The sequence below is a fragment of the Paraburkholderia hayleyella genome, assembly GCF_009455685.1.
Taxonomy (GTDB): Bacteria; Pseudomonadota; Gammaproteobacteria; order Burkholderiales; family Burkholderiaceae; genus Paraburkholderia; species Paraburkholderia hayleyella.
In genome coordinates this window covers 1729590-1844932 of the sequence record NZ_QPES01000001.1, presented here as the reverse complement: position 1 = coordinate 1844932, position 115343 = coordinate 1729590, and the positions used below count along the sequence as shown (strand labels likewise).

Below are 115343 nucleotides of genomic sequence, written 5' to 3'. Positions count from 1 at the left end.
TTCCCGCAGACGAGCAGCAAATTGCTCCATATCGTTCTCACATAACCAGGAATGAAGTAACGCGGTCATTGTAAGAACCTCCCTGAAGCGGCTTGCCGAATTGCTCTATTGTAGTCTCCATTTTATGCCACTACAATGTCACTTGACAGGTTTTTAGCCGAAGGATGATTTATGCCGCGAATCCCGGAAGCGGAGCTGGAGCGCCTAAAGCGCGAGGTCTCGCTGCTGCGCCTTGTTGAGTCGCAGGGTCACACGCTGAAGAAGCGCGGCCGCGACTGGGTCATGCGCTGCGTGTTCCATGAAGAGGACACGCCGAGCCTGTCGGTGTCGGAGGCGAAGAACGTGTACCACTGCTTCGGCTGTGGCGCGTCGGGCACAGTGCTGGACTGGGTCATGCGCACGCAGGGCGTATCGCTGCCGCACGCGGTGCAGTTACTGCGTAACGATGCGCCACTGGCTGCGGCTGACAAGGTGGGTGTGAAGCTGAGTTTTACGCGCCCTCTGGCCTCCCTGGCGGCGGATGCCGATGAACAGGTTCTGCTGGGCCAGGTGGCGGATACGTATCACGAGAGCCTGAAGCAGAGTCCGGAGGCGCAGGCGTACCTGGCGCAGCGCGGCCTGGTGCATGGCGAGGTAGTCGGCACGTTCCGCCTGGGGTATGCCAACAAGAGCCTGACATACCGCCTGCCACCGGGGTATTCGAAGGAAGGCCGTGAGGTGCGCGCGAAGCTGCAACGCGTTGGGGTGTACCGCGAGTCGGGCCATGAACACCTGAACGGGTGTCTGGTGGTGCCGGTGATGGATCTTGAGACCGGTGCCGTCAGGCAGATGTACGGGCGACGGATCGCGCCGGGCCACAAGATCCCGGCGGGCCAGCCGAAGCATCTGTACCTGTCGCTGCCGCTTGCCGGTGTGTGGAATGAGGCGGCGCTGGTGGCCAGCCGTGAAGTGATCGTGTGCGAAGCGCTCATCGATGCGCTGACGTTCTGGTGTGCCGGGTACCGCAATGTGATCGCCGCGTATGGGGTGAACGGGTTCACGCAGGATCACTGGAACGCACTGAAACGGCATGGTACTGAGCAGGTGTGGATCGCATACGACCGGGACGATGCGGGCAACGCCGCAGCGGAAAAGCTGGGCGTGGAGTTGCATGAGGCCGGTATCGGGACGTGGCGCGTACTGTTCCCGAAGGGCATGGATGCGAACGACTACGCCAGGAAGGTTGAGCCCGCGACCAGCGGAAGTCCCTGTGGGACGGAGAAGAGTCTGGGCCTGCTGTTGCAGCAGGCGGAATGGGCTGGCAAGGGCAAACGCTCCGGTATAACGGCGCAGGCTGAACCGGTGCCGGTTGATGACGTGAAGGACGTTAAACCGCCCTCTTCCTTAGCCGCTATTACTGCGGCTGGGGCTGCGGTGACGCCAGTCACGGCGATGGCGGCTAAAGAGGAGGTGCAGCCCGCGCCAGTAGGCGATCCCGACGTGAAGCAGACGGAAGGCGGCGAACTGCTGTTCACGTTCGTAGAACGGGTGTGGCGCATCCGCGGCTGGCAGAAGAACCTGGGCCCGGAGCAGATGCGGGTGAATGCACAGGTACGGCGTGGCGATGCGTACCACGTCGATACGCTCGACGTGTACAGCGCGAAGGCACGGGGTTTGTACCTGAAGAGCGCGGCGGTTGAGCTCGGTATACAGGAAGACACCCTGAAGCGCGACCTTGGGCGAATCCTGCTGAAGCTGGAGACGCTACAGGACGAGGCGATCCGGGCGACGCTCGCGCCAAAGGAAAACGGCGTGCAGATGGACGCGCTGGAGCACACAGCCGCGCTCGACTGGCTCAGGGCACCGGAGCTGATCGCGCGGCTCGAAGCCGACATGGCGCGCTGCGGCGTGGTGGGCGAAGGCGCGAACCTGCTGGCGGGGTATCTGGCGGCGGTCTCCAGAAAACTCGATGCGCCCCTGGCGGTACTGATCCAGAGTTCGAGCGCGGCGGGCAAGTCCTCCCTGATGGATGCGGTGCTGGACCTGATGCCGCAGGAGGAACGCATCCAGTACAGCGCGATGACGGGACAGAGCCTGTTCTACCTGGGCGAGACGGATTTGCAGCACCGGATCCTGGCGATTGCCGAGGAGGAAGGCGTGAGGCAGGCCGCGTATGCGCTGAAGCTGCTGCAGTCGGATGGCGAGCTGACGATAGCGAGCACGGGCAAGGATGAGGCGACAGGCAACCTCGTGACGAAGCAGTACACGGTGAAGGGTCCGGTGATGCTGATGCTCACGACCACCGCAATTGATGTGGATGAGGAACTGCTGAACCGGTGCCTGGTGCTGACGATTAATGAGAGCCGCGAGCAGACGCGCGAGATTCACGCGCGGCAGCGGGTGAAGCAGACGCTGGAGGGCTTGCTCGCGGAGACGGACCGGCAGCACATTATTGGGCTGCACCGCAATGCGCAAAGGCTGCTGAAGAATGTGCACGTGGTGAATCCGTTCGCGGAGCAGCTGACGTTCATGGATGACAGGACGCGGATGCGGCGCGATCACATGAAGTACCTGACGCTGATCCGCTCGATTGCCCTGCTGCACCAGTACCAGAGGCCGCATCAGACGGTAACGCACCGGGGCGAGGCGTTGACGTACATCGAGGTAACGAAAGACGATATCGCGCTGGCCAACCGGATTGCCCATGAGGTGCTGGGCAGGACGCTCGATGAGCTGCCGCCGCAGACACGGCGGCTGCTGAAGATGGTTCAGGCGTGGGTCAGTGAGCGGTGTTCAGCCACGGCGCAGAAGCAGAACGAATTCCGTTTTACGCGGCGTGAGGTGCGTGAGGTGACCCGCTGGGGCGATACGCAACTGAAGGTGCATCTGTCGCGGCTGGTAGAACTTGAATATGTGCTGGCGCATCGCGGCTTGCGGGGTCTCACGCATGAATACGAATTGCGCTATGACGGCGTGGACGATGACCAGCCGCATCTGATGGGGCTGCTTGACCTGCAAACACCCAGCGCCCCGAAGGAAGTCCCCCTGGGGGACAACGATGCCAACCGGTCGGGGCAAAAGGATGAGCGGTCGGGGTCTGGTCGGGCGGTGGCCGGGGGCTGGCCGGGGGTGACCGGTCAGGCTCAGGGCCATGCGGGGCAAGGCATGGAGGCGAAACCGGTCGGGGTGAACGCAAACACGTATATCAGGGAAAAGCTGGACACCCCTTCCCTGGCCCGCGTTGTTGAGTCCCCGATGAACGGAGAGGCATAGCGATGCACAAGAAGACAACCCCGCGCGCCCCGCTGCCCGTGATTGGCCCGGCCGATGATCCCCAAAGCCTGTACCACCAGATGCGCCCGTTCCTCGAATGGATGCGCGTGCGCAACTACAGCGAAGGCACGGTGGAACACCGCGAGATACACCTGCGCGGGTTCATTGCGTGGTGCGACGAGCGCGGCGTGACGCGGCCGCAGGAAGTGACGCGCCCGATCCTGGAGCGCTACCAGCGCTACCTGTTCCTGTACCGCAAGAAGGATGGTCAGGCACTGTCGGGGCGCAGCCAGCACATGCGGCTGGTGCCGGTGAAGCTGTGGTTCCGGTGGCTGGTGCGGCAGAACCGGATTCTCTCGAACCCGGCAGCGGACATCGACATGCCGAGGATGGAGAAGCGGCTGCCCAAGCACATCCTGAGTGAGGAGGAAGCCGAGCGGATCCTGAATGTGCCGGATGTGACGAGCAGCATCGGTATCCGGGACCGGGCCATTCTCGAGACGTTCTACAGCACGGGGGTCCGGCGTGCGGAGCTGGTGGGCCTGCATGTGCATGACGTGGACATGGATCGCGGCACGGTGATGGTGCGCCAGGGCAAGGGCGCGCGGGACCGGCTGATTCCGATAGGAGACAGGGCGCTGGCGTGGATCAGGAAGTACCTCGATGAGGTCAGGCCGCAACTGTCGCTGGCTGACGATGAGGGGGTGCTGTTCCTGGCGCTGACGGGCGATTCGATCGGCCTGAACAGCATGGGGCAACTGGTGTCGGACTACATCAAATGCTCAGGGGTGAACAAGAGCGGCTCGTGTCACCTGTTCCGGCACACGATGGCCACGCTGATGCTGGAGAACGGGGCCGATGTGAGGTTCGTGCAGGTGATGCTCGGGCATGCGCAGCTGACGAGCACGCAGGTGTATACGCAGGTGGCGATCCGCGCGCTCAAGGAGATTCATACGGCCACGCATCCGGCACGGCTGGAGCGGGTGGAGCAGCGTGCAGAAATAGAAGATGTCAAGCCAGGGCGGCTCCTGCAGCGCGTGTATGGCAAGACAGAAGCCCAATAGAATCCACCGGGGCCTACGCCCCGCTGACCCCTGGAATAGAAAAGTGCCGGGCCGGAACGGCCCGGATCGGGGAGGAAAGGGTTCGTGCGGTGCCTACGCACCGTGAGTGTCCTGGAATTAAAAAGTGTGGGCCGGGGCGGCCCAGTCGGGTAACGAATGGATTCGTGCGGTGCCTACGCACCGTGAGTGTCCTGGAATTAAAAAGTGTGGGCCGGGGCGGCCCAGCCGGGTAACGAATGGATTCGCGCGGGGCATGCGCCCCGACAGTGTCCTGGAATGAGAAAGTGCGGCCTGCGGCCGGAGGCCAACGAGGGGGGCCGGGGGTAAATAGCCTGCCGTGCCCCTTCGGGTCCCGTCAGTCTATTTAACATAACGCGAAAGGCAATTATCAACGTTTGCCGGGCCGCCACGGCACGAATCCAGCCGGGTGTGGCGGCCCGGCAAACGTTGATAATTCGCGTTATGTCACTGGCCCCCGGCCCCCCGGATCGGGCGCTGCGCGCATGAGTAAAGTCAGGGGCCGCGAAGCGGCCATGAGTGGAACTGGGCCCCGCCCGGCCCTGCCCGTCCGCCCCCACGGGGCTCCCTGTCCTGCCGCTGCTGCGCAGCGGAAATCAAACCCAAACATCAAAACCGCCCTGCATGCGATGCAAGCCACACTGACGGCTTGCACCGCATTGCCCAGCGTGGCACACCCTCCTCCGTCAAGGCTTCCCTTCGGCGCGCTTCGCGCGGCCCTGACGGGTTTCAGCGTGGCGGTCTGCAAGCGCCAGGCCAGAACCCGGGCCGGGGCATGTCTCTTCTTTAGCCCGCCATGGGGCGGTGGCCCGCTCCTGGCGTGTGAGGCTGGCGAAGGCCATGTTCCGCCTGGTTTGCCGTCGCCCTGCGGACGCCGCCAAACCACGCGGCTCCAGTGACTTCGACATGCTAATGAGCGCTCCCCAAAAATGACGCCTCTGGCAAACTCGCTTCTTTAGCGCAAAACCGCGTCGGGGCAAAAAAATGCTGGCAACGGACAGCGTCGGGCAAAAACGTACTGCAAGTGACTGTTGCGTCAGGGAAAAAACCATACCGGCAACGGCGGGCGTGTCGGGGTGCCGTGTCCGCTTTAACAGACAACTTCATCCGGAAGAAAAGAAGTGGATCAGCGAGAAAGAAGCGGCGTATGCGAAGAAATATAGTTTGACGGCGGAGCAGGCGCATAACGAACTAACCACGCAGGCTAACCTGCAGGTACAGAACGGTTCGCCCGGGACCTGGAACGAGCGTGCCAGCGCATTCCTGGGCCAGGCACATGGAATGCTTGCGGCCGATGGCAAGAGCGGACCGGGCTACATGTTCTATGCCACGCCGGAACAGAAGGCGAATGTCGACATGTATGCGAAGTACTACGCTGGCGGGACCGGGGCAAACCGGCCCTCACAATCGCAAATCGGCGCGAGTGTGAGCCGGGAGCAGGCGTACCGCGATGCCTTCAGGACCGGCACCCTGGTGGCCGCTGGAGGAGCGGCGACTGTCGCCACTGGCGGTGTCATTGCAGCCTTGCCGGGTGCGCCAATCTTTAGTTCAGGTGGAGCGCTGGGAACTGGAGCCCTGGCATCACCGGTGGGAACCGGGGCAATCAGCGCGGGAATCAATGCGGGTGCGCAGTATTACCAGAACGGGACGGTCAATCCCATTGACGTGGCCATTGCTGCGATATCGGGCGGTGCTGGCGCGTACGGTGGGCTGGGATGGAACGTGTTCGTGAATGGCGTAGGTGGTGCGACTGGCACAGCGATCAATAATGCGGTGTACGGCAGAAATGACAGCATCATAGGTTCAGGTATTACGAGCGGTGCTCTGTCTGCGATCGGTTACACAACCGGTAAGGCCGCTGAATCGTGGATTAACTCCTCCCTCCGGCCAACTATAAACAACGCCAATGGGTGGGCTACAAGTGGTGTTTGGTCAGGAAGCGGATGGAACCTAATTCAGCCAAACGCAATGGGAGTGATCGGCGGTTCCATTGGCGGCGGCATCACACAAGAAGCTGTAACACCGATAGTGCCCACCCCCTCCATTGGGGGAAGCAAGAAATGAGTCGTTGGGTTATTGCGTTTGTAGGTGCATGGGGAATCTGCCTTGCCGGAATGTATGTCGCATGGCTGGCTGGGTTAACCTTGAATTGCCTGTTTGCCACAGGATGCTTCGAGCAATTGAGCATTAATAGCCTGGTTGCAGCAGTGAATCTAAAAAGCGTCTTTGCAAGAGGCACCCTTCTTGCCATTGCCTTTATTGTGATTGCCTGGATTAGTCGTCGAAGACAATAACAAACAGCAAACCCAGCCTTCGCGCTGGGTTTGCTGTTTGTGGAGTATTTCAATCTGGCGTGATGACGAGCCTGCCGTGCTGGACCTGGATTCTCACACGCTGTCCGGGCGGGAAGCCGGCCTGTTCAAGCCACATGCCAGCGATGCGCAGCCACGGAAAAAACCTTGGTGTTCGCCAGGGCCTGCCGGGTTTCGGTGAGGGTCGCCAGCGCATGATCTCCTGGACGGTAGCGTGCCGCTCGGGATGAGCGTGCAATGCTTTAAGATTGGCGTCAGCCATAGTCAACTCCTTCGGTGAGTTGGTGATGGTCAGCGGTCGGTGAATGCTCGTAACACTCACTGGCCGCGCTTCGTTTACATCACTGTGTCTTCCTTCATTAGCTGCCTATCGTCGGCGGCTCATAACCTTCTGGACCTGCGTCTTCCTCACGAAGCTGTCGATCACCAGGATCAACGCCTGTTGCTCGGCATCGGGCAGGCTATCCACCTGTTGATAGAGAGTCAGTAACTCTTGATTGTGAATCTTGGGTTCGGCCGGTGCGGGTGTTCGTCCGGCCAGTTCATCCAGTGTGACCTGCAAAATATCGGCGATCCGTACCACGGTATCGAACTGTGGTGTAGCAAGGCCGCGTTCCCAGCGGTTATACACACGCGGGTTGATTTCCAGCAGTTCAGCCAATCGCGCCTGGGTGATCTGTCTTGCGGAGCGCAGCAGTCTGAGTCGTTCGGCAAAGACGGACATATCAAAGCATCCCAACGAAAAAAGAGATGCATTCATTCTAAGTACCCCCTTCTGCCCGGCTTGCCATTTATACACTATACAGTGTATCGTTAACTCTATCAATTAGAGTATTGACAGGTTTTTAGCCGAAGGACGATTCATGCCCCGTATTCCGCAAGCCGAGCTGGACAGACTGAAGCGCGAAGTGTCGCTGCTGCGGCTGGTCGAGTCGCAGGGCCATAAGCTGAAGAAGAGCGGGAAAGACTGGGTCATGCGCTGCGTGTTCCATGAAGAGGACACGCCGAGCCTGTCGGTGTCGGAGGCGAAGAACGTGTACCACTGCTTCGGCTGTGGCGCCTCGGGCACGGTGCTGGACTGGGTCATGCGTACGCAGGGCGTATCGCTGCCGCATGCGGTGCAGTTACTGCGTAACGATGCGCCGCTGGCTGCGGCCGACAAGGTTGGGGTCAAGCTGAGTTTTACGCGCCCTCTGGCCTCCCTGGCGGCGGACGCCGATGAACAGGTTCTGCTGGGCCAGGTGGCGGATACGTATCACGAGAGCCTGAAGCAGAGTCCGGAGGCACAGGCGTATCTGGCGCAACGCGGCCTGGTGCATGGCGAGGTAGTCGGCACGTTCCGTCTGGGGTATGCCAACAAGAGCCTGACATACCGCCTGCCACCGGGGTATTCGAAGGAAGGCCGTGAGGTGCGCGCGAAGCTGCAACGCGTTGGGGTGTACCGCGAGTCGGGCCATGAACATCTGAATGGCTGCCTGGTGGTGCCGGTGATGGACCTTGAGACCGGTGCTGTCAGGCAGATGTACGGGCGACGGATCGCACCGGGACACAAGATCCCGGCGGGCCAGCCAAAGCATCTGTACCTGTCGCTGCCGCTTGCCGGTGTGTGGAATGAGGCGGCGCTGGTGGCCAGCCGCGAGGTAATCGTATGCGAGGCGCTCATCGATGCGCTGACGTTCTGGTGTGCGGGGTATCGCAATGTGATTGCCGCATATGGAGTGAATGGATTTACGCAGGACCACTGGAACGCACTGAAACGGCACGGTACGGAACAGGTATGGATCGCATACGACCGGGACGATGCGGGCAACGCCGCAGCGGAGAAGCTTGCGACTGAACTGCATGAGGCAGGGATCGGGACATGGCGCGTGCTGTTCCCGAAGGGCATGGACGCGAACGACTACGCAAGGAAAGTAGCTCCTGCGACCAGCGGAAGTCCCTGTGGGATGGAGAAGAGCCTTGGGGTGCTGTTGCAGCAGGCGGAATGGACTGGCAAGGGCAAACGCTCCGGTGTAACGGCGCAGGTTGAACCGGTGCCGGTTGATGACGTGAAGGACGTTAAACCGCCCTCTTCCCTGGCCGCTGTTGCTGCGGCTGAGGCTGCGGTGACGCCAGTCACGGCGATGGCGGCTAAAGAGGAGGTGCAGCCCGCGCCAGCGGACGATCCCGACGTGAAGCAGACGGAAGGCGGCGAACTGCTGTTCACATTGGGGGAACGGGTGTGGCGCATCCGCGGCTGGCAGAAGAACCTCGGGCCGGAACAGATGCGGGTGAATGCGCAGGTACGGCGCGGCGATGCGTACCACGTCGATACGCTCGACATGTACAGCGCGAAGGCCCGCGCGGTGTATCTGAAAACAGCGGCCATCGAACTCGGTACACAGGAAGACACCCTGAAGCGCGACCTTGGGCGAATCCTGCTGAAGCTGGAGACGCTACAGGATGAGGCGATCCGGGCGACGCTCGCGCCAAAGGAAAGCGGCGTGCAGATGGATGCGCTGGAGCATGCAGCCGCGCTCGACTGGCTCAGGGCACCGAAGCTGATCGCGCGGCTCGAAGCCGACATGGCGCGCTGCGGCGTGGTGGGCGAAGGCGCGAACCTGCTGGCGGGGTATCTGGCAGCGGTCTCCAGAAAACTCGATGCGCCCCTGGCGGTGCTGATCCAGAGTTCGAGCGCGGCAGGCAAGAGTTCGCTGATGGATGCGGTGCTGGACCTGATGCCGCAGGAGGAACGCATCCAGTACAGCGCGATGACGGGACAGAGCCTGTTCTACCTGGGCGAGACGGATTTGCAGCACCGGATCCTGGCGATTGCCGAGGAGGAAGGCGTGAGGCAGGCCGCGTATGCACTGAAGCTGCTGCAGTCGGATGGCGAGCTGACGATAGCGAGCACGGGCAAGGACGAGGCGACAGGCAACCTGGTAACCAGGCAGTACACGGTGAAGGGTCCGGTGATGCTGATGCTCACGACCACCGCGATTGATGTGGATGAGGAGCTGCTGAACCGGTGCCTGGTGCTGACGATCAACGAGAGCCGCGAGCAGACGCGCGAGATTCACGCGCGGCAGCGGGTGAAGCAGACGCTGGAGGGCTTGCTCGCGGAGACGGACCGGCAGCACATTATTGGGCTGCACCGCAATGCGCAAAGGCTGCTGAAGAACGTGCACGTGGTGAATCCGTTTGCGGAGCAGCTGACGTTCATGGATGACAGGACGCGGATGCGGCGTGATCACATGAAGTACCTGACGCTGATCCGCTCGATTGCCCTGCTGCACCAGTACCAGAGGCCGCATCAGACGGTGACGCACCGGGGCGAGGCGTTGACGTACATCGAGGTGACGAAGGACGATATCGCGCTGGCCAACCGGATTGCCCATGAGGTGCTGGGACGCACGCTCGATGAGCTGCCGCCGCAGACACGGCGACTGCTGAAGATGGTGTACACGATGGTGGGCGAGCTTGGCGAGCGCGATCATGTGAAGCGGCGTGAGGTGCGCTTTACGCGGCGCGACATCAGGGAGTACACGCGCTGGAGTGACAACCAGTTGAAGGTGCACTGCATGCGGCTGGTAGAGCTGGAATATCTGCTGGTGCGCGGCGGCAGCCGTGGCCACCTGCTGCAATACGAACTGATGTACGACGGCGCGAACGATAACGAGCCGAGGCTGGCGGGGCTGATTGAGGTCGAAGAGCTTGATTTACTCGACAACGATGCACGCAAGTTGGAACAGAAGGCAAGCAAGTTGCCCCCAGGTTGCCCCCATGATGGGCCCATGTTGGACCCGGAGAACTCGCCTCAAAACCATATGGATAAAGGCGTAGAGGGTTCGCAAGTTGGAGTCGGTGAAAACGCACTGTTCCGGGAAAAAACTTCTTCTCCAGCCCGCGTTGTTGATACCCGCATTGTTGAGTCCCCGATGAACGGAGAGGCATAGCGATGCACAAGAAGACAACCCCGCGCGCCCCGCTGCCCGTGATTGGCCCGGCCGATGATCCCCAAAGCCTGTACCACCAGATGCGCCCGTTCCTCGAATGGATGCGCGTGCGCAACTACAGCGAAGGCACGGTGGAACACCGCGAGATACACCTGCGCGGGTTCATTGCGTGGTGCGACGAGCGCGGCGTGACGCGGCCGCAGGAAGTGACGCGCCCGATCCTGGAGCGCTACCAGCGCTACCTGTTCCTGTACCGCAAGAAGGATGGCCAGGCACTCTCGGGGCGCAGCCAGCACATGCGGCTGGTGCCGGTGAAGCTGTGGTTCCGGTGGCTGGTGCGGCAGAACCGGATTCTCTCGAACCCGGCAGCGGACATCGACATGCCCAGGATGGAGAAGCGGCTGCCGAAGCACATCCTGAGTGAGGAGGAAGCCGAGCGGATCCTGAATGTGCCGGATGTGACGAGCAGCATCGGTATCCGGGACCGGGCCATTCTCGAGACGTTCTACAGCACGGGGGTCCGGCGTGCGGAGCTGGTGGGCCTGCATGTGCATGACGTGGACATGGATCGTGGCACGGTGATGGTGCGCCAGGGCAAGGGCGCGCGGGACCGGCTGATTCCGATAGGAGACAGGGCGCTGGCGTGGATCAGGAAGTACCTCGATGAGGTCAGGCCGCAACTGTCGCTGGCTGACGATGAGGGGGTGCTGTTCCTGGCGCTGACGGGCGATTCGATCGGTCTGCGCAGCATGGGGCAACTGGTGTCGGACTACATCAAGTGCTCAGGGGTGAACAAGAGCGGCTCGTGTCACCTGTTCCGGCACACGATGGCCACGCTGATGCTGGAGAACGGGGCCGATGTGAGGTTCGTGCAGGTGATGCTGGGGCATGCGCAACTGACGAGCACGCAGGTGTATACGCAGGTGGCGATCCGGGCGCTCAAGGAGATTCATACGGCCACGCATCCGGCGCGGCTGGAGCGGGTGGAGCAGCGTGCAGAAATAGAAGAGCTGAAGCCAGGGCGGCTCCTGCAGCGCGTGTATGGCAAGACAGAAGCCCAATAGAATCCACCGGGGCCTACGCCCCGCTTACCCCTGGAATAGAAAAGTGCCGGGCCGGAACGGCCCGGATCGGGGAGGAAGGGGTTCGTGCGGTGCCTACGCACCGTGAGTGTCCTGGAATTAAAAAGTGTGGGCCGGGACGGCCCAGCTGGGTAACGAATGGATTCGCGCGGGGCATGCGCCCCGACAGTGTCCTGGAATGAGAAAGTGCGGCCTGCGGCCGGAGGCCAACGAGGGGGGGCCGGGGGTAAATAGCCTGCCGTGCCCCTTCGGGTCCCGTCAGTCTATTTAACATAACGCGAAAGGCAATTATCAACGTTTGCCGGGCCGCCACGGCACGAATCCATCCGGGTGTGGCGGCCCGGCAAACGTTGATAATTCGCGTTATGTCACTGGCCCCCGGCCCCCCGGATCGGGCGCTGCGCGCATGAGTGAAATCAGGGGCCGCGAAGCGGCCATGAGTGGAACTGGGCCCCGCCCGGCCCTGCCCGTCCGCCCCCACGGGGCTCCCTGTCCTGCCGCTGCTGCGCAGCGGAAATCAAAACCCAACGTCAAAAACCAGAAACGCACTGCATGCGCTGCAAGCCACACTGACGGCTTGCACCGCATTGCCCAGCGTGGCACACCCTCCTCCGTCAAGGCTTCCCTTCGGCGCGCTGCGCGCGGCCCTGACGGGTTTCAGCGTGGTGGTGTGCAGGCGCCAGACCAGAACCCAGGGCCAGGGCATGGCTCTTCGCATGTCTCTTCTTTAGCCCGCCATGGGGCGGTGGCTCGCTCCTGGCGTGTGAGGCTGGCGACGGCCCGGTTCCGCCTGGTTTGCCGTCGCCCTGCGGACGCCGCCAAACCACGCGGCTCCAGTGACTTCGACATGCTAACGAGCGCTCCCCAAAAATGACGCCTCTGGCAAACTCGCTTCTTTAGCGCAAAACCGCGTCGGGGCAAAAAAATGCTGGCAACGGACAGCGTCGGGCAAAAACGTACTGCAAGTGACTGTTGCGTCAGGGAAAAAACCCTACCGGCAACCGCAGGCGTGTCGGGGTGCCGTGTTCGCTTTAACAGACAACTTCATCCGGAAGAAAAGAAGTGGATCAGCGAGAAAGAAGCGGCGTATGCGAAGAAATATAGTTTGACGGCGGAGCAGGCGCATAACGAACTAACCACGCAGGCTAACCTGCAGGTACAGAACGGTTCGCCCGGGACCTGGAACGAGCGTGCCAGCGCATTCCTGGGCCAGGCACATGGAATGCTTGCGGCCGATGGCAAGAGCGGACCGGGCTACATGTTCTATGCCACGCCGGAACAGAAGGCGAATGTCGACATGTATGCGAAGTACTACGCTGGCGGGACCGGGGCAAACCGGCCCTCACAATCGCAAATCGGCGCGAGTGTGAGCCGGGAGCAGGCGTACCGCGATGCCTTCAGGACCGGCACCCTGGTGGCCGCTGGAGGAGCGGCGACTGTCGCCACTGGCGGTGTCATTGCAGCCTTGCCGGGTGCGCCAATCTTTAGTTCAGGTGGAGCGCTGGGAACTGGAGCCCTGGCATCACCGGTGGGAACCGGGGCAATCAGCGCGGGAATCAATGCGGGTGCGCAGTATTACCAGAACGGGACGGTCAATCCCATTGACGTGGCCATTGCTGCGATATCGGGCGGTGCTGGCGCGTACGGTGGGCTGGGATGGAACGTGTTCGTGAATGGCGTAGGTGGTGCGACTGGCACAGCGATCAATAATGCGGTGTACGGCAGAAATGACAGCATCATAGGTTCAGGTATTACGAGCGGTGCTCTGTCTGCGATCGGTTACACAACCGGTAAGGCCGCTGAATCGTGGATTAACTCCTCCCTCCGGCCAACTATAAACAACGCCAATGGGTGGGCTACAAGTGGTGTTTGGTCAGGAAGCGGATGGAACCTAATTCAGCCAAACGCAATGGGAGTGATCGGCGGTTCCATTGGCGGCGGCATCACACAAGAAGCTGTAACACCGATAGTGCCCACCCCCTCCATTGGGGGAAGCAAGAAATGAGTCGTTGGGTTATTGCGTTTGTAGGTGCATGGGGAATCTGCCTTGCCGGAATGTATGTCGCATGGCTGGCTGGGTTAACCTTGAATTGCCTGTTTGCCACAGGATGCTTCGAGCAATTGAGCATTAATAGCCTGGTTGCAGCAGTGAATCTAAAAAGCGTCTTTGCAAGAGGCACCCTTCTTGCCATTGCCTTTATTGTGATTGCCTGGATTAGTCGTCGAAGACAATAACAAACAGCAAACCCAGCCTTCGCGCTGGGTTTGCTGTTTGTGGAGTATTTCAATCTGGCGTGATGACGAGCCTGCCGTGCTGGACCTGGATTCTCACACGCTGTCCGGGCGGGAAGCCGGCCTGTTCAAGCCACATGCCAGCGATGCGCAGCCACGGAAAAAACCTTGGTGTTCGCCAGGGCCTGCCGGGTTTCGGTGAGGGTCGCCAGCGCATGATCTCCTGGACGGTAGCGTGCCGCTCGGGATGAGCGTGCAATGCTTTAAGATTGGCGTCAGCCATAGTCAACTCCTTCGGTGAGTTGGTGATGGTCAGCGGTCGGTGAATGCTCGTAACACTCACTGGCCGCGCTTCGTTTACATCACTGTGTCTTCCTTCATTAGCTGCCTATCGTCGGCGGCTCATAACCTTCTGGACCTGCGTCTTCCTCACGAAGCTGTCGATCACCAGGATCAACGCCTGTTGCTCGGCATCGGGCAGGCTATCCACCTGTTGATAGAGAGTCAGTAACTCTTGATTGTGAATCTTGGGTTCGGCCGGTGCGGGTGTTCGTCCGGCCAGTTCATCCAGTGTGACCTGCAAAATATCGGCGATCCGTACCACGGTATCGAACTGTGGTGTAGCAAGGCCGCGTTCCCAGCGGTTATACACACGCGGGTTGATTTCCAGCAGTTCAGCCAATCGCGCCTGGGTGATCTGTCTTGCGGAGCGCAGCAGTCTGAGTCGTTCGGCAAAGACGGACATATCAAAGCATCCCAACGAAAAAAGAGATGCATTCATTCTAAGTACCCCCTTCTGCCCGGCTTGCCATTTATACACTATACAGTGTATCGTTAACTCTATCAATTAGAGTATTGACAGGTTTTTAGCCGAAGGACGATTCATGCCCCGTATTCCGCAAGCCGAGCTGGACAGACTGAAGCGCGAAGTGTCGCTGCTGCGGCTGGTCGAGTCGCAGGGCCATAAGCTGAAGAAGAGCGGGAAAGACTGGGTCATGCGCTGCGTGTTCCATGAAGAGGACACGCCGAGCCTGTCGGTGTCGGAGGCGAAGAACGTGTACCACTGCTTCGGCTGTGGCGCCTCGGGCACGGTGCTGGACTGGGTCATGCGTACGCAGGGCGTATCGCTGCCGCATGCGGTGCAGTTACTGCGTAACGATGCGCCGCTGGCTGCGGCCGACAAGGTTGGGGTCAAGCTGAGTTTTACGCGCCCTCTGGCCTCCCTGGCGGCGGACGCCGATGAACAGGTTCTGCTGGGCCAGGTGGCGGATACGTATCACGAGAGCCTGAAGCAGAGTCCGGAGGCACAGGCGTATCTGGCGCAACGCGGCCTGGTGCATGGCGAGGTAGTCGGCACGTTCCGTCTGGGGTATGCCAACAAGAGCCTGACATACCGCCTGCCACCGGGGTATTCGAAGGAAGGCCGTGAGGTGCGCGCGAAGCTGCAACGCGTTGGGGTGTACCGCGAGTCGGGCCATGAACATCTGAATGGCTGCCTGGTGGTGCCGGTGATGGACCTTGAGACCGGTGCTGTCAGGCAGATGTACGGGCGACGGATCGCACCGGGACACAAGATCCCGGCGGGCCAGCCAAAGCATCTGTACCTGTCGCTGCCGCTTGCCGGTGTGTGGAATGAGGCGGCGCTGGTGGCCAGCCGCGAGGTAATCGTATGCGAGGCGCTCATCGATGCGCTGACGTTCTGGTGTGCGGGGTATCGCAATGTGATTGCCGCATATGGAGTGAATGGATTTACGCAGGACCACTGGAACGCACTGAAACGGCACGGTACGGAACAGGTATGGATCGCATACGACCGGGACGATGCGGGCAACGCCGCAGCGGAGAAGCTTGCGACTGAACTGCATGAGGCAGGGATCGGGACATGGCGCGTGCTGTTCCCGAAGGGCATGGACGCGAACGACTACGCAAGGAAAGTAGCTCCTGCGACCAGCGGAAGTCCCTGTGGGATGGAGAAGAGCCTTGGGGTGCTGTTGCAGCAGGCGGAATGGACTGGCAAGGGCAAACGCTCCGGTGTAACGGCGCAGGTTGAACCGGTGCCGGTTGATGACGTGAAGGACGTTAAACCGCCCTCTTCCCTGGCCGCTGTTGCTGCGGCTGAGGCTGCGGTGACGCCAGTCACGGCGATGGCGGCTAAAGAGGAGGTGCAGCCCGCGCCAGCGGACGATCCCGACGTGAAGCAGACGGAAGGCGGCGAACTGCTGTTCACATTGGGGGAACGGGTGTGGCGCATCCGCGGCTGGCAGAAGAACCTCGGGCCGGAACAGATGCGGGTGAATGCGCAGGTACGGCGCGGCGATGCGTACCACGTCGATACGCTCGACATGTACAGCGCGAAGGCCCGCGCGGTGTATCTGAAAACAGCGGCCATCGAACTCGGTACACAGGAAGACACCCTGAAGCGCGACCTTGGGCGAATCCTGCTGAAGCTGGAGACGCTACAGGATGAGGCGATCCGGGCGACGCTCGCGCCAAAGGAAAGCGGCGTGCAGATGGATGCGCTGGAGCATGCAGCCGCGCTCGACTGGCTCAGGGCACCGAAGCTGATCGCGCGGCTCGAAGCCGACATGGCGCGCTGCGGCGTGGTGGGCGAAGGCGCGAACCTGCTGGCGGGGTATCTGGCAGCGGTCTCCAGAAAACTCGATGCGCCCCTGGCGGTGCTGATCCAGAGTTCGAGCGCGGCAGGCAAGAGTTCGCTGATGGATGCGGTGCTGGACCTGATGCCGCAGGAGGAACGCATCCAGTACAGCGCGATGACGGGACAGAGCCTGTTCTACCTGGGCGAGACGGATTTGCAGCACCGGATCCTGGCGATTGCCGAAGAGGAAGGCGTAAGACAGGCCGCGTATGCACTGAAGCTGCTGCAGTCGGATGGCGAGCTGACGATAGCGAGCACGGGCAAGGACGAGGCGACGGGCAACCTCGTGACGAAGCAGTACACGGTGAAGGGTCCGGTGATGCTGATGCTCACGACCACCGCAATTGATGTGGATGAGGAACTGCTGAACCGGTGCCTGGTGCTGACGATTAATGAGAGCCGCGAGCAGACGCGCGAGATTCACGCGCGGCAGCGGGTGAAACAAACGCTGGAGGGGTTGCTGGCGGAGACGGACCGGCAGCACATTATTGGGCTGCACCGCAATGCGCAAAGGCTGCTGAAGAATGTGCACGTGGTGAATCCGTTCGCGGAGCAGCTGACGTTCATGGATGACAGGACGCGGATGCGGCGCGATCACATGAAGTACCTGACGCTGATCCGCTCGATTGCCCTGCTGCACCAGTACCAGAGGCCGCATCAGACGGTAACGCACCGGGGCGAGGCGCTGACGTACATCGAGGTGACGAAGGACGATATTGCGCTGGCCAACCGGATTGCCCATGAGGTGCTGGGCAGGACGCTCGATGAGCTGCCACCGCAGACAAGGCGGCTGCTGAAGATGGTGTACACGATGGTGGGCGAGCTTGGCGAGCGCGATCATGTGAAGCGGCGTGAGGTGCGCTTTACGCGGCGCGACATCAGGGAGTACACGCGCTGGAGTGATGGGCAACTGAAAATCCACTGCACGCGGCTGGCCGACCTTGAATACCTGCTGGTCCGGGGCGGCAGCCGTGGGCACCTGCTGCAATACGAGCTGATGTATGACGGCGCGAACGATGACGAGCCGAGGCTGGCGGGACTGGTTGAGGTTGAAGAACTCGACAGTGATGAACGCAAGTCAGGGTTCGGAGAACGCAAGTTACCCTCAAGTCAGGGTCAAGCCAGCCCCAAGTCAGGGCCAGGTCAGGGTTGCTCAACCGGGCCCAAAACCATGCCTGTCAAGGAAGAGCGGGAATCTGGCGCGGCAAGTGGCGAAAACGCACTGTTCCGGGAAAAAACTTCTTCTCCAGCCTGCGTTGTTGATACCCGCGTTATTGAGGGGCCGTGATGCACAAGAAGACAACCCCGCGCGCCCCGCTGCCCGTGATTGGCCCGGCCGATGATCCCCAAAGCCTGTACCACCAGATACGCCCGTTCCTCGAATGGATGCGCGTGCGCAACTACAGCGAAGGCACGGTGGAACACCGCGAGATACACCTGCGTGGATTTATAGCGTGGTGCGACGAGCGCGGCGTCACACGTCCGCAGGAAGTGACGCGCCCGATCCTTGAGCGCTACCAGCGCTACCTGTTCCTGTACCGCAAGAAGGATGGCCAGGCGCTCTCGGGACGCAGCCAGCACATGCGGCTGGTGCCGGTGAAGCTGTGGTTCCGGTGGCTGGTGCGGCAGAACCGGATCCTCTCCAATCCGGCAGCGGACATCGACATGCCGAGGATGGAGAAGCGGCTGCCCAGGCACATCCTGAGTGAGGAGGAAGCCGAGCGGATCCTGAATGTGCCGGATGTGACGAGCAGCATCGGTATCCGGGACCGGGCCATTCTCGAGACGTTCTACAGCACGGGGGTCCGGCGTGCGGAGCTGGTGGGCCTGCATGTGCATGACGTGGACATGGATCGCGGCACGGTGATGGTGCGCCAGGGCAAGGGCGCGCGGGACCGGCTGATTCCGATAGGAGACAGGGCGCTGGCGTGGATCAGGAAGTACCTCGATGAGGTCAGGCCGCAACTGTCGCTGGCTGACGATGAGGGGGTGCTGTTCCTGGCGCTGACGGGCGATTCGATCGGCCTGCGCAGCATGGGGCAACTGGTGTCGGACTACATCAAGTGCTCAGGGGTGAACAAGAGCGGCTCGTGTCACCTGTTCCGGCACACGATGGCCACGCTGATGCTGGAGAACGGGGCCGATGTGAGGTTCGTGCAGGTGATGCTGGGGCATGCGCAACTGACGAGCACGCAGGTGTATACGCAGGTGGCGATCCGGGCGCTCAAGGAGATTCATACGGCCACGCATCCGGCACGGCTGGAGCGGGTGGAGCAGCGTGCAGAAATAGAAGGGCTGAAGCCGGGGCGGCTCCTGCAGCGCGTGTATGGCAAGACAGAAGCCCAATAGAATCCACCGGGGCCTACGCCCCGCTGACCCCTGGAATAGAAAAGTGCCGGGCCGGAACGGCCCGGATCGGAGAGGAAAGGGTTCGTGCGGTGCCTACGCACCGTGAATGTCCTGGAATTAAAAAGTGTGGGCCGGGGCGGCCCAGCCGGGTAACGAATGGATTCGTGCGGGGCATGCGCCCCGACAGTGTCCTGGAATGAGAAAGTGCGGCCTGCGGCCGGAGGCCAACGAGGGGGGCCGGGGGTAAATAGCCTGCCGTGCCCCTTCGGGTCCCGTCAGTCTATTTAACATAACGCGAAAGGCAATTATCAACGTTTGCCGGGCCGCCACGGCACGAATCCATCCGGGTGTGGCGGCCCGGCAAACGTTGATAATTCGCGTTATGTCACTGGCCCCCGGCCCCCCGGATCGGGCGCTGCGCGCATGAGTAAAGTCAGGGGCCGCGAAGCGGCCATGAGTGGAACTGGGCCCCGCCCGGCCCTGCCCGTCCGCCCCCACGGGGCTCCCTGTCCTGCCGCTGCTGCGCAGCGGAAATCAAATTCCAACGTCAAAACCAGAAACGCACTGCATGCGCTGCAAGCCACACTGACGGCTTGCACCGCATTGCCCAGCGTGGCACACCCTCCTCCGTCAAGGCTTCCCTTCGGCGCGCTTCGCGCGGCCCTGACGGGTTCTAGCGTGGCGGTGTGCAGGCGCCAGGCCAGAACCCTGGGCCAGGGCATGGCTCTTCGCATGTCTCTTCTTTAGCCCGCCATGGGGCGGTGGCCAGCTCCTGGCGTGTGAGGCTGGCGACGGCCATGTTCCGCCTGGTTTGCCGTCGCCCTGCGGACGCCGCCAAACCAGGCGGCTCCAGTGACTTCGACATGCTAACCAGCGCTCCCCAAAAATGACGCCTCTGGCAAACTCGCTTCTTTAGCGCAAAACCGCGTCGGGGCAAAAAAATGCTGGCAACGGACAGCGTCGGGCAAAAACGTGTTGCAAGTGACTGTTGCGTCAGGGAAAAAACCTTACCGGCAACGGCGGGCGTGTCGGGGTGCCGTGTCCGCTTTAACCGGCAAATTCATCCCGAGGAGAGAAGCGCAATAGAAAAGAAGGCAGGCAAGGACAAGGCCGAAGAGGAACGGCTGACAAAAGCGGCATGTCTTGCGGTGAAATGCTGGGCGGAATTCAAGCCGGGCAGCGACGAATACAACAGGAACTATGTCAGCCAGGTTGAGGCATCACAGTTGCAGCCGGAAATCGACTGGGTGAACCGGCAGAAGGAAGCGGGACTGTTCAATTACACGCCGGGGCAGAAAATCGGCGATGCGGTGAAGAGTGATCCGGTGGGAGTGGCAAAGGACACGGCCAAAGTAGTGGTTGGTGGAATAACGGCAAAAACTGGGCTGGGACTTTGTACGACTGGGCTGGGATGTGCTGCTGGTATTCCGGCGGCAGCCTTTGGCGTGAGCGATATGACTGAAGGTGCGGATGGTTTGTATAACCGTTATAACGGGATTAATTCATCTGGAGTAAACCCATTGCGCAAGGGATTTAATGAAGCTTTGCCAGCAGGCTGGGGAAATGTTGCATATGATGGATTGAATTTTATAACTTCGATTGGAGCGCTTTATGCGCCGGTTCCGCTCAAGATAGGCACTGCCGATGGTTTGAACCGGCCGAATTCTATATTCGATGTAACGGTTCCGCAGTTTAATAACAACAAGCTAATTCCATTTGTAAACAAGGCACTTCCATACGGGACGAATCAGGGGATATTACTGTTCGGGGTAGGGGCTAAGGGGGTAACGGTCATCAATGATATTCGCCACACTGGAGATCAGAAATGAAAGTGAACTGGCGACGTCTGTATGCAGTTACCCAGATAATTGGTGTTGTTGGCGGAATATCAATTGGAGGCGCTGGATTTTATTCCGTTATTATTATTGGATTATGCAGAAAGGTAATTGGCTTGGGTGATAGCATTTCTGTATTTGCTATCGGCCTTCCATTTTTTATTATTCTGCTGCTGATATTTATAAAACATTTACCGAAGCCATTACGCAAGGCGGGAATGCTAAGCGACGAACCCGAGAAATTCGGTCCCTGGTTCAAACAGGACCCGAAACCCTGAAACAATGAACCCGGCCTGTGCCGGGTTCCTTGTTTGTAGCGGAGGTCAAATTGGCGTGATGACAAGCCTGCCATCCTGCACTTCGATTCTGACGCGCTGATGGGGCGAGAATCCTGCGAGTTCGAGCCAGCGCCCGGCGATCCTGATCCATGGGTAGGAGGCAGGCTCACTGTAGCGTGAGGGAGAGTAGAGCAATGTGGAAAGGGAGCGATAGCGGCGAGACTGCTGAACGGTCGCGCTGCGTTCTGGGTGGTGAAGAGATGGTTTAAGATCGGCATCAGCCATGGCGAGCTCCTGTAGTGAGCTGGTTGTGGTTAGCGGGTGGTGAGTGTTTCAGCACTCACCACCCGCGCTTCGTTTACGGCGTCATTTTTATCTGCCTGTCCTAGCGGCCTCGCCGCTTCACATCGGGTTCAGATGCTGGTGTGAGTGGAGCCAGTTGAGTCCAGCGTTTGGCGTCATGCATGTGGAGAACACTGGCGATCACGGTTTCGATGGCTTCACGCTCCTTGGGATCGAGTTTGGAGACGGCCTCGAACTGAAGCTTGAGCCGCTCATCCGGACCACGCTCATTCTCTTCAAAAAGTAGCGTATCGGCGCTAACGCTGAGAGCAAGGGCGATGCGCCGGAAGACTTCGATGGTTGGCTGGGAAGTACCTGCTTCATAACGCTTGAACTGTGAAACGTGCATGCCGATCTTGTCTGCCATTTGCTGCTGGGTCAGGCCAGATTCCTTGCGGAAAGAAGCGAGGCGTTGGGGAAAGCTCATGGATAAGCCGAAGAATTGGATGTAGACCATGAGTGTAAGAACCCCCTTCAGTAAGACCTGCATCAATGTAGCATAGTAAAAACAATAAATGTACATTACTATGCTACTTGACAGGTTTTTAGCCGAAGGACGATTCATGCCCCGTATTCCCGATGCTGAACTGGACAGACTGAAGCGCGAGGTCTCGCTGCTGCGCCTGATCGAGTCACAGGGCCATAAGCTCAAAAAGCGCGGCCGCGACTGGGTCATGCGCTGCGTGTTCCATGAGGAGGACACGCCGAGCCTGTCGGTGTCGGAGGCGAAGAACGTGTACCACTGCTTCGGCTGTGGCGCCTCGGGCACGGTGCTGGACTGGGTCATGCGCACGCAGGGCGTATCGCTGCCGCACGCGGTGCAGTTACTGCGTAACGATGCGCCGCTGGCTGCGGCGGACAAGGTGGGCGTGAAGCTGAGTTTTACGCGCCCCCTGGCTTCCCTGGCGGCGGACGCCGATGAACAGGTACTGCTGGGCCAGGTGGCGGATACGTATCACGAGAGCCTGAAGCAGAGTCCGGAGGCGCAGGCGTATCTGGCGCAGCGCGGCCTGGTGCATGGCGAGGTAGTCGGCACGTTCCGCCTGGGGTATGCCAACAAGAGCCTGACATACCGCCTGCCGCCGGGGTATTCGAAGGAAGGCCGTGAGGTGCGCGCGAAGCTGCAACGCGTTGGGGTGTACCGCGAGTCGGGCCATGAACACCTGAACGGCTGCCTGGTGGTGCCGGTGATGGACCTTGAGACCGGTGCTGTCAGGCAGATGTACGGGCGACGGATCGCGCCGGGACACAAGATCCCGGCGGGCCAGCCGAAGCATCTGTACCTGTCGCTACCGCTTGCCGGTGTGTGGAATGAGGCGGCGCTGGTGGCCAGCCGCGAGGTGATCGTGTGCGAGGCGCTCATTGATGCGCTGACGTTCTGGTGTGCCGGGTACCGCAATGTGATCGCCGCATATGGAGTGAACGGGTTCACGCAGGACCACTGGAACGCGCTGAAACGGCACGGCACTGGGCAGGTGTGGATCGCATACGACCGGGACGATGCAGGCAACGCTGCGGCGGAGAAGCTGGCGACTGAACTGCATGAGGCAGGGATCGGGACATGGCGCGTGCTGTTCCCGAAGGGCATGGATGCGAACGACTACGCCAGGAAGGTTGAGCCAGCGACCAGCGGAAGTCCCTGTGGGACGGAGAAGAGCCTTGGGGTGCTGTTGCAGCAGGCGGAATGGACTGGCAAGGGCCGGAGGCCAACTGCTGAAGTGGCTGAAGCGGTACGGGCTGGCGAACCGCCCTCCTCTTCGCTGCGCGGCGAATCCCGCGGGATAGCGGCCATCACCGGACTGGACGCACCACCCGCACACACCGCAGTGGAAGCGGCTAAAGGAGAAGCGGAAAAATCGCAAGGCGCACCTGCGCCGCAGCCAGCAGACACGCTGGATGTGAAGGAAAGCGCGAGCGGCGAACTGCTGTTCACATTGGGGGAACGGGTCTGGCGCATCCGCGGCTGGCAGAAGAACCTGGGCCCGGAGCAGATGCGGGTGAACGCGCAGGTACGGCGCGGCGATGCGTACCACGTCGATACGCTCGACGTGTACAGCGCGAAGGCACGGGGTTTGTACCTGAAGAGCGCAGCGGTTGAGCTCGGTACACAGGAAGACACGCTCAAGCGCGATCTTGGGCGAATCCTGCTGAAGCTGGAGACGCTACAGGACGAGGCGATCCGGGCGACGCTCGCGCCAAAGGAAAGCGGCGTGCAGATGGACGCGCTGGAGCATGCAGCCGCGCTCGACTGGCTCAGGGCACCGGAGCTGATCGCGCGACTCGAAGCCGACATGGCGCGCTGCGGCGTGGTGGGCGAAGGCGCGAACCTGCTGGCGGGATATCTGGCGGCGGTCTCCAGAAAACTCGATGCGCCCCTGGCGGTACTGATCCAGAGTTCGAGCGCGGCGGGCAAGTCCTCCCTGATGGATGCGGTGCTGGACCTGATGCCGCAGGAGGAACGCATCCAGTACAGCGCGATGACGGGACAGAGCCTGTTCTACCTGGGCGAGACGGATTTACAGCACCGGATTCTGGCGATTGCCGAGGAGGAAGGCGTGAGGCAGGCCGCGTATGCACTGAAGCTGCTGCAGTCGGATGGCGAGCTGACGATAGCGAGCACGGGCAAGGACGAGGCGACAGGCAACCTGGTAACCAGGCAGTACACGGTGAAGGGTCCGGTGATGCTGATGCTCACGACCACCGCGATTGATGTGGATGAGGAGCTGCTGAACCGGTGCCTGGTGCTGACGATCAACGAGAGCCGCGAGCAGACGCGCGAGATTCACGCGCGGCAGCGGGTGAAGCAGACGCTGGAGGGCTTGCTCGCGGAGACGGACCGGCAGCACATTATTGGGCTGCACCGCAATGCGCAAAGGCTGCTGAAGAACGTGCACGTGGTGAATCCGTTTGCGGAGCAGCTGACGTTCATGGATGACAGGACGCGGATGCGGCGTGATCACATGAAGTACCTGACGCTGATCCGCTCGATTGCCCTGCTGCACCAGTACCAGAGGCCGCATCAGACGGTGACGCACCGGGGCGAGGCGTTGACGTACATCGAGGTGACGAAGGACGATATCGCGCTGGCCAACCGGATTGCCCATGAGGTGCTGGGACGCACGCTCGATGAGCTGCCGCCGCAGACACGGCGACTGCTGAAGATGGTGTACACGATGGTGGGCGAGCTTGGCGAGCGCGATCATGTGAAGCGGCGTGAGGTGCGCTTTACGCGGCGCGACATCAGGGAGTACACGCGCTGGAGTGACAACCAGTTGAAGGTGCACTGCATGCGGCTGGTAGAGCTGGAGTATCTGCTGGTGCGCGGCGGCAGCCGTGGCCACCTGCTGCAATACGAACTGATGTACGACGGCGCGAACGATAACGAGCCGAGGCTGGCGGGGCTGATTGAGGTCGAAGAGCTTGATTTACTCGACAACGATGCACGCAAGTTGGAACAGAAGGCAAGCAAGTTGCCCCCAGGTTGCCCCCATGATGGGCCCATGTTGGACCCGGAGAACTCGCCTCAAAACCATATGGATAAAGGCGTAGAGGGTTCGCAAGTTGGAGTCGGTGAAAACGCACTGTTCCGGGAAAAAACTTCTTCTCCAGCCCGCGTTGTTGATACCCGCATTGTTGAGTCCCCGATGAACGGAGAGGCATAGCGATGCACAAGAAGACAACCCCGCGCGCCCCGCTGCCCGTGATTGGCCCGGTAGATGATCCCCAAAGCCTGTACCACCAGATGCGCCCGTTCCTCGAATGGATGCGCGTGCGCAACTACAGCGAAGGCACGGTGGAACACCGCGAGATACACCTGCGCGGGTTCATTGCGTGGTGCGACGAGCGCGGCGTCACACGCCCGCAGGAAGTGACCCGCCCGATCCTGGAGCGCTACCAGCGCTACCTGTTCCTGTACCGCAAGAAGGATGGCCAGGCACTCTCGGGGCGCAGCCAGCACATGCGGCTGGTGCCGGTGAAGCTGTGGTTCCGGTGGCTGGTGCGGCAGAACCGGATTCTCTCGAACCCGGCAGCGGACATCGACATGCCGAGGATGGAGAAGCGGCTGCCGAAGCACATCCTGAGTGAGGAGGAAGCCGAGCGGATCCTGAATGTGCCGGATGTGACGAGCAGCATCGGTATCCGGGACCGGGCCATTCTCGAGACGTTCTACAGCACGGGGGTCCGGCGTGCCGAGCTGGTGGGCCTGCATGTGCATGACGTGGACATGGATCGTGGCACGGTGATGGTGCGCCAGGGCAAGGGCGCGCGGGACCGGCTGATTCCGATAGGAGACAGGGCGCTGGCGTGGATCAGGAAGTACCTCGATGAGGTCAGGCCGCAACTGTCGCTGGCTGACGATGAGGGGGTGCTGTTCCTGGCGCTGACGGGCGATTCGATCGGCCTGCGCAGCATGGGGCAACTGGTGTCGGACTACATCAAGTGTTCAGGGGTGAACAAGAGTGGCTCGTGTCACCTGTTCCGGCACACGATGGCCACGCTGATGCTGGAGAACGGGGCCGATGTGAGGTTCGTGCAGGTGATGCTGGGGCATGCGCAGTTGACGAGCACGCAGGTGTATACGCAGGTGGCGATCCGGGCGCTCAAAGAGATTCATACGGCCACGCATCCGGCGCGGCTGGAGCGGGTGGAGCAGCGTGCAGAAATAGAAGAGCTGAAGCCGGGGCGGCTCCTGCAGCGCGTGTATGGCAAGACAGGGGGCCAATAGAAGACAAAAGCCCAATAGAATCCACCGGGGCCTACGCCCCGCTTACCCCTGGAATAGAAAAGTGCCGGGCCGGAACGGCCCGGATCGGGGAGGAAGGGATTCGTGCGGTGCCTACGCACCGTGAGTGTCCTGGAATTAAAAAGTGTGGGCCGGGGCGGCCCAGCCGGGTAACGAATGGATTCGCGCGGGGCATGCGCCCCGACAGTGTCCTGGAATGAGAAAGTGCGGCCTGCGGCCGGAGGCCAACGAGGGGGGGCCGGGGGTAAATAGCCTGCCGTGCCCCTTCGGGTCCCGTCAGTCTATTTAACATAACGCGAAAGGCAATTATCAACGTTTGCCGGGCCGCCACGGCACGAATCCATCCGGGTGTGGCGGCCCGGCAAACGTTGATAATTCGCGTTATGTCACTGGCCCCCGGCCCCCCGGATCGGGCGCTGCGCGCATGAGTAAAGTCAGGGGCCGCGAAGCGGCCATGAGTGGAACTGGGCCCCGCCCGGCCCTGCCCGTCCGCCCCCACGGGGCTCCCTGTCCTGCCGCTGCTGCGCAGCGGAAATCAAATTCCAACGTCAAAACCAGAAACGCACTGCATGCGCTGCAAGCCACACTGACGGCTTGCACCGCATTGCCCAGCGTGGCACACCCTCCTCCGTCAAGGCTTCCCTTCGGCGCGCTTCGCGCGGCCCTGACGGGTTCTAGCGTGGCGGTGTGCAGGCGCCAGGCCAGAACCCTGGGCCAGGGCATGGCTCTTCGCATGTCTCTTCTTTAGCCCGCCATGGGGCGGTGGCCAGCTCCTGGCGTGTGAGGCTGGCGACGGCCATGTTCCGCCTGGTTTGCCGTCGCCCTGCGGACGCCGCCAAACCAGGCGGCTCCAGTGACTTCGACATGCTAACCAGCGCTCCCCAAAAATGACGCCTCTGGCAAACTCGCTTCTTTAGCGCAAAACCGCGTCGGGGCAAAAAAATGCTGGCAACGGACAGCGTCGGGCAAAAACGTGTTGCAAGTGACTGTTGCGTCAGGGAAAAAACCTTACCGGCAACGGCGGGCGTGTCGGGGTGCCGTGTCCGCTTTAACCGGCAAATTCATCCCGAGGAGAGAAGCGCAATAGAAAAGAAGGCAGGCAAGGACAAGGCCGAAGAGGAACGGCTGACAAAAGCGGCATGTCTTGCGGTGAAATGCTGGGCGGAATTCAAGCCGGGCAGCGACGAATACAACAGGAACTATGTCAGCCAGGTTGAGGCATCACAGTTGCAGCCGGAAATCGACTGGGTGAACCGGCAGAAGGAAGCGGGACTGTTCAATTACACGCCGGGGCAGAAAATCGGCGATGCGGTGAAGAGTGATCCGGTGGGAGTGGCAAAGGACACGGCCAAAGTAGTGGTTGGTGGAATAACGGCAAAAACTGGGCTGGGACTTTGTACGACTGGGCTGGGATGTGCTGCTGGTATTCCGGCGGCAGCCTTTGGCGTGAGCGATATGACTGAAGGTGCGGATGGTTTGTATAACCGTTATAACGGGATTAATTCATCTGGAGTAAACCCATTGCGCAAGGGATTTAATGAAGCTTTGCCAGCAGGCTGGGGAAATGTTGCATATGATGGATTGAATTTTATAACTTCGATTGGAGCGCTTTATGCGCCGGTTCCGCTCAAGATAGGCACTGCCGATGGTTTGAACCGGCCGAATTCTATATTCGATGTAACGGTTCCGCAGTTTAATAACAACAAGCTAATTCCATTTGTAAACAAGGCACTTCCATACGGGACGAATCAGGGGATATTACTGTTCGGGGTAGGGGCTAAGGGGGTAACGGTCATCAATGATATTCGCCACACTGGAGATCAGAAATGAAAGTGAACTGGCGACGTCTGTATGCAGTTACCCAGATAATTGGTGTTGTTGGCGGAATATCAATTGGAGGCGCTGGATTTTATTCCGTTATTATTATTGGATTATGCAGAAAGGTAATTGGCTTGGGTGATAGCATTTCTGTATTTGCTATCGGCCTTCCATTTTTTATTATTCTGCTGCTGATATTTATAAAACATTTACCGAAGCCATTACGCAAGGCGGGAATGCTAAGCGACGAACCCGAGAAATTCGGTCCCTGGTTCAAACAGGACCCGAAACCCTGAAACAATGAACCCGGCCTGTGCCGGGTTCCTTGTTTGTAGCGGAGGTCAAATTGGCGTGATGACAAGCCTGCCATCCTGCACTTCGATTCTGACGCGCTGATGGGGCGAGAATCCTGCGAGTTCGAGCCAGCGCCCGGCGATCCTGATCCATGGGTAGGAGGCAGGCTCACTGTAGCGTGAGGGAGAGTAGAGCAATGTGGAAAGGGAGCGATAGCGGCGAGACTGCTGAACGGTCGCGCTGCGTTCTGGGTGGTGAAGAGATGGTTTAAGATCGGCATCAGCCATGGCGAGCTCCTGTAGTGAGCTGGTTGTGGTTAGCGGGTGGTGAGTGTTTCAGCACTCACCACCCGCGCTTCGTTTACGGCGTCATTTTTATCTGCCTGTCCTAGCGGCCTCGCCGCTTCACATCGGGTTCAGATGCTGGTGTGAGTGGAGCCAGTTGAGTCCAGCGTTTGGCGTCATGCATGTGGAGAACACTGGCGATCACGGTTTCGATGGCTTCACGCTCCTTGGGATCGAGTTTGGAGACGGCCTCGAACTGAAGCTTGAGCCGCTCATCCGGACCACGCTCATTCTCTTCAAAAAGTAGCGTATCGGCGCTAACGCTGAGAGCAAGGGCGATGCGCCGGAAGACTTCGATGGTTGGCTGGGAAGTACCTGCTTCATAACGCTTGAACTGTGAAACGTGCATGCCGATCTTGTCTGCCATTTGCTGCTGGGTCAGGCCAGATTCCTTGCGGAAAGAAGCGAGGCGTTGGGGAAAGCTCATGGATAAGCCGAAGAATTGGATGTAGACCATGAGTGTAAGAACCCCCTTCAGTAAGACCTGCATCAATGTAGCATAGTAAAAACAATAAATGTACATTACTATGCTACTTGACAGGTTTTTAGCCGAAGGACGATTCATGCCCCGTATTCCCGATGCTGAACTGGACAGACTGAAGCGCGAGGTCTCGCTGCTGCGCCTGATCGAGTCACAGGGCCATAAGCTCAAAAAGCGCGGCCGCGACTGGGTCATGCGCTGCGTGTTCCATGAGGAGGACACGCCGAGCCTGTCGGTGTCGGAGGCGAAGAACGTGTACCACTGCTTCGGCTGTGGCGCCTCGGGCACGGTGCTGGACTGGGTCATGCGCACGCAGGGCGTATCGCTGCCGCACGCGGTGCAGTTACTGCGTAACGATGCGCCGCTGGCTGCGGCGGACAAGGTGGGCGTGAAGCTGAGTTTTACGCGCCCCCTGGCTTCCCTGGCGGCGGACGCCGATGAACAGGTACTGCTGGGCCAGGTGGCGGATACGTATCACGAGAGCCTGAAGCAGAGTCCGGAGGCGCAGGCGTATCTGGCGCAGCGCGGCCTGGTGCATGGCGAGGTAGTCGGCACGTTCCGCCTGGGGTATGCCAACAAGAGCCTGACATACCGCCTGCCGCCGGGGTATTCGAAGGAAGGCCGTGAGGTGCGCGCGAAGCTGCAACGCGTTGGGGTGTACCGCGAGTCGGGCCATGAACACCTGAACGGCTGCCTGGTGGTGCCGGTGATGGACCTTGAGACCGGTGCTGTCAGGCAGATGTACGGGCGACGGATCGCGCCGGGACACAAGATCCCGGCGGGCCAGCCGAAGCATCTGTACCTGTCGCTACCGCTTGCCGGTGTGTGGAATGAGGCGGCGCTGGTGGCCAGCCGCGAGGTGATCGTGTGCGAGGCGCTCATTGATGCGCTGACGTTCTGGTGTGCCGGGTACCGCAATGTGATCGCCGCATATGGAGTGAACGGGTTCACGCAGGACCACTGGAACGCGCTGAAACGGCACGGCACTGGGCAGGTGTGGATCGCATACGACCGGGACGATGCAGGCAACGCTGCGGCGGAGAAGCTGGCGACTGAACTGCATGAGGCAGGGATCGGGACATGGCGCGTGCTGTTCCCGAAGGGCATGGATGCGAACGACTACGCCAGGAAGGTTGAGCCAGCGACCAGCGGAAGTCCCTGTGGGACGGAGAAGAGCCTTGGGGTGCTGTTGCAGCAGGCGGAATGGACTGGCAAGGGCCGGAGGCCAACTGCTGAAGTGGCTGAAGCGGTACGGGCTGGCGAACCGCCCTCCTCTTCGCTGCGCGGCGAATCCCGCGGGATAGCGGCCATCACCGGACTGGACGCACCACCCGCACACACCGCAGTGGAAGCGGCTAAAGGAGAAGCGGAAAAATCGCAAGGCGCACCTGCGCCGCAGCCAGCAGACACGCTGGATGTGAAGGAAAGCGCGAGCGGCGAACTGCTGTTCACATTGGGGGAACGGGTCTGGCGCATCCGCGGCTGGCAGAAGAACCTGGGCCCGGAGCAGATGCGGGTGAACGCGCAGGTACGGCGCGGCGATGCGTACCACGTCGATACGCTCGACGTGTACAGCGCGAAGGCACGGGGTTTGTACCTGAAGAGCGCAGCGGTTGAGCTCGGTACACAGGAAGACACGCTCAAGCGCGATCTTGGGCGAATCCTGCTGAAGCTGGAGACGCTACAGGACGAGGCGATCCGGGCGACGCTCGCGCCAAAGGAAAGCGGCGTGCAGATGGACGCGCTGGAGCATGCAGCCGCGCTCGACTGGCTCAGGGCACCGGAGCTGATCGCGCGACTCGAAGCCGACATGGCGCGCTGCGGCGTGGTGGGCGAAGGCGCGAACCTGCTGGCGGGATATCTGGCGGCGGTCTCCAGAAAACTCGATGCGCCCCTGGCGGTACTGATCCAGAGTTCGAGCGCGGCGGGCAAGTCCTCCCTGATGGATGCGGTGCTGGACCTGATGCCGCAGGAGGAACGCATCCAGTACAGCGCGATGACGGGACAGAGCCTGTTCTACCTGGGCGAGACGGATTTACAGCACCGGATTCTGGCGATTGCCGAGGAGGAAGGCGTGAGGCAGGCCGCGTATGCACTGAAGCTGCTGCAGTCGGATGGCGAGCTGACGATAGCGAGCACGGGCAAGGACGAGGCGACGGGCAACCTGGTAACCAGGCAGTACACGGTGAAGGGTCCGGTGATGCTGATGCTCACGACCACCGCAATTGATGTGGATGAGGAACTGCTGAACCGGTGCCTGGTGCTGACGATTAATGAGAGCCGCGAGCAGACGCGCGAGATTCACGCGCGGCAGCGGGTGAAACAAACGCTGGAGGGGTTGCTGGCGGAGACGGACCGGCAGCACATTATTGGGCTGCACCGCAATGCGCAAAGGCTGCTGAAGAATGTGCACGTGGTGAATCCGTTCGCGGAGCAGCTGACGTTCATGGATGACAGGACGCGGATGCGGCGCGATCACATGAAGTACCTGACGCTGATCCGCTCGATTGCCCTGCTGCACCAGTACCAGAGGCCGCATCAGACGGTAACGCACCGGGGCGAGGCGCTGACGTACATCGAGGTGACGAAGGACGATATCGCGCTGGCCAACCGGATTGCCCATGAGGTGCTGGGCAGGACGCTCGATGAACTGCCGCCGCAGACACGGCGGCTGCTGAAGATGGTGTACACGATGGTGGGCGAGCTTGGCGAGCGCGATCATGTGAAGCGGCGTGAGGTGCGCTTTACGCGGCGCGACATCAGGGAGTACACGCGCTGGAGTGACAACCAGTTGAAGGTGCACTGCATGCGGCTGGTGGAGCTGGAATATCTGCTGGTGCGCGGTGGCAGCCGTGGCCACCTGCTGCAATACGAACTGATGTACGACGGCGCGAACGATGACGAGCCGAGGCTGGCGGGGCTGATTGAGGTCGAAGAGCTTGATTTACTCGACAACGATGCACGCAAGTTGGAACAGAAGGCAAGCAAGTTGCCCCCAGGTTGCCCCCATGATGGGCCCATGTTGGACCCGGAGAACTCGCCTCAAAACCATATGGATAAAGGCGTAGAGGGTTCGCAAGTTGGAGTCGGTGAAAACGCACTGTTCCGGGAAAAAACTTCTTCTCCAGCCCGCGTTGTTGATACCCGCATTGTTGAGTCCCCGATGAACGGAGAGGCATAGCGATGCACAAGAAGACAACCCCGCGCGCCCCGCTGCCCGTGATTGGCCCGGCCGATGATCCCCAAAGCCTGTACCACCAGATGCGCCCGTTCCTCGAATGGATGCGCGTGCGCAACTACAGCGAAGGCACGGTGGAACACCGCGAGATACACCTGCGCGGGTTCATTGCGTGGTGCGACGAGCGCGGCGTGACGCGGCCGCAGGAAGTGACGCGCCCGATCCTGGAGCGCTACCAGCGCTACCTGTTCCTGTACCGCAAGAAGGATGGCCAGGCACTCTCGGGGCGCAGCCAGCACATGCGGCTGGTGCCGGTGAAGCTGTGGTTCCGGTGGCTGGTGCGGCAGAACCGGATTCTCTCGAACCCGGCAGCGGACATCGACATGCCCAGGATGGAGAAGCGGCTGCCGAAGCACATCCTGAGTGAGGAGGAAGCCGAGCGGATCCTGAATGTGCCGGATGTGACGAGCAGCATCGGTATCCGGGACCGGGCCATTCTCGAGACGTTCTACAGCACGGGGGTCCGGCGTGCGGAGCTGGTGGGCCTGCATGTGCATGACGTGGACATGGATCGTGGCACGGTGATGGTGCGCCAGGGCAAGGGCGCGCGGGACCGGCTGATTCCGATAGGAGACAGGGCGCTGGCGTGGATCAGGAAGTACCTCGATGAGGTCAGGCCGCAACTGTCGCTGGCTGACGATGAGGGGGTGCTGTTCCTGGCGCTGACGGGCGATTCGATCGGTCTGCGCAGCATGGGGCAACTGGTGTCGGACTACATCAAGTGCTCAGGGGTGAACAAGAGCGGCTCGTGTCACCTGTTCCGGCACACGATGGCCACGCTGATGCTGGAGAACGGGGCCGATGTGAGGTTCGTGCAGGTGATGCTCGGGCATGCGCAGTTGACGAGCACGCAGGTGTATACGCAGGTGGCGATCCGGGCGCTCAAGGAGATTCATACGGCCACGCATCCGGCGCGGCTTGAGCGGCGTGCAGAAATAGAAGATGTCAAGCCGGGGCGGCTCCTGCAGCGCGTGTATGGCAAGACAGGGGGCCAATAGAAGACAGAAGCCCAATAGAATCCACCGGGGCCTACGCCCCGCTGACCCCTGGAATAGAAAAGTGCCGGGCCGGAACGGCCCGGATCGGGGAGGAAAGGGTTCGTGCGGTGCCTACGCACCGTGAATGTCCTGGAATTAAAAAGTGTGGGCCGGGGCGGCCCAGCCGGGTAACGAATGGATTCGTGCGGGGCATGCGCCCCGACAGTGTCCTGGAATGAGAAAGTGCGGCCTGCGGCCGGAGGCCAACGAGGGGGGCCGGGGGTAAATAGCCTGCCGTGCCCCTGCGGGTCCCGTCAGTCTATTTAACATAACGCGAAAGGCAATTATCAACGTTTGCCGGGCCGCCACGGCACGAATCCATCCGGGTGTGGCGGCCCGGCAAACGTTGATAATTCGCGTTATGTCACTGGCCCCCGGCCCCCCGGATCGGGCGCTGCGCGCATGAGTAAAGTCAGGGGCCGCGAAGCGGCCATGAGTGGAACTGGGCCCCGCCCGGCCCTGCCCGTCCGCCCCCACGGGGCTCCCTGTCCTGCCGCTGCTGCGCAGCGGAAATCAAATTCCAACGTCAAAACCAGAAACGCACTGCATGCGCTGCAAGCCACACTGACGGCTTGCACCGCATTGCCCAGCGTGGCACACCCTCCTCCGTCAAGGCTTCCCTTCGGCGCGCTTCGCGCGGCCCTGACGGGTTCTAGCGTGGCGGTGTGCAGGCGCCAGGCCAGAACCCTGGGCCAGGGCATGGCTCTTCGCATGTCTCTTCTTTAGCCCGCCATGGGGCGGTGGCCAGCTCCTGGCGTGTGAGGCTGGCGACGGCCATGTTCCGCCTGGTTTGCCGTCGCCCTGCGGACGCCGCCAAACCAGGCGGCTCCAGTGACTTCGACATGCTAACCAGCGCTCCCCAAAAATGACGCCTCTGGCAAACTCGCTTCTTTAGCGCAAAACCGCGTCGGGGCAAAAAAATGCTGGCAACGGACAGCGTCGGGCAAAAACGTGTTGCAAGTGACTGTTGCGTCAGGGAAAAAACCTTACCGGCAACGGCGGGCGTGTCGGGGTGCCGTGTCCGCTTTAACCGGCAAATTCATGAGGATCGCAAGGCGAAAGAACAGACGCTGGCAAAAAAACTGGCCAACGAAAGCGGTGGCAGGTACACCGAGCAGGACATCGAAAACCAGATGGCGCGGATGGACCTGACGGTGAATGGCCAGACTGAGCCGGGAGGTGTTCGGGTGGCCACCGGCGCCCAGCCGCAGGATGGAACCGGGTGGCAGTCCTATGGCGTGAACAAGGCTGGGCAGCAGGTCTGGGCCCAGAGCCTGGGGCCGGGCGATCCTGATGTGCAGGCGTATATCGCTAAAGGCGCACAGGGTAGCGGGCTGTCATACCAGCCAACTACCACTGGCTCGAATCCGGGCTTGATCCGCGCCCCGGACTTTGTGAACTTCCAGGTCGATTACTTTGTGGGCAGTGCGTGGGGGACGTTTACGCGGGATGGGAATGCGTTCTTTGGTTATGGCGTGAATATGGCATTACCAAATACGGTGAATGCTGCTGTAAGTGCTCAATTGGGGTGGTTAAACCAAAGAACCGTTAGACCTGGGCAGACGAATGACTTTCTATCGGGGTATGCCGGAAGCGGAACTGCCGCATTCGGTGCTGTGGGCGGAGGACTTGTGTATTCCCCAGGGAATGGAAGTGCGATTACTGTTGGTGTGGGCGCTGGTACGAATTTAGGGAAGGCAACCAATCCGGCGACAACTGGAATGGGATATACAGTGGATCAAGGTAAAACAGGAATCAAATGGTAAGCATGATGAGTTTCCCCGGACAAGTACCCCAAACACGTATACAGAAGATCCTCTGGTGGAGTGTTTTCACAGCCATCATGGGTTTCATCGTGTACGTGCTTATTAAAAACATCTTCTTTAGCTAATGCAGGCCACGGTACCCCCAGCACAAAGGCTGGGGGGTACCGTTCATTTGCCTTTGCGCCTGGCGCGCCGTTGCAGCATGTCCGCAGCTTCAGCCGGGTTCATGTAGTGGCCCGCGATGCGGTAGTCATGATCAGGCGAGATAGAAATGCAGCCGCCACGGTGATCGGCGCAGAACAAAACCTGCTGCCCAGGCATAAAGCCCAGCCGTTCGAGCAGATCATCGGCGATCTGCATCCATGGAAAGGCGGCCCGTTTGCCGTGTTCTTCCGTGTGGCGCGTAGCAGGTACCTGCTCAAGCGCAACAGAAAGACAGGTGACGTGTTCCTTGCGTGTACGACGTGGTTTAAGATCGGCATCAGCCATGGCGAGCTCCTGTGTTGAGCTGGTTGTGGTCAGCGGGCGGTGAGTGTTAGCGCACTCATCGCCCGCGCTTCGTTTACGTCAGGAAAACTGCCCTACTGCCGGGTCTGGGCCAGCACGGTATCGAGCATTTGTGAGACGAACTGCTGCCGGGCCTTGGGCAAATGCTCAATCGCCTCGATCTGCTGGCGCAGGCGTGAGGTCGGCCCGCGCCTGCCTGCCCGCCGTGCCACCTGGGTGCCCATCAGTTCATCCATTGAAAGGGTGAGCAACTGCGCCAGGGCTGGCAGCATGGAAGCAGGCAGGCGGGCACGGGCGACCTCGTAATGGGCCAGCGTCTGCTGCGGGATGCCCAGCTGTTCAGCCAGTTGCTGCTGCGTCAGGCCATGCTCTTTCCTGGCCTGTGCGATGCGGGAGCCCAGCGCCCTAAAAAATTCTTCGTCTCTGGCATTCATGGCATGGGTGAGTAGTGGAAACCGAGCCATGAAGATACCCCTGAGTTGATGTAACGCACTTGACTCTACTCATTTTATGAGTAGTATGCAACTGAGTTATTTTTACTCAAAACCTCTTGACAGGTTTTTAGCCGAAGGATGATTTATGCCGCGAATCCCGGAAGCGGAGCTGGAGCGCCTAAAGCGCGAGGTCTCGCTGCTGCGCCTTGTTGAGTCGCAGGGTCACACGCTGAAGAAGCGCGGCCGCGACTGGGTCATGCGCTGCGTGTTCCATGAAGAGGACACGCCGAGCCTGTCGGTGTCGGAGGCGAAGAACGTGTACCACTGCTTCGGCTGTGGCGCGTCGGGCACGGTGCTGGACTGGGTCATGCGTACGCAGGGGGTATCGCTGCCGCATGCGGTGCAGTTACTGCGTAACGATGCGCCGCTGGCTGCGGCCGACAAGGTTGGGGTCAAGCTGAGTTTTACGCGCCCCCTGGCTTCCCTGGCGGCGGATGCCGATGAACAGGTTCTGCTGGGCCAGGTGGCGGATACGTATCACGAGAGTCTGAAGCAGAGTCCGGAGGCGCAGGCGTATCTGGCGCAGCGCGGCCTGGTGCATGGCGAGGTAGTCGGCACGTTCCGCCTGGGGTATGCCAACAAGAGCCTGACATACCGCCTGCCACCGGGGTATTCGAAGGAAGGCCGTGAGGTACGCGCGAAGCTGCAGCGCGTCGGGGTGTACCGCGAGTCAGGCCATGAACACCTGAACGGGTGTCTGGTGGTGCCGGTGATGGATCTTGAGACCGGTGCCGTCAGGCAGATGTACGGCAGGCGGATCGCGCCGGGACACAAGATCCCGGCGGGCCAGCCAAAGCATTTGTACCTGTCGCTGCCGCTGGGTGGGGTGTGGAATGAGGCGGCGCTGGTGGCCAGCCGCGAGGTAATCGTATGCGAGGCGCTCATCGATGCGCTGACGTTCTGGTGTGCGGGGTATCGCAATGTGATTGCCGCATATGGAGTGAATGGATTTACGCAGGACCACTGGAACGCACTGAAACGGCACGGTACTGGGCAGGTGTGGATCGCATACGACCGGGACGATGCGGGCAACGCTGCGGCGGAGAAGCTTGCGACTGAACTGCATGAGGCTGGGATCGGAACGTGGCGCGTGCTGTTCCCGAAGGGGATGGACGCGAACGACTACGCAAGGAAAGTAGCTCCTGCGACCAGCGGAAGTCCCTGTGGGACGGAGAAGAGCCTTGGGGTGCTGTTGCAGCAGGCGGAATGGACTGGCAAGGGCAAACGCTCCGGTGTAACGGCGCAGGTTGAACCGGTGCCGGTTGATGACGTGAAGGACGTTAAACCGCCCTCTTCCCTAGCCGCTGTTGCTACGGCTGAGGCTGCGGTGACGCCAGTCACGGCGATGGCGGCTAAAGAGGAGGTGCAGCCCGCGCCAGCGGACGATCCCGACGTAAAGCAGACGGAAGGCGGCGAACTGCTGTTCACATTGGGGGAACGGGTGTGGCGCATCCGCGGCTGGCAGAAGAACCTCGGGCCGGAACAGATGCGGGTGAATGCGCAGGTACGGCGCGGCGATGCGTACCACGTCGATACGCTCGACATGTACAGCGCGAAGGCCCGCGCGGTGTATCTGAAAACAGCGGCCATCGAACTCGGTACACAGGAAGACACCCTGAAGCGCGACCTTGGGCGAATCCTGCTGAAGCTGGAGACGCTACAGGATGAGGCGATCCGGGCGACGCTCGCGCCAAAGGAAAACGGCGTGCAGATGGACGCGCTGGAACACGCGGCGGCACTGGACTGGCTCAGGGCACCGGAGCTGATCGCGCGACTCGAAGCCGACATGGCGCGCTGCGGCGTGGTGGGCGAAGGCGCGAACCTGCTGGCGGGGTATCTGGCGGCGGTCTCCAGAAAACTCGATGCGCCCCTGGCGGTACTGATCCAGAGTTCGAGCGCGGCGGGCAAGTCCTCCCTGATGGATGCGGTGCTGGACCTGATGCCGCAGGAGGAACGCATCCAGTACAGCGCGATGACGGGACAGAGCCTGTTCTACCTGGGCGAGACGGATTTGCAGCACCGGATCCTGGCGATTGCCGAGGAGGAAGGCGTAAGACAGGCCGCGTATGCACTGAAGCTGCTGCAGTCGGATGGCGAGCTGACGATAGCGAGCACGGGCAAGGATGAGGCGACAGGCAACCTCGTGACGAAGCAGTACACGGTGAAGGGTCCGGTGATGCTGATGCTCACGACCACGGCGATTGATGTGGATGAGGAGCTGCTGAACCGGTGCCTGGTGCTGACGATCAACGAGAGCCGCGAGCAGACGCGCGAGATTCACGCGCGGCAGCGGGTGAAGCAGACGCTGGAGGGGTTGCTCGCGGAGACGGACCGGCAGCACATTGTTGGGCTGCACCGCAATGCGCAAAGGCTGCTGAAGAACGTGCACGTGGTGAATCCGTTCGCGGAGCAGCTGACGTTCATGGATGACAGGACGCGGATGCGGCGTGATCACATGAAGTACCTGACGCTGATCCGCTCGATTGCCCTGCTGCACCAGTACCAGAGGCCGCATCAGACGGTAACGCACCGGGGCGAGGCGCTGACGTACATCGAGGTGACGAAGGACGATATTGCGCTGGCCAACCGGATTGCCCATGAGGTGCTGGGCAGGACGCTCGATGAGCTGCCACCGCAGACAAGGCGGCTGCTGAAGATGGTGTACACGATGGTGGGCGAGCTTGGCGAGCGCGATCATGTGAAGCGGCGTGAGGTGCGCTTTACGCGGCGCGACATCAGGGAGTACACGCGCTGGAGTGATGGGCAACTGAAAATCCACTGCACGCGGCTGGCCGACCTTGAATACCTGCTGGTCCGGGGCGGCAGCCGTGGGCACCTGCTGCAATACGAGCTGATGTATGACGGCGCGAACGATGACGAGCCGAGGCTGGCGGGACTGGTTGAGGTTGAAGAACTCGACAGTGATGAACGCAAGTCAGGGTTCGGAGAACGCAAGTTACCCTCAAGTCAGGGTCAAGCCAGCCCCAAGTCAGGGCCAGGTCAGGGTTGCTCAACCGGGCCCAAAACCATGCCTGTCAAGGAAGAGCGGGAATCTGGCGCGGCAAGTGGCGAAAACGCACTGTTCCGGGAAAAAACTTCTTCTCCAGCCTGCGTTGTTGATACCCGCGTTATTGAGGGGCCGTGATGCACAAGAAGACAACCCCGCGCGCCCCGCTGCCCGTGATTGGCCCGGCCGATGATCCCCAAAGCCTGTACCACCAGATGCGCCCGTTCCTCGAATGGATGCGCGTGCGCAACTACAGCGAAGGCACGGTGGAACACCGCGAGATACACCTGCGTGGATTTATAGCGTGGTGCGACGAGCGCGGCGTCACACGTCCGCAGGAAGTGACGCGCCCGATCCTTGAGCGCTACCAGCGCTACCTGTTCCTGTACCGCAAGAAGGATGGCCAGGCGCTCTCGGGACGCAGCCAGCACATGCGGCTGGTGCCGGTGAAGCTGTGGTTCCGGTGGCTGGTGCGGCAGAACCGGATCCTCTCCAATCCGGCAGCGGACATCGACATGCCGAGGATGGAGAAGCGGCTGCCCAGGCACATCCTGAGTGAGGAGGAAGCCGAGCGGATCCTGAATGTGCCGGATGTGACGAGCAGCATCGGTATCCGGGACCGGGCCATTCTCGAGACGTTCTACAGCACGGGGGTCCGGCGTGCCGAGCTGGTGGGCCTGCATGTGCATGACGTGGACATGGATCGTGGCACGGTGATGGTGCGCCAGGGCAAGGGCGCGCGGGACCGGCTGATTCCGATAGGAGACAGGGCGCTGGCGTGGATCAGGAAGTACCTCGATGAGGTCAGGCCGCAACTGTCGCTGGCTGACGATGAGGGGGTGCTGTTCCTGGCGCTGACGGGCGATTCGATCGGTCTGCGCAGCATGGGGCAACTGGTGTCGGACTACATCAAGTGCTCAGGGGTGAACAAGAGCGGCTCGTGTCACCTGTTCCGGCACACGATGGCCACGCTGATGCTGGAGAACGGGGCCGATGTGAGGTTCGTGCAGGTGATGCTGGGGCATGCGCAACTGACGAGCACGCAGGTGTATACGCAGGTGGCGATCCGGGCGCTCAAGGAGATTCATACGGCCACGCATCCGGCACGGCTGGAGCGGGTGGAGCAGCGTGCAGAAATAGAAGGGCTGAAGCCGGGGCGGCTCCTGCAGCGCGTGTATGGCAAGACAGAAGCCCAATAGAATCCACCGGGGCCTACGCCCCGCTGACCCCTGGAATAGAAAAGTGCCGGGCCGGAACGGCCCGGATCGGAGAGGAAAGGGTTCGTGCGGTGCCTACGCACCGTGAATGTCCTGGAATTAAAAAGTGTGGGCCGGGGCGGCCCAGCCGGGTAACGAATGGATTCGTGCGGGGCATGCGCCCCGACAGTGTCCTGGAATGAGAAAGTGCGGCCTGCGGCCGGAGGCCAACGAGGGGGGCCGGGGGTAAATAGCCTGCCGTGCCCCTTCGGGTCCCGTCAGTCTATTTAACATAACGCGAAAGGCAATTATCAACGTTTGCCGGGCCGCCACGGCACGAATCCATCCGGGTGTGGCGGCCCGGCAAACGTTGATAATTCGCGTTATGTCACTGGCCCCCGGCCCCCCGGATCGGGCGCTGCGCGCATGAGTAAAGTCAGGGGCCGCGAAGCGGCCATGAGTGGAACTGGGCCCCGCCCGGCCCTGCCCGTCCGCCCCCACGGGGCTCCCTGTCCTGCCGCTGCTGCGCAGCGGAAATCAAATTCCAACGTCAAAACCAGAAACGCACTGCATGCGCTGCAAGCCACACTGACGGCTTGCACCGCATTGCCCAGCGTGGCACACCCTCCTCCGTCAAGGCTTCCCTTCGGCGCGCTTCGCGCGGCCCTGACGGGTTCTAGCGTGGCGGTGTGCAGGCGCCAGGCCAGAACCCTGGGCCAGGGCATGGCTCTTCGCATGTCTCTTCTTTAGCCCGCCATGGGGCGGTGGCCAGCTCCTGGCGTGTGAGGCTGGCGACGGCCATGTTCCGCCTGGTTTGCCGTCGCCCTGCGGACGCCGCCAAACCAGGCGGCTCCAGTGACTTCGACATGCTAACGAGCGCTCCCCAAAAATGACGCCTCTGGCAAACTCGCTTCTTTAGCGCAAAACCGCGTCGGGGCAAAAAAATGCTGGCAACGGACAGCGTCGGGCAAAAACGTGTTGCAAGTGACTGTTGCGTCAGGGAAAAAACCTTACCGGCAACGGCGGGCGTGTCGGGGTGCCGTGTCCGCTTTAACCGGCAAATTCATGAGGATCGCAAGGCGAAAGAACAGACGCTGGCAAAAAAACTGGCCAACGAAAGCGGCGGCAAGTACACCGAGCAGGACATCGAAAACCAGATGGCGCGGATGGACCTGACGGTGAATGGCCAGACTGAGCCGGGAGGTGTTCGGGTGGCCACCGGCGCCCAGCCGCAGGATGGAACCGGGTGGCAGTCCTATGGCGTGAACAAGGCTGGGCAGCAGGTCTGGGCCCAGAGCCTGGGGCCGGGCGATCCTGATGTGCAGGCGTATATCGCTAAAGGCGCACAGGGTAGCGGGCTGTCATACCAGCCAACTACCACCGGCTCGAATCCGGGCTTGATCCGCGCCCCGGACTTTGTGAACTTCCAGGTCGATTACTTTGTGGGCAGTGCGTGGGGGACGTTTACACGGGATGGGAATGCATTCTTTGGTTATGGCGTGAATATGGGTGTTCCCAATGCTGTTGGTGCTGGGGTCGGAATTTCTGCTGGCTATCTTAATACTGGCCATGTGAAGCCGGGTCAGACAAACGACTTTGCGGGGGGATATGCCGGAGGCGGATCAGCGTTATACAGCGGCTTTGGCGGTGGCGTCATGGTGTCACCGGGCAATGGCACTGCAACAGTTATTGGTATTGGTAGTGGTGTGAATGTTGGAAAAACAAACAACCCTGCATCTGTTGGTTGGGGTTTCTCGAAAGATCAGGGAAAAACAGGAGTCAGGTGGTAACTATGGGACCTTCGATAACGACAGTACCCAAGACACGTATACAGAAGATCCTCTGGTGGAGTGTTTTCACAGCCATCATGGGTTTCATCGTGTACGTGCTTATTAAAAACATCTTCTTTAGCTAATGCAGGCCACGGTACCCCCAGCGCAAAGGCTGGGGGTACCGTTCATTTGCCTTTGCGCCTGGCACGCCGTTGCAGCATGTCCACAGCTTCAGCCGGGTTCATGTAGTGGCCCGCGATGCGGTAGTCATGATCAGGCGAGATAGAGATGCATCCGCCGCGATGATCGGCGCAGAACAAAACCTGCTGCCCAGGCATAAAGCCCAGCCGTTCGAGCAGATCATCGGCGATCTGCATCCATGGAAAGGCGGCCCGTTTGCCGTGTTCTCCCGTGTGGCGCGCAGCAGGTGCCTGCTCAAGCGCAACAGAAAGACAGGTGACCTGTTCCTTGCGTGTACGACGTGGTTTAAGATCGGCATCAGCCATGGCGAGCTCCTGTGTTGAGCTGGTTGTGGTCAGCGGGCGGTGAGTGTTAGCGCACTCATCGCCCGCGCTTCGTTTACGTCAGGAAAACTGCCCTACTGCCGGGTCTGGGCCAGCACGGTATCGAGCATTTGTGAGACGAACTGCTGCCGGGCCTTGGGCAAATGCTCAATCGCCTCGATCTGCTGGCGCAGGCGTGAGGTCGGCCCGCGCCTGCCTGCCCGCCGTGCCACCTGGGTGCCCATCAGTTCATCCATTGAAAGGGTGAGCAACTGCGCCAGGGCTGGCAGCATGGAAGCAGGCAGGCGGGCACGGGCGACCTCGTAATGGGCCAGCGTCTGCTGCGGGATGCCCAACTGTTCAGCCAGTTGCTGCTGCGTCAGGCCATGCTCTTTCCTGGCCTGTGCGATGCGGGAGCCCAGCGCCCTAAAAAATTCTTCGTCTCTGGCATTCATGGCATGGGTGAGTAGTGGAAACCGAGCCATGAAGATACCCCTGAGTTGATGTAACGCACTTGACTCTACTCATTTTATGAGTAGTATGCAACTGAGTTATTTTTACTCAAAACCTCTTGACAGGTTTCTAGCCGAAGGATGATTTATGCCGCGAATCCCGGAAGCGGAGCTGGAGCGCCTAAAGCGCGAGGTCTCGCTGCTGCGCCTTGTTGAGTCGCAGGGTCACACGCTGAAGAAGCGCGGCCGCGACTGGGTCATGCGCTGCGTGTTCCATGAAGAGGACACGCCGAGCCTGTCGGTGTCGGAGGCGAAGAACGTGTACCACTGCTTCGGCTGTGGCGCGTCGGGCACGGTGCTGGACTGGGTCATGCGTACGCAGGGGGTATCGCTGCCGCATGCGGTGCAGTTACTGCGTAACGATGCGCCGCTGGCTGCGGCCGACAAGGTTGGGGTCAAGCTGAGTTTTACGCGCCCCCTGGCTTCCCTGGCGGCGGACGCCGATGAACAGGTTCTGCTGGGCCAGGTGGCGGATACGTATCACGAGAGCCTGAAGCAGAGTCCGGAGGCGCAGGCGTATCTGGCGCAGCGCGGCCTGGTGCATGGCGAGGTAGTCGGCACGTTCCGCCTGGGGTATGCCAACAAGAGCCTGACATACCGCCTGCCGCCGGGGTATTCGAAGGAAGGCCGCGAGGTGCGCGCGAAGCTGCAACGCGTCGGGGTGTACCGCGAGTCAGGCCATGAGCATCTGAACGGGTGTCTGGTGGTGCCGGTGATGGATCTGGAATCGGGCGCAGTCAGGCAGATGTACGGCAGGCGGATCGCACCGGGCCACAAGATCCCGGCGGGCCAGCCGAAGCATCTGTACCTGTCGCTGCCGCTTGCCGGTGTGTGGAATGAAGCGGCGCTGGTGGCCAGCCGTGAAGTGATCGTGTGCGAGGCGCTCATCGATGCGCTGACGTTCTGGTGTGCGGGGTATCGCAATGTGATCGCCGCATATGGAGTGAATGGATTTACGCAGGACCACTGGAACGCACTGAAACGGCACGGCACTGGGCAGGTGTGGATCGCATACGACCGGGACGATGCGGGCAACGCTGCGGCGGAGAAGCTTGCGACTGAACTGCATGAGGCAGGGATCGGGACATGGCGCGTGCTGTTCCCGAAGGGGATGGACGCGAACGACTACGCAAGGAAAGTAGCTCCTGCGACCAGCGGAAGTCCCTGTGGGACGGAGAAGAGCCTTGGGGTGCTGTTGCAGCAGGCGGAATGGACTGGCAAGGGCAAACGCTCCGGTATAACGGCGCAGGCTGAACCGGTGCCGGTTGATGACGTGAAGGACGTTAAACCGCCCTCTTCCCTAGCCGCTGTTGCTACGGCTGAGGCTGCGGTGACGCCAGTCACGGCGATGGCGGTGCAGCCCGCGCCAGCGGACGATCTAGACGTGAAGCAGACGGAAGGCGGCGAACTGCTGTTCACATTGGGGGAACGGGTGTGGCGCATCCGCGGCTGGCAGAAGAACCTCGGGCCGGAACAGATGCGGGTGAATGCGCAGGTACGGCGCGGCGATGCGTACCACGTCGATACGCTCGACATGTACAGCGCGAAGGCCCGCGCGGTGTATCTGAAAACAGCGGCTATCGAACTCGGTACACAGGAAGACACCCTGAAGCGCGACCTTGGGCGAATCCTGCTGAAGCTGGAGACGCTACAGGACGAGGCGATCCGGGCGACGCTCGCGCCAAAGGAAAACGGCGTGCAGATGGACGCGCTGGAACACGCGGCGGCACTGGACTGGCTCAGGGCACCGGAGCTGATCGCACGACTCGAAGCCGACATGGCGCGCTGCGGCGTGGTGGGCGAAGGCGCGAACCTGCTGGCGGGATATCTGGCGGCGGTCTCCAGAAAACTCGATGCGCCCCTGGCGGTACTGATCCAGAGTTCGAGCGCGGCGGGCAAGTCCTCCCTGATGGATGCGGTGCTGGACCTGATGCCGCAGGAGGAACGCATCCAGTACAGCGCGATGACGGGACAGAGCCTGTTCTACCTGGGCGAGACGGATTTACAGCACCGGATTCTGGCGATTGCCGAGGAGGAAGGCGTGAGGCAGGCCGCGTATGCACTGAAGCTGCTGCAGTCGGATGGCGAGCTGACGATAGCGAGCACGGGCAAGGACGAGGCGACGGGCAACCTGGTAACCAGGCAGTACACGGTGAAGGGTCCGGTGATGCTGATGCTCACGACGACGGCGATTGATGTGGATGAGGAGCTGCTGAACCGGTGCCTGGTGCTGACGATCAACGAGAGCCGCGAGCAGACGCGCGAGATTCACGCACGGCAGCGGGTGAAGCAGACGCTGGAGGGCTTGCTCGCGGAGACGGACCGGCAGCACATTGTTGGGCTGCACCGCAATGCGCAAAGGCTGCTGAAGAATGTGCACGTGGTGAATCCGTTTGCGGAGCAGCTGACGTTCATGGATGACAGGACGCGGATGCGGCGTGATCACATGAAATACCTGACGCTGATCCGCTCGATTGCCCTGCTGCACCAGTACCAGCGGCCGCATCAGACGGTGACGCACCGGGGCGAGGCGTTGACGTACATCGAGGTGACGAAGGACGATATCGCGCTGGCCAACCGGATTGCCCATGAGGTGCTGGGCAGGACGCTCGATGAGCTGCCGCCGCAGACACGGCGGCTGCTGAAGATGGTGTACACGATGGTGGGCGAGCTTGGCGAGCGTGATCATGTGAAGCGGCGTGAGGTGCGCTTTACGCGGCGCGACATCAGGGAGTACACGCGCTGGAGTGACAACCAGTTAAAGGTGCACTGCATGCGGCTGGTGGAGCTGGAATACCTGCTGGTGCGCGGCGGCAGCCGTGGTCACCTGCTGCAATACGAACTGATGTACGACGGCGCGAACGATGACGAGCCGAGGCTGGCGGGGCTGATTGAGGTCGAAGAGCTTGATTTACTCGACAACGACGGACGCAAGCTGGAACAGAAGGCAAGCAAGTTGCCCCCAGGTTGCCCCCATGATGGGCCCAGGTTGGACCTGGAGAACTCGCCTCAAAACCATATGGATAAAGGCGTAGAGGGTTCGCAAGTTGGAGTCGGTGAAAACGCACTGTTCCGGGAAAAAACTTCTTCTCCAGCCCGCGTTGTTGATACCCGCATTGTTGAGTCCCCGATGAACGGAGAGGCATAGCGATGCACAAGAAGACAACCCCGCGCGCCCCGCTGCCCGTGATTGGCCCGGTAGATGATCCCCAAAGCCTGTACCACCAGATGCGCCCGTTCCTCGAATGGATGCGCGTGCGCAACTACAGCGAAGGCACGGTGGAACACCGCGAGATACACCTGCGCGGGTTCATTGCGTGGTGCGACGAGCGCGGCGTCACACGCCCGCAGGAAGTGACCCGCCCGATCCTGGAGCGCTACCAGCGCTACCTGTTCCTGTACCGCAAGAAGGATGGCCAGGCACTCTCGGGGCGCAGCCAGCACATGCGGCTGGTGCCGGTGAAGCTGTGGTTCCGGTGGCTGGTGCGGCAGAACCGGATTCTCTCGAACCCGGCAGCGGACATCGACATGCCGAGGATGGAGAAGCGGCTGCCGAAGCACATCCTGAGTGAGGAGGAAGCCGAGCGGATCCTGAATGTGCCGGATGTGACGAGCAGCATCGGTATCCGGGACCGGGCCATTCTCGAGACGTTCTACAGCACGGGGGTCCGGCGTGCCGAGCTGGTGGGCCTGCATGTGCATGACGTGGACATGGATCGTGGCACGGTGATGGTGCGCCAGGGCAAGGGCGCGCGGGACCGGCTGATTCCGATAGGAGACAGGGCGCTGGCGTGGATCAGGAAGTACCTCGATGAGGTCAGGCCGCAACTGTCGCTGGCTGACGATGAGGGGGTGCTGTTCCTGGCGCTGACGGGCGATTCGATCGGCCTGCGCAGCATGGGGCAACTGGTGTCGGACTACATCAAGTGTTCAGGGGTGAACAAGAGTGGCTCGTGTCACCTGTTCCGGCACACGATGGCCACGCTGATGCTGGAGAACGGGGCCGATGTGAGGTTCGTGCAGGTGATGCTGGGGCATGCGCAGTTGACGAGCACGCAGGTGTATACGCAGGTGGCGATCCGGGCGCTCAAAGAGATTCATACGGCCACGCATCCGGCGCGGCTGGAGCGGGTGGAGCAGCGTGCAGAAATAGAAGAGCTGAAGCCGGGGCGGCTCCTGCAGCGCGTGTATGGCAAGACAGGGGGCCAATAGAAGACAAAAGCCCAATAGAATCCACCGGGGCCTACGCCCCGCTGACCCCTGGAATAGAAAAGTGCCGGGCCGGAACGGCCCGGATCGGAGAGGAAAGGGTTCGTGCGGTGCCTACGCACCGTGAATGTCCTGGAATTAAAAAGTGTGGGCCGGGGCGGCCCAGCCGGGTAACGAATGGATTCGTGCGGGGCATGCGCCCCGACAGTGTCCTGGAATGAGAAAGTGCGGCCTGCGGCCGGAGGCCAACGAGGGGGGCCGGGGGTAAATAGCCTGCCGTGCCCCTTCGGGTCCCGTCAGTCTATTTAACATAACGCGAAAGGCAATTATCAACGTTTGCCGGGCCGCCACGGCACGAATCCATCCGGGTGTGGCGGCCCGGCAAACGTTGATAATTCGCGTTATGTCACTGGCCCCCGGCCCCCCGGATCGGGCGCTGCGCGCATGAGTAAAGTCAGGGGCCGCGAAGCGGCCATGAGTGGAACTGGGCCCCGCCCGGCCCTGCCCGTCCGCCCCCACGGGGCTCCCTGTCCTGCCGCTGCTGCGCAGCGGAAATCAAATTCCAACGTCAAAACCAGAAACGCACTGCATGCGCTGCAAGCCACACTGACGGCTTGCACCGCATTGCCCAGCGTGGCACACCCTCCTCCGTCAAGGCTTCCCTTCGGCGCGCTTCGCGCGGCCCTGACGGGTTCTAGCGTGGCGGTGTGCAGGCGCCAGGCCAGAACCCTGGGCCAGGGCATGGCTCTTCGCATGTCTCTTCTTTAGCCCGCCATGGGGCGGTGGCCAGCTCCTGGCGTGTGAGGCTGGCGACGGCCATGTTCCGCCTGGTTTGCCGTCGCCCTGCGGACGCCGCCAAACCAGGCGGCTCCAGTGACTTCGACATGCTAACGAGCGCTCCCCAAAAATGACGCCTCTGGCAAACTCGCTTCTTTAGCGCAAAACCGCGTCGGGGCAAAAAAATGCTGGCAACGGACAGCGTCGGGCAAAAACGTGTTGCAAGTGACTGTTGCGTCAGGGAAAAAACCTTACCGGCAACGGCGGGCGTGTCGGGGTGCCGTGTCCGCTTTAACAGACAACTTCATCCGGAAGAAAAGAAGTGGATCAGCGAGAAAGAAGCGGCGTATGCGAAGAAATATAGTTTGACGGCGGAGCAGGCGCATAACGAACTAACCACGCAGGCTAACCTGCAGGTACAGAACGGTTCGCCCGGGACCTGGAACGAGCGTGCCAGCGCATTCCTGGGCCAGGCACATGGAATGCTTGCGGCCGATGGCAAGAGCGGACCGGGCTACATGTTCTATGCCACGCCGGAACAGAAGGCGAATGTCGACATGTATGCGAAGTACTACGCTGGCGGGACCGGGGCAAACCGGCCCTCACAATCGCAAATCGGCGCGAGTGTGAGCCGGGAGCAGGCGTACCGCGATGCCTTCAGGACCGGCACCCTGGTGGCCGCTGGAGGAGCGGCGACTGTCGCCACTGGCGGTGTCATTGCAGCCTTGCCGGGTGCGCCAATCTTTAGTTCAGGTGGAGCGCTGGGAACTGGAGCCCTGGCATCACCGGTGGGAACCGGGGCAATCAGCGCGGGAATCAATGCGGGTGCGCAGTATTACCAGAACGGGACGGTCAATCCCATTGACGTGGCCATTGCTGCGATATCGGGCGGTGCTGGCGCGTACGGTGGGCTGGGATGGAACGTGTTCGTGAATGGCGTAGGTGGTGCGACTGGCACAGCGATCAATAATGCGGTGTACGGCAGAAATGACAGCATCATAGGTTCAGGTATTACGAGCGGTGCTCTGTCTGCGATCGGTTACACAACCGGTAAGGCCGCTGAATCGTGGATTAACTCCTCCCTCCGGCCAACTATAAACAACGCCAATGGGTGGGCTACAAGTGGTGTTTGGTCAGGAAGCGGATGGAACCTAATTCAGCCAAACGCAATGGGAGTGATCGGCGGTTCCATTGGCGGCGGCATCACACAAGAAGCTGTAACACCGATAGTGCCCACCCCCTCCATTGGGGGAAGCAAGAAATGAGTCGTTGGGTTATTGCGTTTGTAGGTGCATGGGGAATCTGCCTTGCCGGAATGTATGTCGCATGGCTGGCTGGGTTAACCTTGAATTGCCTGTTTGCCACAGGATGCTTCGAGCAATTGAGCATTAATAGCCTGGTTGCAGCAGTGAATCTAAAAAGCGTCTTTGCAAGAGGCACCCTTCTTGCCATTGCCTTTATTGTGATTGCCTGGATTAGTCGTCGAAGACAATAACAAACAGCAAACCCAGCCTTCGCGCTGGGTTTGCTGTTTGTGGAGTATTTCAATCTGGCGTGATGACGAGCCTGCCGTGCTGGACCTGGATTCTCACACGCTGTCCGGGCGGGAAGCCGGCCTGTTCAAGCCACATGCCAGCGATGCGCAGCCACGGAAAAAACCTTGGTGTTCGCCAGGGCCTGCCGGGTTTCGGTGAGGGTCGCCAGCGCATGATCTCCTGGACGGTAGCGTGCCGCTCGGGATGAGCGTGCAATGCTTTAAGATTGGCGTCAGCCATAGTCAACTCCTTCGGTGAGTTGGTGATGGTCAGCGGTCGGTGAATGCTCGTAACACTCACTGGCCGCGCTTCGTTTACATCACTGTGTCTTCCTTCATTAGCTGCCTATCGTCGGCGGCTCATAACCTTCTGGACCTGCGTCTTCCTCACGAAGCTGTCGATCACCAGGATCAACGCCTGTTGCTCGGCATCGGGCAGGCTATCCACCTGTTGATAGAGAGTCAGTAACTCTTGATTGTGAATCTTGGGTTCGGCCGGTGCGGGTGTTCGTCCGGCCAGTTCATCCAGTGTGACCTGCAAAATATCGGCGATCCGTACCACGGTATCGAACTGTGGTGTAGCAAGGCCGCGTTCCCAGCGGTTATACACACGCGGGTTGATTTCCAGCAGTTCAGCCAATCGCGCCTGGGTGATCTGTCTTGCGGAGCGCAGCAGTCTGAGTCGTTCGGCAAAGACGGACATATCAAAGCATCCCAACGAAAAAAGAGATGCATTCATTCTAAGTACCCCCTTCTGCCCGGCTTGCCATTTATACACTATACAGTGTATCGTTAACTCTATCAATTAGAGTATTGACAGGTTTTTAGCCGAAGGACGATTCATGCCCCGTATTCCGCAAGCCGAGCTGGACAGACTGAAGCGCGAAGTGTCGCTGCTGCGGCTGGTCGAGTCGCAGGGCCATAAGCTGAAGAAGAGCGGCCGCGACTGGGTCATGCGCTGCGTGTTCCATGAAGAGGACACGCCGAGCCTGTCAGTGTCGGAGGCGAAGAACGTGTACCACTGCTTCGGCTGTGGCGCGTCGGGCACGGTGCTGGACTGGGTCATGCGTACGCAGGGCGTATCGCTGCCGCATGCGGTGCAGTTACTGCGTAACGATGCGCCGCTGGCTGCGGCCGACAAGGTTGGGGTCAAGCTGAGTTTTACGCGCCCCCTGGCTTCCCTGGCGGCGGACGCCGATGAACAGGTTCTGCTGGGCCAGGTGGCGGATACGTATCACGAGAGCCTGAAGCAGAGTCCGGAGGCGCAGGCGTATCTGGCGCAGCGCGGCCTGGTGCATGGCGAGGTAGTCGGCACGTTCCGCCTGGGGTATGCCAACAAGAGCCTGACATACCGCCTGCCGCCGGGGTATTCGAAGGAAGGCCGCGAGGTGCGCGCGAAGCTGCAACGCGTCGGGGTGTACCGCGAGTCAGGCCATGAGCATCTGAACGGGTGTCTGGTGGTGCCGGTGATGGATCTGGAATCGGGCGCAGTCAGGCAGATGTACGGCAGGCGGATCGCACCGGGCCACAAGATCCCGGCGGGCCAGCCGAAGCATCTGTACCTGTCGCTGCCGCTTGCCGGTGTGTGGAATGAAGCGGCGCTGGTGGCCAGCCGTGAAGTGATCGTGTGCGAGGCGCTCATCGATGCGCTGACGTTCTGGTGTGCGGGGTATCGCAATGTGATCGCCGCATATGGAGTGAATGGATTTACGCAGGACCACTGGAACGCACTGAAACGGCACGGCACTGGGCAGGTGTGGATCGCATACGACCGGGACGATGCGGGCAACGCTGCGGCGGAGAAGCTTGCGACTGAACTGCATGAGGCAGGGATCGGGACATGGCGCGTGCTGTTCCCGAAGGGGATGGACGCGAACGACTACGCAAGGAAAGTAGCTCCTGCGACCAGCGGAAGTCCCTGTGGGACGGAGAAGAGCCTTGGGGTGCTGTTGCAGCAGGCGGAATGGACTGGCAAGGGCAAACGCTCCGGTATAACGGCGCAGGCTGAACCGGTGCCGGTTGATGACGTGAAGGACGTTAAACCGCCCTCTTCCTTAGCCGCTATTGCTGCGGCTGGGGCTGCGGTGACGCCAGTCACGGCGATGGCGGCTAAAGAGGAGGTGCAGCCCGCGCCAGTAGGCGATCCCGACGTGAAGCAGACGGAAGGCGGCGAACTGCTGTTCACGTTCGTAGAACGGGTGTGGCGCATCCGCGGCTGGCAGAAGAACCTGGGCCCGGAGCAGATGCGGGTGAATGCACAGGTACGGCGTGGCGATGCGTACCACGTCGATACGCTCGACGTGTACAGCGCGAAGGCACGGGGTTTGTACCTGAAGAGCGCGGCGGTTGAGCTCGGTACACAGGAAGACACCCTCAAGCGCGACCTTGGGCGAATCCTGCTGAAGCTGGAGACGCTACAGGACGAGGCGATCCGGGCGACGCTCGCGCCAAAGGAAAACGGCGTGCAGATGGACGCGCTGGAACACGCGGCGGCACTGGACTGGCTCAGGGCGCCGGAGCTGATCGCGCGACTCGAAGCCGACATGGCGCGCTGCGGCGTGGTGGGCGAAGGCGCGAACCTGCTGGCGGGGTATCTGGCAGCGGTCTCCAGAAAACTCGATGCGCCCCTGGCGGTGCTGATCCAGAGTTCGAGCGCGGCGGGCAAGTCCTCCCTGATGGATGCGGTGCTGGACCTGATGCCGCAGGAGGAACGCATCCAGTACAGCGCGATGACCGGACAGAGCCTGTTCTACCTGGGCGAGACGGATTTGCAGCACCGGATCCTGGCGATTGCCGAGGAGGAAGGCGTGAGGCAGGCCGCGTATGCACTGAAGCTGCTGCAGTCGGATGGCGAGCTGACGATAGCGAGCACGGGCAAGGACGAGGCGACAGGCAACCTGGTAACCAGGCAGTACACGGTGAAGGGTCCGGTGATGCTGATGCTCACGACCACCGCGATTGATGTGGATGAGGAGCTGCTGAACCGGTGCCTGGTGCTGACGATCAACGAGAGCCGCGAGCAGACGCGCGAGATTCACGCGCGGCAGCGGGTGAAGCAGACGCTGGAGGGCTTGCTCGCGGAGACGGACCGGCAGCACATTATTGGGCTGCACCGCAATGCGCAAAGGCTGCTGAAGAACGTGCACGTGGTGAATCCGTTTGCGGAGCAGCTGACGTTCATGGATGACAGGACGCGGATGCGGCGTGATCACATGAAGTACCTGACGCTGATCCGCTCGATTGCCCTGCTGCACCAGTACCAGAGGCCGCATCAGACGGTGACGCACCGGGGCGAGGCGTTGACGTACATCGAGGTGACGAAGGACGATATCGCGCTGGCCAACCGGATTGCCCATGAGGTGCTGGGACGCACGCTCGATGAGCTGCCGCCGCAGACACGGCGACTGCTGAAGATGGTGTACACGATGGTGGGCGAGCTTGGCGAGCGCGATCATGTGAAGCGGCGTGAGGTGCGCTTTACGCGGCGCGACATCAGGGAGTACACGCGCTGGAGTGACAACCAGTTGAAGGTGCACTGCATGCGGCTGGTAGAGCTGGAGTATCTGCTGGTGCGCGGCGGCAGCCGTGGCCACCTGCTGCAATACGAACTGATGTACGACGGCGCGAACGATAACGAGCCGAGGCTGGCGGGGCTGATTGAGGTCGAAGAGCTTGATTTACTCGACAACGATGCACGCAAGTTGGAACAGAAGGCAAGCAAGTTGCCCCCAGGTTGCCCCCATGATGGGCCCATGTTGGACCCGGAGAACTCGCCTCAAAACCATATGGATAAAGGCGTAGAGGGTTCGCAAGTTGGAGTCGGTGAAAACGCACTGTTCCGGGAAAAAACTTCTTCTCCAGCCCGCGTTGTTGATACCCGCATTGTTGAGTCCCCGATGAACGGAGAGGCATAGCGATGCACAAGAAGACAACCCCGCGCGCCCCGCTGCCCGTGATTGGCCCGGCCGATGATCCCCAAAGCCTGTACCACCAGATGCGCCCGTTCCTCGAATGGATGCGCGTGCGCAACTACAGCGAAGGCACGGTGGAACACCGCGAGATACACCTGCGCGGGTTCATTGCGTGGTGCGACGAGCGCGGCGTGACGCGGCCGCAGGAAGTGACGCGCCCGATCCTGGAGCGCTACCAGCGCTACCTGTTCCTGTACCGCAAGAAGGATGGCCAGGCACTCTCGGGGCGCAGCCAGCACATGCGGCTGGTGCCGGTGAAGCTGTGGTTCCGGTGGCTGGTGCGGCAGAACCGGATTCTCTCGAACCCGGCAGCGGACATCGACATGCCCAGGATGGAGAAGCGGCTGCCGAAGCACATCCTGAGTGAGGAGGAAGCCGAGCGGATCCTGAATGTGCCGGATGTGACGAGCAGCATCGGTATCCGGGACCGGGCCATTCTCGAGACGTTCTACAGCACGGGGGTCCGGCGTGCCGAGCTGGTGGGCCTGCATGTGCATGACGTGGACATGGATCGTGGCACGGTGATGGTGCGCCAGGGCAAGGGCGCGCGGGACCGGCTGATTCCGATAGGAGACAGGGCGCTGGCGTGGATCAGGAAGTACCTCGATGAGGTCAGGCCGCAACTGTCGCTGGCTGACGATGAGGGGGTGCTGTTCCTGGCGCTGACGGGCGATTCGATCGGTCTGCGCAGCATGGGGCAACTGGTGTCGGACTACATCAAGTGCTCAGGGGTGAACAAGAGTGGCTCGTGTCACCTGTTCCGGCACACGATGGCCACGCTGATGCTGGAGAACGGGGCCGATGTGAGGTTCGTGCAGGTGATGCTCGGGCATGCGCAGTTGACGAGCACGCAGGTGTATACGCAGGTGGCGATCCGGGCGCTCAAGGAGATTCATACGGCCACGCATCCGGCGCGGCTGGAGCGGGTGGAGCAGCGTGCAGAAATAGAAGAGCTGAAGCCGGGGCGGCTCCTGCAGCGCGTGTATGGCAAGACAGAAGCCCAATAGAATCCACCGGGGCCTACGCCCCGCTGACCCCTGGAATAGAAAAGTGCCGGGCCGGAACGGCCCGGATCGGAGAGGAAAGGGTTCGTGCGGTGCCTACGCACCGTGAATGTCCTGGAATTAAAAAGTGTGGGCCGGGGCGGCCCAGCCGGGTAACGAATGGATTCGTGCGGGGCATGCGCCCCGACAGTGTCCTGGAATGAGAAAGTGCGGCCTGCGGCCGGAGGCCAACGAGGGGGGCCGGGGGTAAATAGCCTGCCGTGCCCCTTCGGGTCCCGTCAGTCTATTTAACATAACGCGAAAGGCAATTATCAACGTTTGCCGGGCCGCCACGGCACGAATCCATCCGGGTGTGGCGGCCCGGCAAACGTTGATAATTCGCGTTATGTCACTGGCCCCCGGCCCCCCGGATCGGGCGCTGCGCGCATGAGTAAAGTCAGGGGCCGCGAAGCGGCCATGAGTGGAACTGGGCCCCGCCCGGCCCTGCCCGTCCGCCCCCACGGGGCTCCCTGTCCTGCCGCTGCTGCGCAGCGGAAATCAAATTCCAACGTCAAAACCAGAAACGCACTGCATGCGCTGCAAGCCACACTGACGGCTTGCACCGCATTGCCCAGCGTGGCACACCCTCCTCCGTCAAGGCTTCCCTTCGGCGCGCTTCGCGCGGCCCTGACGGGTTCTAGCGTGGCGGTGTGCAGGCGCCAGGCCAGAACCCTGGGCCAGGGCATGGCTCTTCGCATGTCTCTTCTTTAGCCCGCCATGGGGCGGTGGCCAGCTCCTGGCGTGTGAGGCTGGCGACGGCCATGTTCCGCCTGGTTTGCCGTCGCCCTGCGGACGCCGCCAAACCAGGCGGCTCCAGTGACTTCGACATGCTAACGAGCGCTCCCCAAAAATGACGCCTCTGGCAAACTCGCTTCTTTAGCGCAAAACCGCGTCGGGGCAAAAAAATGCTGGCAACGGACAGCGTCGGGCAAAAACGTGTTGCAAGTGACTGTTGCGTCAGGGAAAAAACCTTACCGGCAACGGCGGGCGTGTCGGGGTGCCGTGTCAAGTCCAATCGACAACGTCACCCGGAAGAAAAGAAGTGGATCAGCGAGAAAGAAGCGGCGTATGCGAAGAAATATAGTTTGACGCCTGAGCAAGCGCATAACGAATTAACGCTGCAAGCGAATCTGCAAGTTCAGAATGGCTCGCCGGGTACGTGGAATCAGCGCGCGAGTGATTTTTTAAGTCAAGCGCACGGCATGCTGCCCGCCGATGGCGCGAGCGGACCGGGCTACATGTTCTATGCAACGCCGGAACAGAAGGCTAATGTCGACATGTATGCGAAGTACTACGCTGGCGGGACCGGGGCAAACCGGCCCTCACAGTCACAAATCGGCGTGAGTGTGAGCCGGGAGCAGGCATACCGCGATGCCTTCAGGACCGGCACCCTGGTGGCCGCTGGAGGAGCGGCGACTGTCGCCACTGGCGGTGTCATTGCAGCCTTGCCGGGTGCGCCGATCTTTAGTTCAGGTGGAGCGCTGGGGACTGGAGCCCTGGCATCACCGGTGGGAACCGGGGCAATCAGCGCGGGCATCAATGCGGGTGCGCAGTATCTGCAGGGCGACAAAATCAATCCGACCGATGTGGCGGGCGCGTTTGTGACGGGAGCAGCGGGTTCGTATGGTGGGCTGCTATGGAATGTCGGCGTTAATTCCATCGGAGGAGCAACCACTACCGCGCTCAATAACATCTTGCAGGGGAAGAATGACAGTGTGGTGGGTGCTGGGATTACTAGCGGGTTGCTGTCTAGCGTGGGATATGGTGCTGGAAAATTTATGGGGAATGGGATTAATTCAATAATGAAACCTGGCATTAATAACCAGAATAGCTGGGTAGGTTCTGGCACATGGTCAAGTAGCGGATATAACATTTTTGGACCAAACAATAACGCTACGATAGGTGCAACGTTTGGTGGTGGCGCAGTGCAAGAGGCATTGCAAAATGCTATCCAGAATAGCCAGTCAAAAGGAGGAAGAAAATGACCTCGCGGCTTATTCGAATATTTTTGCTCGCACTCTTAATTTGGTCAGTCGCCTGTTTTTTGATGTGGTGCATTGGCATTACTTTATATTCTTACTTTAATGGATTTTATTATTCTCTTGGCTGGAATGATATAAAAACAATTGCAAAATTGACCCTGGTTATATCAGCTTCATATACATTTATTGCATGGTTAAATATTCACCGCTCCTGAGAGAATAAGTTTGGTTTATCCAGTCTGGGCTACGGCGTTGGTAAATTTGGTGAATCTAGTCTTAACAACGCCGCGAGACCAACGATTAATAACGGTCAGAATTGGGTCGCCACGAACACATGGTCCAGCAGCGGCTGGAACTTGCTAAATCCAAACAATCTTCCCGTCATCTTCGGGACAGGAATCGGTAGTCTTGGACAAGAAGTGTTTAATAAAACATATGACACCGTGAAGCTTGTGGTGCCGAGCAAGAAATGAGAAGACTTCCGATATTTTTTATATCCAGCCTGGTGATTTTCTGGGCAATGGTAGCTGTTGCATGGGCTATCGGTCTTACCGTTAGCTGTGCTTTTATAGAAGGGTGTTACGAGAAGTTGAGCATCATTGAACTAATGAAGTTAATGGATTTTAAAAGCGTGTTTGTGCGCGGAACGCTGCTATCGCTCGTTTTTACGGTATTTGCCTGGGCAAAGCTGCGCAGAACCTAGCAAACAGCGAATCCGACGATTGTTAGGCTCGCTGGGCATGGGACGTTCAAGCGAGCGTAATGACGAGCCTGCCGTGCTGGGCTGGGCTGGGCTGGGCTTCGATCCTTACGCGTTGATATGGTTCGAACCCTGCCTGTTCGAGCCATGATGAATAGATTCAAGGGGAATGGCCAATGACTCTAGGTGGCGGGATAGTAGTGATCTCGCTTGCATCCCTTGTTATTACCTGGTTCTTATTCGGCAGGGGCGATCTGAAGTTGAGGCGGGCAAGGATTTTTTACTGGCTAAAATCGACGTTATTCCTTGGTATGGCGCTGACTGCCTGGTTGGCATATAACGAACCGGCATTAAGTTTTTTACTGTGTGCCGCTATCGGCTTTGTGTTCTCGGCGTTACTGAATCTGCTGAGGTCGCAATGGGTTTTTATGTTTCCTTGAGCACCGAACCGGCACTGCCAAGTTCGGTGCCTGTGGCGTTGTTCAAGCGGGCGTAATGGCAAGCCTGCCGTGCTGCACTTCGATCCTTACGCGTTGATATGGTTCGAACCCTGCCTGTTCGAGCCATCGGCCCGAGAGCTTGAGCTACGGGTAAAGCGGCGGTTCTTTGCGGGAACCCGCCGTTGGCCCGCGCCACTGGCGATAGCGCCGCGACTGCTGAATCGTGACGCTGCGTTCAGGATGATGGGGGCGTGGTTTAAGATCGGCATCAGCCATGGCGAGCTCCTGTCTTGAGCTGGTTGTGGTTAGCGGGCGGTGAGTGTTTCAGCACTCACCGCCCGCGCTTCGTTTACAGCATCATTTTTATCCCCCTGCCCTAGCGGCCTCGCCGCTTCACATCGGGTTCAAATTCTGGCGTGAGCAGAACCCGTTGAGTCCAGCGCTTAACGTCATGCATATGGAGAACACTGGCGATCACGGTTTCAATGGCTTCACGCTCCCTGGAATCGAGTTTGGAAACGGAAACGGCCTCGAACCAAAGCTTGAGCCGCTCATCCAGACCACGTTCATTCCCTTCAAAAAGTAGCGTTTGAGAAGCCACGACAGAATACTATTTGTCTTCAGGATAACGATCGGTTCCATACTAGTGATTGAACTACGTAGGCTCATCGTCGTTAGCCTCCGCAATCAACGCTAAATCCCGAAAAACATTAAGCGCGGCTGTCGCTTTCCCTCGCTTGCATCGTCGCGCGACGAGCAGAATCAAGGTTTGAAATAGCTATGAAAATCCGAAAAAGGCTGGCAGCACTACCACTCACAACCCTGGTATCACTCGCGTCGAACGCCCAGCACGCTCCGACGCCAGCCGATGAAGCCGCCGCCGCACGGGCCAACGCCGAGCAGAACCAGCAAATTCAGCAACAACGCGATGCACAGCAGCGCGACGCAATCATGCAGGCGCCCGCTGTGCGTTCGACTCTCCCTACATTCGAGGGCTATCCACTATTGCCGGTCGAAACACCATGCTTCCGTATCGGCAAGTTCGCGCTCGACGTCCCGACAACGCTGCCCGATGCTGTACGCACTAAAGGAGCCTCAACCCTATCACTGGACCCGTTCGCCTTCGCACGTGAATGGCTCGATCACTACGTGGGCCAATGCGTTGGAAAGTCCGGCATCGACACGCTCACCAAAGGGCTGCAGCAGGCAATCCTGAGCCGTGGCTATGTCACGACGCGGGTACTCATCCCGCAGCAGGACCTGTCCAGCGGCACGCTGGCATTCGTGCTCGTTCCTGGCGTCGTGCACCAGCTCCGCTTTGCCGACCCTGCCACGCGCGGCACCCTGAAATCCGCATTCCCGGTAAGCGACGGCGATCTGCTGGACCTGCGCGACCTCGAGCAGGGGCTGGAGCAGATGAAGCGTGTCGCATCGCAGGACGTGGACATGAAGATCGAGCCGACCGACACCCCCGGCGAGAGCGATGTCGTCGTGAGCGTGAAGCGCGCGAAGCCCTGGAGTTTCGTCGCATCCGTCGATAACTCAGGCACGGACGCCACCGGCAAATGGCAGGGCAACGTGAGCCTCGGCATCGACAATCCGCTGGGACTCAACGACATATTCACGGTCGGCGCAAATCAGGACCTGTCGTTCGGCAACAAGTCGCTCGGCTCGCACGGCTTCAACGGTTCGTACTCCGTGCCGTGGGGTTACTGGACGGCCACGCTGTCCGGCAACACGAACACGTATTACCAGAACATTGCCGGCGTGAACCAGACGTTCGTGTCCAGCGGCAACTCGCAGACAGTCGCACTCAGGCTCGCACGTGTACTAAGCCGCAGCAGGAACGATGTATTGGGCGTGGAGTTCCAGCTATCGAAGCGCTTCGGCGACAGCTTCATTGACGACACGCACATCCCGCAACAGAAGCGCAACAACACGTTCATCGAAGCAGGCCTGACCGACCGGCATTACTTTGGCGCATCGCAGTTCGACGGCACGCTTGCATACCGTCAAGGGATCGGCGGCCTGGGCGCAACGCCTGACCCGTACTCCGAGGGTCCGACCTACCGTTACCACATGGCGGTGCTCGATGCGAACCTGTCGATGCCATTCGCCGTCGCCAGCCAAAACTTCCGCTATGTCACGACCGTTCACGCGCAGTTCACCAACGACACACTGTTCTATCTGGACGACCTGACTATCGGCAGCCGCTACACGGTGCGCGGTTTCGACGGTGAAACCATGCTGGCGGCAGAAAAAGGCTTCTACTGGCGCAACGAGCTGCAGTGGCCGATCGGCCAGACCAGACAGGCGCTGTACGCGGGGATCGACTACGGGCGCGTGTTCGGGCCAAACACGACGTTTCTGGCCGGGACACAACTGGCGGGCGCGGTGATCGGCATCCGCGGTGCTCTGCCTGCACGCTTTGCTGGTCTCTCCTATGACCTGTTCATCGGGACGCCCGTCTACAAACCCAGCGGCTTCCCGACTGCGCGTGTGACGGTGGGAGTACAGGCAACGGCGCAGTTCTAACGTGCCGTGGAGAAACATGGGGAAATGGATGTTTGAGGGCGTATCGTGCAGGAAAAAAGAATTTTCCCCACACTCCGCCCAGAAAGCCTTATGTGGCGGAGCTGTTTATCACAGGGGGATTTGTCCACAGCTTTATCAACAAAAACTGGGGATAACTCGGGTTCAGCCCGAGCCCGCCCTGTCATGGCTTAACGTGCGGCACTGAGCGCGGCCAGGCGCGATGCGTTATCCACAGATCATGTGAATGAGCTTGTTGAAAAGTACCGGACAAACGGGGTAAGCCCTTGAGCCAACGACACTTTCGGGCAAAGGTGCAAAACAGGGCGATGGGCACGCTGCTTCTGGTGTTTCAGGCAGACATGCCATGGAATGCCGCCGAAAAGGCAAAACGGAACAAAGATTGAGAGCCCTTGTACGACGTGCCTCAAAGTTATCCCCAGCTTATGTTGAAAGAACTGTTGACAACACTGGGGCAGATCACTCAACCCATTGAAACCTATCGTTTTATTCGTGACGACAACGCACTGGGCAAGGCACATGTTTTTGCCTCACGGGTGGCACTGAAAACCGCTGAAAACAGGGCGCAGCGCTACAAATATTTTCGCCGGCACGTGGAACCCGCTCCATTCGCGTGCTACTTAATACCCAGGGCAAAAGCACGCCGTTTATGCCTCATGCCAATCCGCTCTGCCCTGTTTCCTTGTCTCACGTCCACGGATACTTCCAGATGAACGCGCCACACCATCCCCCCCAGCCCGGCCAGTCCGACACGGCTCTCGACAGGCTGAGCCAAAAAACGCTCGCCAGCCTGCAAGCGGCACAGCAACAGGCCATGCAACTGGCCCAGGGGGGCGATCCCGCGCTGGTGCAAGCCGCGCAACATCTGGCTGATTTTTCCGCCCTGGTCGCCTCCACCGCCCCAGGCACGCCGGCGGCTCCCCGTTCATTGCCCCTCTTCTCGCCCTGGCATATTTTCGAATGGCTGGGCCAGATCAACCGGGTCTCGCTCGATCTCCTGGACGATGCTGCCTTGCAGCAACTCGCCGCGCACCACATTATTCATTACGAAAAAGATGTCTCGATTCGGCAGCACGATGATGCGTTAGCGCGTATTGCGGCATTGCCTGAACCCTTGCGAACGGCATTAAGCCAGCATTTTTCCCGCCTCGAAATGATGGGCTGCATTAGCCGCATTGATTTCACCCGCCTGGAAAACTATGTGCTGGCGCTAGCGCAAAAATATCACCCCGAAATTAATCGGCGTTATCCGCTGCGCACCCTGAATGGTGCGCCGCTCAAGGTCATCGGGATCGATGCCGGCACCCTGCCCACCCGGTACCTCACGTCAGCAGCGCTCGCTCATTTGCACCGTCTGTTTGACGAGGCCACGTCCGAGCCCGAACGCCAAACGCTCTGCACAGCCAGCCTGGTTTGCCGGATGCTGACACCCAGCGATTTGCGCTCCAGCGATCCGCTCAGCCTGGCAGGGCAAAACGGCGTCTTTGCGGCGCGAGACTTTGCCGCGCATGAACTAATCGGCGCCTATACCGGTTATCTGATCCGGCGCGACAACATGTGGTGCGTCCAGTCGCGTAGTTTTAGTTTTTCATGCAAGGACAAAAACCCGCCTGAAGCCGCCAGCGAATTCACGGAAATCGTTGGCAACGGCATTATTTCGCGGGTGAATTCGATTTTTACAAAGAATCTGGCCGGCCAGAGGGTTCAGGCCGAAAGCGGCTATAACAGCGAAATTTACGGCGTGCGCCTCAAACTGGAAAATGGCACGTCCCTCATGCTGCCCTGCTATTTCACGGCGCAGCCGGTAAAACAAGGCGAGGAATTTCGCGCGAATTACGGCTATAGCGACGAAGCCGCCCAACTCGCCATCCCATGATCGCGCCATCCTGGCGCCCCTTGCGGCCCACACCCTGGGCGCCAGACACCCCGCGCGTCAATAGTCAAAATAGTCAATGTCAATACACCGCCGGCTCCCCCATGGGCCGGTGCTTGAAGCGCTTATGCACCCAGTAGTACTGCGCTGGAATACGGCGCACCTCGGTTTCAAGAAAGGCCGTAATACGTCGTGCGTCGACGGTGACATCGTCTGAAGGAAAATCACTGAGCGCGTCAAAAATCTTCAGCCTGTAACCCTGGTAATCAGGCAGTACCTCGGTGATAAACGGCACCACACGCGCATTCCCGGCTTTCGCCAGGCGCGACACCGAGGTCAGCGTACACGCGGGCACGCCGAAAAACGGCACGAACACCGAATCGCGCAAGCCAAAATCCATATCCGCCGCCAGCATCACCGGCTTGCCGCTGCGCAATACCCGCAGCGCGCGGCGCACGCTATCGCCGCGCGGAATCATCTCGGTGCCGAAACGCCCGCGCTGGCGCAGCGCCATGGTATTGAGCAGCACATTAGACATCGGTGTATAGAGCGATGCGACCGGATGGCGCGTCGAGTACATCATGCAGCCCGCTTCGATCCCGACAAAATGAAAGCCCACGAAAATCGTCGGCCCGGCCGTGGCGTCGGCCAGATCAATCGCGCTGTCGATTTGCACCAGATTCGCCAGCATGCGGGCGTTGCCGAACCATTGCAGCCCACGCTCGACATAGCTGCGAATCACATGGCTAAAGTGCGCCTGTGCAAGGCGCTCGCGTTCACTGTCGTGCAGATCGGGAAAACACAGTTTCAGATTGGTCTGCACCACCCGGCGACGGGTGCTGGGCAGGCGGTACAGCTGGGCGCCGAGCCACTCGCCGAAACGGGCAACCACACGATACGGCAGCCACGCCAACAGGCGTAGCAACCCCGTGACCAGAACGGCCAGGGTAAGCAGAATGAAGCGTTTCACGAACGAAGAAACCCGGTTGATGCTATGTGATAAAGAACCGTCACGCCGATAAAACGCGGCAAAACGGAACGGCTAGCGAAGCCGGCAAGACCGGGAAGTGCGTCACCTGTTGGGATCAGGATCGGAATCTGACCCCAAGGTCAGAATTTCAGGACAAGACGCGCGAGGCGTCTGATTAGAACACAAGGCACTGTTTTGTCGCCCAGGGTGCCCTTACGCGAGGCCCGGGCGACACGAGGATGAGGTCAAGACAAAACAAAAGCGCGTCCCCACCCCATCCCGAAGATGGCGCAACGATTTCTTCCTTTTACGGCTTCTCGCCGCCAAAAAGGTCCAGGATCTGTTTTTTCTCACCCGAAGAGACCTCGGGCGGGCTCAGCCCTGCCGCGCCCGCCCGGGCCCCCACCTCGCCCACGGCCTCGTTCGTGCCCGCGAGCGGATTGTCCGTATCCAGTCCGATGCTGTTGACGAAGCCATTACCCGGCGTCATGTCGGCAAAATACAGCTCGCCGTCAATGGTCGTGACGCCCTCCGGCATCGCGGGTTCGGCTTGCGGCACGCCACGCAGCGCCCGCTGCATATAGCCATTCCAGATGGGCAGCGCCAGTTGCGCACCGAATTCACGGCTGCCCAGGCTTTTAGGCTGGTCATAGCCCATCCAGACCACCGCCACCAGCGATTGCTGATACCCCGCGAACCAGCCATCCTTGGCCTCGTTCGTCGTACCTGTCTTGCCTTGCAGATCCGAGCGTCCCAGCACATTCGTGCCCGCCCCCGTCCCCGCACTCGCCACCGAATGCAGCAGGCTGTTCATGATGTACGCGTTACGCGGCGCCAGGGTTTGCGGCGCGTCGCGCCCGGCCGTGACCGGCTGCGCACGGGAGAGCACCGTGCCGCGGGCATCGCGGACTTCGGCGATCAGATACGGATTGATGCGATAGCCCCCGTTGGCGAAGACGGCATATGCCGCCGCCGACTGCAAGGGCGTCACGAGCCCGGCCCCCAGCGCCAGTGGCAGATACGGCGGCGTCTTGTCCGCATCGAAGCCGAAGCGCTGGGTGACGAACTCCTGCGCGTATTGCGTGCCAATAAACGAAAGGATGCGGATCGACACGAGATTCTTCGACTTTTGCAAGCCCAACCTCATCGGCATCGGCCCATCGGGCTGGTCATCGTCTCTCGGCTGCCAGGCCTCGCCACCGGGCGAACTCGGCGGGAAATAGAGCGGCGCATCGTTGACGATCGTTGCGGGCCCCACCCCCCGGTCGAGGGCCGCCGAATAGATAAAAGGCTTGAAACTCGAACCCGGCTGCCGCCACGCCTGGGTCACGTGATTGAACTTGTTCTTGTTGAAATCGAACCCGCCGACCAGCGCGCGAATCGCACCCTCTTGCGGCGTCAGCGACACCAGGGCGCTTTCGACTTGCGGCAACTGGGTGATCTGCCAGTTGCCCTTGGCATCCGTCATCAGCCGCACCACCGAGCCGGGCTGCAAGCGCAACGCCTGGCTGGCGCGCGCCCCCAGCGCCGCAGCGGCAAACCGCAAGCCCTCACCGCTCACGGTCACCACCGTGCCATCGGCGCGTTGCGCCTGAACCTCTTTGGCACTGGCCGCCGTCACCACCGCCGCGACCAGTTCGCCATTGTCAGGATGATCGGCCAGCATGTCGCCGATCGCTTCCTCACGGGCTTCACCCGGCGCGGGCAAGGCGATAAAGCCTTCCGGTCCGCGATAGCCATGGCGCCGCTCGTAATCCATCACGCCCTTGCGCACCGCGCGATAGGCCGCATCCTGAGCCGCCGAATCAATCGTGGTCGTGACATTCAGCCCGCGCGTGTAGGTTTCTTCCTTGTATTGCGCGTAGATCTTCTGCCGCACCATCTCCGCGACATATTCGGCGTGCACGTTATATTCAGCGCCCACGGCACGGGTGTGCAGCGGCTCGGCCAGCGCCGCGTCGTATTGCGCCTGGGTGATGTAGTTCAGCTCGAGCATGCGCTTCAGGATGTATTCCTGGCGAATCCGGGCGCGCTTGGGGTTGACCGCCGGGTTGTAGGCCGAAGGCGCTTTCGGCAAGCCCGCGAGCATCGCCGCCTCACCCAGCGTAATGTCTTTCAGGTCCTTGCCGAAATACACGCGTGCCGCCGCCGCAAAACCGTAAGCGCGCTGGCCCAGATAAATCTGGTTCATGTACAGCTCGAGAATCTGGTCCTTGCTCAGCGCCCGCTCGATCTTGTAGGCCAGCATCATTTCGTACAGCTTGCGCGTATAGGTTTTTTCGCTGGAAAGAAAAAAGTTGCGCGCCACTTGCATCGTGATCGTGCTTGCGCCCTGATGCGCCCCGCCGTGCATCACGTCAGTCAGGCCCGCGCGCAAGATACCCACGAAATCGACCCCACCGTGCTCGTAGAAGCGGTAATCCTCGATTGCCAGCACGGCTTTTTTCAGCGAATCGGGAATCTCCTGGAAGCGCACCACGCTCCGGCGCTCTTCGCCGAACTCGCCGATCAGCACGTGGTCCGCGGTGTAGACCCGCAACGGCATCTTGGGCCGGTAATCAGTCAGCACATCGAGCGACGGCAGTTGCGGCCCCATCACCACCAGCGCATAGCCCAGCACCAGCGCGCCCACCACCGCGGCCGCCGCAGCCAGCCCGACAAACCACAGCATGAACGACATACGCCATGAACGGCCCGCCGCGCCAGACGAGCGCGACCGGGTAGAGGAAGAAGAAGAGGAAGAAGCGGGCTGGTGGCCCCGGTTACGATCAGCGTGAGACGGCGAACGGGAATTCTGGGGTGATTTAATGATTGGCATGACAGGCAAGGTAAATGCTCGGCGATCCGCGCAAACAAGGGAGCCGGTGAAATAAGCCTGACGGCGCGCAAAGGACGCATTTTAATGAGATCAACGCGGGGCGTCCGGTGATTTTTTTGTAATATTTTTGTCACTCCCCAGCCAGGGTTCGATAACGCCTGAATGGCCGTTGAGTGTTGTACCGGCGCTGGTCCCTCGCGGCTCCTCCGCTTGTTCCCCCTGCTTGTTCCTCCGCTTGCTTCCCCGCCTGCAGCAGAATTTCGCCTGTGTTCTTACCCGATCCATTCCACCCCGGAACGACTGCGCTTATGATGCGCAAATCCGTGCCGTCGTGACTGTCCTGCCGCACGGTGTCACGGCCATTTGTTAACAATTTGCTACCATTTAGCGTCCCGTGCCCGTAAAGCCATCATGAACCCGCCCAGCGAACGAATCGTCGTCATCGTCACACACGCTCAAAAACGCGCGATCGCGGCCAGTGCAAAGCATCTGGGGATCAGTGTGAGTGAATTGATGCGCCGTGCCGTGCTCAGCTTTGGCGCCACTAGCGAACAGGTCAAGGTCGCCAGCATGGTCGACCGGCTGAATGCGGCGCGCGCGCCCGACATGCTCAGCGAGACGCTGCGCCGGGTGGCGAACCACAGTCACGCCGTGTCGGCCGCTGAGGCCCATGTCCCGGAAACCCTGTCAGTTTCACCCGCTTCAGGCTGCACGCACCAGACTCCGCCCATCGCGGCCGTGACCGCGGCCGCCAACGAACCCGCGCCCATATCCGCACCCTCCGCACCCTCCACCGCCTCTTCAGCCGATCCGGATCCAGGTTCAGGCCCAGGCGAAGGCCCCTTTGCCCTCCCGCCAGAGCGCTGAACCCGAGCCGTTTCATGGCGGGCGCCTGAGACAGGTGCCTGAGACAGGTTTAAGGCGCTTTTAAGCCAGGCCGTGGTGTAATATCCGCCAGCTTCAGGCCGGGGATCGAGGGTTTATTCCATGCGCTTCACGCTCTTCACGGCCTTTATTCCATTCACGGAGGTTATCCATGTCGCTCATTGACAGCATCTCGCGCACGCTCAAAGGTCTTCTGAACGATGCAGCCGATTCCGTTCAGGACCCCTCGCGCGACGCTCGCCAGATCGTGCGCGAACTCGATGACAGCATCGCTCGCGCGGAAAACGCCTTGATCGAGATTCAGGCGCAAGTCGCCATGCAGCAAAGCAAACGCGACGCCGCCGCCGAACGGGTCAAAAAATACGAAGATGGCGCCAAACGCGCGCTGCAAGCCAGCGACGAAGCCCTCGCCCGCGAAGCCCTCGGCGCCCAGGCCACGGCAGAAGCCGAGCGCGATGCACTGGCACAGGAACTCGGCACGCTCGAACCCTCCGTCGCCCAACTCAAAAACCAGATCGACGATATGCGGCAACGGCGCAACGATCTGAATGCCCGCTCCAATATTCTTCAGGCGAAGCAACAGATCGCCCAAGCCAAGGACGTCGCAGCCACGGCACTGGGCGGCATTGGCGGCAAGAACCTGGCGGACGATTTCCGCAAGCTCGAAGACAAGGTGACCCTGTCCAACGCGCGCTCGGATGCACGTTTGAACTCCGCCGATGTCAAAAGCGGCAAGGCACTCGACGACAAGCTAGCCGAACTCAATCGCGGCCCCTCGGTCGAAGACCGCCTCGAAGCGCTGAAAAAGCAGTTGCATAACAGCTCCGGGCAGTAAAACGGCTCACGCGCGGCACGCGCCCCCATGAGGTGTGCCGCGCGTTTTTCCGCCTGCTGCCGTTTGCCATGGAGACGGGCGCTGAGCCGCCCGGCCCGTATCATGAAAAAATTTCTTGCCGCGACTTGCATGGCATTGCTGCTTGCCTCCGGCAGCGCCTTTGCCATCCCTACCGCCGCGCAAATCGAAAGCGCGATGCAGCGAGGCAACTGGCGTCAGGCCGACGCAGGGCTCGCCGAGGTGCTGCAAGCCCATCCGGACAACGCCCGGGCGCATTACCTGTATGCCCAGGTGCTCGACCGCGAAGGCCGCTATGCCGAGGCGCTGGCCCATGTGCAACGCGCCCGGATGCTCGATCCCCAAACGCGGTTTACCGATCCCTCGCGCTTTGCCCAGACCGAGGCGCGCATTCGCCGTGACGCCGCACGTGCCGGCGTCTCCAATACAAATCGGGCCAATAACTCAAGCAGCACGAACACGACGACTAATCCGTTCCTCCAGTCAACGCCATCGGCACCGCCGCTGTCGCAGTCATCATCGCAGTCGCCATTGGCCGCTCAACCCCTGCGCCAGACCGGGCACTCCACCGGGCCCTCGCTCGCTTCGTGGTTCGGCATCGCGCTGCTGTTCGCGGCCATCGCGCTCGTGCTGCGCTGGACGGTGCGCCGCACACGCTCACGCGTGGATGCTCAAGTGGGTGACGAGCGCCGCCAACAACTCAAGCGCGCCACGGAACTGCTCAACGCCGTGCGCTCGCTCAAACTCGATGTGCGACTCTCCAGCGCACCGGGCCATGAGGTGCTGGAAAAGGATGTCGAAGCGGCTGAAGCGCAATTGCGCGAACTCGTCGAAGCGCTGTCGAATCGCGCCAACCCGGTGCCGCCCTATCAAATCGACGAACTTGAACAGCAGGTCGAGCGCCTCAAGGCCCGCGCCGATGGCCGCCCTGACCCAGCTGTCCCCGCCGCGCAATCAGGCGCAAGTGACAGCACAGCGGGAGGTTCTGTTTATGCCCGTGAAGCCGACGCGCAGTTCGGCCGCACCCCATCGAACGGGCCCAATGGGCTCAATGGGCTCAATGGACCGGGCGCGCCTTACCCGGTGCCGCAAGCGCCGCAAGCGCCGCAACAGCAAGCACCGCAACAACCACCGCCGGTCGTTGTCCAGCAAGGCGGCGGCTTCGGCGGTGGGATGGGTGGGCTGCTCACCGGTGTGCTGCTCGGCCAGGTGCTTAATCCAGGGCGGCAGCGTCCTATCGAACCCGATGGCAGCTTTGGCCCGGAGCAAAACGCGGGGCTCGATTTCGGCCAGGGCTCAAACGACTGGAATGACGGCGGCTCAGGAGATATCGATCTCGGTAGCAATAACGATTCAGATGACTGGGGAAATAGCTGAGCCTGAACGGATAGAGGCGTTTTTGCAAAGGTCCTGATGATGAGATGATGAAAAACAGGCCCCGTTCAATCAGAACGGGGCCTGTTTTTTTGGGACGTCCTACGCTCTCCTATCACACATAGCAGCACGGATACACTCCTTTGGAGACTCGGAAAATTCTCGTCTCAATTTAGTAATTTCATAATGTCTGAACAATATTTTATTTTAGTCATCCTATTAAGAATATTCTTATTCTCGCTTATCCATCCCGTTCCTGATACTCCAGATTGGCCCAGTTATATGGCCTAATTTTCTGGAACTCAGAACAGTATGAAAAAAACTCTTATTCTCAAGCCACTTGCATTGGCGCTCTCCATGGCTGCCGCTTCACAGGCTTACGCCGTCGGTCAGGGCACAATCAATCTTGGTGCTGGCAGCATCGAAACACATGGCGCCACCACGACCGTCCACCAGAACGACAGCAAGATGGTCGTCGACTGGAACAATATGGATGTGGCAAAAGGCGAAACACTCAACTTCGACCAAAAAAACCGCACCGACTCCGTACTCAACCGGGTTCACTCCAACGACCCCACCTCCATCCTCGGTACGCTGAACGCAACCGGTAATGTCTTCGTGGTCAACCCCAATGGCGTGCTCGCCGGAGCGGGCGCCAAGATCAACGTCGGCAGCCTCGTCGCTTCGTCGCTGAACATCAGCGACGAAGACTTCAAGGCCGGCAAGCTCCACTTCACCGGCGATGGCAAAGGCGCGATCATCAACCAGGGCGAGATCAACGCAGCCGACTCGGTCGCGCTGATCGGCGGCGGCGAAGTCAGCAATGCCACCGGCGGCAGCATTAAGGCTGGGAAAAATGTAGCCCTGGCTTCCGCTGGCGACATCACACTGCAAATGGCCAACGGCGTTGCGGTCAAGCTCAACCAGGGCAGCGTGAACGCACTGGTGAAAAACGGCGGCTTTATCGGCACGAACGACGGCAACATCAAGCTGACCGCATGGGCCATTGACACGCTAACACGCAGCGTCATCAACAATACCGGCAGCCTGGAAGCCACCAGCATTACCCGTCCAGCTGGCGATGACGGGATCGAACTGAGCAGCGCTGGAAACGGCTCCGTCGATATCGGCGGCAAGCTCATTGCAAACGACAAGGCAGGTTTTAGCACTAACTTGCTCGGCATCAAGGCCCGTGGCGCGTCGGTCAATGTTCTCGATAACGCCACGCTCACATCCCAGCCGGACGGAAAGGGCCTGGGCCAGATCAACCTGGATGCCACAAATGATGTGAATCTGGGTCAAGCGCAACTCACCACCAGTATCTTCAACATCACGGGCAAAAACGTCCTGACAAACGGCGCTGAAAACCTGCCGACTATCAAGGCAATGGGCGTCAACGTCACGTCCGCTTCCGCGGACCAAGGCTTCAGTGTGGGAGGAAAGAGCAAACCCACCAATGGCGATGGCCTGATCGACGCGGGTTTCGTTCAGACGATAACAAATGGGCCGGGCGGGCTCGGGGTGAGTACTGACAAGGGCAACGTAACCGTCGATAACAAACTGGATATCAACGCGTTATCGCTGCGCAGCGCGCATGGCACTGTGGCGCTCAATGCAGGCGTCACGGGCAACGCGGTTAGCATCCAGGGACAAAAAGTAACGCAGGCTGCTGGCGCTGATATCAACACCAGTGGGGCCAATGGGGCTATCAGCATAGCTTCTGCCAGCGATTTCGTGCAGCAGGCGAATATCATCACGAAGGGCGCGGTCAGCGTGTCAGCAAACGACCTGCACCAAATGCAGGGAACGGCAACCCAGGGCAGCGCTATCTCTTATCGCGCAAACCAGGTGCAAATTGACGGCAATATCACGGGTAACACCGTTTCGGTGACAGCCAACAAAAGCGGTGCCATAGGGCCAACAGGCTCGGTCAAGGGCAATGTTTTATCCGTAGTCAATGTTACCCAGCCCGCTAAGCCTGTTGAACCTGCGAAGCCTGTTGAACCTGCGAAACCAGCAGATTCCAATGCAGCCCTTAAGGCTGCATTGGCAAAAGAGCAGCAAGCCGAACGTGATGTGCAACAGGTTCGCCAGGACTCGGCCAATGAACTTCGGATTGCGTACGAGCGCTCTCAAAAAGCATTGAACCAAGCCCGTGACAAACGTACCCATTACGACATCGTCAATGCCTACAAGAAGCAGAAAGCCGAGATCAAGCAGAAATACGCGGAGCTCCTCCGCGCAGCCAAAGCAAACAGCCACAGGGCCCGCACTGAGGTTAAACAGGCACGGGTGAACCTGGTGAAGCAGCACACCATGGCGTCCCGTCACCCGCAGCAGTCTGACTACGGCAATCACTACGGCTATTACATGACCTCCTGACGGAGGTCAGCGCGCTTCTCCTGACTCGTTAAGCCGCTAGATCATGCGGTGGTTTCGAAAGAAGTCACCGCATTTTTTAGCCGCACCCTCTTCCCGTTTTTTTATCTTTGTCATTCCATCTAACCCATAACACATCTGTTCAATCTGCCCGAACACGCCGGACACTCAGACCATCATTCAAAAATTTGTCATTGCAATGTAATTTATTTTTTAAGATGCAAAAAAATGATTCTCAGTTAATTAAAAAAATTTATACTTCGGCACGGTTTGGGCACTGCGAATAATTACCGCATTGCTTTCCCAGGCTTTTATATATATGTCGGCAAATCGTAATGTTTACCGTCAAAAACATTACGGAAAATTCCTGGAATTGTGCCTAAAGTGTGGCGCGATTCATTTTTGTGACTAGCGGTTTTGCCATGACATCGGCCACCCGAGAGCAGTTTTTGGCCGCTATTAAAGGCCATCAATCTCATTAATCATCGTGCGCTCCGTTAAGATTTTTCTTGCTGGTTTATAGTTTTTTCTCTCCCGTAATTTCCCCTCCAAGCCTCTTCCATGCTTGATGGCAGCCCTAACTGTCATCATCTTGTAAAACATTTGTATTAATTTCATTATTTAAGATTATTCTTATTTTCGCTTATCTCCCCCATTCTCGATACTCCAGATCGGCCCAGTTATAGGCCTAATTTTCTGGAACTCAGAACATATGAAAAAAACTCTTATTCTCAAGCCCATTGCACTGGCAATCTCCATGGCTGCCGCCTCACAGGCTTACGCCGTCGGCCAGGGCACAATTAATCTCGGTACTGGCAGTATCGAAACAAAGGGTGTCACCACGACCGTCCACCAGAACGACAGCAAGATGGTCGTCGACTGGAACAATATGGATGTGGCAAAAGGCGAAACACTCAATTTCGACCAAAAAAACCGCACCGACTCCGTACTCAACCGGGTTCACTCCAACGACCCCACCTCCATTCTCGGTGCGCTGAATGCAACCGGTAATGTCTTCGTGGTCAACCCCAATGGCGTGCTCGCCGGAGCGGGCGCCAAGATCAACGTCGGCAACCTCGTCGCCTCCTCGCTGAACATCAGCGACGAAGACTTCAAGGCCGGCACGCTCCGCTTCACCGGCGATGGCAAAGGCTCGGTCATCAACCAGGGCGAGATCCACGCAACCGATTCGGTCGCGCTGATCGGCGGCGGCGAAGTCAACAATGCCGCTGGCGGCAGGATTACGGCTGGGCACAGTGTAGCCCTGGCTTCCGCTGGCGACGTCACCCTGCAAATGGCCAACGGCGTTGCGGTCAAGCTCAACCAGGGCAGCATGAACGCCCTGGTGAAAAACGGTGGCTTTATCGGCACGGACGACGGCAGCATCAAGCTGAATGCATGGGCTGCTGATGCGCTGACACGCAGCGTCATCAACAACACCGGCACCCTGGAGGCCACAAGCCTTGACCGCTCATACGGCTCAAACATGCTCGATGATGGGATCGAACTGAAGAGCCTTTCCGCCAACGGCTCTATCGATGTCGGCGGCACGCTCATTACAACCGACAAGTCAGCTACTGTCTTAACCCCATTCGGCATCAATGCCAAGAGCGGCGGGTCGATCAATGTTCTCGATGGCGCCACGCTCAAATCGAAGGCGAACCCAAAGAACGCCCCAATTCAAACTAACCCAGGCAGGATCGCCCTGACTGCCGCGAATGATGTAAATCTGGGTCAAGCGACACTCGTCACCGGTGACCTCCGGATCGAGGGCCAAAACGTCAAGACGAGCGAAGGCAAGCTGCCGACTCTCGCTATAACGGATGAGGAGCGGCGTACGCGCATAGTCGTTGCAGCAGCGGTGGACAAAGGCTTCATACAGGCTGCTGGGACTAACAACGCGACGACCGATATAAAGATTGTTCCGACCGGCTCTCTGATCAACCCTGTTGAGCCTTCAGGCGACAAGACCGATACCGGCAACAAAACCGATACCGGTAACAAAACCGATACCGGCAATAAAACCGATACCGGCAACAAAACCGATACCGGCAACAAAACCGATACCGGCAACAAAACCGATACCGGCAACAAAACCGATACCGGCAACAAAACCGATACCGGTAACAAAACCGATACCGGCAACAAAACCGATACCGGCAATCAGGCTGTAACTGCCGATGCTGTAAAGGCCGCAAAAGATGCAGCCGAACAAGCCAAACGCAACTATGACGAGGCTGGCAATAAAGCTTATGCAGAATTACAGGATTTGAAAAAACGCTGGCGCAGTGGTGAAATTTCCAGCGCCCAATTCGACGAAGGGAAAAACAAGCTCGAGGAAAAATATCAAATTCAGGAATTAATGACAGCTTATGTCTTAGCTGCAGATGATTACAGGAATATTAGTCGTAACCCGAATAATCCTGGCAAGCAGACTGATACCGGCAAGCTGCCTGATGCTGGTAAAACCGATGCTGGTAAAACCGATGCTGGTAAAACCGATGCTGGTAAAACCGATGCTGGTAAAACCGATGCTGGTAAAACCGATGCTGGTAAAACCGATGCTGGCAAAACCGATACCGGCAAAACCGATGCTGGTAAAACCGATGCTGGTAAAACCGATGCTGGTAAAACCGATGCTGGTAAAACCGATGCTGGTAAAACCGATGCTGGTAAAACCGATGCTGGTAAAACCGATGCTGGTAAAACCGATGCTGGTAAAACCGATGCTGGTAAAACCGATGCTGGTAAAACCGATGCTGGTAAAACCGATGCTGGTAAAACCGATGCTGGTAAAACCGATGCTGGTAAAACCGATGCTGGTAAAACCGATGCTGGTAAAACCGATGCTGGTAAAACCGATGCTGGTAAAACCGATGCTGGTAAAACCGATGCTGGTAAAACCGATGCTGGTAAAACCGATACCGGCAACAAGACCGATTCCGGTAAGACTGTAACTGCCGATGCTGTAAAGGCCGCAAAAGATGCAGCCGAACAAGCCAAACGCAACTATGACGAGGCTGGCAATAAAGCTTACGCAGAATTACAGGATTTGAAAAAACGCTGGCGCAGTGGTGAAATTTCCAGCGCCCAATTCGACGAAGGGAAAAACAAGCTCGATGAAAAATATCAAATTCAGGAATTAATGACAGCTTACGTCTTAGCTGCAGATGATTACAGGAATATTAGTCGTAACCCGAATAATCCTGGCAAGCAGACTGATACCGGCAAGCTGCCTGACGCTGGTAAAACCGATGCTGGCAAAACCGATGCCGGCAAAACCGATGCCGGCAAAACCGATGCCGGCAAAACCGATGCCGGCAAAACCGATGCCGGCAAAACCGATGCCGGCAAAACCGATGCCGGCAAAACCGATGCCGGCAAAACCGATGCCGGCAAAACCGATGCCGGTAAAACCGATGCCGGTAAAACCGATGCCGGTAAAACCGATACCGGCAACAAGACCGATACCGGCAAGACTGGAACTGTCGATGCTGTGAAGGCCGCAAAAGATGCACTCGAACAAGCCAATCGCAACTATAGAGAGGCTAACGATAAAGCTTATGTAGAATTACAGGCTTTGAAAAAACGCTTGCGCAATGGTGAAATTTCCACCAACCAATTCTACATAGAGCAAGGCAAGATCGGTCAAAAATATCAAATTTATGACCTCACAATAGCTCAAGCCAATGCCGAAGCTGATTACAACCAGGCTAAGAACGACCTGAATAATCCTGGCAAGCAGACTGAGACTGGCAAGCTGCCTGACGCTGGTAAAACCGATGCCGGTAAAACCGATGCCGGTAAAACCGATACCGCCGGTAAAACCGATGCCGGCAAAACCGATGCCGGTAAAACCGATGCTGGTAAAACCGATGCCGGTAAAACCGATGCCGGTAAAACCGATGCCGGTAAAACCGATGCCGGTAAAACCGATGCCGGTAAAACCGATGCCGGTAAAACCGATGCCGGTAAAACCGATGCCGGTAAAACCGATGCCGGTAAAACCGATGCCGGTAAAACCGATACCGGCAACAAGACCGATACCGGCAAGACTGGAACTGTCGATGCTGTGAAGGCCGCAAAAGATGCACTCGAACAAGCCAATCGCAACTATAGAGAGGCTAACGATAAAGCTTATGTAGAATTACAGGCTTTGAAAAAACGCTTGCGCAATGGTGAAATTTCCACCAACCAATTCTACATAGAGCAAGGCAAGATCGGTCAAAAATATCAAATTTATGACCTCACAATAGCTCAAGCCAATGCCGAAGCTGATTACAACCAGGCTAAGAACGACCTGAATAATCCTGGCAAGACGACTGATACCAGCAAGACGACTGACACCAGCAAGCAAACTGACACCAGCAAGCAAACTGACACCAGCAAGCAAACTGATGCCAGCAAGCAAACTGATACCAGCAAGCAAACTGATACCAGCAAGCAAACTGATACCAGCAAGCAAACTGATACCAGCAAGCAAACTGATACCAGCAAGCAGGCTGTAACTGCCGATGCTGTAAAGGCCGCAAAAGATGCAGCCGAACAAGCCAAACGCAACTATGACGAGGCTGGCAATAAAGCTTATGCAGAATTACAGGATTTGAAAAAACGCTGGCGCAGTGGTGCAATTTCCCGCACCCAACTCGACGAAGAGAAAAACAAGATCGATGAAAAATATCAACTTCAGGAATTCATGACAGCTTACCTCGTAGCCGCAGATGATTACAGGAATATTAGTCGTAGAAAGTAAAGGCTCCCGCTTTTACTTTGCAATGGATGCCGTTGCTTTACCCTAGCCAGTTGACCGGCTAGATCATGCGGTGGTTTCTTTCGAAACCACCGCATTTTTTTGGCCGCATTCTCTTGCTGTTTTTTTATCGCCATATAAAACAGGTGCCGTATATCAGATCAACTGCACCGTCGTGCAAAGTCTGCTCAAAGAGTTCATATTTCGAGCGGTATTTCACGTAATCGGCAATGCAGTCATGTCATACATGGGCCTAATTTTCTGTCACTCAGAACATATGAAAAAAACTCTTATTCTCAAGCCCATTGCACTGGCGCTCTCCATGGCTGCCGCCTCACAGGCTTACGCGGTCGGCCAGGGCACAATCAATCTCGGTGCTGGCAGCATCGAAACAAAGGGTGCCACCACGACCGTCCACCAGAACGACAGCAAGATGGTCGTCGACTGGAACAATATGAATGTGGCAAAAGGCGAAACACTCAACTTCGACCAAAAAAACCGCACCGACTCCGTACTCAACCGGGTTCACTCCAACGACCCCACCTCCATTCTCGGTGCACTGAATGCAACCGGTAATGTCTTCGTGGTCAACCCCAATGGCGTGCTCGCCGGAGCGGGCGCCAAGATCAACGTCGGCAGCCTCGTCGCCTCCTCGCTGAACATCAGCGACGAAGACTTCAAGGCCGGCACGCTCCGCTTCACCGGCGATGGCAAAGGCGCGATCATCAACCAGGGCGAGATCAACGCAACCAACCTGGTCGCGCTGATCGGCGGCGGCGAAGTCAACAATGCCACCAGCGGCAACATTAAGGCTGGGAAAAATGTAGCCCTGGTTTCCGCTGGCGACGTCACCCTGACTACCGGAACCTCCTCAGCAACAGTGCTAATGGCCAACGGCCTTGCGCTCAAGATCGACAGTGGCAGCGTGAACGCACTGGTGAAAAACGGTGGCATTATCAGAACGGAGGACGGCAGCATCAAGCTGAATGCACGGGCCGCTGATGCGCTGGCACGCAGCGTCATCAACAACACCGGCACCCTGGAGGCCACAAGCCTTAACCGCCCAATGAGCGATGAGGGGATCGTACTGGAGAGCCTTACCCTGGACGGCTCCATCGATATCGGCGGCACGCTCATTGCAAACGACAAGACAACAGGTATGACCTATAAAGGGCTCGGCATCAAGGTCACGAGCGGCGGGTCGATCAATGTTCTCGATGGCGCCACGCTCAAATCGAAAACGAGCTCAAAGAACCCGAACCCTGAAATCAAAAATGACGAGGGTAAGATCATCATGAATGCCTACCGTGATGTGAATCTGGGTCAAGCGACACTCGCCACCAATGACCTCCAGATCATGAGCCGAAACGTTAAGACGAGCGCAGGCAAGCTGCCGACTCTCGCGATAGAGGATGAGTGGCATAAAGGTAGCGTGAGCGTCTCAGCAGCGGTGGACCAAGGCTTCTTGGACGTTGCTATGGCTAACACGCAGACCCTTCTAGAGATTTCTAACCGCAATCAGACTGAGACCGACAAGACTGAGGCCGGCAAGACCGAGGCCGGCAAGACCGAGGCCGGCAAGACCGAGACCGGCAAGACCGAGACCGGCAAAACCGAGACCGGCAAAACCGAGACCGGCAAAACCGAGACCGGCAAAACCGAGACCGGCAAAACCGAGACCGGCAAAACCGAGGCCGGCAAGACCGAGGCCGGCAAGACCGAGACCGGCAAGACCGAGACCGGCAAAACCGAGACCGGCAAAACCGAGACCGGCAAAACCGAGACCGGCAAAACCGAGACCGGCAAAACCGAGACCGGCAAAACCGAGACCGGCAAAACCGAGACCGGCAAAACCGAGACCGGCAAAACCGAGACCGGCAAAACCGAGACCGGCAAGACCGAGACCGGCAAAACCGAGACCGGCAAAACCGAGACCGGCAAAACCGAGACCGGCAAGACTGAGACCGGCAAGACTGAGACCGGCAAAACGACCGATTCCGGCAAGACTGGAACTGTCGATTCTGTGAAGGCCGCAAAAGATGCACTCGAACAAGCCAATCGCAACTATAGAGAGGCTAACGATAAAGCTTATGCAGAATTACAGGATTTGAAAAAACGCTATCGCGATGGTCAAATATCCCTCAACGACTTCAATTTGGAGAAAGCCAAGATCGGTGGGAAATATCAAATTGATATCCTCGTAGCAACTCAAACCCGAGCCGAACATGAGTACAAACAGGCTAGGAACAACCTGAATAATCCTGGCAAAACGACCGAGACCGGCAAGACGATCGAGACCGGCAAGACAACCGAGACCGGCAAGACAACCGAGACCGGCAAGACGACCGAGACCGGCAAGACGACCGAGACCGGCAAGACGATCGAGACCGGCAAGACAACCGATATCGGCAAAACGACCGATTCCGGCAAGACTGGAACTACCGATTCTGTGAAGGTCGCAAAAGATGCACTCGAACAAGCCAATCGCAACTATAGAGAGGCTAACGATAAAGCTTATGCAGAATTACAGGATTTGAAAAAACGCTGGCGCAATGGTCAAATATCCGACAACGACTACAACTTAGAGAAAGCCAAGATCGGTGGGAAATATCAAATTGATATCCTCGTAGCAACTCAAACCCGAGCCGAACATGAGTACAAACAGGCTAGGAACAACCTGAATAATCCTGGCAAGACGACTGATACCGGCAAGACAACCGATACCGGCAAGACAACCGATACCGGCAAAACAACCGATACCGGCAAAACGACCGATATCGGCAAGACAACCGATATCGGCAAAACGACCGATTCCGGCAAGACTGGAACTACCGATTCTGTGAAGGCCGCAAAAGATGCACTCGAACAAGCCAATCGCAACTATAGAGAGGCTAACGAGAAAGCTTATGCAGAATTACAGAATTTGAAAAAACGCTGGCGCGATGGTCAAATATCCCACAACGACTTCAACTTGGAGAAAGTCAAGATCGGTACGAAATATCAAATTGATATACTCGCAACAGCTCAAACCAAAGCCGAATCTAATTACAGGAATATTAATCGTATAAAGTAAAAGCTCCCGCTTTTACTGTGCAATAGATGCCGTTGCTTTACCCTAACCAGTTGACCGGCTAGATCATGCGGTGGTTTCCTTCGAAACCACCGCATTTTTTTGGCCGTATTCTCTTGCTGTTTTTCTTTATCGCCACATAAAACAGGTGCCGTATATGAGATCAATTGCATTGTCGTGCAAAGTCTGCTCAAAGAGTTCATATCTCGAGCGGTACTCCACATAATCGGCAATGCAGTCATGCCATACGGCACGGCGCTAAACATCTGTTCGATCTGCCCGGCTGCATCGAACACCAATACTCCACACACTTTGAACTTCAACACGTTCCCGGGCTAAAAAACTCTTCAAGACTTAACCTGAAATACATCGATATATCGCAATGGTCGTAACGGATCATACAAAGCCAACGCTAACCGGTTCACTCTCTGCTTTTTCATTCTGCCCCCAATCTAATTGAACAGAATTAAACTGAACTCGCTTTTGAAGGACGCGTAATTTTTCTCATGCCTTTGATCACGCCCTTATACAAGGGAATATTGTAAATTTTTTTGTTAGAAAATTTATTTTAAGATTTCTCTTATTTCAGCTAGCCGAGTCAATTCTCAATATTCCGGAATGGTCCAATAGTGGGCCATTTATGAGGAGCTCAAATCATCATGAAGAAATTCCTTATTCTCAAACCTATTGCACTGGCGTTATCCATGGCCATGGCATCACAAGCGCACGCTATCGGCCAGAACACAATCAGCAAAGTTAAGGCTGATATCAACGCCGGGGGTCATCCCGGTCTAAGTTCAGACAGTGATTTCGTGCAACAAGCGAATATCGCTTCGAAGAACGGGATCAGCCTGTTAGCAGGAGACAACCTGAGTCAAAATCAGGGAACGATAACCCAAGGCAAAACGATAGGAGGCTATCCCTACTCCAGGTTCGCCAGATACGGCTATGGCTATCGCCACTTCACGCGCAGCTCCAGGCAACCTGTCGCTTCGGCACCGCTTTCGAGCCAGACTCAGCAGCAACTCGCAGCCGAACCGTTCTCTATCCCGTCCCAATCGCAACCCGTCGCAGAGCAGCTCTCAAGCCGGTCACAGTCTGGCAACACCATAGGAGGCTATCCCTACTCCAGGTTCGCCAGATACGGCTATGGCTATCGCCACTTCACGCGCAGCTCCAGGCAACCTGTCGCTTCGGCACCGTTTTCGAGCCAGACTCAGCAGCAACTCGCAGCCGAACCGTTCTCTATCCCGTCTCAATCGCAACCCGTCGCAGAGCAGCTTTTAAGCCAGTCACAACCTGGCAAGACCATAGGGGGCTATCCCTACTACAGGTTCGCCAGATACGGCACACCTCGCATCACCTCGTCGCATTGATATAACTGCTTTTACCCTGGCCAGCTAACCGGCTAGATCATGCGGTGGCGTCCTTCGATGCCACCGCATTTTTTATTACTGCTTCTTCCGGCTTTCTCTCATCCCTTATCTCTTATTTCTTGTCTTTACCGCTGTCATTGATAACCCGCAGCACTCACGCGGCCCACATAAATACGGGTGTCGTACACCAGGTCAATCACGCCGTCGTGCTGAGTCTGCTCAAAGAGCTCACGCAGCGCCTTTCGCATTGGTTCATCATTCGGATGTCCCACCTCTGGCGTATAAGACGACGACATCAAGCGTCCTTGCAAGCCGGCCAGATCCAGCCGCTGATGATTGGGAAAGCTTGCCTGATGCAAAAAACCGTTACCGAACCATGTGGCCATCTGCGCATCGTTGGCATAGCGTTCCGCCACCGTCGAATAATCGAGGCCGTAACGCTGCAACAGCGCTTCATAGCCTTCAAGAAAAGGCGAACCGTTAAGCCGCCGGCTATTCCAGAACAGCGCAACCCGTCCAGACGGCCTGAGAATACGAGCAAATTCCCGTTTTGCCTTAGCCAAATCGAACCAGTGGAATGCCTGCGCGGCGATCACGAGATCGACACTGGCAGCATCCAGCGTGGTGGCTTCGGCAGTCCCGGCCACGCTGCGATACAAGCCTTCGTCCTGCCCGCCCAGCCACGCGTCGGCGGCTTCGCGCATCGCCTGGTTGGGCTCAACCGCCACCACCGGATGGCCCGCCTCGATGAAAAGCCTGGCCGAGATCCCCGTGCCTGCGCCGATATCGGCTACCTGCGCGCCAGGCGTCACGCCGCAGGTGTCATGCAAAAACGCAATGATTTCGCGCGGATAACTCGGGCGGTATTTCACGTAATCGGCAACGCGACCGGTGAAGCGTTGCGTGGAATTAAGACTCATCGTCAGGCTCCTCTAAAAATACGCGTGCTGGCTGACGGTGATCCGTGGTGCACGGGTGGCCATGGCGCCCTCTCACACAGCAAGCGCCGTGCGCCGCCGCTCTGCGCGCAACATAAAGTAATTCACACCGATCACGCCCACCGTCACGACCGTGATAAAAATCGTCGCCAGCGCGTTCATCTCGGGATTGAGCCCCAGCCGCACGCGCGAAAATACCACCAGCGGCAAAGTTGTCGAGCCAGGCCCTGAAAGAAAGGCTGACAGGATCAGATCGTCGATGGATAACGTGAACGACAGCAGCCAGCCCGCCATCAGCGCCTGGGAAATCAGGGGTAGCGTCACGGCAAAAAATACCCGGAACGGCGTTGCCCCTAGATCAAGCGCGGCTTCTTCCAGCGACGGATGCAATTCGCGCACGCGCGATTGCACGATGATCGCCACGTATGAAATACACAGCATCACGTGGCCGATCCAGATCGTGAAGATGCCGCGCCCGGCAGGCCAGCCGAGCCATTTGCCCATTTCGATGAAGAGCAGCAGCAGCGAAATACCCTGGATGACTTCGGGGATCACCAGCGGGGCATTGATCATGCCGGTATAGAGCGTAAAGCCACGAAAACGGCCCATGCGCGCCAGCACAAACCCGGCCCACGTGCCGATAATCACCGAGGCAAACGCGGTCAGCACCGCGATCCGCAGCGACAGCCAGGTTGCGGCGATCAGTTCGTCATCGCGTAGCAGCGCGGCATACCAGCGTAGCGAAAAGCCACTCCAGACCGTCACCAGCGGCGAATCATTAAACGAATAAACAATCAGGCTGAGGATCGGGATATACAGGAACAGAAACCCGATGCCGAGCGCCGTGATCTGCAACAAGCGGTTTGGCTTCATTTGCCCTTTTCCTCCAGCGCCCGGGCCTGGGCATGCTGAAACAGCGCCATAGGCACAAGCAGCAGCAGCACCATCGCGCAAGTCACCGCGGAGGCCATGGGCCAGTCAGCGTTATCGAAAAACTCATTCCACATCACGCGGCCGATCATGAGCGTATTGGCGCCGCCAAGCAGCTCGGGGATCACGTATTCGCCCACTGCCGGAATGAAGACCAGCAGGCAGCCCGCGATGATGCCGTTCTTCGAGAGCGGCAAGGTGATCTGCAAGAACGCCTTCCATGGCCGCGCGCCGAGGTTATAGGCCGCCTCGAGCAGCGTCAGGTCCATCTTCACGAGGTGCGCGTAGAGCGGCATCACGAGGAACGGCAGATACGAATACACCATGCCGATATACACCGCGGTATTGGTGCGATAAAGCTCGATGGGAGCATGAATGATGCCGAGCCAGAGCAGAAACTGGTTCAGCAGCCCGTTGTTCTTCAGGATGCCGATCCATGCATACACGCGAATCAGAAACGACGTCCAGAACGGCAGCATCACCGCCATCAGAAGCAGGTTGCGGCTAGCCGGGTTTGAGCGCGCGATGTAATACGCCATCGGATAACCCAGCAGCAGACACAGCAGCGTGGTGATCGCCGCGACCACCACCGAATTCACATAGGTAGCGAAATACAGGCTGTCGTTCAGCAGGAACGCGTAATGCGACAGATCGAGCGCGAGATGGAACACCCCGTCCTTGAACGAGGTCAGCTCGGTATAAGGGGGAATGCCCAGTTGCAGATCGGCAAAACTGATTTTGACGACCAGCAAAAACGGCACCAGAAAAAACAGCAGCAGCCAGACGAAAGGCCCAGCAACGACAGCGCTGCGCCCGGTCAGCGCGAAACGGCGCACAGGCCAGCTAGCGAGGGTGGTGAGTAGGCGTTTCATGAGCGCAGCACCACGCCAGCAGTTGTGCCCCAACGCACATACACCTCATCGCCCCAGGTGGGGGTGTCGATTTCGGAGAGCGCGAGGCTTGAAACATGCGCGACAAGGGTTTTACCTGCGTCGAGCTTCACGTGATAAAGCGAGTAGCCCCCCATGTACGCGATATTCGTGACCACGCCATGGCCCCAGTTATAAGCGCTCTCGGGAGGCTTGCGCGTGAGCGAAATACGTTCCGGACGAACCGACACGCTGACGGGCATGCCCAGCGGCCCGCTAATGCCATGGCTCACATACAGGCGCCGCGGCAAATCAGGCGTTTCGATAAAAACATGATCGGGCTCGTCTTCGATCACCGTGCCCTCGAACAGATTGGTCGAGCCGATGAACTCGGCCGTAAACCGGCTGTTGGGGTACTCATAGATTTCATGCGGTGTGCCAAGCTGGATGATTTCGCCTTCGCTCATGACCGCGAGCCGGCCGGCCATCGTCATCGCTTCTTCCTGGTCGTGCGTAACCATGATGCATGTCACCCCCACCTGCTCCAGGATATTCACCAGCTCGATTTGTGTGCGCTGGCGAATCTGCTTGTCGAGCGCGGACATCGGCTCATCGAGCAGCAGCAGCTTGGGCCGCTTCACCAGGCTACGCGCCAGCGCCACGCGCTGCTGCTGCCCCCGGACAATTGATGCGGCTTGCGTCCGGCATAGCGGGCCATCTGCACCAGTTCGAGCATCGCCTGCACTCGCGCTTGCCGTTCGTCTTTGGGCACGCTCTCCTGCTTCAGGCCAAAACCCACATTAGCTTCGACCGTCATATGCGGAAACAGCGCATAAGACTGAAACATCATGTTGACCGGACGGCGGTAGGGTGGCATCCGCGCGAGATCTTCGCCGTCGATCACGATCTTGCCCGAGGTCACCGTCTCCAGCCCGGCAAGCATCCGCAACAGCGTCGATTTGCCCGAACCCGAGCTACCCAGCAAGGCGAACAGTTCGCCCTTTTTCACCGACAGGCTGACCTGCCGCACGGCTAGCGTTTCGCCAAATTTCTTCACGACATCGACAATCTGCACAAAATTATCTGCGGCGTCAGACGCCGTGGCGTGGGCCGGAGAGGATGCGCCTGGCTGCGCCTGGGCACTCAACTGGTCATTCATGATGGCGGCTCTTTGGCTGCATGGAAGAAACAAAGCCCCCGACGGCAGCCGGAGGCTCTGGTGGCTGGATCATGTGTCTGACGCCAGCACGTTCAAACGCTGTACGTGCGGCGTCATTCGACATGAAATAACGTTTAACGGCCAGACTTCAGTTCGGTCCACAGCCGGGTCTGGAGCCGCTGAATCGCTGGCGGCAGCGGTTTGAGCAGGTACAGCGTTTTGATGACCTCTGGCGGAGGATAGACCGCGGGATCATTGGCGACGTCCTTGTTCACATACTTGCGCGCTTCAAGATTGGCGTTCGGATAGAACACGGTATTGGTAATGGCCGCATGCACTTGCGGGGTTTCGATGTAGTTGATCCATTCGAGCGCGGCGTCCTTGTGCGGTGCATCCTTGGGGATCGCCATCACATCGAACCAGATCGGCGCACCGCCCTTCGGAATGTAGTACTCGATCTTGTAGGATTTTTTGGCTTCGAGCGCGCGATGCTTGGCAATCACGACATCGCCTGAAAAACCGTAGGCAAAGCACACGTCGCCGCCCACCAGATCGTTGATATAGCCCGATGAATTGAACTGCGTGATGTACGGACGAATGGTCTTGAGCAAGGCCAGCGCAGCCCGGTAATCGTCCGGGTTAGCGCTCACCGGATCGCGGCCCAGATAGTGCAGCGCGGCAGCAAAGACCTGATCGGGCGCATCGAGCACCGAGACCCCGCAGGCCTTGAGTTTCGATACATTCTCGGGCTTGAAAAGCACGTCCCAGCTATCGAGCGGCACGTTCTTGCCCAGCGCCTGCTGGGCTTTCGTCACGTTGTAACCCAGGCCCGTCGTGCCATAAGCCCAGGGCACGACATACGTGTTGCCCGGATCCGCGCCCGCTACCAGCGCCATCAGCGCGGGATCGAGGTATTTCAGATTCGGCAGTCTGGCTTTATCGAGCGGCATGAAAATGCCCGCGGCGATCTGCTTGCCCGCGTAATTGCTCGTCGGCACGACGATGTCGTAGCCGGAATTACCGGTTAAAAGCTTGGCCTGTAGTGTGTCGTCGCTATCGTAGTTGTCGTAGCGGACCTTGATACCGGTTTGCTTCGTGAAGTTCGGAATCGTGTCTTTGGCGATGTAATCCGACCAGTTGTATATGTTCAGTTGCGTGTCTTTGGCCGCCGCGTTCAGCCACGGTGCGCCCGTTGCGGCGCATACAGCCAGCAGTGCCAGCCGGTTCACCCACTGTTTTTTCATCCCGCCCTCCTCCGATCTAGGCCCGCTCATGGCCCGCTCTGTCACCTGCTGTCGCCAGCCCGCGTGGATTGCCTGTACGGCTTGCGGCTGGGCCGAAAATGTCTACGACTCGTGATTTATACGCCACTGGAGCGGCGTAAAGCCAGTGCAAAATCCATGCAATTAAGCGGGCGCAATTTTATCGGGTTATGGCCAGATGTCCATCCCAAAAAAGAGGGTGTCGCGTTTTATCTCGTTTTGTTCGCATCGAGTTCGCCTGTACCTGAGCCGCGTAACCTGACACGTCAGCGCTTGCGACAGCTATCCGGTCTCACGCTTTACCCCACATCGTTGTTTTCCCGTCACCGGCACAACCCGTGCGTGAGTCCATGCGTGCCGTCCCGTCTCTTACAATAGCGGGCACCGCAAGCAGTCCGGCCTCCTTTTGCCCCGATCTCAGCCCCACCGGGGCTGCTCCTTCCAGGACATCAGCCTATGCGTCTGAACGCCTTGCCTTTCTGTTTGCGCCCTCGTCGGCCAGGCGGTGCTTTTGTACTGGCCGCGCTCATTAGCCTGGGCGCGGTCATAGGCCTTGAACGCGAGGCCTGCGCCGGCAGCGCCATGCTGGCGCCCGCGCGCGAAGCCGCTGCCAGCGAACCGTTGCAAATCACCCTGCTATACACCAGCGACAACGCCGGCAAGCCGCTCACACTGGTCGTGCCGCCCACACTGCGCCTGATGCTGACCAGCAACGACCTCGCGCCCCAGCCCATCGAACTCATCCGCGAACCCGGCATTCCCGACACGTTGCGGCTGCGCCCGGGCGAATATCGCAAGGTCAGTTTCTCCGCGCCCTGGCCTGCTTTCGCACGGGGCATGGTGCGGCTCGACCCGGTGGGTTTTGATGCGTCACCGGCGCTGGTGACGATCAATCGCGGCGCCAACCAGCTTGCTATTGCCAAGGCCGAACGCGCTGAAACCGACGCCAGCACCCCGGCGCAAGTCGCTGCGGTATCCGCCAGGATCAAACCAGCGGGCGAGCCACTCGCCGCCTCAGGCGATACGCTGACGACCAACCGCGATGCCTTTGCCCGGATTTCGTACTTCGAGCCGATGTACGTCGGCGTTGGCCATAACGGCGATACCACCGCGCGCTTCCAGTTCAGCTTCAAGTACCGCGTCATGATGCCCGACGATCTGCGCTCGAAACGGTTTCTCGACAACCTGTACTTCGCGTATACGCAAACCTCGATCTGGGATTTGTCCAAGGCCTCGAAGCCCTTTCGTGACACGAGCTATCAGCCGCAGGTGTTCTACGACGTGGCGGATACCGGCTGGCATAGCCCGTGGTTTTCGCGCATGGGGATGATGGCAGGGATCGGGCACGAATCAAACGGCAAGGCCGGTGCGGATTCGCGCAGCATCAACATTGCGTTTGTGCGCCCCACCTGGGAGTTCGGCGATCTGGAGGCGAACCACTTGAGCATTTCACCCAAGCTCTATTACTACATCGAGAAAAGCGACAATCGTGACATCGCTGACTATCGGGGTTATATGGACCTGCTGGTGAAGTACGGCAGCCCAAATGGCTGGCAGCTCGCTACAACGTTGCGCAAAGGCATGAAAAGCTGGTATGGCAGCGTCGACGCGCAACTCACCTATCCGTTGGCCAGACTGATCGGCAGCGCATGGGGCGGTTATGTGTGGCTCGGCTATTTCAATGGTTATGGCGAGGATATCCTCGACTACAACCGGCGTCAGCACACTGTCGTGCGCATCGGCTACAGCATTTCGCGCTAACCCAAGCCTCAGGGTCTGGCGAGCGCACGGGCACAGGCACGGGCACAACAAAGGCCGCGCCCCGGAGTTGACCGGGAACGCGGCCTGTGCCCTTCTTTTTCGAATCGTTTTAATGTGCGGCCATGCATGGCCGCCTTGCTGTCCCAAGGCCTTTGATGACGTCCAATCTGCATGATCTCCCAGACAGCCCCTGCATCGGCGTTTGCTCGACGCTATTCGACGAAGTCTGCAAGGGCTGCGGGCGCACCGCCGCTGAAGTCTCGAACTGGGTGTTTCTCAGCCCGGAAGAAAAGCGCGCCGTGTGGGAGCGCATCCAGCGTGAAGGCACGGCGATGCGCTTTCAGAAACCCGCGCGCTAATCGCGCTCCCTGGATGAGTCAGGGATGAAACTGGCGCCACATACAAAAAAACCGCTTCATGTCTCGAAGCGGCTTTTTCAAACCTGAGCGTCCAGTTTTTACTGCACGCCCTGGCTCGCCAGAAAATCCTCGTAATTACCGCTGAAATCGTTGAGCTTGCCATCGGTGCGCACTTCGATGATCCGGTTCGCCAGGCCGCTGACGAACTCGCGGTCGTGCGAGACGAAAATCAGCGTGCCTTCGTATTTATCGAGCGCAATCTGCAGGGACTCGATGGATTCCATATCCATGTGATTGGTGGGCTCGTCCATCAGCAGGACATTATGGCGGCCCAGCATCAGCTTGCCCCAGATCATGCGCCCTTTCTCACCGCCTGAGAGCACCTTGACCGACTTGCGGATATCGTCCGCATTGAACAGCAGACGGCCAAGTGTGCCGCGCACCATCTGCTCGTCGTCGCCTTCCTTGCGATAAATATCGATCCAGTCGAGGAGCGTGACATCGTCGGGGAATTCTTCATAAGTGTCTTGCGGCATATAACCAATGTTCGCGTTTTCCGCCCACTTGACGCTGCCATGATCGGTCTTGATCGCGCCCAGCAGCGAGCGCAGCAGCGTGGTTTTGCCTGCGCCGTTTTCGCCGATGATGGCGATCCGCTCGCCAGGCTGCACGCTCAGGCTAAAGTCCGAAAACAGCGTGCGTTCGTACTTTTTTGTCAGGCGCTCAGCCACCACCGCGATGTTGTGTAGCTTTTTGTCGTATTCGAAACGGATAAACGGGTTTTGCCGCGAGGACGGTTTGAATTCCTCGATCTTGATTTTTTCAATCTGTTTGGCGCGGCTTGTGGCCTGACGCGCCTTGGATTTGTTCGCCGAAAAACGCCGCACAAAATCCTGCAGGTCGGAGATGCGCTCTTTCGCCTTGGCGTTGGCGTTTTGCTGGCGCTCGCGCGCCTGGGTGCTGGCCAGCATGTAATCGTCGTAATTGCCGGGATAGACCTTGAGCGTGCCATAGTCCATATCGGCCATGTGCGTGCACACCTGGTTCAGAAAGTGCCGGTCGTGGGAGATGATGATCATCGTCGAGTTGTACTGGTTCAGCACATCTTCCAGCCAGCGAATCGAGTTGATATCCAGGTTGTTGGTCGGCTCATCAAGCAGCAGCACGTCAGGCTTCGAGAACAGCGCCTGGGCCAGCAACACGCGCAGTTTCCAGCCCGGTGCCACGGCGCTCATCGGGCTCGCGTGCAGGTCAATCGCAATGCCAATGCCCAACAGCAGCTCGCCCGCACGCGCTTCGGCCGTATAACCGTCGTATTCGGCGAACTTCGCTTCGAGTTCGGCGGCGTGCATGTAGTCGTCGTCAGTCGCCTCGGGGTTGGCGTAAATCGCATCGCGCTCGGTCATCGCTTGCCACATCTCGGTGTGGCCCATCATCACAACGTCCAGCACGCGCACGTCCTCGTAAGCAAACTGGTCCTGGCGCAACTTGCCCAGGCGCACGTTGGGCTCGAGCATCACATTGCCGGAACTGGGTTCGAGATCGCCACCGAGAATCTTCATGAAGGTGGACTTGCCGCAGCCGTTTGCACCGATCAGGCCGTAGCGATTGCCTTCCCCGAATTTGACCGAGATGTTCTCGAAGAGGGGCTTCGGCCCAAATTGCATGGTGATGTTGGCGGTAGACAGCACGGCGTGTCCCTTTTGAACTTGGGTTGATTGAACTTGGGTTGAAAACTTTGATAAATAATGAGCGCGCGAAGAAAAACAAGGCGTGGACGGCGCAACGCAGAAAAACCCGAGATTTTAACAGCTTATTGCTATCTATCAGCGGACAGCGGGAACACACTGCTTCGTCTCAGGCACGCGGACGCATATGCAAAATATCGATAAAACCTGATAAATCGGTTTCACCCAAGCCATGCGCCATGCCTAAACGCAGCAATTGCTGCACCGTACTCGCCACGGGCATGGGTGTGCCGGTCTCGCCGGCCGCCGCGGCAACCGCCTCGACATCTTTCTGGAAAGTCTTGAGCGCACCGATAACAGGCTGCGGTGCTGCGCCCGGATGCGTCATGCGGGGCACGAACGTTTGCAATAGCACTGAATCCGCCCAGCCTCCCGCGAGCGCTTCAGCGAGGCGCGCCGCATCGAGGCCGCTGCGTTGCGCGAGGCTCAATGCCTCGGCGATCGCAGCCAGGGTTGCGGTGACAATCGCCTGGTTGCAGAGTTTGGCGGTTTGCCCCGCGCCCACGGCGCCCATCGGCGTAATGCGTGCCGCATAGGTTTGCAGCAAGGGCATGGCCTGCTGCAGATATTCCGCGTCGCCCCCGGCCATCACCGCCAGCGTGCCCGCGACAGCTCCGCCGACACCGCCCGACACCGGCGCATCGATCCAGCCCACACCCACGGCGGCCGCGCGCTGGGCCAGCCGACGCGTGGCTTGTGGAGCAATGCTCGAGTGGTCAACAATCCAGCGCACGTGAGGCTGGCAGGCCAGCTTGTCCTGCGCGCCGCGCGCCGAACTCAACGGGCTCAACACACCCACCGGGCCAAACACCACCTCCTCAACGGCCTCTGCATCCGCGAGACAAAGCAACACCCCTTCGGTCGAATCAAATAACGCGGCGGGTGTCGCCGCGAGTTGCGCGCCATCGGCGACTAACGCCTGTGCTTTAGCCGGTGTGCGGTTCCATACCTGAACCGGGTATCCGGCGCGCAGCAGATGACGAATCATGGGTGCACCCATTAACCCTGGCCCGCAAAAACCGGTTTTCATGCGTTATTCCTCACAATTACAAATTATTTCCAAAAAATCCTGCCTGGTTTCGAGTGGGCAAAGATAGACGAATACGCGCCTTGCGTCTTTATTTATGCGTTTGTTCAGCTGGATTTTGCAGGTGACCTGTGGGTAACCCTACCTTGACGCCATTCGATGTCCATATTAAAAGTCACATGTCTCAGAGGCTGATGTTATACAGAAGATATATTAAGGAGAATTCATGAGCCAGCAACGCGAGGCAATCGACACCTATCTGATGCGTGTCCTGCATACGCTGCTAATCGAGGGCAGCGTCACCCGTACCGCGGTCAAACTCAACCAGTCGCAACCCGCCATCAGTGCCGCATTACGCCGCCTGCGCGACATCACGGGCGACCCGTTGCTGGTACGCGGCAAGATTGGCATGGTGCCAACCGAATACGGCCTGCGTTTGCTTGAGCCCGTGCAAAATGCACTGGGAGAAATCGAGCGCATCAAATATCAGCAACGCAATTTTAATCCGGCCACCTCGATACGCAGCTTCCGCATCGGCAGCCCGGATTATCTGAATGTGCTGTTCGTGCCGACGGTGGTCGAGTGTTTTCGCCGCGCGGCGCCTCAGGCCAAACTTGAATTTCATTCGCTCGGGCCTGCATTCGATTACGAAATAGCGCTGGAAGAAGGCAAGCTCGATGTCGTGATCGGCAACTGGCCGGAGCCGCCTGAACAGCTCCATCTGTCCAATCTTTTTGTGGACCAGATTGTCTGCTTGATGAGCACCCTGCATCCGTTTGTCAAACGCGAAGAACTGACGCTTGATGCCTACCTGAATGCGCCGCATCTGGCGCCCACACCGTATTCGGTGGGACAGCGTGGCGCGATCGACGTGCATCTGGCGCGCGAGCGGCTCAAGCGTCATGTGGTCGTCACCCTGCCCTATTTCAATCTCGCACCTTATGTGCTGATCAAATCCGATCTGATCTTCACGACAACACGGCTTTTCGCGGACTATTACGCGAAGTTTTTACCGCTAACCGTCATGCCCGCACCCATCGATTTTCCGCCCATGCAGTACTACCAGCTGTGGCATGAGCGTGTCCATTACTCAGAGGAAGTGCGCTGGTTACGCGGGCTGATCGCGGAAGCCACCAAAACGCTGATCGGCCGCCCCCCCTCGCCACGGAGCCATAACGACGGTACCAGCATCCTTGCCAGTTCTAGTCCTGGCCCGGGTTCCAGCCCCAGCCAGCCGGTCCCGCGCAGCGGAAAAAAGCCGGCTCAGTCCACCGCTCAGCCCACCGTTGCATCACCTCCACAGAGTTAATGTGAGGCCTGATAAAGCGACTGCGCGAGATGGTTATGGCGCTCGATCACGGGAGCGAGTTCGAGCGTCGCCAGAACACCCTCGCGCACGACCACCTGCCCGTTGATCACGCTATAGGCCACTTGCGAAGGAGCACAAAATACCAGCGCGGCCACGGGATCATGCAGCGCGCCCGCAAAACTCAACTGACGCAAGTCAAACGCCACAAAATCAGCGGCCATGCCAGGCGCGAGGGCCCCGATATCGTCGCGGTTCAGCACCTGGGCACCACCTAGCGTGGCGATCTCCAGCGCCTCGCGCGCCGTCATCGCATCGGGGCCAAAACCGACGCGCTGCAGCAGTAAGGCCTGACGCATCTCGCCCACCATCTGCGCGCCATCGTTCGACGCGGAACCGTCAACCCCAAGGCCGACCGGCACACCGGCAAGCCGCATGCGCCGCACCGGGGCAATCCCCGAAGCCAGACGCATGTTCGAACAGGGGCAATGGGCTACACCCGTGCCCGTGCGAGCAAAAAGATGGATGCCCGGCTCATCGAGCTGCACGCAATGCGCATGCCAGACATCGCGGCCGACCCAGTCCAGATCCTGGACATATTCAGCGGGTGTCATGCCAAATTTCTCGCGGCTGTAGGCGATATCGTTGACGTTCTCGGCAAGATGCGTATGCAGCGACACGCCGTAATGGCGAGCCAGGGCGGCCGATTCCCGCATCAAATCGCGGCTCACCGAAAACGGCGAACAAGGCGCCACCACGACCCGCAACATCGCATAGCGTTGTGCATCGTGCCAGGTCTCGATCAGACGCTGGGTGTCGCGCAAGATGTCGGCTTCGCGCTCGACGAGCGCGTCAGGCGGCAAACCGCCCGCTGACTGGCCCACGCTCATGCTGCCGCGGCTAGCATGAAAACGCATGCCGATACGCTGCGCTGCGACGATGCTGTCATCGAGGCGGCTGCCATTCGGATAGAGATACAGATGGTCGCTCGAAGTCGTGCAGCCGGAGAGCAGCAGCTCCGCCATGGCGCTCAGGGTGGAAACCTCGATCATCTCCGGCGTGAGATGAGCCCAGACCTTGTACAGGTTCGTGAGCCAGCCGAACAGCTCCGCGTTTTGCGCCGCAGGCAGCGCCCGCGTCAGGCTCTGATACATGTGGTGATGCGTGTTGATCAGCCCTGGGATGACCAGGTGGCCCGCGAGATCGAGCACTTCATCGGCGGTATCCGGCAGCGTCGCACTGGGCCCCACCGCAACGATGCGGTTGTCTTCGATATACAGGCCCGCGTCACGCATTTCGCGGCGCGTCTCATCCATCGTGACCAGCATCTCGGCATGCTTGACCAGCAGCGTTTTTCCAGACTTCATTGTGTGCGACACCCTGGCTCTCCCGTGAAAACAAAACCCGCTCAGTAAAACCCCGGTTACCCAGCGAACCGGCGCCGTCTTCGGGAGGCGCCACACGCAGCGCACGAGCCGCACTTTCTCCGGTCAAAATTGCGCTGACAATCCTCATCGTAGTGATGCCGATTCTATTCACCCGCATATAGTGCCGTGTCTAGTACCGTGTCCTGCTGGCCTGACAGGCCCGCCCCTATGCTTTCAGTCAGCCGTCATGTCGGCTGGCTTATCTTTTGTATCGCTCGCGCACTGCGGGGTGCATCTTTCTACAATGGCGGCCACAGTGCACGCCACCCTCTGCCAACGGCCACGGGCAGCCACGCGTCAGGGAGCCTCGATTCGCCGCCAGGCGCGGTCCGAATCGGCGTGCCGCTGAAACTTCGCCATGACCTCACAGTTCACCACTCACCACTCACACAAGGACAACAGCGAATGGGAAAACTCACCACCCACGTGCTCGACACTGCGAATGGCCGCCCAGGCGCGGCAATCAAGGTTGAGCTTTTTGCCCTCGATGGCCACACCCGTCGCGCCCTCAAAACGACCGTCACCAATCATGACGGCCGCTGCGACGAGCCTCTGCTCGAAGGCGCGGCGCTCGTCGCCGGTGAATACGAACTGGTCTTTCATGCAGGCGCCTATTTCGCGGCGAACACCGCTGGCACGCCGCTGCCGACCCCGCCCTTTGTCAATCAGGTCGTGCTGCGCTTCGGCGTTGCAGATGCCAGCGCGCACTATCACGTGCCCCTGCTCGTCTCGCCCTGGTCATACAGCACTTATCGCGGCAGCTAGGCCGCCCACGTGCAACATCGCGCCAGCCAACGCTGCGCTCAATCAACCACAAACGGATGCGAAAAGCGGTGGGTACCCGCGACCCACGCCCGCACTCCGCCAGCCGCTGCTGGCAGCACCCTTGTGCACCCAGCGCCTGGCCTACAACGAAGATGAAGAGGAGGCGTTTCATGGAAGGCTTTATAACCGACTGGCTCAATCTGGCGATCCGCTGGTTTCACGTGATCGTTGCGATCGCATGGATCGGCGAATCGTTTTACTTCGTGGCCCTGGATAACAGCCTGAAACCACCGCAAGACCCAAACCAGAGGCGGCGCGGTGTATTTGGCGAGTTGTGGCATGTGCATGGTGGCGGTTTCTACAACATGCAAAAATACACGGTCGCCCCGCCCGAAATGCCCGACGACCTGCACTGGTCGAAGTGGCCCTCTTACACCACCTGGCTTTCCGGTTTTGCGCTGTTCATGGTGCTGTACCTTTTTGCCCCGAACACCTATCTCATCGATAAAAACGTGCTGGACATGGGCCCGGTTGTGGCCATCGCCTCGGCGCTGGGTTTTCTTGCGGCGGGCTGGATTGTGTATGACTCGCTGTGCCGCCTGCTTGGCAACCGCGACCGGATGCTCGGCATCTGCGTGGGCCTGTATGTACTGATCGCCGCATGGCTGGCCTGCCATATCTTCGCCGGCCGTGCCGCGTACCTGATCATGGGTGCGATGCTCGCCACGATCATGTCGGCGAACGTGTTTTTCGTCATTATTCCTGGCCAGCGCAAGATGGTCGCGGCGATGCTCAAGGGCGACACACCAAACCCGGTCTACGGCAAGCGCGGCAAGCAACGCTCGGTGCACAACACCTATTTCACGCTGCCCGTAGTGTTCGCCATGTTGTCGAACCACTACGCCATGACCTACACCCATCCTTACAACTGGGCGGTGCTGGTCATCATCATGCTGGCCGGTGCGCTGATCCGGCAATTCTTCGTGATGCGTCATCGCGGCCAAGTGTTGTGGTATTTGCCCGTCATCGGTGTCGTGCTGATGTTTGCCGCGCTCGGCTGGACCATGCCCAAACCCGTTGTGCCGGTCGTGCAAGCAGCCGGTGCGCCGGTCGTGCGTATCGCCGACATTACCCATGTGGTCGAGCAACGTTGCGCCACTTGCCACTCGTCGCACCCGACGATGATGGGCAGTGCGCCCGCGGGCGTGCTGCTCGATACGCCCGATGAAATCTCAAAGCACGCACAGCAGATTTATCAGCAGTCGGTCACGCTCAAGGCCATGCCTCTTGGCAATGTCACGAAAATGACTGACGAGGAGCGGCAAAAGATCGCCATGTGGTTTCAGAGCGGAGCGAATAAATAAACCCGGCTAAACCACAGGCGTCACTTGAAATCGCCGCGCCGGGCAGGAATGCCGGCGCGGCGATGGGCTCACGGTTCTTGTTTGCGATTCTCCGGGAATCCGGGAATCCGGGAACATGCGGATAAAGAACACCGAGCCGGTTTACCTCAGCCTGCGCAACTGCAAGGCGATGTCATCAACCACCGTGCGCCAGTCTCCCGCTTCTTGCTGGCGAAACAAGCGCAGCGAAGGCGAATACCATGGCGTGTGTTCGCCGTGTCTCAGCCAGCGCCAGTCAACACCATGCCGCGGCAGCATCACCCAGCAGGGCACATTGAGCGCGCCTGCCAGATGCGCCAACGCTGTATCCACAGACACAATCAAATCCATTTGCGCCACCAGGGCCGCTGTATCGGCAAAATCGCGCAATGCCGCGCCCGCTGCAATCACGGGTTGCTGTGCCGCACAGGCTTCGCTTTCACCCTCGCCCTCACCTTTTTGCAAGCTCACAAACTGCACCCCCTGCACCCCTGCCAGCGACCACAGCGGCTGCAACACTGAAAAGTGCGGCAAGGAACGATGCGCATCATTCTCATGCCAGGCACTGCCCTTCCATGCGAGGCCAACACGCCATGCGGCAGGCGGCAGGCAATCACGCCACAACGCTTCGCGCTCAGCGGGCACCTTCAGGTAAGGCGGCGCAGCAATCGTGTCGGGTAGCGTGCCAAAACGGTAAGGCAGGCTCGCCAGAGAGATCCAGAAATCGTGGGCATAGAGTGTCTCAGGCCGCGTGATCAGGTGGTCGATGGCTGTCTGTGTTTGCAGTAGCGGCGCCAGAGCGTCAGCGCAAAGGAGCGAGAGGTGCGCCACGCCGCGCTCTTTTAACAGCCTGGCGTAGCGTACAAACTGAAGCGTGTCGCCATAGCCCTGTTCGGGCAATAACAAAAGCGAACGGCCTTGCAGACACTCACCCTGCCATTCAGGAAACGGCAGTGTCCCATGTTCAGCGAAGACGGCCTTGCGTGCCTCGTAATGGTGCCAGCCTTCGGCATAACGTCCCTGGCTGAGCAACAGCAAGCCAAGGTTAAATTGCGCAGGAGCCCACTCAGGCGCGAGCGCCACGGCATGGCGATAGGCCGCCTCGGCTTCGGCCAGGCGCCCCAGGTCCTCCAGCACGCCGCCCCAGTTGGCGTAAATCTGCGCGCGCTCTAGCGCGGATTCAGGTGTTAGCACAGGGGCCCGTGCCAACGCCCATTCAAGCGCGCGCCGATAGGCTGTTTCGGCCTCAAGGCAGCGGCCGCTCTGGCGCAACAGATTCGCCAGATTGTTCCAGCCCAGCACATGCTCGGGGGCGAATGTCAGCAGTTGCTCATAGGCGGCCAGCGCCTCCGTCAGACGTCCCGCTTCCTGCGCGGCAAGTGCCGCGTCGAGCCATCGTCCCGCCTCTGGCGCCTGCGGTGCCACCTTCGCCATGAGTGATGAGCCTGACGCGCTCATTGAGCTCGTGGGATCCATGCCCTCACGTCTCATGCCAGATGCGGCGTGAACGGACGCTGTTCGATCGCGCCCCCTCGCGCGATCACAACCGTGGATTCAGGAATTTCTTGCCACCAGCCGGGCAAATCGATCAGCGGCTCGGACAGTACAAGAAGCGCGTCGTCACCGGCCGCCTTGATCCGCTCGTCATCGGGATAAAGCGCGTGCAACTGGTGAAACGAGGTGCTATGAAAAAGCGAACGCGACTGGCGCTCGCTCGAATAGCGCACGGCGATGAGCTGTTCGCCATCGGTCGCGCACACAGTCATATTGAGTGGATGCTCGACATCGTGGTGCTTGCCGACCCCTTCGACCACCGCCACCATCCGTTCCAGCGCGCGCACCGGATCGAGTTCGAGACCCAGTGTCAGCGCCAGAAAAAACAGCACTTCTGAATCTGTTGACCCTTCGATTAACGGAAAAAGCTCGGCATTGATCGCCATCATCAAATCGCGTTTGACGCGCGGATAATCGCGCACCACGCCGTTATGCATAAACAGCCAGCGGCCATAGCGAAACGGGTGACTGTTGGTTTCCTGCGCGGGCGTATCGGTCGCGGCGCGGATATGCGCGACGAAAAGCGGTGAATGAATCGCCCGTGCGGTATCGCGCAAATTTCGATCGCTCCAGGCCGGATGCGCACTGCGGTAGCGAAACGGCAGCACGGTGGGATGGCTATACCATCCGACGCCAAAGCCGTCACCGTTGGTGGTCGTTTGTCCCAACCGCGAATGCAGGCTCTGGTCGATCAGCGAATGCCTGGCCCGAAACAGCACGGCTTCGAGTGAAATGGCATTTCCGGTGTAGGCAAGCCAGCGGCACATCGTGTGTCTCCTGTCGAAAATAGTCACAGACGCTCAGCGGTCGACATCGCTTCCGGCCAAGCTTGTGTTCGTACGAAGTGCCTTGAAAACCCACGAAAAACCGCAGCCGCAGTTGCGTTTTGCAGTTGCGTTTTGCAGTTGCGTTTTGCAGTTGCGTTTTGCAGTTGCGTTTTGCAGTTGCGTTTTGCAGTTGCGTTTCGCAGTTGCGTTTTGCAGTTGCGTTTCGCAGTTGCGTTTTGCAGTTGCGTTTCGCAGTTGCGTTTCGCAGTTGCGTTTAATTCAGAGCCTGCGCGCCGCTCACTAGTGGGGTAATAAATTCGGACAACCCTGTCAAGATAATCTGCACGCCCACGCACATTAGCAAAAAGGCGGACACCCGCAGCGCGACCTTTGTGCCCTCTGCGCCCAGGTATCGGGCAAAGGTCGCAGCGCGGCTGTAAATGAAATAGATGACCAGCGCCACGATCAGCGCAATCGATATCGTGGTGACCATCGACAACATGAAATCCGTCAGCTTGTGAGCCCGGTTCGCATTCAGCGCGATCGCCGTTGCCATGGTACCGGGACCCGTTGTCAATGGAATAGTCAGGGGAAAGAACGCGCGTGACATGGCGTTATCCGCATCCACGGGCCTGACATCCGACGCGGGCCGCTGCGGGGTATCGGGCGCGTTGAGCATCTGCCAGCCGCTTACCGCAACCACCAGACCACCGCCAATACGCAACGCCTCCATCGAAATACCGAAAAAATGCAGGATCGGCGTTCCGGCAAAAAACACCACGAGTAGAACGCAAAAGGCATTGATCGCAATGCGTTTGGCCAACACGGCGCGCTCGTCAGGGCTCAGCGATTCGGTCCGGTCCAGAAAAACAAACGCAATGCCAAACGGGTTGATGATGCTGAGCAAACCGGTAACGCCAAACAGGATTTCAGAAATCAGGCTATGGATCATGGATGCCATTCAAATCAGGAAAACAAAACCGCTCCCCGACTCGAGCCTCTGGCAAGAGACCCTGGCGCGTAGCGGCATTCAGGTGATTCAGGTGATTCGGGTGTGCAGGTGATTCAGGTTGTCTTGCCGCAGCGAATCACCGCCGTTGAATCGTTGAATAGGCGAAGACAAAATGAGATGCAACAAAACCAGGCGCAACGGCGATGGAATGTATTGAACGAGAGTGTAACCGCAACAAAATCGGGATAGTGCAGTGCAACAGTTGCGCGGGACAGGCACGAACCCTGCCCCGCGGAAAACCCGTAAACGGGCGAATTTATTGCACGACGGTAATCATTTGTTTGACATCCAGATGGGATTTACCAAACATTTTTTTATCGTATTTCCCGCTCAGGCTCACATTCATTTCGGGCGAAATGGTCTGATTGATGGGGAAGTATTTGGATGAAATTTCAACCTCGATTTCGCCCGTGGCGTCCGCCAGCACGTAATGCTCGCCACCGGTATGCCGCACCAGCTTGCCGCGCACGATGACGTGCTGGTCATCCACGCCGCTATCGAGCAACTGCTTGACCGTCATGGTGGCGATGGTTGACGGGCCACTGTAATTGGGCGCCGACGGGCCTGAATAACCTTGTGCACAAGCCAGGCCCGACGCGGCGGCCAGCGTGGCAACGACGAGGTACTGGCTGATAGAGTTCAGTTTCATAATGTTTCCCTCACAGTGATAAAGATGAAAGGATGACGCCACATAAAACCAGTAAAACGGCTGTTTACATCGTCAGGAAAATTCAGCCGGTGTAATACGTGTAACACATGTAATACGTATAGCGCACAGGGTGCGTAGTCCCTGAACACAATCGAGCTTAACGTGTACGGCAACAAAAGATTGATTATTTGTGTCACCGCAAGCATCAGCGGACAATAACAGCAACGTACGTCCTCACCATGATTCAACCGGGCTAACCTATCACCGCGGCTAATGCTACTTTTGGCTGCTTTTGGTTATTTTTGCTACGTTCATTACTTTCGCTACTTCGCTACTTCAATTGACTGCCCTCATTCCTTATGACCGAGCCATTTAACGATGTCGAACGCGCCGCGGTTTACCGTGCCATTTACGAGCGGCGCGACATGCGCCATTTTGTGCCCACACCGCTGGACCCCGCATTGTTGCAACGGCTGCTGGAAGCCGCCCATCACGCGCCGAGCGTCGGCTTCATGCAACCCTGGCGCATTACCCGGATTACCGACCCCACACTGCGTCACGCACTGCATCGTCTGGTTGACGACGAGCGGCAAAAAACCGCGGAAGCACTCGGCCAGCGTGGTGATGAGTTTATGCGGCTCAAGGTCGAGGGCATGCTCGAATGCGGCGAGCTGCTCGTGATGGCGTTGATGGACCAGCGCGAGGCCCATATTTTTGGCCGCCGGACACTGCCCGAAATGGATCTGGCATCGGTGGCCTGCGCCATCCAGAACATGTGGCTAGCCGCCCGCGCCGAAGGGATTGGCATGGGCTGGGTGTCGCTCTTCGATTGCGCGCAGGTTCGGGCGCTGCTGCACATGCCGCCAGGCGCGCAGCCCGTGGCGATTCTATGCCTTGGCCACGTCGAACAGTTTTATACGGAACCGATGCTCGAAACCCAGCGTTGGGCAAGCCGTTTGCCACTGTCCGAATGCGTGTTCGAAAACCATTGGCCTGCGGCAACAACTGAAGCGCAAGCACAAACACAAACCGCAGCCGAAGCCAGGCTTAAGCGGGATTGACAAACCTCGACGGCCAGGCGGGCACGCTCATGAAAAACGCCCACCGTCACAACCCGGTGGGCGCCACTTAAGCCGCATCCTCGCATCGCCACACAAAACCGCCAACCGGCCACACCCAACGCCGCGCCGCATCAACCCTTCACGCGCTTGATCGTGCTATCGCCATGAATCGCATCAGCGCTCAGCCATAGCGAGGCGGGCAAATCCTGTTCATTCAGATTCAGCCCGTCCCCCCCCCGATCCACCACGATGAAATCGCTCACCTCACCCAGCGCGATCAGCGGATGGTGCCAGACCCCTTTCGCGTAATTCACACCCTGCCAGCCGCTGGTGATAAACGCCCGCACCAGGGCGGCGTCAAGTTCGCCAGCGGGTGCGACGACCACCAGATACGGCTTGTCATTCAACGGAATAAACGCCTGGCTGCCCAGCGGATGACGCTCCAGCATCTTCACTTCGAATGGCAGCGTGCGGGGCTGGCCGCGAAACAGGTTCACCAGCGGCCGCCCCACCTCGTCCGCGACATCGATATGCGCCAGATCGTGATAGCGGATAGTCGTGCCAAGGTTGATCGGCACCTGTTTGGCACCCGCTAGCTCGATGACATCGCCAAATGGCGCGAATGCCTCGCGTGTCAGGGGTTCGACCCGAAGGGCCGTCATCGCCGTCACGCGAGTGTTCCCCACAGGCGCAAGCGCGATACCCCGCCGTCAGGAATGATATTGAAGCGCACGTGAGTAACCGGGCCCAGTGTCGCCACCTCGCTGGCAAAATAATGCTGCTTGTCCATCTCGAGTTTTTGCTCGTCCAGCAAAACAGGCCAGAACATGGCCTGGGTAATCAGCGAGCTATCCGTGCCGCCCTTCACATAGGCCGCCTGAATCGAGCAGCGGTCCGGGTAGTTGCCCTTGAAGTGCGCGGTATCGACTTCGATCTTGCGAATCACGCCAGGCTGCGCCAGCGCCACAATAGCCCAGTCGTTGCCAGGCTCACGCCGCCGCCGGGTTTCCCAGCCATCCCCCATGTTCTGGCCACGGCCCGGCATCAGAATGGTCGAAGCCGGCCCAAAGTGCTGGTTATTCGCCGCCACGACATAAGCGCCGTTTTCCATCGCGGCCAGATCAAACTGCTCGGTACGGCTGGCGTCCGCCCAGTTCATTTGCGGCTGGCCATACACGCGGAAACGGGCAAGACCGCCATCGGGATACAGGTTCACGCGCAGATGCGTGTAGGGACGCGTATCGGTAATTTCGACGTAGTGGTGACTATTGCCCTGCAAGGTGGCCGAGGGCACGATCTCGTGCCATTGTGTGCTCTCGCTGGGCGCGTTATCGGTCGTATCGGTCACGTAAGCGGCTTCCACCGATGCGGCAGGCGGAAAATTGCCAGTGAAATGACTCGTGTCCAGATCCAGCCCCTTGATGACCCCCGGACGGGCCAGCTTGACCACGCACCAGTCATAACCGCTGGCGCGCTTGCGGCGCGTCTCCCAGCCATCCATCCACTTGCCATGGTCGTCGTACTTGCCAGGAATGAAGACAGCAGGCTCCGGGTTCAGCATCCGTTCCTTCGGGGCGAAAAAATCATCGCTTGCCACAAGCGCCTTCGCACCCAGACGCGGATCCGCCAGGTTCACATAACGGCGCGTGAAATCAGGCGCATTCGGATCGGAAATGGGGAGTGCCATCTTTGTCTTCCTCTTTATGTCGTTGTGTCGGTGTGTCAAAACACGTGTCAAAAAAACAGGGCTCGTTTTGAGCCCCGGGCTTACCAGGCATACCCGCAGGAATCAGGAATACCCACAGGCACTCCTCAAGCGCTGATCAGGTCATCCAGCCTGAAGCGGGCAATGCGGTAAATCTGGTCGAGGCTCGCGCGCAATTCTTCGGCGTAACTGTGATTCACGCGCGCCTCGAAATTTTTGATGATGCCGTGGCGGTCATACCCGCGCACCGCAAGGATGAACGGAAAACCGAACTTCTCCCGGTAGGCGGCATTCAGCCTTAACAGTGTGTCGAACTCGTCCTGGGTGCATTGATCGAGGCCTGCGCCGCTTTGCTCACGGGTCGATTCTTGCGTCAGTTCGCCCCGTATCGCGGCCTTGCCCGCCAGCTCAGGGTGAGCATTGATGAGCGCGAGTTGGGTCGGCTCACCCGCCGCTTCGACTGCCTGCGACATCGTGCGATGCAGCGCGTCAATACTGGCGAAAGGCCGCTGGGAAGCCACGTCACGGGCCACCCACGGCGAATGCTCGAAAACCCCCGATAAAGCCGCAACAAACGCCTCGACTGACGCCTGATTAAGCTGCTTAAGGGTGTATTGCATCGCTTTCATGCCTCGCTCCCGTGCTGTTTGAGCTGTTTGGGCTGTTTGAGCTGTTTGGGCTGATACGGATGATGTTCGCGCCAGTGCTTCGCAATATCGACGCGCCGCGTAACCCACACGCGCTCGTGTTGCTCGATGTAGTCGAGAAACCGCTGAAGCGCACGAAACCGCCCTGGCCGCCCCAGCAAACGGCAATGCATGCCAACCGAAAGCATTTTGGGAGATTCGTCGCCCTCGGCGTAAAGCACATCGAACGCATCGCGCAGATAGGTAAAAAAATGATCCGCGGTATTGAAGCCCTGCGGGCTGGCGAAACGCATGTCGTTGGTGTCCAGCGTGTACGGCACGATCAGTTGCGGCACGATCGCGCCACCGCTCACCTTGACGTCCATCCAGAACGGCAGGTCGTCGCCGTAATAATCCGAGTCGTAGAGAAAACCGCCATATTCCGCTACCAGACGATGCGTGTTGGGGCTGTCGCGGCCGGTGTACCAGCCCAGCGGACGCACCCCCGTGACACGCTCGATCGCCTCCATGCCAAGACGCATGTGTTCGGCTTCGCGCTCGGGCGAGACATCCTGATAGTGAATCCAGCGATAACCGTGACAGGCAATTTCATGCCCCAGCTCAACGAAGGCGCGAGCCAGCTCGGGATGACGCTCAAGCGCCATCCCCACGCCAAATACCGTGAACGGCAAGGCGCGCTTTTCGAATTCACGCAAGATACGCCACACGCCCACGCGCGAGCCGTATTCGTAAATCGACTCCATGCTCATATGACGGGCGGGATAAGCGGCCGCGCCGATAATTTCGGATAAAAACTGCTCCGAAGCCGGATCTCCATGGAGCACGCAGTTCTCGCCGCCCTCTTCGTAATTCAGCACGAACTGCACAGCGATACGGGCCCGTCCAGGCCACTGGGCATGAATGGGATAGCGGCCGTAGCCGGTCAGATCGCGTGGATAGTCGAGCGGATCAGGCAAGCGATTCGAATCAGATGACATGGTGGGATGCAAAGGTAATGAGCGTAATGAGCGGAAAAAGCGTCATGGCAGCACACGATGCGCAGCGAGGCATCACAGCACACACCGGAACAGGGACACGAAAACAGGAGGAGAACTGGAGGAGAAGGAGAAGGCGCCCAGATCCGCTCCGTAAAGTGGGCAAGTGTAGCGAAAACGCTCCTGGGCACCATACACGCAGGCAGATAGTGCGGGTCAGGGCCGAAGTATGGACAGCACGGGCCTCATTCCGCCGCGGCAGCAAAACATAAGCGTTTACCCTTGCTCACGGTCAGGCAAGGTCAGGAAAAAGAAAAGAAGGAAAAAGACAAGGCCTGTTAAAAATCGGCAGCCTTACGCCAGTGTCGGATGTCCCGAGAGCGTCAGCGTAAAGCCATGCGTATTGGCCATGAGATGTGCCTTCGCCCCCATCGGCAACGTGACCTTGTCGGGAATATGACCAAACGGTAAACCCGTGAACACCGGAATCCCGACCAGCGAGCGCACCTGCGCAATCATCGCGTACAAGTCATAGCCGTTGTCGTAATCGAAGGTCCGGCTGCCCGAGAAGTCTCCCAGCACCAGCGCCTGCTGCTGCTCCAGAATGCCCGCCAGATGGAGTTGATAGATCATCCGTTCGAGCCGGAATGGCTGCTCGTTGATGTCTTCAAGAAAAAGGATGCCGCCTTTCACAGGCGGCATATAGGGTGTGCCAACCAGTGCAGCCAGCATCGCCAGGTTGCCACCCCACAACGTGCCTGTCACATCGGCGCTCTGGATTTGCGGCGCCGTCACCGTCAGCGCGAAAACCGGCTGGGTCAGTGCCGTCCAGAAGTGTTCCTGCGTGAATGCACTAAGAACCGGCGCGCCGAAATCGCTCGTCAGCATCGGGCCAGCGAACGTCGTGAGCCCCGCGCGTGCCAGCAAAGCCAGTTGAATCGCCGTGAAATCGCTATGCCCCACCAACGCCACGGGCTGCTCCTGCAAACGTCGTTGCAAGCCTTCGTAGTCGAGACCGTGCAACACGCGCACCGCGCCATATCCACCGCGTACGGCCAGAACAATATCCGGCAAACGCCGCGCAGGGTCAGCCAGACGGTTCAGATCGGCAGCCCGTTCGCCATCGGTGCCGGCAAAGCGTTGATAGCGCCGCTGCGTGACCGGCTCGCCCTCGATCTGCAGACCTTGCTCCGCCAAACGCTGCAACGCGAGCTGAACCACGTTTGAATTGTCGGGATAGCCTGAAGGCGCGATCAGTTCGAGGATGCGAGGAGCAGTCATGGGCAAGAAAGAGGCTGAGTTGGAGCAGTAAGTTGGGCCGTGGACAGGTGTTAGCGCCAAATCGCGGCTTTACGTCTGGGGAACCTGGCGTGGCCCTGATGACGCGCTATCAGCCCCGATGGCCTCCGACGCCCGGCGCGCGTCACGCGCATCACGGCCAAGCTGGCGCCGCTGAGCAAAAAAGCGTTTGAGCACCGCGCTGCATTCACTTTCAAGCACGCCTCCGACCACTACCGTATGGTGATTGAGCTGCGGATTGGCAAAAGCATCCACCACGCTGCCGCACACACCGGTTTTCGGGTCCCGTGCGCCGAACACCACGCGGGCAAGGCGGGCATGCATGATGGCGCCAGCACACATCAAACAGGGTTCAAGCGTCACATAAAGTTCGCATCCCGGCAGACGGTAGTTGGCCAGCGTCTGGGCCGCGCCGCGCAACGCCACCATTTCCGCATGTGCTGACGGGTCGTGCAAACCAATCGGGTGATTGAAACCCCTGGCAAGCACGACGCCATCCTTGACCAGGACCGCGCCCACCGGCACTTCTCCCGCAGCGTCCGCTTCTTGCGCAGCGGCTAGCGCCTGCATCATGAAATAGTGGTCACGCGCCTCCTGGGCTGCGAGCTCAAGGTCCGGTGTAGCGCTCTCACCTGGATGTTTCATGAGTGATCCACTTCCACTGTATGCGCACTCAAGCCGCGCGCCGCTCAAAACCGTATACCCGTGGCACACCCACCGGCGAACCCTCCGCCGCTTCCGCCACCCCCACCGCAAAACACACCGCAGCCCGACAGCAAAGTGACAAGCGCGAGCGTGACAAGGGTAAGACGCAACGCAAGCAGCGGCTGGCAGCCTGGTGTCGAATGGTCATCGAACGCGCTATTTTGCGCATTATTCTGGTTTGTCATGCTGATTCAAAAAAAACAGATTTAAAAATGAATTAATACAAAAGACCGTGCCGCAGCTTGCTGCCTGAACCGCCTGCCGATAATACAAGCTGGCCGGCACTAGCCGTCGTTTATACTGCCCTGTCACATGACTTATACATACCCTCGGTACCTCGAATAAAAACATCCGTGCATCTTCGTTATAGTGATCGTCTCCCCCACCAACCAAGCCTGGAAAAAGATATGAGTGCTCGTTATTCATCTATATCAGTCATCTCCGGCATGAACAACCCAGCCGAACTCAACACCACCTTAAAAAAACTTCACCGCGCTGACGCAGAATCCATTGTCGCTGGCCGGAATATAACCGCAGGCCATACACGCGGCTGGTGTTTGGAATACGGTGCTCTGATCGAATCCATCAAAAACGACGAAGTCTATCGGGAAAGCCTCGAATTGGCCCTTGGCCGAACCATACTGGCCGAACACAAACTGATGAACCTGTTTCTTATCATGAAATTCGGGCTTGAGGGAATCACGGGGGATTTTCTGGAATTCGGCAGCTACAAAGGCGGCAGTGCCATCTTCATCGCTAACGTGGCGCGCCGCCTCCAACTCCCCGGTACCGTCTATGCCTTCGATACCTTCGCAGGCATGCCCAAAACCGACGAAGTTCTGGACTTGCATAAGCTGGGCGACTTCTCCGACACGAATTTCGATGACCTTGCTGCCTATGTGCATGAATTAGGACTGAGCAATCTCAAGCTGGTCAAAGGTTTATTTTCCGATACCGCGCCCCAGGTTTTAAAGTCGGTCAATGCCATCGCGCTGGCCCATATCGACTGCGACATCCATGATGCCGTGAAATACTGTCTCGATGCCGTCCAGCCGAAAATGCACCCGAAGGGTGGCTACATTACGCTGGATGACCCTTTGCACGGATCCTGTCTTGGCGCGCTGCAAGCCGTGGAAGACTGGATCATCCGCGAAAATCTCCGCGCGGAGCAAGCCTACCCGCATCTGGTTTACCGCTATCCGACGCTATCGCCAGGTTAATACACGGACACACACGGGCACACGAGCACACGGGCCGCCATGGTTTGACTCGCGGCGGCCCACGGCTTTACCTGCATCGCGGGCGCATCAAACAATCCTCGCGCGTCAAGCGGCAGAGTCCCCGCCGCTCAAGGCTCAAGCTAGATAGCCACGCAACCCACATAATTTTCCGCCAGCGATTTCGCCGCCGTCCGGGACGTCGTCACATGCTCCAGTTCGGCAACCTGTAACTGCTGCTCAAAGGGCGAGGCGTCGTCAAGGCGATGCATCATGCGCGTCATCCACCACGAGAAGTGCTCGGCCCGCCAGATCCGTTTCAACGCCGTTTCGCTGTAGGCCGCAAGGGCCGCCTCATTGCCGCTGCGGTACCAGATTTCCAGTGCATGACTGAGTATCCGGACGTCAGAAACCGCAAGATTGAGCCCTTTTGCACCCGTGGGCGGAACAATGTGCGCCGCGTCACCGGCAAGAAACAGGCGGCCGTGCTGCATCGTGGCCGAGACGAAACTCCGCATGCCCACGATGTTCTTCTGAAATATCTTGCCGTCGATGACTTGCTGCCCATCGGCGGAATCGACACGCGCATGCAATTCACTCCAGATCCGGTCGTCCGGCCACGCTTCCAGCGAGTCTTTCGGGTCGCACTGAAAATACATCCGCTGCACATTGGGCGAGCGCGTGCTAATCAAGGCAAAACCGCGATCGTGACGGGCGTAAATCAGCTCGTCGGCCGTCGGCCGTCCTTCAGCAAGAATACCGAACCACCCAAACGGGTAGACCCGCTCGTAATCGCGGCGAGCATCAACGGGAATAGCCGCGCGCGATACGCCTTGTGAGCCATCGCAGCCGATCACGAAATCGCATTCGAGCGTATGAGCCTCGCCTTCGTGCCGATACCGGATGGAAGGCGTTGGCGTCTCTATGCCATGCAGCGAAACGTCGTGGACCCCAAACAGGATCGTCCCATCCGCCGCCAGGCGTGCCGCCACCAGATCCTTGATGACCTCATGCTGGGCGTAAACGGTGATCGACTGGCCTGTCAAGCCATGCAGGTCAATGCGCCGCCGCTTGCCGTCAAACGCGAGTTCAATGCCATGGTGCAAGGCGCCTTCCGCCCTCATCCGCTCGCCGACGCCCGATTCGCGCAGCACGTCCATCGTGCCCTGCTCCAGCACACCCGCACGGATGGTCGATTCGATCTGCTCACGGGTACGCGCTTCGAGAACCACTGATTCGATCCCCCTGAGATGCAACAGATGGGACAGAAGCAGGCCCGCCGGGCCTGCTCCGATAATACCGACTTGAGTACGCATGAAAGTCTCCCAATCGGACAGCTTGTTTTAAGCTTGTCGAAGCCTAGTCTGGAGGCTGTCCGTTCGTTTAAACAACCACAAAGCTTGCCGTTTGCACACTCGGCTCGCTTTCCCAAAAGCGCTACCGGTGCAAGATCAAAGATGACCGAGGCGCGGAATATGACGTCGAACGGCCATCAGACAGACAAACACCATCAGCATGGCCAGGCCCAGCATGCCCAGATAAGCCGGCGCGCCGCCCTGAGTGATGAGCCATGCGCCAGCAAAAGCACTGAGAATAGCGCCCAGCCGTCCAAAGGCCAGCGCCAGCGCGGTTCCGGTGGCACGCACCTCGGTCGGATAGATGTACACGCACAAGGCGTACATCGTTGACTGGACCGCATTGACGAACAGCCCATGCAAACCGATGCAAAACACCAGCAACGTCGTGTGAGCGGAAAAATCAAGGCCGCGTAAAAACAGCGCGCTGGCCGCCGCCGCGAGACAACAGGCAAGCAATGGCCAACGTGAACCAAAACGCCCGATCGCCACGGCACAACCGAGCGCACCGATCACGCCACCGAGGTTATAAGCGGTCAGCCCTGAACCCGCCACCGACGGGCTAAGCCCCTCGCCTGCAAGCATGGTGGGAAGCCAGCTGAACGCGCTATAAACCGCAAGAAGATTCATGAAGAAAGCGATCCAGATGGCAATCGTGTCGCGCCCCCGGCCCGCCACGAACAGCGCGCCGAGACCCGCACGTTGCCCGGATTGCTGCTCTTTCCTGTCGGTGAAAATCACTTCTTTTTCAAACGGATGAGCCATTCGCGCCAGCAACGTGCGCAGTTCAGCCCATCGCTCCCTGTGACGGGCGAGATAGCGCGGCGATTCCGGCAGGATGAAAAAGAGCAGGACAGCAAATGCGACAGGAACGATGCCGCCGAGTGCAAAAAGACCACGCCAGCCATAGTGCGGCAGCACCATGCTGGCGAAGAGCCCGGCCAGCATGCCACCGAGCGGAACGCAGACGATGGTTGCGGTCACCGCAAGGGTTCGCCGCCGCGCCGGGGTGAACTCGGCCGTCATGGTGGTCGAGCTGGGCAAGGCTCCACCAATGCCGAGCCCGGCGCAAAAACGCAGGAACGCAATCGTTGCGACGTTGGGCGAGAGCGCAATCAAACTGGTTGCCAGACCAAAAACCAGCACGCTGCCGATGATCGCCCAGCGTCGGCCAAACCGGTCGGCAAACAACCCGGCGAAGGCACTGCCAATGCCCATGCCGACCAGACCCGCAGCAACGGCGGGAGCAAAAGCGTTACGCGTGATCCCCCATTCCTTGATCAAACTGGGGATAGCGAAGCCAATAAGCTGCCCGTCGAAACCGTCCATCACGATGGAAAGCGCGGCGAGCAGCACAATCATTTTCTGAAACGTGGAGAACCTTCCGTCGTCGAGCATGCGACCTATATCGACCGTCGGCGGAAGCAGCGTATTGTTATCGCTCATTGCACCACTCCGTTCACGTCAGCCCGAACAGGTGCACGGCAACAGGCAAGGCTTGCCTGACTGGAAAGAACCGCCACACGGCTGTGGAAGCAGCGTGGCAATCCAGATGGGTAAAGCGGCATGGAGTCTCCTGAGTTTTTATTGGCTGCCTGGCAACAGAACAGGCGAGCCTCATGGCATGGCATTGAGTTTTTGTGAGCGCCAGCCACATGAAAGTGCCGCAGACAAATGCGTACAAGGTTGGGTCCAAACCATAGTCAAGGCATAGGTCAAGGACCGTGTTGCAGGCCGTTATCAGAACGGGTAATGCCGGGGTCCGGTCTGGATGGTCAACCAGCGTAAATCGGTAAACTCGGCGACCCCTGCCTTGCCGCCAAAATGTCCGAACCCACTGGCTTTCATTCCGCCAAAGGGCATCTGCGCTTCATCATGCATAGTCGGACCATTGATGTGGCAGTGACCGGCTTCGACGCGCTTTGCCAGCGCCAGGGCCCGCGCGACATCACGGCTGAAAATGGCGGATGAAAGCCCATATTCGTTGTCGTTGGCGCAGGCCAGCGCTTCTTCATCGCCGTTGACCCGGACGATGGCTTTCACCGGTCCGAAAGATTCCTCACGATAGATATCCATCTTCGCCGTGACGTGATCGAGCAGCGTCGCCGTCATCAACGTGGTTTGAGATTGGCCGCCGCACACTAGCGTGGCTCCCTGCGCCAGCGCATCGTCGATCAGCGCATTGCATTTCGTGACTGTCCCCATATCGAAGACGGGCCCCATCACGGCCGGCCCTTTGCGCGGGTCGCCAAGCGAAAGGCTTGCCGTTTTCCTGGCCAGACGGGCGACGAACTCATCGGCGATTTTCTCGTCCACGACAATACGTTCGGTCGACATGCAGATCTGCCCCGAATTGATGAATGCGCCATAAGCAGCGGCCTCGACCGCTGCCGCGATATCCGCGTCGTGAAGAACCAGAAGCGGCGCCTTGCCACCCAACTCGAGCACCGAAGGCTTGAGGTACCTGGCGCATTGCGCGGCAATCATGCGGCCCACGCGCGTCGAACCGGTGAAGTTCACGCGCCGCACGGCCGGCTCCGCGATCAGCGCGTCGACAATCGCACCGGCATCGGCCGGCGCGTTTGTCACATAGTTCACGACACCAGGCGGCAAGCCCGCCTCCTGCAACGCCTCGATGATGATTCCGTGCGTGGCGGGACAGATCTCGGAGCCCTTCAGCACAATGGTGTTACCGCAGGCTAACGGCAGTGCGATCGCCCGCATGCCGAGGATGATGGGCGCATTCCATGGCGCGATCGCCAGCACCACCCCCGCCGCTTGACGCACGCTGAAGGCAACGCTGCCCGGCACGTCCGACGGAATCACCTCGCCTGTTATTTGCGTCGTCATCGCGGCCGCTTCGCGCAAGCCCTCCGCCGCAAGCGTGACGTTGGTCCGCGCCCACAGTTGGGCAGCACCTGTTTCCGCGATCATGACGGACACCAGCGCTTCGCTTTTGGCCTCCAGCACATCGGCGGCGCGGTTCAACAGCGTGCGCCGCTCGCCCGGTCCCATCGTGGACCAGGCTGCAAACGCGGCCGCAGCCGCGTGCACCGCCGCTTTCGCATCAGCCACCGAGGCGGCGGGTGCGCGCGATACCACCGTGTTGTCCAGCGGATTGCAACGTTCGAATGTCGCACCGCTCGATGCTGCGCAGCGCGCTCCGTTAATCAACATCGATACCAGGTTCATGACAGCCTCCAGCAACAAGTACGTGAAATGAGTACGTGAACACTTCACCTGTTAAGCAAACGACCCAGGGCTAGCTCACGACAATTTCCACGAGCCTTGTTTCGCCGGACGAAAGCGCTTGCGCTAACACGGGCAATAACTGCGATGCGTCGTCGACGCGCACGCCCTTACATCCCATGCCTTTAGCCAGCGAGACAAAATCGAGACCCGGAAGATCGGTTCCCTGCACGGGGTCAGAGGCAGAAAAGCCGAATACTGGAGCGAACTCCTGCAAAGCGGCATAGCGGGAGTTGTTGAGAATGACAAACGTAACCGGAAGGCCCTGTTGAACGGCGCTATAGATCGCCTGCGGGGAATACATGGTGGAGCCGTCGCCGATGAGACCGATCACACGCGTTCCCGGCCGGGCCAGGGCCACGCCGACTGCCGCGGGCATGCCATAACCCAGGCCGCCGCTCGCCATCGTAAAAAAAGTCTGGCTTTGCGTGAACGGCAGATAGCGTTGTATCGCCGGGCGCGAACTGGGCGCTTCCTCGACGACGATATCGGCGGGATCACGTACCTCTGCAAGCGTCTGCAAGGCAAACTCGACGGACATGACTTTGGTCGGCTCAGCCCGCTCGCAAGGTGGGCGGGGAGCAGGCAACGGCCGCGTTTTTGGCGCAGGGCGCGCCATCAGATCAGCGAGGCCAAGCTGGAGATTGGCCACAACCGCTGTGCCGAGCGGCGTCCAGGCGGCTATCGCAGGATCGTCGATCAGTTGGCATAGCTTCGCGCCAACGGGTATGTGCGGCCCATGGCCCTCGACGTGATACGTGAATGCTGGCGCGCCGAGCACGAAAATCAGATCGTGGCCTTCCAGCGCCTGCACGATTTTCTCGCGTATCGGCGGCAAAAACCCGGCGAAGAGCCGGTGATCTTCCGGGAAGCTGCAACGCGATGACATCGGCGCAACATAAACGCGGGCATGGTGGCGTTCCGCGAGACGGATCGCGTCATCCCATGCGCCCGCGCGATCGACTTGCGCACCCACGACGATAGCGGGCCGGACGCATTCATCGAGCGCCGCACCGATCTCCGCGAGCCGCTCCGGATCGGGCCTCGCACGGGTACTGACACGGGTGAGCTCAACGGGCGCGGCGGGCCGGTCCCAATCGTCAACTGGGATAGAAACGAAAACCGGGCCGCGTGGTTCCTGCATGGCTATGTGATAAGCACGGGCTATGGCAAGCGGCACATCCGCCGCCCGCGCGGGCTCGATGCTCCATTTCACGTAGGGCTTGGGCAGATTGACCGCCTGGGACGAAAAAAGAAACGGATCGAAGGGCAAGATGGAGCGCGCCTGCTGTCCAGCGGTAATCACCAGGGGGGACTGATTTTTAAAGGCGGTAAAAATGTTGCCCATGGCGTTACCCAAGCCCGCGGCTGAATGCAGGCTGACCAGCGCCGCATTGCCGCTTGCCTGGGCATAACCATCCGCCATGCCGATGACGGCGGCTTCCTGAAGCCCCAGGACGTAGCGGAAATCTGCCGGGAAATCGCGGAACATGGGCAGCTCGGTCGAGCCCGGATTAGCAAATACTGAAGTCATGCCAAGCCGGCGCAACAGTTCAACAACAACATTACGGACAGTTAATGGATCGATGATGCTTTCTTGCATTCCCACTCCTTTTTAGGTTCGCCACGGAGGCTATCAAGAATCACGATAAGGCGCAGTATGGAATCCGAATAATTATTTGAAAATTGCCAAAGCGGTAAAAAGTCATTACGTTACGGAATGGGTTGCGGGCCATGTCCACGCAAGCGTCAAGGCCGAAATCAAGGGTTGGTGAAGCAAACCGTGATCCAGCAAAGAATCGGGGATGACTGAACGGTTTCGCGGCGGGTAAAGAAGCCGCAAAGAGACCGGTAAAGGGATCGGAATCGAATAACGGATGGCTTGTGGGCAGCCCTGGATTGACTCCATAGGGAAGACCCCAACCCGCGCGCCCCGGTCATAGCACTCGTCATTTCGACTCCTAATCCATGTTTAATGCACCCTGCACGCCATGAGTTTTAATTTGCAACAGCTATCCATGTTCACTACGATCGTCTCAGCAGGCAGCCTGGGCCGGGCCGCGAGCGTGCTGGACATGACCCAGCCCGCGCTGAGCCGGTCGATCAAACGGCTTGAAGAATCAGTGGGCGCACCGTTATTCGAACGCCACACGAAAGGCATGCACCTGACTGCACTCGGCCGTGCGCTCGTGCCTCACGCGGTGTCACTGCAAAGAGAAGCCAAACAGGCACGCGAAGAGCTTGATGCCATCCGTGGACTGGCCAAAGGCGTGATCAAGGTGGGAGTGGTCGGCAGCATTGCGAGCCTCGTATTACCCATGGCGGTGGCGCAAGTGCTACAAAAATGGCCAAACCTGCGAGTGGAAATTTTGGAAGGTGTCTGGGACCGGCTAGCCGAAGGACTGCTCACGCACGAAATTGACCTCGCCTTGTCTACACCCGGCCAGGAAACCGACGAAATTTCGGCGATCTCGAACTGTCAGTGGTCTGACCGGAGCCATATCGTCGCCGCGCTGAGCCACCCGCTACACCGCAAACGCAATCTTGGGCTCGAAGATACGCTCAACGAGCGTTGGGCATTAACCCCCAAAGGCACCGGACCCTACCTGCATATGATGGAAACCTTCGAGGCAAGGGGCGTCGCCTTCCCCGAAATCGCCGTGGAAACGCGCTCCATCATTGTTCTTAAAAGCCTTGTGGCGCGCTGTGGTTTCGTGTCGTGGATGGCTGAGCCGATGTACGACACGGAGCGGACTTCGGGAATTTTCGACGCGCTGGATATTTCGGGCGTCGATGCACCGAGAACCCTGACCGCATTTCGTCGGCGCCAGGGAATGCTGCCTGCGTCCGCACTGAAACTGCTTGATGAGCTGCGTCTTTTAACCGGCAGGCTGGCACAGCGTTGAGCCAGACGGAAACTTGAAGCCATGTCTTTAAGGCATGACGTTGAACACACCTGGCAATTTTCAAGCGAATCCCTCCCACTCATACTGCCGCCAGGCGTACCCGTCATGTACCTTGGCCGATCACCCCGGTTCGGCCATGCATGCGCCGTGTTCAACCCCGCTGACGGAACTGATCAACACGGATACCGGGCTAACCGGGCACCGGGCCATACAAGACAAAGGCAACTCAACTCATGAAAATCGCTATTCTCGGCGCGGGTGCCATGGGATCGCTGTTCGGCGGCCTGCTCGCCGAACAAAACCAGGATGTGACGCTCCTCGACATCAATGAAGCGCACCTGTCGGCGATCCGCACGCAGGGGCTCATTCTGGAGACCCACGGTAGGCGCCGGTCGCTGACAAACCTGCGCGTCAGTCGCCCTGACAAAACAGAATCGATTCCCGAATTGCTGATGGTCTTTACCAAGTCCTTTCATACACGCGCGGCACTGTCTGACGTCAGCCGGGTGATGGGTCCGGACACAACCGTGCTGACGCTGCAAAACGGTCTGGGCAATGTCGAACTCCTGCGTGAGTTTGTCTCGCTTGAACAAATCGTCGTTGGCATGACGACCTGGCCTGCGGATATGTCCCGGCCGGGAGCCGTCAGTTCGCACGGAGCAGGCAAAATTCGGCTGATGTCGGC

89 protein-coding genes and 2 pseudogenes (2 of these 91 cut by a window edge) are annotated in these 115343 nt (G+C 59.3%); 48 read left to right on the top strand and 43 right to left on the bottom strand.

Features of this window, described 5'->3' with window-relative positions:
- Window positions 1-69, bottom strand: partial view of a helix-turn-helix transcriptional regulator gene (locus GH657_RS08285; protein WP_153100249.1) — the start only. 318 nt of this gene lie to the left of the window's left edge; only the first 69 of its 387 coding nucleotides appear in the window; the start codon lies at window positions 67-69; its stop codon lies off the left edge, out of view.
- A 102-nt stretch (window positions 70-171) separates the two neighbouring features.
- On the opposite strand from GH657_RS08285, the gene GH657_RS08280 reads away from it, so the two are divergent.
- The 4 genes from GH657_RS08280 to GH657_RS08265 all read left to right on the top strand — a co-directional run bounded on the left by GH657_RS08280 (window position 172) and on the right by GH657_RS08265 (window position 6628).
- Complete coding sequence (locus tag GH657_RS08280) at window positions 172-3252, top strand: CHC2 zinc finger domain-containing protein (protein ID WP_153100248.1); 3081 nt, start codon at window positions 172-174, stop codon at window positions 3250-3252.
- Between the two features lie 2 nt (window positions 3253-3254).
- The gene (gene xerC / locus GH657_RS08275) at window positions 3255-4316 is read left to right on the top strand and encodes a site-specific tyrosine recombinase XerC (RefSeq protein WP_153100247.1); all 1062 of its coding nucleotides are present in this window, start codon (window positions 3255-3257) and stop codon (window positions 4314-4316) included.
- Window positions 4317-5318: 1002 nt separating this feature from the next.
- The gene (locus GH657_RS08270; RefSeq protein WP_153100246.1) at window positions 5319-6398 is read left to right on the top strand and encodes a hypothetical protein; all 1080 of its coding nucleotides are present in this window, start codon (window positions 5319-5321) and stop codon (window positions 6396-6398) included.
- Window positions 6395-6628: a hypothetical protein gene (locus GH657_RS08265; protein WP_153100226.1), complete on the top strand. Its 234-nt coding sequence runs from the start codon at window positions 6395-6397 to the stop codon at window positions 6626-6628. The genes GH657_RS08270 and GH657_RS08265 overlap by 4 nt, the downstream gene beginning before the upstream one ends.
- A gap of 49 nt (window positions 6629-6677) precedes the next feature.
- Here GH657_RS08265 and GH657_RS08260 read toward each other — a convergent pair whose 3' ends face one another.
- Together GH657_RS08260 and GH657_RS08255 are read right to left on the bottom strand one after the other, a co-directional pair.
- Window positions 6678-6908, bottom strand: a complete 231-nt coding sequence (locus GH657_RS08260; protein ID WP_153100225.1) for a SymE family type I addiction module toxin — start codon at window positions 6906-6908, stop codon at window positions 6678-6680.
- A gap of 105 nt (window positions 6909-7013) precedes the next feature.
- Window positions 7014-7406 (bottom strand): helix-turn-helix domain-containing protein, encoded by a 393-nt coding sequence (locus GH657_RS08255; protein ID WP_153100224.1) that lies wholly within the window; start codon window positions 7404-7406, stop codon window positions 7014-7016.
- 103 nt (window positions 7407-7509) lie between these two features.
- Between GH657_RS08255 and GH657_RS08250 the strand changes: the two genes are divergently transcribed.
- From GH657_RS08250 to GH657_RS08230, 4 genes are all read left to right on the top strand, one after another.
- The gene (locus tag GH657_RS08250; protein ID WP_153100245.1) at window positions 7510-10581 is read left to right on the top strand and encodes a CHC2 zinc finger domain-containing protein; all 3072 of its coding nucleotides are present in this window, start codon (window positions 7510-7512) and stop codon (window positions 10579-10581) included.
- Window positions 10582-10583: 2 nt separating this feature from the next.
- Window positions 10584-11645 (top strand): site-specific tyrosine recombinase XerC, encoded by a 1062-nt coding sequence (gene xerC, locus GH657_RS08245; protein ID WP_153100222.1) that lies wholly within the window; start codon window positions 10584-10586, stop codon window positions 11643-11645.
- 943 nt (window positions 11646-12588) lie between these two features.
- The gene (locus GH657_RS08235; protein WP_153100243.1) at window positions 12589-13668 is read left to right on the top strand and encodes a hypothetical protein; all 1080 of its coding nucleotides are present in this window, start codon (window positions 12589-12591) and stop codon (window positions 13666-13668) included.
- Complete coding sequence (locus GH657_RS08230; protein WP_153100226.1) at window positions 13665-13898, top strand: hypothetical protein; 234 nt, start codon at window positions 13665-13667, stop codon at window positions 13896-13898. The genes GH657_RS08235 and GH657_RS08230 overlap by 4 nt, the downstream gene beginning before the upstream one ends.
- 49 nt (window positions 13899-13947) lie before the next feature.
- Here GH657_RS08230 and GH657_RS08225 read toward each other — a convergent pair whose 3' ends face one another.
- Together GH657_RS08225 and GH657_RS08220 are read right to left on the bottom strand one after the other, a co-directional pair.
- The gene (locus GH657_RS08225) at window positions 13948-14178 is read right to left on the bottom strand and encodes a SymE family type I addiction module toxin (RefSeq protein WP_153100225.1); all 231 of its coding nucleotides are present in this window, start codon (window positions 14176-14178) and stop codon (window positions 13948-13950) included.
- Window positions 14179-14283: 105 nt separating this feature from the next.
- Window positions 14284-14676 (bottom strand): helix-turn-helix domain-containing protein, encoded by a 393-nt coding sequence (locus GH657_RS08220; RefSeq protein WP_153100224.1) that lies wholly within the window; start codon window positions 14674-14676, stop codon window positions 14284-14286.
- Between the two features lie 103 nt (window positions 14677-14779).
- On the opposite strand from GH657_RS08220, the gene GH657_RS08215 reads away from it, so the two are divergent.
- The 4 genes from GH657_RS08215 to GH657_RS08200 all read left to right on the top strand — a co-directional run bounded on the left by GH657_RS08215 (window position 14780) and on the right by GH657_RS08200 (window position 21013).
- The gene (locus tag GH657_RS08215; protein ID WP_153100242.1) at window positions 14780-17839 is read left to right on the top strand and encodes a CHC2 zinc finger domain-containing protein; all 3060 of its coding nucleotides are present in this window, start codon (window positions 14780-14782) and stop codon (window positions 17837-17839) included.
- The gene (gene xerC / locus GH657_RS08210) at window positions 17839-18900 is read left to right on the top strand and encodes a site-specific tyrosine recombinase XerC (RefSeq protein WP_153100241.1); all 1062 of its coding nucleotides are present in this window, start codon (window positions 17839-17841) and stop codon (window positions 18898-18900) included. Before GH657_RS08215 ends, xerC (GH657_RS08210) begins: the two co-directional genes overlap by 1 nt.
- Window positions 18901-19841: 941 nt before the next feature.
- Complete coding sequence (locus GH657_RS08205; protein ID WP_153100239.1) at window positions 19842-20729, top strand: hypothetical protein; 888 nt, start codon at window positions 19842-19844, stop codon at window positions 20727-20729.
- Complete coding sequence (locus tag GH657_RS08200) at window positions 20726-21013, top strand: hypothetical protein (protein ID WP_153100238.1); 288 nt, start codon at window positions 20726-20728, stop codon at window positions 21011-21013. Before GH657_RS08205 ends, GH657_RS08200 begins: the two co-directional genes overlap by 4 nt.
- 45 nt (window positions 21014-21058) lie before the next feature.
- On the opposite strand, the gene GH657_RS08195 is transcribed toward GH657_RS08200, so the two are convergent.
- Together GH657_RS08195 and GH657_RS08190 are read right to left on the bottom strand one after the other, a co-directional pair.
- Window positions 21059-21298, bottom strand: a complete 240-nt coding sequence (locus tag GH657_RS08195; RefSeq protein ID WP_153100237.1) for a SymE family type I addiction module toxin — start codon at window positions 21296-21298, stop codon at window positions 21059-21061.
- Between the two features lie 100 nt (window positions 21299-21398).
- A complete protein-coding gene (locus tag GH657_RS08190; protein WP_220094838.1) occupies window positions 21399-21920 on the bottom strand; it encodes a helix-turn-helix domain-containing protein in 522 nt (173 codons plus the stop codon).
- On the opposite strand from GH657_RS08190, the gene GH657_RS08185 reads away from it, so the two are divergent.
- From GH657_RS08185 to GH657_RS08170, 4 genes are all read left to right on the top strand, one after another.
- Complete coding sequence (locus GH657_RS08185; RefSeq protein ID WP_153100240.1) at window positions 21919-25017, top strand: CHC2 zinc finger domain-containing protein; 3099 nt, start codon at window positions 21919-21921, stop codon at window positions 25015-25017. The two genes, GH657_RS08190 and GH657_RS08185, sit on opposite strands and share 2 nt — an antisense overlap.
- A 2-nt stretch (window positions 25018-25019) precedes the next feature.
- Entirely contained in the window at window positions 25020-26081 is a 1062-nt protein-coding gene (gene xerC, locus GH657_RS08180; RefSeq protein ID WP_153100228.1) for a site-specific tyrosine recombinase XerC, read from the top strand.
- A gap of 960 nt (window positions 26082-27041) precedes the next feature.
- Window positions 27042-27929 carry a hypothetical protein gene (locus GH657_RS08175; protein ID WP_153100239.1) on the top strand — a complete coding sequence of 296 codons (888 nt, stop codon included), beginning with the start codon at window positions 27042-27044 and terminating at the stop codon, window positions 27927-27929.
- On the top strand, window positions 27926-28213 hold the full coding sequence (locus tag GH657_RS08170; RefSeq protein ID WP_153100238.1) for a hypothetical protein: 288 nt from the start codon (window positions 27926-27928) through the stop codon (window positions 28211-28213). Before GH657_RS08175 ends, GH657_RS08170 begins: the two co-directional genes overlap by 4 nt.
- A gap of 45 nt (window positions 28214-28258) precedes the next feature.
- On the opposite strand, the gene GH657_RS08165 is transcribed toward GH657_RS08170, so the two are convergent.
- Both GH657_RS08165 and GH657_RS08160 read right to left on the bottom strand, forming a co-directional pair.
- Window positions 28259-28498, bottom strand: coding sequence for a SymE family type I addiction module toxin (locus GH657_RS08165; RefSeq protein ID WP_153100237.1), 240 nt, complete (start codon window positions 28496-28498; stop codon window positions 28259-28261).
- A gap of 100 nt (window positions 28499-28598) precedes the next feature.
- Window positions 28599-29120: a helix-turn-helix domain-containing protein gene (locus GH657_RS08160; protein WP_220094838.1), complete on the bottom strand. Its 522-nt coding sequence runs from the start codon at window positions 29118-29120 to the stop codon at window positions 28599-28601.
- Here GH657_RS08160 and GH657_RS08155 point away from each other — a divergent pair.
- The 3 genes from GH657_RS08155 (at window position 29119) to GH657_RS08145 (ending at window position 35077) form a co-directional block, all read left to right on the top strand.
- Window positions 29119-32217 (top strand): CHC2 zinc finger domain-containing protein, encoded by a 3099-nt coding sequence (locus GH657_RS08155; protein ID WP_153100236.1) that lies wholly within the window; start codon window positions 29119-29121, stop codon window positions 32215-32217. The genes GH657_RS08160 and GH657_RS08155 overlap by 2 nt on opposite strands.
- A 2-nt stretch (window positions 32218-32219) precedes the next feature.
- Entirely contained in the window at window positions 32220-33272 is a 1053-nt protein-coding gene (gene xerC, locus GH657_RS08150) for a site-specific tyrosine recombinase XerC (protein ID WP_153100235.1), read from the top strand.
- A gap of 959 nt (window positions 33273-34231) precedes the next feature.
- Window positions 34232-35077 (top strand): hypothetical protein, encoded by an 846-nt coding sequence (locus GH657_RS08145; RefSeq protein WP_174769910.1) that lies wholly within the window; start codon window positions 34232-34234, stop codon window positions 35075-35077.
- Between the two features lie 168 nt (window positions 35078-35245).
- On the opposite strand, the gene GH657_RS08140 is transcribed toward GH657_RS08145, so the two are convergent.
- Window positions 35246-35566: a hypothetical protein gene (locus GH657_RS08140; RefSeq protein WP_153100234.1), complete on the bottom strand. Its 321-nt coding sequence runs from the start codon at window positions 35564-35566 to the stop codon at window positions 35246-35248.
- A gap of 92 nt (window positions 35567-35658) precedes the next feature.
- Window positions 35659-36048 (bottom strand): helix-turn-helix domain-containing protein, encoded by a 390-nt coding sequence (locus GH657_RS08135; RefSeq protein WP_153100230.1) that lies wholly within the window; start codon window positions 36046-36048, stop codon window positions 35659-35661.
- Between the two features lie 115 nt (window positions 36049-36163).
- On the opposite strand from GH657_RS08135, the gene GH657_RS08130 reads away from it, so the two are divergent.
- The 3 genes from GH657_RS08130 (at window position 36164) to GH657_RS08120 (ending at window position 42071) form a co-directional block, all read left to right on the top strand.
- Window positions 36164-39223, top strand: a complete 3060-nt coding sequence (locus GH657_RS08130) for a CHC2 zinc finger domain-containing protein (protein WP_153100233.1) — start codon at window positions 36164-36166, stop codon at window positions 39221-39223.
- Window positions 39223-40284: a site-specific tyrosine recombinase XerC gene (gene xerC / locus GH657_RS08125; protein ID WP_153100232.1), complete on the top strand. Its 1062-nt coding sequence runs from the start codon at window positions 39223-39225 to the stop codon at window positions 40282-40284. The genes GH657_RS08130 and xerC (GH657_RS08125) overlap by 1 nt, the downstream gene beginning before the upstream one ends.
- Before the next feature lie 941 nt (window positions 40285-41225).
- Window positions 41226-42071: a hypothetical protein gene (locus tag GH657_RS08120; RefSeq protein WP_174769909.1), complete on the top strand. Its 846-nt coding sequence runs from the start codon at window positions 41226-41228 to the stop codon at window positions 42069-42071.
- Between the two features lie 167 nt (window positions 42072-42238).
- On the opposite strand, the gene GH657_RS08115 is transcribed toward GH657_RS08120, so the two are convergent.
- Window positions 42239-42559, bottom strand: a complete 321-nt coding sequence (locus GH657_RS08115) for a hypothetical protein (RefSeq protein ID WP_153100231.1) — start codon at window positions 42557-42559, stop codon at window positions 42239-42241.
- Window positions 42560-42651: 92 nt separating this feature from the next.
- Window positions 42652-43041, bottom strand: coding sequence for a helix-turn-helix domain-containing protein (locus tag GH657_RS08110; protein ID WP_153100230.1), 390 nt, complete (start codon window positions 43039-43041; stop codon window positions 42652-42654).
- Window positions 43042-43156: 115 nt separating this feature from the next.
- Here GH657_RS08110 and GH657_RS08105 point away from each other — a divergent pair, with 115 nt between their 5' ends.
- From GH657_RS08105 to GH657_RS08090, 4 genes are all read left to right on the top strand, one after another.
- Window positions 43157-46216 carry a CHC2 zinc finger domain-containing protein gene (locus GH657_RS08105; RefSeq protein ID WP_153100229.1) on the top strand — a complete coding sequence of 1020 codons (3060 nt, stop codon included), beginning with the start codon at window positions 43157-43159 and terminating at the stop codon, window positions 46214-46216.
- Window positions 46217-46218: 2 nt separating this feature from the next.
- A complete protein-coding gene (gene xerC / locus GH657_RS08100) occupies window positions 46219-47280 on the top strand; it encodes a site-specific tyrosine recombinase XerC (RefSeq protein WP_153100228.1) in 1062 nt (353 codons plus the stop codon).
- 959 nt (window positions 47281-48239) lie between these two features.
- A complete protein-coding gene (locus GH657_RS08095; RefSeq protein WP_153100227.1) occupies window positions 48240-49319 on the top strand; it encodes a hypothetical protein in 1080 nt (359 codons plus the stop codon).
- Complete coding sequence (locus GH657_RS08090; RefSeq protein ID WP_153100226.1) at window positions 49316-49549, top strand: hypothetical protein; 234 nt, start codon at window positions 49316-49318, stop codon at window positions 49547-49549. Before GH657_RS08095 ends, GH657_RS08090 begins: the two co-directional genes overlap by 4 nt.
- A gap of 49 nt (window positions 49550-49598) precedes the next feature.
- Here GH657_RS08090 and GH657_RS08085 read toward each other — a convergent pair whose 3' ends face one another.
- Both GH657_RS08085 and GH657_RS08080 read right to left on the bottom strand, forming a co-directional pair.
- Window positions 49599-49829 (bottom strand): SymE family type I addiction module toxin, encoded by a 231-nt coding sequence (locus GH657_RS08085; RefSeq protein ID WP_153100225.1) that lies wholly within the window; start codon window positions 49827-49829, stop codon window positions 49599-49601.
- Window positions 49830-49934: 105 nt separating this feature from the next.
- Window positions 49935-50327 (bottom strand): helix-turn-helix domain-containing protein, encoded by a 393-nt coding sequence (locus GH657_RS08080; protein ID WP_153100224.1) that lies wholly within the window; start codon window positions 50325-50327, stop codon window positions 49935-49937.
- A 103-nt stretch (window positions 50328-50430) separates the two neighbouring features.
- Between GH657_RS08080 and GH657_RS08075 the strand changes: the two genes are divergently transcribed.
- The 3 genes from GH657_RS08075 to GH657_RS08065 all read left to right on the top strand — a co-directional run bounded on the left by GH657_RS08075 (window position 50431) and on the right by GH657_RS08065 (window position 56587).
- The gene (locus tag GH657_RS08075) at window positions 50431-53502 is read left to right on the top strand and encodes a CHC2 zinc finger domain-containing protein (RefSeq protein WP_153100223.1); all 3072 of its coding nucleotides are present in this window, start codon (window positions 50431-50433) and stop codon (window positions 53500-53502) included.
- A gap of 2 nt (window positions 53503-53504) precedes the next feature.
- Window positions 53505-54566 carry a site-specific tyrosine recombinase XerC gene (gene xerC, locus GH657_RS08070; RefSeq protein ID WP_153100222.1) on the top strand — a complete coding sequence of 354 codons (1062 nt, stop codon included), beginning with the start codon at window positions 53505-53507 and terminating at the stop codon, window positions 54564-54566.
- Window positions 54567-55507: 941 nt separating this feature from the next.
- Window positions 55508-56587: a hypothetical protein gene (locus GH657_RS08065; RefSeq protein ID WP_153100221.1), complete on the top strand. Its 1080-nt coding sequence runs from the start codon at window positions 55508-55510 to the stop codon at window positions 56585-56587.
- A gap of 1179 nt (window positions 56588-57766) precedes the next feature.
- Here GH657_RS08065 and GH657_RS18390 read toward each other — a convergent pair.
- The 3 genes and pseudogenes from GH657_RS18390 to GH657_RS08055 all read right to left on the bottom strand — a co-directional run.
- Window positions 57767-57856 (bottom strand): annotated as a pseudogene (locus tag GH657_RS18390) (SymE family type I addiction module toxin); the annotation flags it as partial.
- 12 nt (window positions 57857-57868) lie between these two features.
- The gene (locus GH657_RS18385) at window positions 57869-58000 is read right to left on the bottom strand and encodes a hypothetical protein (protein WP_281349364.1); all 132 of its coding nucleotides are present in this window, start codon (window positions 57998-58000) and stop codon (window positions 57869-57871) included.
- 100 nt (window positions 58001-58100) lie between these two features.
- Window positions 58101-58325, bottom strand: a complete 225-nt coding sequence (locus GH657_RS08055) for a hypothetical protein (RefSeq protein ID WP_153100220.1) — start codon at window positions 58323-58325, stop codon at window positions 58101-58103.
- 179 nt (window positions 58326-58504) lie between these two features.
- Here GH657_RS08055 and GH657_RS08050 point away from each other — a divergent pair, with 179 nt between their 5' ends.
- Together GH657_RS08050 and GH657_RS08045 are read left to right on the top strand one after the other, a co-directional pair.
- Complete coding sequence (locus GH657_RS08050; protein ID WP_153100219.1) at window positions 58505-60259, top strand: ShlB/FhaC/HecB family hemolysin secretion/activation protein; 1755 nt, start codon at window positions 58505-58507, stop codon at window positions 60257-60259.
- 727 nt (window positions 60260-60986) lie between these two features.
- Entirely contained in the window at window positions 60987-62153 is a 1167-nt protein-coding gene (locus GH657_RS08045; protein ID WP_153100218.1) for an SET domain-containing protein, read from the top strand.
- 79 nt (window positions 62154-62232) lie between these two features.
- On the opposite strand, the gene GH657_RS08040 is transcribed toward GH657_RS08045, so the two are convergent.
- Both GH657_RS08040 and GH657_RS08035 read right to left on the bottom strand, forming a co-directional pair.
- On the bottom strand, window positions 62233-63120 hold the full coding sequence (locus tag GH657_RS08040; protein WP_153100217.1) for a lipid A biosynthesis lauroyl acyltransferase: 888 nt from the start codon (window positions 63118-63120) through the stop codon (window positions 62233-62235).
- Between the two features lie 307 nt (window positions 63121-63427).
- Window positions 63428-65791 carry a penicillin-binding protein 1A gene (locus GH657_RS08035; RefSeq protein WP_246174031.1) on the bottom strand — a complete coding sequence of 788 codons (2364 nt, stop codon included), beginning with the start codon at window positions 65789-65791 and terminating at the stop codon, window positions 63428-63430.
- Window positions 65792-66349: 558 nt separating this feature from the next.
- On the opposite strand from GH657_RS08035, the gene GH657_RS18270 reads away from it, so the two are divergent.
- The 7 genes from GH657_RS18270 to GH657_RS08000 all read left to right on the top strand — a co-directional run bounded on the left by GH657_RS18270 (window position 66350) and on the right by GH657_RS08000 (window position 80625).
- Window positions 66350-66805 (top strand): hypothetical protein, encoded by a 456-nt coding sequence (locus GH657_RS18270; protein ID WP_246174030.1) that lies wholly within the window; start codon window positions 66350-66352, stop codon window positions 66803-66805.
- Window positions 66806-66974: 169 nt separating this feature from the next.
- Window positions 66975-67658, top strand: coding sequence for a PspA/IM30 family protein (locus GH657_RS08025; protein WP_153100215.1), 684 nt, complete (start codon window positions 66975-66977; stop codon window positions 67656-67658).
- Between the two features lie 102 nt (window positions 67659-67760).
- Complete coding sequence (locus tag GH657_RS08020) at window positions 67761-69053, top strand: tetratricopeptide repeat protein (RefSeq protein WP_153100214.1); 1293 nt, start codon at window positions 67761-67763, stop codon at window positions 69051-69053.
- 309 nt (window positions 69054-69362) lie between these two features.
- Complete coding sequence (locus GH657_RS08015; RefSeq protein ID WP_153100213.1) at window positions 69363-71432, top strand: two-partner secretion domain-containing protein; 2070 nt, start codon at window positions 69363-69365, stop codon at window positions 71430-71432.
- A 709-nt stretch (window positions 71433-72141) separates the two neighbouring features.
- Entirely contained in the window at window positions 72142-76182 is a 4041-nt protein-coding gene (locus GH657_RS08010; protein WP_153100212.1) for a two-partner secretion domain-containing protein, read from the top strand.
- A 70-nt stretch (window positions 76183-76252) separates the two neighbouring features.
- Window positions 76253-79252, top strand: a complete 3000-nt coding sequence (locus tag GH657_RS08005; protein WP_153100211.1) for a two-partner secretion domain-containing protein — start codon at window positions 76253-76255, stop codon at window positions 79250-79252.
- A 656-nt stretch (window positions 79253-79908) separates the two neighbouring features.
- Entirely contained in the window at window positions 79909-80625 is a 717-nt protein-coding gene (locus tag GH657_RS08000; protein WP_153100210.1) for a hypothetical protein, read from the top strand.
- Window positions 80626-80759: 134 nt separating this feature from the next.
- Here GH657_RS08000 and GH657_RS07995 read toward each other — a convergent pair whose 3' ends face one another.
- From GH657_RS07995 to GH657_RS07975, 6 genes and pseudogenes are all read right to left on the bottom strand, one after another.
- Complete coding sequence (locus tag GH657_RS07995) at window positions 80760-81545, bottom strand: class I SAM-dependent methyltransferase (RefSeq protein WP_153100209.1); 786 nt, start codon at window positions 81543-81545, stop codon at window positions 80760-80762.
- A gap of 72 nt (window positions 81546-81617) precedes the next feature.
- Window positions 81618-82436 carry an ABC transporter permease subunit gene (locus tag GH657_RS07990; RefSeq protein ID WP_153100208.1) on the bottom strand — a complete coding sequence of 273 codons (819 nt, stop codon included), beginning with the start codon at window positions 82434-82436 and terminating at the stop codon, window positions 81618-81620.
- Window positions 82433-83365 (bottom strand): ABC transporter permease subunit, encoded by a 933-nt coding sequence (locus GH657_RS07985; RefSeq protein ID WP_153100207.1) that lies wholly within the window; start codon window positions 83363-83365, stop codon window positions 82433-82435. Before GH657_RS07985 ends, GH657_RS07990 begins: the two co-directional genes overlap by 4 nt.
- Complete coding sequence (locus tag GH657_RS18530; protein ID WP_425495752.1) at window positions 83362-84024, bottom strand: TOBE domain-containing protein; 663 nt, start codon at window positions 84022-84024, stop codon at window positions 83362-83364. Before GH657_RS18530 ends, GH657_RS07985 begins: the two co-directional genes overlap by 4 nt.
- A pseudogene (locus GH657_RS18525) lies at window positions 84025-84521 on the bottom strand (ABC transporter ATP-binding protein); the annotation flags it as partial.
- A gap of 134 nt (window positions 84522-84655) precedes the next feature.
- Window positions 84656-85765, bottom strand: coding sequence for a polyamine ABC transporter substrate-binding protein (locus GH657_RS07975; RefSeq protein ID WP_153100206.1), 1110 nt, complete (start codon window positions 85763-85765; stop codon window positions 84656-84658).
- Window positions 85766-86239: 474 nt separating this feature from the next.
- Here GH657_RS07975 and GH657_RS07970 point away from each other — a divergent pair, with 474 nt between their 5' ends.
- Both GH657_RS07970 and GH657_RS07965 read left to right on the top strand, forming a co-directional pair.
- Window positions 86240-87544 (top strand): phospholipase A, encoded by a 1305-nt coding sequence (locus GH657_RS07970; RefSeq protein WP_153100205.1) that lies wholly within the window; start codon window positions 86240-86242, stop codon window positions 87542-87544.
- Between the two features lie 155 nt (window positions 87545-87699).
- Window positions 87700-87903: a DUF1289 domain-containing protein gene (locus GH657_RS07965; protein WP_153100204.1), complete on the top strand. Its 204-nt coding sequence runs from the start codon at window positions 87700-87702 to the stop codon at window positions 87901-87903.
- Between the two features lie 98 nt (window positions 87904-88001).
- On the opposite strand, the gene GH657_RS07960 is transcribed toward GH657_RS07965, so the two are convergent.
- Window positions 88002-89594, bottom strand: coding sequence for an ABC-F family ATPase (locus tag GH657_RS07960; protein ID WP_153100203.1), 1593 nt, complete (start codon window positions 89592-89594; stop codon window positions 88002-88004).
- Window positions 89595-89760: 166 nt separating this feature from the next.
- A complete protein-coding gene (locus GH657_RS07955; RefSeq protein ID WP_153100202.1) occupies window positions 89761-90681 on the bottom strand; it encodes an NAD(P)-dependent oxidoreductase in 921 nt (306 codons plus the stop codon).
- A gap of 223 nt (window positions 90682-90904) precedes the next feature.
- On the opposite strand from GH657_RS07955, the gene GH657_RS07950 reads away from it, so the two are divergent.
- The gene (locus GH657_RS07950; RefSeq protein WP_153100201.1) at window positions 90905-91987 is read left to right on the top strand and encodes a LysR substrate-binding domain-containing protein; all 1083 of its coding nucleotides are present in this window, start codon (window positions 90905-90907) and stop codon (window positions 91985-91987) included.
- Here the strand turns inward: GH657_RS07950 and GH657_RS07945 are convergent.
- A complete protein-coding gene (locus GH657_RS07945) occupies window positions 91984-93351 on the bottom strand; it encodes an 8-oxoguanine deaminase (protein ID WP_153100200.1) in 1368 nt (455 codons plus the stop codon). The genes GH657_RS07950 and GH657_RS07945 overlap by 4 nt on opposite strands.
- Before the next feature lie 465 nt (window positions 93352-93816).
- On the opposite strand from GH657_RS07945, the gene uraH reads away from it, so the two are divergent.
- Together uraH and GH657_RS07935 are read left to right on the top strand one after the other, a co-directional pair.
- Entirely contained in the window at window positions 93817-94176 is a 360-nt protein-coding gene (uraH, locus tag GH657_RS07940) for a hydroxyisourate hydrolase (protein ID WP_153100199.1), read from the top strand.
- A gap of 170 nt (window positions 94177-94346) precedes the next feature.
- Window positions 94347-95540: a urate hydroxylase PuuD gene (locus tag GH657_RS07935; protein ID WP_153100198.1), complete on the top strand. Its 1194-nt coding sequence runs from the start codon at window positions 94347-94349 to the stop codon at window positions 95538-95540.
- Window positions 95541-95681: 141 nt separating this feature from the next.
- Here GH657_RS07935 and GH657_RS07930 read toward each other — a convergent pair whose 3' ends face one another.
- The 4 genes from GH657_RS07930 to GH657_RS07915 form a co-directional block, all read right to left on the bottom strand.
- Entirely contained in the window at window positions 95682-97034 is a 1353-nt protein-coding gene (locus tag GH657_RS07930) for a tetratricopeptide repeat protein (RefSeq protein WP_174769908.1), read from the bottom strand.
- A gap of 11 nt (window positions 97035-97045) precedes the next feature.
- The gene (locus tag GH657_RS07925; protein ID WP_153100196.1) at window positions 97046-97879 is read right to left on the bottom strand and encodes a class II glutamine amidotransferase; all 834 of its coding nucleotides are present in this window, start codon (window positions 97877-97879) and stop codon (window positions 97046-97048) included.
- Window positions 97880-98153: 274 nt separating this feature from the next.
- On the bottom strand, window positions 98154-98831 hold the full coding sequence (locus tag GH657_RS07920; RefSeq protein WP_153101692.1) for a MarC family protein: 678 nt from the start codon (window positions 98829-98831) through the stop codon (window positions 98154-98156).
- A gap of 316 nt (window positions 98832-99147) precedes the next feature.
- Window positions 99148-99540 (bottom strand): YgiW/YdeI family stress tolerance OB fold protein, encoded by a 393-nt coding sequence (locus tag GH657_RS07915; RefSeq protein ID WP_246174029.1) that lies wholly within the window; start codon window positions 99538-99540, stop codon window positions 99148-99150.
- 359 nt (window positions 99541-99899) lie between these two features.
- Between GH657_RS07915 and bluB the strand changes: the two genes are divergently transcribed.
- Entirely contained in the window at window positions 99900-100601 is a 702-nt protein-coding gene (bluB, locus tag GH657_RS07910) for a 5,6-dimethylbenzimidazole synthase (RefSeq protein WP_153100195.1), read from the top strand.
- Between the two features lie 131 nt (window positions 100602-100732).
- Here bluB and GH657_RS07905 read toward each other — a convergent pair whose 3' ends face one another.
- The 6 genes from GH657_RS07905 to tadA all read right to left on the bottom strand — a co-directional run bounded on the left by GH657_RS07905 (window position 100733) and on the right by tadA (window position 105871).
- Window positions 100733-101263 carry an ureidoglycolate lyase gene (locus GH657_RS07905; protein WP_153100194.1) on the bottom strand — a complete coding sequence of 177 codons (531 nt, stop codon included), beginning with the start codon at window positions 101261-101263 and terminating at the stop codon, window positions 100733-100735.
- Window positions 101264-101268: 5 nt separating this feature from the next.
- Window positions 101269-102288, bottom strand: a complete 1020-nt coding sequence (gene alc / locus GH657_RS07900; protein ID WP_153100193.1) for an allantoicase — start codon at window positions 102286-102288, stop codon at window positions 101269-101271.
- A gap of 125 nt (window positions 102289-102413) precedes the next feature.
- Window positions 102414-102935, bottom strand: a complete 522-nt coding sequence (gene uraD, locus GH657_RS07895) for a 2-oxo-4-hydroxy-4-carboxy-5-ureidoimidazoline decarboxylase (RefSeq protein WP_153100192.1) — start codon at window positions 102933-102935, stop codon at window positions 102414-102416.
- Window positions 102932-103930 carry an allantoinase PuuE gene (gene puuE / locus GH657_RS07890; RefSeq protein ID WP_425495734.1) on the bottom strand — a complete coding sequence of 333 codons (999 nt, stop codon included), beginning with the start codon at window positions 103928-103930 and terminating at the stop codon, window positions 102932-102934. Before puuE ends, uraD begins: the two co-directional genes overlap by 4 nt.
- Before the next feature lie 351 nt (window positions 103931-104281).
- Window positions 104282-105208: a muramoyltetrapeptide carboxypeptidase gene (gene ldcA, locus GH657_RS07885; protein WP_153100191.1), complete on the bottom strand. Its 927-nt coding sequence runs from the start codon at window positions 105206-105208 to the stop codon at window positions 104282-104284.
- Window positions 105209-105277: 69 nt separating this feature from the next.
- Window positions 105278-105871: a tRNA adenosine(34) deaminase TadA gene (gene tadA / locus GH657_RS07880; RefSeq protein WP_153100190.1), complete on the bottom strand. Its 594-nt coding sequence runs from the start codon at window positions 105869-105871 to the stop codon at window positions 105278-105280.
- Between the two features lie 2 nt (window positions 105872-105873).
- Here tadA and GH657_RS07875 point away from each other — a divergent pair, with 2 nt between their 5' ends.
- On the top strand, window positions 105874-106152 hold the full coding sequence (locus tag GH657_RS07875) for a hypothetical protein (protein WP_153100189.1): 279 nt from the start codon (window positions 105874-105876) through the stop codon (window positions 106150-106152).
- Between the two features lie 132 nt (window positions 106153-106284).
- A complete protein-coding gene (locus tag GH657_RS07870; protein ID WP_153100188.1) occupies window positions 106285-107151 on the top strand; it encodes a TylF/MycF/NovP-related O-methyltransferase in 867 nt (288 codons plus the stop codon).
- A gap of 140 nt (window positions 107152-107291) precedes the next feature.
- On the opposite strand, the gene GH657_RS07865 is transcribed toward GH657_RS07870, so the two are convergent.
- The 4 genes from GH657_RS07865 to mdlC all read right to left on the bottom strand — a co-directional run bounded on the left by GH657_RS07865 (window position 107292) and on the right by mdlC (window position 113355).
- Window positions 107292-108464 (bottom strand): 4-hydroxybenzoate 3-monooxygenase, encoded by a 1173-nt coding sequence (locus GH657_RS07865; RefSeq protein ID WP_153100187.1) that lies wholly within the window; start codon window positions 108462-108464, stop codon window positions 107292-107294.
- A 135-nt stretch (window positions 108465-108599) separates the two neighbouring features.
- On the bottom strand, window positions 108600-109949 hold the full coding sequence (locus GH657_RS07860) for an MFS transporter (RefSeq protein ID WP_153100186.1): 1350 nt from the start codon (window positions 109947-109949) through the stop codon (window positions 108600-108602).
- Window positions 109950-110243: 294 nt separating this feature from the next.
- Window positions 110244-111695 carry an aldehyde dehydrogenase gene (locus GH657_RS07855; RefSeq protein WP_153100185.1) on the bottom strand — a complete coding sequence of 484 codons (1452 nt, stop codon included), beginning with the start codon at window positions 111693-111695 and terminating at the stop codon, window positions 110244-110246.
- Between the two features lie 70 nt (window positions 111696-111765).
- The gene (mdlC, locus tag GH657_RS07850) at window positions 111766-113355 is read right to left on the bottom strand and encodes a benzoylformate decarboxylase (protein WP_153100184.1); all 1590 of its coding nucleotides are present in this window, start codon (window positions 113353-113355) and stop codon (window positions 111766-111768) included.
- A 388-nt stretch (window positions 113356-113743) separates the two neighbouring features.
- Between mdlC and GH657_RS07845 the strand changes: the two genes are divergently transcribed.
- Together GH657_RS07845 and GH657_RS07840 are read left to right on the top strand one after the other, a co-directional pair.
- Window positions 113744-114658, top strand: a complete 915-nt coding sequence (locus GH657_RS07845) for a LysR family transcriptional regulator (RefSeq protein WP_153100183.1) — start codon at window positions 113744-113746, stop codon at window positions 114656-114658.
- A gap of 233 nt (window positions 114659-114891) precedes the next feature.
- Window positions 114892-115343, top strand: partial view of a ketopantoate reductase family protein gene (locus tag GH657_RS07840; protein ID WP_153100182.1) — the start only. The gene runs 481 nt beyond the window's last position; the window shows 452 of its 933 coding nt (coding positions 1-452); it begins with the start codon at window positions 114892-114894; its stop codon lies off the right edge, out of view.

Excerpts from the sequence above, each read along its gene's own strand:
- GH657_RS08280 (WP_153100248.1), top strand. The coding sequence starts at position 172 with ATGCCGCGAATCCCGGAAGCGGAGCTGGAGCGCCTAAAGCGCGAGGTC.
- xerC (WP_153100247.1), top strand. The coding sequence starts at position 3,255 with ATGCACAAGAAGACAACCCCGCGCGCCCCGCTGCCCGTGATTGGCCCG.
- GH657_RS08270 (WP_153100246.1), top strand. The coding sequence starts at position 5,319 with ATGCTGGCAACGGACAGCGTCGGGCAAAAACGTACTGCAAGTGACTGT.
- GH657_RS08265 (WP_153100226.1), top strand. The coding sequence starts at position 6,395 with ATGAGTCGTTGGGTTATTGCGTTTGTAGGTGCATGGGGAATCTGCCTT.
- GH657_RS08260 (WP_153100225.1), bottom strand. The coding sequence starts at position 6,908 with ATGGCTGACGCCAATCTTAAAGCATTGCACGCTCATCCCGAGCGGCAC.
- GH657_RS08255 (WP_153100224.1), bottom strand. The coding sequence starts at position 7,406 with ATGAATGCATCTCTTTTTTCGTTGGGATGCTTTGATATGTCCGTCTTT.
- GH657_RS08250 (WP_153100245.1), top strand. The coding sequence starts at position 7,510 with ATGCCCCGTATTCCGCAAGCCGAGCTGGACAGACTGAAGCGCGAAGTG.
- xerC (WP_153100222.1), top strand. The coding sequence starts at position 10,584 with ATGCACAAGAAGACAACCCCGCGCGCCCCGCTGCCCGTGATTGGCCCG.
- GH657_RS08235 (WP_153100243.1), top strand. The coding sequence starts at position 12,589 with ATGCTGGCAACGGACAGCGTCGGGCAAAAACGTACTGCAAGTGACTGT.
- GH657_RS08230 (WP_153100226.1), top strand. The coding sequence starts at position 13,665 with ATGAGTCGTTGGGTTATTGCGTTTGTAGGTGCATGGGGAATCTGCCTT.
- GH657_RS08225 (WP_153100225.1), bottom strand. The coding sequence starts at position 14,178 with ATGGCTGACGCCAATCTTAAAGCATTGCACGCTCATCCCGAGCGGCAC.
- GH657_RS08220 (WP_153100224.1), bottom strand. The coding sequence starts at position 14,676 with ATGAATGCATCTCTTTTTTCGTTGGGATGCTTTGATATGTCCGTCTTT.
- GH657_RS08215 (WP_153100242.1), top strand. The coding sequence starts at position 14,780 with ATGCCCCGTATTCCGCAAGCCGAGCTGGACAGACTGAAGCGCGAAGTG.
- xerC (WP_153100241.1), top strand. The coding sequence starts at position 17,839 with ATGCACAAGAAGACAACCCCGCGCGCCCCGCTGCCCGTGATTGGCCCG.
- GH657_RS08205 (WP_153100239.1), top strand. The coding sequence starts at position 19,842 with ATGCTGGCAACGGACAGCGTCGGGCAAAAACGTGTTGCAAGTGACTGT.
- GH657_RS08200 (WP_153100238.1), top strand. The coding sequence starts at position 20,726 with ATGAAAGTGAACTGGCGACGTCTGTATGCAGTTACCCAGATAATTGGT.
- GH657_RS08195 (WP_153100237.1), bottom strand. The coding sequence starts at position 21,298 with ATGGCTGATGCCGATCTTAAACCATCTCTTCACCACCCAGAACGCAGC.
- GH657_RS08185 (WP_153100240.1), top strand. The coding sequence starts at position 21,919 with ATGCCCCGTATTCCCGATGCTGAACTGGACAGACTGAAGCGCGAGGTC.
- GH657_RS08190 (WP_220094838.1), bottom strand. The coding sequence starts at position 21,920 with ATGAATCGTCCTTCGGCTAAAAACCTGTCAAGTAGCATAGTAATGTAC.
- xerC (WP_153100228.1), top strand. The coding sequence starts at position 25,020 with ATGCACAAGAAGACAACCCCGCGCGCCCCGCTGCCCGTGATTGGCCCG.
- GH657_RS08175 (WP_153100239.1), top strand. The coding sequence starts at position 27,042 with ATGCTGGCAACGGACAGCGTCGGGCAAAAACGTGTTGCAAGTGACTGT.
- GH657_RS08170 (WP_153100238.1), top strand. The coding sequence starts at position 27,926 with ATGAAAGTGAACTGGCGACGTCTGTATGCAGTTACCCAGATAATTGGT.
- GH657_RS08165 (WP_153100237.1), bottom strand. The coding sequence starts at position 28,498 with ATGGCTGATGCCGATCTTAAACCATCTCTTCACCACCCAGAACGCAGC.
- GH657_RS08155 (WP_153100236.1), top strand. The coding sequence starts at position 29,119 with ATGCCCCGTATTCCCGATGCTGAACTGGACAGACTGAAGCGCGAGGTC.
- GH657_RS08160 (WP_220094838.1), bottom strand. The coding sequence starts at position 29,120 with ATGAATCGTCCTTCGGCTAAAAACCTGTCAAGTAGCATAGTAATGTAC.
- xerC (WP_153100235.1), top strand. The coding sequence starts at position 32,220 with ATGCACAAGAAGACAACCCCGCGCGCCCCGCTGCCCGTGATTGGCCCG.
- GH657_RS08145 (WP_174769910.1), top strand. The coding sequence starts at position 34,232 with ATGCTGGCAACGGACAGCGTCGGGCAAAAACGTGTTGCAAGTGACTGT.
- GH657_RS08140 (WP_153100234.1), bottom strand. The coding sequence starts at position 35,566 with ATGGCTGATGCCGATCTTAAACCACGTCGTACACGCAAGGAACACGTC.
- GH657_RS08135 (WP_153100230.1), bottom strand. The coding sequence starts at position 36,048 with ATGGCTCGGTTTCCACTACTCACCCATGCCATGAATGCCAGAGACGAA.
- GH657_RS08130 (WP_153100233.1), top strand. The coding sequence starts at position 36,164 with ATGCCGCGAATCCCGGAAGCGGAGCTGGAGCGCCTAAAGCGCGAGGTC.
- xerC (WP_153100232.1), top strand. The coding sequence starts at position 39,223 with ATGCACAAGAAGACAACCCCGCGCGCCCCGCTGCCCGTGATTGGCCCG.
- GH657_RS08120 (WP_174769909.1), top strand. The coding sequence starts at position 41,226 with ATGCTGGCAACGGACAGCGTCGGGCAAAAACGTGTTGCAAGTGACTGT.
- GH657_RS08115 (WP_153100231.1), bottom strand. The coding sequence starts at position 42,559 with ATGGCTGATGCCGATCTTAAACCACGTCGTACACGCAAGGAACAGGTC.
- GH657_RS08110 (WP_153100230.1), bottom strand. The coding sequence starts at position 43,041 with ATGGCTCGGTTTCCACTACTCACCCATGCCATGAATGCCAGAGACGAA.
- GH657_RS08105 (WP_153100229.1), top strand. The coding sequence starts at position 43,157 with ATGCCGCGAATCCCGGAAGCGGAGCTGGAGCGCCTAAAGCGCGAGGTC.
- xerC (WP_153100228.1), top strand. The coding sequence starts at position 46,219 with ATGCACAAGAAGACAACCCCGCGCGCCCCGCTGCCCGTGATTGGCCCG.
- GH657_RS08095 (WP_153100227.1), top strand. The coding sequence starts at position 48,240 with ATGCTGGCAACGGACAGCGTCGGGCAAAAACGTGTTGCAAGTGACTGT.
- GH657_RS08090 (WP_153100226.1), top strand. The coding sequence starts at position 49,316 with ATGAGTCGTTGGGTTATTGCGTTTGTAGGTGCATGGGGAATCTGCCTT.
- GH657_RS08085 (WP_153100225.1), bottom strand. The coding sequence starts at position 49,829 with ATGGCTGACGCCAATCTTAAAGCATTGCACGCTCATCCCGAGCGGCAC.
- GH657_RS08080 (WP_153100224.1), bottom strand. The coding sequence starts at position 50,327 with ATGAATGCATCTCTTTTTTCGTTGGGATGCTTTGATATGTCCGTCTTT.
- GH657_RS08075 (WP_153100223.1), top strand. The coding sequence starts at position 50,431 with ATGCCCCGTATTCCGCAAGCCGAGCTGGACAGACTGAAGCGCGAAGTG.
- xerC (WP_153100222.1), top strand. The coding sequence starts at position 53,505 with ATGCACAAGAAGACAACCCCGCGCGCCCCGCTGCCCGTGATTGGCCCG.
- GH657_RS08065 (WP_153100221.1), top strand. The coding sequence starts at position 55,508 with ATGCTGGCAACGGACAGCGTCGGGCAAAAACGTGTTGCAAGTGACTGT.
- GH657_RS18385 (WP_281349364.1), bottom strand. The coding sequence starts at position 58,000 with ATGGCTGATGCCGATCTTAAACCACGCCCCCATCATCCTGAACGCAGC.
- GH657_RS08050 (WP_153100219.1), top strand. The coding sequence starts at position 58,505 with ATGAAAATCCGAAAAAGGCTGGCAGCACTACCACTCACAACCCTGGTA.
- GH657_RS08045 (WP_153100218.1), top strand. The coding sequence starts at position 60,987 with ATGAACGCGCCACACCATCCCCCCCAGCCCGGCCAGTCCGACACGGCT.
- GH657_RS08035 (WP_246174031.1), bottom strand. The coding sequence starts at position 65,791 with ATGCTGTGGTTTGTCGGGCTGGCTGCGGCGGCCGCGGTGGTGGGCGCG.
- GH657_RS18270 (WP_246174030.1), top strand. The coding sequence starts at position 66,350 with ATGAACCCGCCCAGCGAACGAATCGTCGTCATCGTCACACACGCTCAA.
- GH657_RS08025 (WP_153100215.1), top strand. The coding sequence starts at position 66,975 with ATGTCGCTCATTGACAGCATCTCGCGCACGCTCAAAGGTCTTCTGAAC.
- GH657_RS08020 (WP_153100214.1), top strand. The coding sequence starts at position 67,761 with ATGAAAAAATTTCTTGCCGCGACTTGCATGGCATTGCTGCTTGCCTCC.
- GH657_RS08015 (WP_153100213.1), top strand. The coding sequence starts at position 69,363 with ATGAAAAAAACTCTTATTCTCAAGCCACTTGCATTGGCGCTCTCCATG.
- GH657_RS08010 (WP_153100212.1), top strand. The coding sequence starts at position 72,142 with ATGAAAAAAACTCTTATTCTCAAGCCCATTGCACTGGCAATCTCCATG.
- GH657_RS08000 (WP_153100210.1), top strand. The coding sequence starts at position 79,909 with ATGAAGAAATTCCTTATTCTCAAACCTATTGCACTGGCGTTATCCATG.
- GH657_RS07995 (WP_153100209.1), bottom strand. The coding sequence starts at position 81,545 with ATGAGTCTTAATTCCACGCAACGCTTCACCGGTCGCGTTGCCGATTAC.
- GH657_RS07990 (WP_153100208.1), bottom strand. The coding sequence starts at position 82,436 with ATGAAGCCAAACCGCTTGTTGCAGATCACGGCGCTCGGCATCGGGTTT.
- GH657_RS07985 (WP_153100207.1), bottom strand. The coding sequence starts at position 83,365 with ATGAAACGCCTACTCACCACCCTCGCTAGCTGGCCTGTGCGCCGTTTC.
- GH657_RS07975 (WP_153100206.1), bottom strand. The coding sequence starts at position 85,765 with ATGAAAAAACAGTGGGTGAACCGGCTGGCACTGCTGGCTGTATGCGCC.
- GH657_RS07970 (WP_153100205.1), top strand. The coding sequence starts at position 86,240 with ATGCGTCTGAACGCCTTGCCTTTCTGTTTGCGCCCTCGTCGGCCAGGC.
- GH657_RS07965 (WP_153100204.1), top strand. The coding sequence starts at position 87,700 with ATGACGTCCAATCTGCATGATCTCCCAGACAGCCCCTGCATCGGCGTT.
- GH657_RS07955 (WP_153100202.1), bottom strand. The coding sequence starts at position 90,681 with ATGAAAACCGGTTTTTGCGGGCCAGGGTTAATGGGTGCACCCATGATT.
- GH657_RS07950 (WP_153100201.1), top strand. The coding sequence starts at position 90,905 with ATGAGCCAGCAACGCGAGGCAATCGACACCTATCTGATGCGTGTCCTG.
- GH657_RS07945 (WP_153100200.1), bottom strand. The coding sequence starts at position 93,351 with ATGAAGTCTGGAAAAACGCTGCTGGTCAAGCATGCCGAGATGCTGGTC.
- uraH (WP_153100199.1), top strand. The coding sequence starts at position 93,817 with ATGGGAAAACTCACCACCCACGTGCTCGACACTGCGAATGGCCGCCCA.
- GH657_RS07935 (WP_153100198.1), top strand. The coding sequence starts at position 94,347 with ATGGAAGGCTTTATAACCGACTGGCTCAATCTGGCGATCCGCTGGTTT.
- GH657_RS07930 (WP_174769908.1), bottom strand. The coding sequence starts at position 97,034 with ATGGATCCCACGAGCTCAATGAGCGCGTCAGGCTCATCACTCATGGCG.
- GH657_RS07925 (WP_153100196.1), bottom strand. The coding sequence starts at position 97,879 with ATGTGCCGCTGGCTTGCCTACACCGGAAATGCCATTTCACTCGAAGCC.
- GH657_RS07920 (WP_153101692.1), bottom strand. The coding sequence starts at position 98,831 with ATGATCCATAGCCTGATTTCTGAAATCCTGTTTGGCGTTACCGGTTTG.
- GH657_RS07915 (WP_246174029.1), bottom strand. The coding sequence starts at position 99,540 with ATGAAACTGAACTCTATCAGCCAGTACCTCGTCGTTGCCACGCTGGCC.
- bluB (WP_153100195.1), top strand. The coding sequence starts at position 99,900 with ATGACCGAGCCATTTAACGATGTCGAACGCGCCGCGGTTTACCGTGCC.
- GH657_RS07905 (WP_153100194.1), bottom strand. The coding sequence starts at position 101,263 with ATGACGGCCCTTCGGGTCGAACCCCTGACACGCGAGGCATTCGCGCCA.
- alc (WP_153100193.1), bottom strand. The coding sequence starts at position 102,288 with ATGGCACTCCCCATTTCCGATCCGAATGCGCCTGATTTCACGCGCCGT.
- uraD (WP_153100192.1), bottom strand. The coding sequence starts at position 102,935 with ATGAAAGCGATGCAATACACCCTTAAGCAGCTTAATCAGGCGTCAGTC.
- puuE (WP_425495734.1), bottom strand. The coding sequence starts at position 103,930 with ATGTCATCTGATTCGAATCGCTTGCCTGATCCGCTCGACTATCCACGC.
- ldcA (WP_153100191.1), bottom strand. The coding sequence starts at position 105,208 with ATGACTGCTCCTCGCATCCTCGAACTGATCGCGCCTTCAGGCTATCCC.
- tadA (WP_153100190.1), bottom strand. The coding sequence starts at position 105,871 with ATGAAACATCCAGGTGAGAGCGCTACACCGGACCTTGAGCTCGCAGCC.
- GH657_RS07865 (WP_153100187.1), bottom strand. The coding sequence starts at position 108,464 with ATGCGTACTCAAGTCGGTATTATCGGAGCAGGCCCGGCGGGCCTGCTT.
- GH657_RS07860 (WP_153100186.1), bottom strand. The coding sequence starts at position 109,949 with ATGAGCGATAACAATACGCTGCTTCCGCCGACGGTCGATATAGGTCGC.
- GH657_RS07855 (WP_153100185.1), bottom strand. The coding sequence starts at position 111,695 with ATGAACCTGGTATCGATGTTGATTAACGGAGCGCGCTGCGCAGCATCG.
- mdlC (WP_153100184.1), bottom strand. The coding sequence starts at position 113,355 with ATGCAAGAAAGCATCATCGATCCATTAACTGTCCGTAATGTTGTTGTT.
- GH657_RS07845 (WP_153100183.1), top strand. The coding sequence starts at position 113,744 with ATGAGTTTTAATTTGCAACAGCTATCCATGTTCACTACGATCGTCTCA.